This window comes from Micromonospora sp. SYSU B005, assembly GCF_055362685.1.
This window is the reverse complement of sequence record NZ_JAXCFU010000015.1, coordinates 1-115,343: the sequence shown is the minus strand read 5'-3', so window position 1 is coordinate 115,343 and position 115,343 is coordinate 1. Positions and strand designations below refer to the sequence as shown.

General features: G+C 72.7%; 88 protein-coding genes and 3 pseudogenes (1 of these 91 running past the window's edge). 53 read left to right on the top strand and 38 right to left on the bottom strand.

What is annotated here, in order from left to right; genetic code table 11:
- From SM452_RS26275 to SM452_RS26260, 4 genes are all read left to right on the top strand, one after another.
- Window positions 1–6,471, top strand: the 3' portion of a protein-coding gene (locus tag SM452_RS26275; RefSeq protein ID WP_463840914.1) for an amino acid adenylation domain-containing protein. Its footprint begins 549 nt before the window's first position; 6,471 of the gene's 7,020 nt are visible here — the last part of the coding sequence; the start codon falls outside the window, past its left edge; its stop codon occupies window positions 6,469–6,471.
- A 127-nt stretch (window positions 6,472–6,598) separates the two neighbouring features.
- On the top strand, window positions 6,599–8,188 hold the full coding sequence (locus SM452_RS26270; RefSeq protein ID WP_355510855.1) for an MBL fold metallo-hydrolase: 1,590 nt from the start codon (window positions 6,599–6,601) through the stop codon (window positions 8,186–8,188).
- A 9-nt stretch (window positions 8,189–8,197) separates the two neighbouring features.
- Window positions 8,198–8,995: an alpha/beta fold hydrolase gene (locus SM452_RS26265; RefSeq protein WP_355510853.1), complete on the top strand. Its 798-nt coding sequence runs from the start codon at window positions 8,198–8,200 to the stop codon at window positions 8,993–8,995.
- 30 nt (window positions 8,996–9,025) lie between these two features.
- Complete coding sequence (locus SM452_RS26260; RefSeq protein WP_463840913.1) at window positions 9,026–10,942, top strand: ABC transporter ATP-binding protein; 1,917 nt, start codon at window positions 9,026–9,028, stop codon at window positions 10,940–10,942.
- A gap of 60 nt (window positions 10,943–11,002) precedes the next feature.
- Here SM452_RS26260 and SM452_RS26255 read toward each other — a convergent pair whose 3' ends face one another.
- Complete coding sequence (locus tag SM452_RS26255; RefSeq protein WP_355510848.1) at window positions 11,003–11,944, bottom strand: TauD/TfdA family dioxygenase; 942 nt, start codon at window positions 11,942–11,944, stop codon at window positions 11,003–11,005.
- A 163-nt stretch (window positions 11,945–12,107) separates the two neighbouring features.
- On the opposite strand from SM452_RS26255, the gene SM452_RS26250 reads away from it, so the two are divergent.
- The 14 genes from SM452_RS26250 to SM452_RS26185 all read left to right on the top strand — a co-directional run bounded on the left by SM452_RS26250 (window position 12,108) and on the right by SM452_RS26185 (window position 35,772).
- Window positions 12,108–12,338 (top strand): MbtH family protein, encoded by a 231-nt coding sequence (locus SM452_RS26250; protein WP_355510845.1) that lies wholly within the window; start codon window positions 12,108–12,110, stop codon window positions 12,336–12,338.
- A 96-nt stretch (window positions 12,339–12,434) separates the two neighbouring features.
- The gene (locus SM452_RS26245) at window positions 12,435–13,445 is read left to right on the top strand and encodes a ketoacyl-ACP synthase III family protein (RefSeq protein ID WP_355510842.1); all 1,011 of its coding nucleotides are present in this window, start codon (window positions 12,435–12,437) and stop codon (window positions 13,443–13,445) included.
- An 8-nt stretch (window positions 13,446–13,453) separates the two neighbouring features.
- Window positions 13,454–14,587, top strand: a complete 1,134-nt coding sequence (locus SM452_RS26240) for an acyl-CoA dehydrogenase family protein (protein ID WP_463840912.1) — start codon at window positions 13,454–13,456, stop codon at window positions 14,585–14,587.
- Window positions 14,588–14,636: 49 nt separating this feature from the next.
- Window positions 14,637–14,951, top strand: coding sequence for a phosphopantetheine-binding protein (locus SM452_RS26235; protein ID WP_355510836.1), 315 nt, complete (start codon window positions 14,637–14,639; stop codon window positions 14,949–14,951).
- Window positions 14,951–24,484 (top strand): non-ribosomal peptide synthetase, encoded by a 9,534-nt coding sequence (locus SM452_RS26230; protein ID WP_463840911.1) that lies wholly within the window; start codon window positions 14,951–14,953, stop codon window positions 24,482–24,484. The genes SM452_RS26235 and SM452_RS26230 overlap by 1 nt, the downstream gene beginning before the upstream one ends.
- Window positions 24,485–25,275: 791 nt before the next feature.
- Entirely contained in the window at window positions 25,276–26,265 is a 990-nt protein-coding gene (locus SM452_RS26225; protein WP_355510829.1) for a ParB/RepB/Spo0J family partition protein, read from the top strand.
- 699 nt (window positions 26,266–26,964) lie between these two features.
- Window positions 26,965–27,912, top strand: coding sequence for a ParB/RepB/Spo0J family partition protein (locus SM452_RS26220; protein WP_355510826.1), 948 nt, complete (start codon window positions 26,965–26,967; stop codon window positions 27,910–27,912).
- Between the two features lie 753 nt (window positions 27,913–28,665).
- Window positions 28,666–29,772: a 3,5-dihydroxyphenylacetyl-CoA synthase DpgA gene (gene dpgA, locus SM452_RS26215; RefSeq protein ID WP_355510823.1), complete on the top strand. Its 1,107-nt coding sequence runs from the start codon at window positions 28,666–28,668 to the stop codon at window positions 29,770–29,772.
- On the top strand, window positions 29,769–30,428 hold the full coding sequence (gene dpgB / locus SM452_RS26210) for an enoyl-CoA-hydratase DpgB (protein WP_463840910.1): 660 nt from the start codon (window positions 29,769–29,771) through the stop codon (window positions 30,426–30,428). Before dpgA ends, dpgB begins: the two co-directional genes overlap by 4 nt.
- Window positions 30,425–31,726 carry a (3,5-dihydroxyphenyl)acetyl-CoA 1,2-dioxygenase DpgC gene (gene dpgC, locus SM452_RS26205; protein ID WP_463840909.1) on the top strand — a complete coding sequence of 434 codons (1,302 nt, stop codon included), beginning with the start codon at window positions 30,425–30,427 and terminating at the stop codon, window positions 31,724–31,726. Before dpgB ends, dpgC begins: the two co-directional genes overlap by 4 nt.
- Window positions 31,723–32,511 (top strand): enoyl-CoA-hydratase DpgD, encoded by a 789-nt coding sequence (gene dpgD / locus SM452_RS26200; RefSeq protein WP_463840908.1) that lies wholly within the window; start codon window positions 31,723–31,725, stop codon window positions 32,509–32,511. Before dpgC ends, dpgD begins: the two co-directional genes overlap by 4 nt.
- 27 nt (window positions 32,512–32,538) lie before the next feature.
- Complete coding sequence (locus SM452_RS26195) at window positions 32,539–33,894, top strand: cation:proton antiporter (RefSeq protein ID WP_463840907.1); 1,356 nt, start codon at window positions 32,539–32,541, stop codon at window positions 33,892–33,894.
- Window positions 33,891–34,487: a GTP cyclohydrolase I FolE gene (folE, locus tag SM452_RS26190; RefSeq protein ID WP_463840906.1), complete on the top strand. Its 597-nt coding sequence runs from the start codon at window positions 33,891–33,893 to the stop codon at window positions 34,485–34,487. The genes SM452_RS26195 and folE overlap by 4 nt, the downstream gene beginning before the upstream one ends.
- A gap of 1 nt (window position 34,488) precedes the next feature.
- A complete protein-coding gene (locus SM452_RS26185; RefSeq protein WP_463840905.1) occupies window positions 34,489–35,772 on the top strand; it encodes an aminotransferase-like domain-containing protein in 1,284 nt (427 codons plus the stop codon).
- On the opposite strand, the gene SM452_RS26180 is transcribed toward SM452_RS26185, so the two are convergent.
- From SM452_RS26180 to SM452_RS26170, 3 genes are read right to left on the bottom strand one after another with little or no spacing between them, the layout of a single operon-like run.
- A complete protein-coding gene (locus SM452_RS26180; RefSeq protein ID WP_355510802.1) occupies window positions 35,766–37,175 on the bottom strand; it encodes an AMP-binding protein in 1,410 nt (469 codons plus the stop codon). The two genes, SM452_RS26185 and SM452_RS26180, sit on opposite strands and share 7 nt — an antisense overlap.
- Window positions 37,176–37,183: 8 nt before the next feature.
- Window positions 37,184–38,539 (bottom strand): NAD(P)/FAD-dependent oxidoreductase, encoded by a 1,356-nt coding sequence (locus SM452_RS26175; RefSeq protein WP_463840904.1) that lies wholly within the window; start codon window positions 38,537–38,539, stop codon window positions 37,184–37,186.
- Window positions 38,536–38,826, bottom strand: coding sequence for an acyl carrier protein (locus tag SM452_RS26170; RefSeq protein WP_355510797.1), 291 nt, complete (start codon window positions 38,824–38,826; stop codon window positions 38,536–38,538). The genes SM452_RS26175 and SM452_RS26170 overlap by 4 nt, the downstream gene beginning before the upstream one ends.
- 202 nt (window positions 38,827–39,028) lie before the next feature.
- Here SM452_RS26170 and SM452_RS26165 point away from each other — a divergent pair, with 202 nt between their 5' ends.
- From SM452_RS26165 to manD, 3 genes are all read left to right on the top strand, one after another.
- The gene (locus tag SM452_RS26165) at window positions 39,029–39,250 is read left to right on the top strand and encodes a hypothetical protein (protein WP_355510794.1); all 222 of its coding nucleotides are present in this window, start codon (window positions 39,029–39,031) and stop codon (window positions 39,248–39,250) included.
- Between the two features lie 117 nt (window positions 39,251–39,367).
- The gene (locus SM452_RS26160; protein ID WP_013287071.1) at window positions 39,368–39,538 is read left to right on the top strand and encodes a hypothetical protein; all 171 of its coding nucleotides are present in this window, start codon (window positions 39,368–39,370) and stop codon (window positions 39,536–39,538) included.
- A gap of 89 nt (window positions 39,539–39,627) precedes the next feature.
- The gene (gene manD / locus SM452_RS26155; protein WP_463840915.1) at window positions 39,628–40,830 is read left to right on the top strand and encodes a D-mannonate dehydratase ManD; all 1,203 of its coding nucleotides are present in this window, start codon (window positions 39,628–39,630) and stop codon (window positions 40,828–40,830) included.
- A gap of 12 nt (window positions 40,831–40,842) precedes the next feature.
- Here manD and SM452_RS26150 read toward each other — a convergent pair whose 3' ends face one another.
- Genes SM452_RS26150 through SM452_RS26125 form a run of 6 tightly spaced genes read right to left on the bottom strand, consistent with a single transcriptional unit; the run spans window position 40,843 to window position 48,720 of the window.
- The gene (locus SM452_RS26150) at window positions 40,843–42,972 is read right to left on the bottom strand and encodes an alpha-glucuronidase (protein WP_463840903.1); all 2,130 of its coding nucleotides are present in this window, start codon (window positions 42,970–42,972) and stop codon (window positions 40,843–40,845) included.
- Window positions 42,969–43,658: a hypothetical protein gene (locus tag SM452_RS26145; protein ID WP_355510788.1), complete on the bottom strand. Its 690-nt coding sequence runs from the start codon at window positions 43,656–43,658 to the stop codon at window positions 42,969–42,971. The genes SM452_RS26150 and SM452_RS26145 overlap by 4 nt, the downstream gene beginning before the upstream one ends.
- On the bottom strand, window positions 43,655–45,178 hold the full coding sequence (locus SM452_RS26140) for a GH39 family glycosyl hydrolase (protein ID WP_463840902.1): 1,524 nt from the start codon (window positions 45,176–45,178) through the stop codon (window positions 43,655–43,657). The genes SM452_RS26145 and SM452_RS26140 overlap by 4 nt, the downstream gene beginning before the upstream one ends.
- Before the next feature lie 6 nt (window positions 45,179–45,184).
- The gene (locus tag SM452_RS26135; protein WP_355510782.1) at window positions 45,185–46,828 is read right to left on the bottom strand and encodes an ABC transporter substrate-binding protein; all 1,644 of its coding nucleotides are present in this window, start codon (window positions 46,826–46,828) and stop codon (window positions 45,185–45,187) included.
- A gap of 39 nt (window positions 46,829–46,867) precedes the next feature.
- Window positions 46,868–47,794 (bottom strand): carbohydrate ABC transporter permease, encoded by a 927-nt coding sequence (locus SM452_RS26130; protein ID WP_230650141.1) that lies wholly within the window; start codon window positions 47,792–47,794, stop codon window positions 46,868–46,870.
- Entirely contained in the window at window positions 47,791–48,720 is a 930-nt protein-coding gene (locus SM452_RS26125) for an ABC transporter permease (protein ID WP_281599583.1), read from the bottom strand. The genes SM452_RS26130 and SM452_RS26125 overlap by 4 nt, the downstream gene beginning before the upstream one ends.
- A 67-nt stretch (window positions 48,721–48,787) precedes the next feature.
- On the opposite strand from SM452_RS26125, the gene SM452_RS26120 reads away from it, so the two are divergent.
- Window positions 48,788–49,816, top strand: a complete 1,029-nt coding sequence (locus SM452_RS26120; protein ID WP_463840901.1) for an acetylxylan esterase — start codon at window positions 48,788–48,790, stop codon at window positions 49,814–49,816.
- A gap of 120 nt (window positions 49,817–49,936) precedes the next feature.
- On the top strand, window positions 49,937–50,467 hold the full coding sequence (locus tag SM452_RS26115; RefSeq protein ID WP_262015058.1) for a hypothetical protein: 531 nt from the start codon (window positions 49,937–49,939) through the stop codon (window positions 50,465–50,467).
- Between the two features lie 13 nt (window positions 50,468–50,480).
- On the opposite strand, the gene SM452_RS26110 is transcribed toward SM452_RS26115, so the two are convergent.
- Complete coding sequence (locus tag SM452_RS26110) at window positions 50,481–50,837, bottom strand: nuclear transport factor 2 family protein (RefSeq protein ID WP_262015057.1); 357 nt, start codon at window positions 50,835–50,837, stop codon at window positions 50,481–50,483.
- 108 nt (window positions 50,838–50,945) lie between these two features.
- Between SM452_RS26110 and SM452_RS26105 the strand changes: the two genes are divergently transcribed.
- Together SM452_RS26105 and SM452_RS26100 are read left to right on the top strand one after the other, a co-directional pair.
- Complete coding sequence (locus SM452_RS26105) at window positions 50,946–51,986, top strand: DUF4034 domain-containing protein (RefSeq protein ID WP_262015056.1); 1,041 nt, start codon at window positions 50,946–50,948, stop codon at window positions 51,984–51,986.
- 147 nt (window positions 51,987–52,133) lie between these two features.
- On the top strand, window positions 52,134–53,270 hold the full coding sequence (locus SM452_RS26100; RefSeq protein WP_355510771.1) for a hypothetical protein: 1,137 nt from the start codon (window positions 52,134–52,136) through the stop codon (window positions 53,268–53,270).
- Window positions 53,271–53,316: 46 nt separating this feature from the next.
- On the opposite strand, the gene SM452_RS26095 is transcribed toward SM452_RS26100, so the two are convergent.
- The gene (locus SM452_RS26095) at window positions 53,317–53,865 is read right to left on the bottom strand and encodes a TetR/AcrR family transcriptional regulator (protein ID WP_355510768.1); all 549 of its coding nucleotides are present in this window, start codon (window positions 53,863–53,865) and stop codon (window positions 53,317–53,319) included.
- Between the two features lie 107 nt (window positions 53,866–53,972).
- Between SM452_RS26095 and SM452_RS26090 the strand changes: the two genes are divergently transcribed.
- From SM452_RS26090 to SM452_RS26075, 4 genes are all read left to right on the top strand, one after another.
- The gene (locus SM452_RS26090) at window positions 53,973–54,386 is read left to right on the top strand and encodes a nuclear transport factor 2 family protein (protein WP_262015053.1); all 414 of its coding nucleotides are present in this window, start codon (window positions 53,973–53,975) and stop codon (window positions 54,384–54,386) included.
- The gene (locus SM452_RS26085) at window positions 54,383–55,222 is read left to right on the top strand and encodes a Rossmann-fold NAD(P)-binding domain-containing protein (protein ID WP_262015052.1); all 840 of its coding nucleotides are present in this window, start codon (window positions 54,383–54,385) and stop codon (window positions 55,220–55,222) included. Before SM452_RS26090 ends, SM452_RS26085 begins: the two co-directional genes overlap by 4 nt.
- A 206-nt stretch (window positions 55,223–55,428) precedes the next feature.
- Window positions 55,429–56,376 (top strand): hypothetical protein, encoded by a 948-nt coding sequence (locus tag SM452_RS26080; RefSeq protein ID WP_262015051.1) that lies wholly within the window; start codon window positions 55,429–55,431, stop codon window positions 56,374–56,376.
- A gap of 47 nt (window positions 56,377–56,423) precedes the next feature.
- A complete protein-coding gene (locus SM452_RS26075; RefSeq protein WP_355510763.1) occupies window positions 56,424–56,885 on the top strand; it encodes an HAD domain-containing protein in 462 nt (153 codons plus the stop codon).
- Between the two features lie 25 nt (window positions 56,886–56,910).
- On the opposite strand, the gene SM452_RS26070 is transcribed toward SM452_RS26075, so the two are convergent.
- A complete protein-coding gene (locus tag SM452_RS26070; RefSeq protein ID WP_355510760.1) occupies window positions 56,911–58,083 on the bottom strand; it encodes a hypothetical protein in 1,173 nt (390 codons plus the stop codon).
- Window positions 58,084–58,352: 269 nt separating this feature from the next.
- Between SM452_RS26070 and SM452_RS26065 the strand changes: the two genes are divergently transcribed.
- Entirely contained in the window at window positions 58,353–58,979 is a 627-nt protein-coding gene (locus SM452_RS26065) for a M23 family metallopeptidase (RefSeq protein ID WP_262015049.1), read from the top strand.
- A 9-nt stretch (window positions 58,980–58,988) separates the two neighbouring features.
- Here SM452_RS26065 and SM452_RS26060 read toward each other — a convergent pair whose 3' ends face one another.
- Complete coding sequence (locus tag SM452_RS26060) at window positions 58,989–59,402, bottom strand: DUF4260 domain-containing protein (RefSeq protein WP_262015048.1); 414 nt, start codon at window positions 59,400–59,402, stop codon at window positions 58,989–58,991.
- Window positions 59,403–59,554: 152 nt separating this feature from the next.
- Here SM452_RS26060 and SM452_RS26055 point away from each other — a divergent pair, with 152 nt between their 5' ends.
- The 4 genes from SM452_RS26055 (at window position 59,555) to SM452_RS26040 (ending at window position 66,023) form a co-directional block, all read left to right on the top strand.
- On the top strand, window positions 59,555–60,094 hold the full coding sequence (locus tag SM452_RS26055; protein ID WP_355510757.1) for a DUF1697 domain-containing protein: 540 nt from the start codon (window positions 59,555–59,557) through the stop codon (window positions 60,092–60,094).
- Window positions 60,095–60,125: 31 nt separating this feature from the next.
- Window positions 60,126–63,221 carry a BTAD domain-containing putative transcriptional regulator gene (locus SM452_RS26050; protein ID WP_463840900.1) on the top strand — a complete coding sequence of 1,032 codons (3,096 nt, stop codon included), beginning with the start codon at window positions 60,126–60,128 and terminating at the stop codon, window positions 63,219–63,221.
- 117 nt (window positions 63,222–63,338) lie between these two features.
- Window positions 63,339–65,042, top strand: a complete 1,704-nt coding sequence (gene mhpA / locus SM452_RS26045; RefSeq protein WP_463840899.1) for a bifunctional 3-(3-hydroxy-phenyl)propionate/3-hydroxycinnamic acid hydroxylase MhpA — start codon at window positions 63,339–63,341, stop codon at window positions 65,040–65,042.
- A 36-nt stretch (window positions 65,043–65,078) separates the two neighbouring features.
- Complete coding sequence (locus SM452_RS26040; RefSeq protein WP_262015044.1) at window positions 65,079–66,023, top strand: GIY-YIG nuclease family protein; 945 nt, start codon at window positions 65,079–65,081, stop codon at window positions 66,021–66,023.
- A 13-nt stretch (window positions 66,024–66,036) separates the two neighbouring features.
- On the opposite strand, the gene SM452_RS26035 is transcribed toward SM452_RS26040, so the two are convergent.
- Window positions 66,037–66,609 carry a hypothetical protein gene (locus tag SM452_RS26035; RefSeq protein ID WP_463840898.1) on the bottom strand — a complete coding sequence of 191 codons (573 nt, stop codon included), beginning with the start codon at window positions 66,607–66,609 and terminating at the stop codon, window positions 66,037–66,039.
- A 39-nt stretch (window positions 66,610–66,648) separates the two neighbouring features.
- Here SM452_RS26035 and SM452_RS26030 point away from each other — a divergent pair.
- The 7 genes and pseudogenes from SM452_RS26030 to SM452_RS26000 form a co-directional block, all read left to right on the top strand.
- A pseudogene (locus tag SM452_RS26030) lies at window positions 66,649–66,939 on the top strand (type VII secretion integral membrane protein EccD); the annotation flags it as partial.
- A 6-nt stretch (window positions 66,940–66,945) separates the two neighbouring features.
- A complete protein-coding gene (gene eccB, locus SM452_RS26025; RefSeq protein ID WP_463840897.1) occupies window positions 66,946–68,301 on the top strand; it encodes a type VII secretion protein EccB in 1,356 nt (451 codons plus the stop codon).
- 7 nt (window positions 68,302–68,308) lie between these two features.
- Window positions 68,309–71,329, top strand: coding sequence for a hypothetical protein (locus SM452_RS26020; RefSeq protein WP_463840896.1), 3,021 nt, complete (start codon window positions 68,309–68,311; stop codon window positions 71,327–71,329).
- 4 nt (window positions 71,330–71,333) lie between these two features.
- Window positions 71,334–74,618 (top strand): right-handed parallel beta-helix repeat-containing protein, encoded by a 3,285-nt coding sequence (locus SM452_RS26015; RefSeq protein WP_463840895.1) that lies wholly within the window; start codon window positions 71,334–71,336, stop codon window positions 74,616–74,618.
- Window positions 74,619–74,651: 33 nt separating this feature from the next.
- Entirely contained in the window at window positions 74,652–74,972 is a 321-nt protein-coding gene (locus tag SM452_RS26010; protein ID WP_355510735.1) for a YbaB/EbfC family nucleoid-associated protein, read from the top strand.
- Between the two features lie 119 nt (window positions 74,973–75,091).
- Entirely contained in the window at window positions 75,092–75,727 is a 636-nt protein-coding gene (locus SM452_RS26005) for a helix-turn-helix transcriptional regulator (RefSeq protein ID WP_194802792.1), read from the top strand.
- A gap of 1 nt (window position 75,728) precedes the next feature.
- A complete protein-coding gene (locus SM452_RS26000; RefSeq protein ID WP_463840894.1) occupies window positions 75,729–78,215 on the top strand; it encodes a hypothetical protein in 2,487 nt (828 codons plus the stop codon).
- Window positions 78,216–78,219: 4 nt separating this feature from the next.
- On the opposite strand, the gene SM452_RS25995 is transcribed toward SM452_RS26000, so the two are convergent.
- The 5 genes and pseudogenes from SM452_RS25995 to SM452_RS25975 all read right to left on the bottom strand — a co-directional run bounded on the left by SM452_RS25995 (window position 78,220) and on the right by SM452_RS25975 (window position 83,955).
- A complete protein-coding gene (locus tag SM452_RS25995; protein WP_463840893.1) occupies window positions 78,220–78,747 on the bottom strand; it encodes a hypothetical protein in 528 nt (175 codons plus the stop codon).
- Between the two features lie 346 nt (window positions 78,748–79,093).
- Window positions 79,094–79,393: pseudogene (locus SM452_RS25990) on the bottom strand (ATP-binding protein); the annotation flags it as partial.
- 214 nt (window positions 79,394–79,607) lie between these two features.
- Window positions 79,608–80,150, bottom strand: a pseudogene (locus SM452_RS25985) (AfsR/SARP family transcriptional regulator); the annotation flags it as partial.
- Window positions 80,151–80,245: 95 nt separating this feature from the next.
- Entirely contained in the window at window positions 80,246–82,438 is a 2,193-nt protein-coding gene (locus SM452_RS25980; protein WP_355510727.1) for a BTAD domain-containing putative transcriptional regulator, read from the bottom strand.
- Window positions 82,439–82,725: 287 nt separating this feature from the next.
- Window positions 82,726–83,955, bottom strand: coding sequence for a cellulose binding domain-containing protein (locus SM452_RS25975; protein ID WP_262015015.1), 1,230 nt, complete (start codon window positions 83,953–83,955; stop codon window positions 82,726–82,728).
- Between the two features lie 345 nt (window positions 83,956–84,300).
- On the opposite strand from SM452_RS25975, the gene SM452_RS25970 reads away from it, so the two are divergent.
- Together SM452_RS25970 and SM452_RS25965 are read left to right on the top strand one after the other, a co-directional pair.
- Window positions 84,301–84,639: a PadR family transcriptional regulator gene (locus SM452_RS25970; RefSeq protein WP_262015014.1), complete on the top strand. Its 339-nt coding sequence runs from the start codon at window positions 84,301–84,303 to the stop codon at window positions 84,637–84,639.
- Window positions 84,636–85,613 (top strand): DUF1700 domain-containing protein, encoded by a 978-nt coding sequence (locus SM452_RS25965; RefSeq protein WP_463840892.1) that lies wholly within the window; start codon window positions 84,636–84,638, stop codon window positions 85,611–85,613. Before SM452_RS25970 ends, SM452_RS25965 begins: the two co-directional genes overlap by 4 nt.
- 23 nt (window positions 85,614–85,636) lie before the next feature.
- On the opposite strand, the gene SM452_RS25960 is transcribed toward SM452_RS25965, so the two are convergent.
- The gene (locus tag SM452_RS25960; protein WP_463840891.1) at window positions 85,637–87,628 is read right to left on the bottom strand and encodes an acyl-CoA dehydrogenase family protein; all 1,992 of its coding nucleotides are present in this window, start codon (window positions 87,626–87,628) and stop codon (window positions 85,637–85,639) included.
- Between the two features lie 170 nt (window positions 87,629–87,798).
- Between SM452_RS25960 and SM452_RS25955 the strand changes: the two genes are divergently transcribed.
- From SM452_RS25955 to SM452_RS25945, 3 genes are read left to right on the top strand one after another with little or no spacing between them, the layout of a single operon-like run.
- On the top strand, window positions 87,799–89,520 hold the full coding sequence (locus SM452_RS25955; protein ID WP_463840890.1) for an ABC transporter transmembrane domain-containing protein: 1,722 nt from the start codon (window positions 87,799–87,801) through the stop codon (window positions 89,518–89,520).
- Window positions 89,517–91,307, top strand: a complete 1,791-nt coding sequence (locus tag SM452_RS25950) for an ABC transporter ATP-binding protein (protein WP_463840889.1) — start codon at window positions 89,517–89,519, stop codon at window positions 91,305–91,307. Before SM452_RS25955 ends, SM452_RS25950 begins: the two co-directional genes overlap by 4 nt.
- A gap of 34 nt (window positions 91,308–91,341) precedes the next feature.
- Entirely contained in the window at window positions 91,342–92,865 is a 1,524-nt protein-coding gene (locus SM452_RS25945; RefSeq protein ID WP_463840888.1) for a class I SAM-dependent methyltransferase, read from the top strand.
- 163 nt (window positions 92,866–93,028) lie between these two features.
- Here SM452_RS25945 and SM452_RS25940 read toward each other — a convergent pair whose 3' ends face one another.
- Genes SM452_RS25940 through SM452_RS25915 form a run of 6 tightly spaced genes read right to left on the bottom strand, consistent with a single transcriptional unit; the run spans window position 93,029 to window position 98,129 of the window.
- The gene (locus SM452_RS25940) at window positions 93,029–93,730 is read right to left on the bottom strand and encodes a LysE family translocator (RefSeq protein WP_262015008.1); all 702 of its coding nucleotides are present in this window, start codon (window positions 93,728–93,730) and stop codon (window positions 93,029–93,031) included.
- Window positions 93,723–94,112 carry a hypothetical protein gene (locus SM452_RS25935; RefSeq protein WP_357209735.1) on the bottom strand — a complete coding sequence of 130 codons (390 nt, stop codon included), beginning with the start codon at window positions 94,110–94,112 and terminating at the stop codon, window positions 93,723–93,725. Before SM452_RS25935 ends, SM452_RS25940 begins: the two co-directional genes overlap by 8 nt.
- Window positions 94,103–95,362, bottom strand: coding sequence for a lysine N(6)-hydroxylase/L-ornithine N(5)-oxygenase family protein (locus SM452_RS25930; RefSeq protein ID WP_262015006.1), 1,260 nt, complete (start codon window positions 95,360–95,362; stop codon window positions 94,103–94,105). Before SM452_RS25930 ends, SM452_RS25935 begins: the two co-directional genes overlap by 10 nt.
- Entirely contained in the window at window positions 95,362–96,405 is a 1,044-nt protein-coding gene (locus SM452_RS25925) for an NAD(P)/FAD-dependent oxidoreductase (protein ID WP_262015005.1), read from the bottom strand. The genes SM452_RS25930 and SM452_RS25925 overlap by 1 nt, the downstream gene beginning before the upstream one ends.
- On the bottom strand, window positions 96,398–97,756 hold the full coding sequence (locus SM452_RS25920; protein WP_463840887.1) for a class I tRNA ligase family protein: 1,359 nt from the start codon (window positions 97,754–97,756) through the stop codon (window positions 96,398–96,400). The genes SM452_RS25925 and SM452_RS25920 overlap by 8 nt, the downstream gene beginning before the upstream one ends.
- Window positions 97,749–98,129, bottom strand: coding sequence for a cupin domain-containing protein (locus SM452_RS25915; RefSeq protein WP_262015003.1), 381 nt, complete (start codon window positions 98,127–98,129; stop codon window positions 97,749–97,751). The genes SM452_RS25920 and SM452_RS25915 overlap by 8 nt, the downstream gene beginning before the upstream one ends.
- Before the next feature lie 314 nt (window positions 98,130–98,443).
- Here SM452_RS25915 and SM452_RS25910 point away from each other — a divergent pair, with 314 nt between their 5' ends.
- Window positions 98,444–99,352 carry an NB-ARC domain-containing protein gene (locus tag SM452_RS25910; RefSeq protein ID WP_357209732.1) on the top strand — a complete coding sequence of 303 codons (909 nt, stop codon included), beginning with the start codon at window positions 98,444–98,446 and terminating at the stop codon, window positions 99,350–99,352.
- A gap of 10 nt (window positions 99,353–99,362) precedes the next feature.
- On the opposite strand, the gene SM452_RS25905 is transcribed toward SM452_RS25910, so the two are convergent.
- Together SM452_RS25905 and pdxR are read right to left on the bottom strand one after the other, a co-directional pair.
- Window positions 99,363–100,037, bottom strand: coding sequence for a pyridoxamine 5'-phosphate oxidase family protein (locus tag SM452_RS25905; RefSeq protein WP_463840886.1), 675 nt, complete (start codon window positions 100,035–100,037; stop codon window positions 99,363–99,365).
- Between the two features lie 28 nt (window positions 100,038–100,065).
- A complete protein-coding gene (gene pdxR, locus SM452_RS25900; protein WP_463840885.1) occupies window positions 100,066–101,538 on the bottom strand; it encodes a MocR-like pyridoxine biosynthesis transcription factor PdxR in 1,473 nt (490 codons plus the stop codon).
- A 46-nt stretch (window positions 101,539–101,584) separates the two neighbouring features.
- Between pdxR and SM452_RS25895 the strand changes: the two genes are divergently transcribed.
- Window positions 101,585–102,892 (top strand): FAD-binding oxidoreductase, encoded by a 1,308-nt coding sequence (locus tag SM452_RS25895; RefSeq protein WP_463840884.1) that lies wholly within the window; start codon window positions 101,585–101,587, stop codon window positions 102,890–102,892.
- Between the two features lie 61 nt (window positions 102,893–102,953).
- Here SM452_RS25895 and SM452_RS25890 read toward each other — a convergent pair whose 3' ends face one another.
- The 4 genes from SM452_RS25890 to SM452_RS25875 form a co-directional block, all read right to left on the bottom strand.
- Complete coding sequence (locus tag SM452_RS25890; protein ID WP_135240741.1) at window positions 102,954–103,316, bottom strand: ArsR/SmtB family transcription factor; 363 nt, start codon at window positions 103,314–103,316, stop codon at window positions 102,954–102,956.
- A 95-nt stretch (window positions 103,317–103,411) separates the two neighbouring features.
- A complete protein-coding gene (locus SM452_RS25885) occupies window positions 103,412–103,819 on the bottom strand; it encodes an arsenate reductase ArsC (RefSeq protein ID WP_262014998.1) in 408 nt (135 codons plus the stop codon).
- A gap of 58 nt (window positions 103,820–103,877) precedes the next feature.
- Entirely contained in the window at window positions 103,878–104,963 is a 1,086-nt protein-coding gene (gene arsB / locus SM452_RS25880; protein ID WP_463840883.1) for an ACR3 family arsenite efflux transporter, read from the bottom strand.
- Window positions 104,964–105,047: 84 nt separating this feature from the next.
- Window positions 105,048–105,431, bottom strand: coding sequence for an ArsR/SmtB family transcription factor (locus tag SM452_RS25875; RefSeq protein ID WP_262014996.1), 384 nt, complete (start codon window positions 105,429–105,431; stop codon window positions 105,048–105,050).
- A gap of 172 nt (window positions 105,432–105,603) precedes the next feature.
- Between SM452_RS25875 and SM452_RS25870 the strand changes: the two genes are divergently transcribed.
- Both SM452_RS25870 and SM452_RS25865 read left to right on the top strand, forming a co-directional pair.
- Complete coding sequence (locus SM452_RS25870) at window positions 105,604–105,930, top strand: ArsR/SmtB family transcription factor (RefSeq protein WP_370585014.1); 327 nt, start codon at window positions 105,604–105,606, stop codon at window positions 105,928–105,930.
- A 74-nt stretch (window positions 105,931–106,004) separates the two neighbouring features.
- Window positions 106,005–107,420: an NAD(P)-binding domain-containing protein gene (locus tag SM452_RS25865; RefSeq protein WP_463840882.1), complete on the top strand. Its 1,416-nt coding sequence runs from the start codon at window positions 106,005–106,007 to the stop codon at window positions 107,418–107,420.
- 178 nt (window positions 107,421–107,598) lie between these two features.
- Here the strand turns inward: SM452_RS25865 and SM452_RS25860 are convergent, their stop codons facing one another.
- The 4 genes from SM452_RS25860 to SM452_RS25845 all read right to left on the bottom strand — a co-directional run bounded on the left by SM452_RS25860 (window position 107,599) and on the right by SM452_RS25845 (window position 111,871).
- Window positions 107,599–108,375 carry a DUF2470 domain-containing protein gene (locus SM452_RS25860; protein ID WP_463840881.1) on the bottom strand — a complete coding sequence of 259 codons (777 nt, stop codon included), beginning with the start codon at window positions 108,373–108,375 and terminating at the stop codon, window positions 107,599–107,601.
- 152 nt (window positions 108,376–108,527) lie between these two features.
- Window positions 108,528–108,824 carry a DUF1540 domain-containing protein gene (locus SM452_RS25855; RefSeq protein ID WP_262014993.1) on the bottom strand — a complete coding sequence of 99 codons (297 nt, stop codon included), beginning with the start codon at window positions 108,822–108,824 and terminating at the stop codon, window positions 108,528–108,530.
- A gap of 417 nt (window positions 108,825–109,241) precedes the next feature.
- The gene (locus SM452_RS25850; RefSeq protein WP_402810698.1) at window positions 109,242–109,919 is read right to left on the bottom strand and encodes a response regulator transcription factor; all 678 of its coding nucleotides are present in this window, start codon (window positions 109,917–109,919) and stop codon (window positions 109,242–109,244) included.
- Window positions 109,916–111,871, bottom strand: a complete 1,956-nt coding sequence (locus tag SM452_RS25845; RefSeq protein ID WP_463840880.1) for a sensor histidine kinase — start codon at window positions 111,869–111,871, stop codon at window positions 109,916–109,918. Before SM452_RS25845 ends, SM452_RS25850 begins: the two co-directional genes overlap by 4 nt.
- 279 nt (window positions 111,872–112,150) lie before the next feature.
- Here SM452_RS25845 and SM452_RS25840 point away from each other — a divergent pair, with 279 nt between their 5' ends.
- Both SM452_RS25840 and SM452_RS25835 read left to right on the top strand, forming a co-directional pair.
- Window positions 112,151–112,330, top strand: a complete 180-nt coding sequence (locus tag SM452_RS25840; protein WP_355514206.1) for a hypothetical protein — start codon at window positions 112,151–112,153, stop codon at window positions 112,328–112,330.
- Window positions 112,327–113,343, top strand: coding sequence for a cupin-like domain-containing protein (locus SM452_RS25835; RefSeq protein ID WP_463840879.1), 1,017 nt, complete (start codon window positions 112,327–112,329; stop codon window positions 113,341–113,343). The genes SM452_RS25840 and SM452_RS25835 overlap by 4 nt, the downstream gene beginning before the upstream one ends.
- Before the next feature lie 6 nt (window positions 113,344–113,349).
- On the opposite strand, the gene SM452_RS25830 is transcribed toward SM452_RS25835, so the two are convergent.
- Entirely contained in the window at window positions 113,350–113,472 is a 123-nt protein-coding gene (locus SM452_RS25830) for a hypothetical protein (RefSeq protein ID WP_463840878.1), read from the bottom strand.
- 587 nt (window positions 113,473–114,059) lie between these two features.
- On the opposite strand from SM452_RS25830, the gene SM452_RS25825 reads away from it, so the two are divergent.
- Window positions 114,060–115,343 (top strand): condensation domain-containing protein (locus SM452_RS25825; RefSeq protein WP_463840877.1); only part of this gene is annotated, 1,284 nt, incomplete at its 3' end.

Here is a 115,343-nt window from a genome sequence, read left to right as displayed (position 1 = left end):
AACCTGCTCGGCGACGAGAGCGACCCGGACAGCCTGCTCTCCGCGCAGGTCGCCTACTGGCGGCAGGCGCTGGCCGGCGCCCCGGAGGAACTGGCCCTGCCGGCCGACCGCCCGCGCCCGGCGGTGGTCTCGCATCGGGGCCACCAGGTGCCCCTGCGGGTCTCCGCCGAGGTGCACCAGCGCCTGGCCGACCTGGCCCGGGCCGAGGGCGTGACCACGTTCATGGTGCTCCAGGCCGCGATGGCCGTGCTGCTGTCGAGGCTGGGCGCCGGCACGGACATCCCGATCGGCTTCCCGATCGCGGGCCGCAACGACGAAGCCCTCGACGATCTGGTCGGCTTCTTCGTCAATACTCTCGTGATCCGTACGGACCTGTCCGGTGATCCGACCTTCGCCGAGGTGCTCGGCCGGATCCGGCAGACCAGCCTGGGTGCCCTGGAACACCAGGACGTGCCGTTCGAGCGGCTGGTCGAGGAGCTGGCCCCGGCCCGGTCGATGGCCCGCCACCCCCTGTTCCAGGTGATGCTCATCCTGCAGAACCTCGAGCGCAGCACGACGAGCCTGCCGGACGCCGACGCGGGGGCGGTGAGCGCGACCGCCCGCTTCGACCTCGAGGTGACCGCGGTCGAGTCGTTCGACGCGCAGGGCCGCCCGGCGGGTCTCGGCGGTGTGGTCACCGCGTCGGCCGACCTGTTCCACGCATCGACGGTGGAGCGCCTCGCTGGATGGTTCGTGCGGGTGCTGGAGACGGTGACGGCCGCCGCGCAGGTGCGGCTGCACGCCGTCGAGCTGCTGGACGACCGGCAGCGGCAGCAGATGCTCTCCGCCTGGAATGTTCCGGCCGCCGAGATCGACGCGACCGTGGTGGACCTGGTCGCCCGGCACGTCGCGGCCGCCCCGGACGCGGTCGCGGTGGTCGCCGACGGCGCCGAGGTCTCGTACCGGGACCTGGATGCGGCGGCGAACCGGCTGGCGCGCTATCTGACGGCGCAGGGCGTGGGCGCGGAGTCGGTGGTCGGCCTGTGCCTGCCGCGCGGCGTGGAGATGGTCGTCGCGATCCTCGGGGTGTGGAAGGCGGGCGGCGCGTACCTGCCGATCGACCCGCAACTGCCGGCGCAGCGGGTCGAGTTCATGCTGTGCGACAGCGGCGCGCGGCACGTGCTGACCTCGGCCGCGTACGAGCCGTTGGTGGCCGGCTCGGTGCCGGTGACGGTGTGGGACGGGCCGGCGGTGGCGGCCTTCGACGACGGCCCGGTGCCCAGCCGGGCGACTGCGGCCGGTGCGGCGTACGTGATCTACACGTCGGGTTCGACGGGCACCCCGAAGGGGGTGGTCGTCGCCCATCACAACCTGTCGGGTCTGCTCACCGCGGTCGGTGACGTCTTCGATCTGGGCCCGTCCGACGCGTGGAGCTGCTTCCACTCCTTCGCGTTCGACGTGTCGGTGTGGGAGATGTGGGGCGCGCTGACGCGTGGCGCCCGGGTGGTGATGGTGCCGTTCGAGGTGTCCCGCAGCCCGGAGGACCTGGTCCGGCTGATCGAGCGGGCCGGGGTGACGGTGCTGAGTCAGACCCCGTCGGCGTTCTACCAGCTGCTGTCGGTGGCCGGGTCACCGCCGGGGTCCGTACGCGTGGCGGTGTTCGCGGGCGAGGCTCTGGAACCGCCGCGGGTCCACGGCTGGCTGACCGACGGCGGGCCGCGCCTGGTCAACATGTACGGGCCGACCGAGATGACGGTGTATTCGACGCTGTGGCAGCTCACCGGCGACGAGACCGGCAGCGTGGTCGGCCGTGGCCTGCCCGGCACCGCGCTGTACGTGCTCGACGACCGGCTCCAGCCGGTCCCGCCCGGCGTGGTCGGCGAGCTGTACCTGGCCGGCGTCCAGGTGACCCGCGGCTACCTGGGCCGGCCGGGCTTCACCGGTGAGCGCTTCGTGGCGTCCCCGTTCGGCGCGGGCGAGCGGATGTACCGGTCGGGCGACCTGGCGAAGTGGACCGGCGACGGCCAGTTGGTGTTCGTCGGCCGGGCGGACCAGCAGGTGAAGATCCGGGGGTTCCGGGTCGAGCCGGGCGAGATCGAGGCGGTGCTCCAGGAACACCCGGATGTGGCCGGGGTCGCCGTGGTCGCGCGGGAGGACGTCCCGGGGGACAAGCGCCTGGTGGCGTACGTCGTCGGTGCCGACGCCGCTGGGCTGCGCGAATACGTCGGGCAGCGCCTCCCGGAGTACCTGGTTCCGTCCGCCGTGGTGATGCTGGATCGGCTGCCGTTGACGGTGAACGGCAAGCTGGACCGGCGGGCGCTGCCGGCACCGGCGTACGAGGCCGGTGCGGGCCGCGGCCCGGCGACCGTGCAGGAGGAGATCCTGTGCGGGGTGTTCGCGCAGGTGCTCGGCCTGACCACGGTCGGGGTCGACGACGACTTCTTCGGGCTCGGCGGCCATTCCCTGCTCGCGGTGCGGCTGGTGTCGCGGGTCCGCGCGGTGCTGGGCGTCGAGTTGCCGCTGCGGGCGCTGTTCGAGGCGCCGACGGTGGCCGCCCTGGCGGCGTGGCTGAGCGGCGGCAACGCCGGCCGGGCACGGCTCGCGGTGCGCGCCGGGCGGCGGCCGAAGCGGGTGCCGTTGTCGTTCGCGCAGCGCCGGCTGTGGTTCCTCGGCCAGCTCGAAGGCCCGAGCCCGCTCTACAACCTGCCCTCCGTGGTCCGGCTGGCCGGTGGTGCGGACGTCGAGGCGCTCGATGCGGCACTGCGCGACGTGATCGGCCGGCACGAGTCGCTGCGGACCGTGTTCGCGGTGGCGGACGGCGAGCCGTATCAACGAATTCTGGACGCGGACGAGGTCGGCTCGGTGCTCCAGGTGCGGGCCGTGCCCGCCGGCGACCTGGACCAGGCCGTCGCGGAGGCGACCGGCCACGCGTTCGACCTCGCCGCCGATCTCCCGATCCGGGCCTGGCTGTTCCAGACCGAGACGGACGGCTCGGTGCTCGTGCTGGTCGTCCATCACGTGGCGAGCGACGGCTGGTCGACCGCGCCGCTGAACCGTGACCTGGCAGCGGCGTACGAGGCACGGCTCCGCCAGCAGGCGCCGGTGTGGGCACCGTTGTCCGTGCAGTACGCGGACTACGCGGTGTGGCAGCGAGAGCTGCTGGGCGACGAGAACGACCCGGACAGCCTGCTGTCGACGCAGGTGTCGTATTGGCGGGAGGCGCTGTCCGGGGCGCCGGAGGAGTTGGCGCTACCGGCCGACCGGCCACGCCCGGCGGTGGCGTCGCACCGCGGCCATCTGGTGCCGTTGCAGGTGCCCGCCGAGGTGCACCAGCGCCTGGCCGAGCTGACCCGCGTCGAGGGCGTGACCACCTTCATGGTGCTCCAGTCGGCGCTGGCGGTGCTGCTGCACCGGCTCGGGGCGGGCAGCGACATCCCGATCGGCTTCCCGGTCGCGGGCCGGCACGACGAGGCCCTGGACGACCTGGTCGGGTTCTTCGTCAACGCGTTGGTGATCCGCACCGACCTGTCCGGCGACCCGACCTTCGCCGACGTGCTGGGCCGGGTTCGGCAGACCACTCTGGGTGCTCTCGAACACCAGGATGTGCCGTTCGAACGGCTGGTCGAGGAGCTGGCGCCGACCCGTACGCTGGCCCGTCATCCGCTGTTCCAGGTCCGGCTCACCCTGCAGAACATCCAGCACGGCGTGGCGGCCGGACCCGGCGACGGGCCGGCGCCCACCGGCGTGCAGAACGCGATGGCGCGGCAGGACCTCGGCGTGACCGCGGTCGAGATGTTCGACGCGCAGGGCCGGCCGGCCGGGCTGCAGGGCGAGCTGATCGCGGCGGCGGATCTGTTCGACGCTTCGACGGCGCAGCGGATCGCCGGATGGTTCGTTCGGGTGCTGTCGACGGTGACGGCGGCCGCGCAGATGCGGGTGCACGACATCGACCTGCTGGACGACGGGCAGCGCACGCAGGTGCTCACCGGCTGGAACGACACGGCGGCCGAGGTGCCGGCCGGGTCACTGCCGGCCTGGTTCGCCGAGCAGGTGGTGCGGACGCCGGACGAGGTCGCGGTGGTCGCCGGCGACAAGTCGATGTCCTACCGGGAGCTGGATGCGGCGGCCGGCCGGTGGGCGCGTCTGCTGATCGATCGCGGTGTCGGTGCCGAGTCGGTGGTGGGGCTGTGTCTGCCTGGTGGTGTTGAGATGATCACCGGGATTCTGGCGGTGTGGAGGGCGGGTGCGGCGTACCTGCCGATTGACGCGAGGCTGCCGGCGGAGCGGGTCGAGTTCATGGTGGCCGATGCGGGTGTCGGGGTGGTGCTGGCTCGGCGGGATGCGTTGGCGGGCGCGGCCGACGGTGTGGCCGATGTGCTGGCGGCGGTGCCGACGGTGTGGTTGGACGAGCTGTTGCCGTCGGACGATGTCCAGGTTGCGCCGGTGGTGGTGTTGCCGGCGGGGCTGGCGTATGTGATCTACACGTCGGGTTCGACCGGTGTGCCGAAGGGTGTGGCTGTCACGCACGATTCGTTGGCGAATTATGTGGCGTCGGTGGCGCCGCGGTTGGGCTGGGGGGTTGTGGGTGCTCGGTATGCGCTGTTGCAGCCGCAGGTGACGGATCTGGGCAACACGGTGGTGTTCGTCAGTTTGGTTACCGGCGGGCAGCTGCATGTGCTGGACCCGGCGACGGTGACCGATGCGGAGGCGGTGGCCGGTTACCTGGCCGGTGAGCGGATCGATTTTGTGAAGGCGGTGCCGTCGCACTTGGCTGCCCTGGCTGCGGGGGTGGGCATGGCTGAGGTGTTGCCGACCGGCTCGGTGGTGCTCGGTGGCGAGGCTGCTGCGCCGGGGTGGGTGGCGGATCTGGTGGTTGCGGCCGGGGACCGGCCGGTGTTCAACCACTATGGCCCCACGGAGACCACTATCGGCGTGGCGACGACGAGGCTGTCGGCGGGCGGGGTGGTGCCGGTGGGTACGCCGATCGCCAATACCCGGCTCTACGTCCTGGACGATGCTCTGGCGCCGGTGCCGCCGGGCGTGGCCGGTGAGCTGTATGTGGCGGGCGCGGGCGTGGCTCGCGGCTACGTGGGCCGGGCGGGGCTGACGGCGCAGCGCTTCGTGGCGTGCCCGTACGGCTCGGGGGAGCGGATGTACCGCACGGGTGACCTCGCCCGCTGGACTTCGGACGGCCAGGTGGTGTTTCTCGGCCGGGCCGATGAGCAGGTCAAGATCCGCGGGTTCCGGGTTGAGCTGGGCGAGATCGAGGCCGTGCTGGCCGGCTACCCGGGGGTGACGCGGGCGGCGGTGGTGGCGCGGGAGGACATCCCGGGGGATCGGCGGCTGGTCGCCTATGTGGTCGGGACCGACACGGCTGGACTGCGCGAGTACGCCGCGCGGCGGCTGCCCGAGTACATGGTGCCGTCCGCGGTGGTGACGCTCGACCGGCTGCCGCTGACCGGCAACGGGAAGCTCGACCGCGCCGCGCTTCCCGCTCCGGAGGTGCAGGCCGCGCCGGCGACCCGGAGGGTCAGCCGCACCACCGCGCTCGAGTTCGTCCTCTGCGACGTGTTCGCCGAAGTCCTCGGTGTCCCCACGGTCGGCGTGGAGGACAACTTCTTCACGCTCGGCGGCCACTCGCTGATGGTGGTCACGCTCATCGCGCGGCTCAAGGCGCGCGGCGTGAAGGTCTCCGCGCGGGACGTGTTCAGCGCGCCGACGGTGGCCGGGCTCATCGCCCAGATGAGCCTCTCGTCGCTGCAGAACTCGCTGAGCATGCTCCTGCCGATCCGCACCCAGGGAACCCGGCCGCCGCTCTTCTGCATCCATCCGGGTGGCGGCCTCAGCTGGTGCTACATGCCGCTGGCGCGGTTCGTTCCGGACGACATTCCGCTGTACGGCCTGCAACCGCGCGGCCTCGACGGAACGGGCGCGCTGTTCGGCTCCGTCGAGGAGATGGCCGCCGGATACATCGAGCAGATCCGTCAGGTGCAGCCGGCCGGCCCGTACCACCTGATCGGCTTCTCCTTCGGCGGGGCCGCCGCGCACGAGATCGCCGTCCAACTGGAAGCCGCGGGGGAGCAGGTCGCCCTCGTGATCATGGACACCTACCCCGGTGGCTCGGAGGCCGAGGAACTGCCCGAGCGGGACCTGGAAACCGAAATCGACGAGATGGCTGCGCGCGTACGGGGGGAGACCGCAGCGCTTTTCCGTGATATGCCGGACGAGACATTGCGGCCGGTCGTCCGCGCAGCACTGAACAACCGGCATATTCGTGACCGGTATGAGCATCGGGTGTTCGGTCAGGATTTGTTGCTCTTCGTGGCGAACAATTCCCGCGACGGCGGGTTCGGCCGGCTCCAATGGCAGCCCTACGTGCGGGGCTCGATCACCGAGGTCATGGTCGACTGCGACCACTCCGACCTGGTCCTGCCCGAGACGCTGGGCCGGGTCTGGGCGGCCACCGAGGCGTGGCTGGCGCGCAGGGACTGATGGTGTTCAACTGCGCGGCCGCGTCGGTTGTACGCCAGTGAATTAAAGCAACGTTGACGGACCTGAGGGGCTGCGCTGTTATGGGTGCGGCGCGACGACTAGGTGGTTTTCTGGGGAGGGTAAGCGGATGGGCGGCATCAGTGAGCCGAGGTTTCTTCGCTCGAATGCAATAGTTGAGCCCTTGGTGGATCGGTTCTACGCGTGGCTTTACATAGTCGCCCCGGTCCAGGCCTCGATGAATCTGGCAAACATTCAGGTTCCGCTGCTGGAGTCGTACCTGCATTCGCCGAAGGTGCATGTGGCGGCCAGCGTCAACCCGGAGCTGCGGGGCGGATACTTCGTCAACATCGAAGAGGAGCGCAGCAGCGAGATCGCCGAACTCCTCGACATCATCAAGCGCGACCGGGCCGACATGCTGAACTTCGCGGCCGCGATCGCCGAGGCCGAGGAAATGCTGCGGCAGGGCGCGACCGGCTTTGACCTCACCCCGTTCTATCCCAAGCTGCCGGCTGCCCTGAACGGGCTCGTGGAGCTGGCCTACGACACCAGCAACCAGGCGTCGATGCACTACATCGAGCCGCTGACGTACCACAGCCCGATGTACGACGTACGCCGTCAGTCGGTGCAGTTGTCCCTCGACACCGGCGTCGAGCGCCCGTTCATCCTGAGCACCCCGCGGTTGCCGGGCCCGGACGTCATCGACCTCCCGCACAGCTTCACGCACCCGGGCCTCGACGAGTACTTCCGGGCGCGTACCCAGCCGACGACGCTGGCGAAGCTGCGCGAGGCGCTCGAGCTGAACGACGCGCAGGCGGTGCAGCTGGACCGCCTGCTCGCGCCGGCACCGAGCCTGGCGCCCGACCGGCACATCGAGCGCGGCGGCCGGATCCGCTACTTCGGGCACGCCTGTCTCGTCCTGCAGTCGCCGGAGGCGTGCATCGTCACCGACCCGTTCATCAGCACCGACAACCGGCACGGCGACCGGTACACCCTGGACGACCTGCCGGACCACATCGACTACGTGGTCATCACGCACGGGCACCAGGACCACATCGTGCTGGAGACCCTGATGATGCTGCGCCCGCGGGTGGACGCGGTGGTGGTGCCGAAGTCCTCGCGAGGCAACCTGGCCGACCCGTCGATCGCGCTGTACCTGCGGCATGCCGGCTTCAACGTCATCGAGGTCGACGACTTCGACGAGGTGCCGCTGCCCGGCGGGCGGCTGGTGGCCACCCCGTTCCTCGGCGAGCACGCCGACCTCGACATCCGCGCGAAGTCGACGTACTGGGTGCAGATCGCCGACGCGTCCATCTACATCGGCGCCGACTCGTCCGGCGTCGACCCGGTTCTCTACCGGTACGTGCGCGAGCATCTCGGCAAGATCGACCTCGCGTTCCTCGGCATGGAGTGCGACGGCGCGCCGCTCACCTGGCTCTACCAGGGTCTGCTGACCCGCCCGGTGACGAAGAAGATGAGCGACTCGCGCAAGCTGTCCGGCTCCAACGCGGCTCAGGCGGCGGCGATCCTGCAGGAGCTGGGCGCCGCCGAGGCCTACATCTACGCGATGGGCGAGGAGAGCTGGCAGGGGCACGTGATGGCGACGTCATACAACGCCGACTCGTATCAGCTCCAGCAGATCGACGAGTTCCTCACCTGGTGCAAGGACCACGGCATCTTCGCCGAGCACCTGTTCAACAAGCGCGAGTGGGTCTGGTAGCCGGTCGCCATGCCCCAACTGACCGCCAACGGCATCCGGATCGCCTACCAGCGGTCCGGCACCGGCGAGAACGTCCTGATGATCATGGGATCGGGTGCGGCCGGGCACGTCTGGTCGACCTATCAGACGCCGGCACTGCACCGGGCCGGCTACCACACGATCACCTTCAACAACCGTGGCATCCCGCCCACCGACGCGCCCGAGGGCCGGTACACGCTGGACCAGATGGTGGCCGACACCCGGGGTCTCATCGAGGCACTGGGTGTCGGCCCCTGCCGGATCGTCGGCTACTCGCTCGGCGCGATGATCGCCCAGGAACTCGCGGTCAAGTGGCCCGGGCTGGTGCGCAGCGCGGTGCTGGTGGCCACCCGCGCGCGGCCGGACGTCCTCCGGCGCGCGCAGATGGCCGCCGACCGGGCGCTGCAGGAGAGCGGTCTCAAGCTTCCGCGCAACTACGACGCCGTGACCACGGCGATGCAGATGCTGTCCCCGGCGACCCTGAACAACGACGCGGTCGTGTCGTCGTGGCTGGAGGTGCTGGAACTCGCCGGCGACACCGGCGCGACCGGCCAAGCCTTCGTCGACCTGTCCACCGACCGGCGCACCCTGCTACGCACCGTCACCGCCCCGTGCCGGGTAATCGCATTCTCGGACGACCTGATCGCGCCACCGCATCTCGGCGCCGAGGTCGCTGAGGCAATGCCCAACAGCGACTACGTGGAGATTTCCCAGTGCGGCCACCTCGGCCATCTGGAACGCCCGGACGAGGTGAACGCGGCGATCATCGAGTTTCTCGACAAGTACTAGTCGCTCCGCACGACCTAGAGGATGGATGACGTGTCCAAGAAAGGCGACAGGGTTCGCCCCGGCACCTTCAAGCGGGGCTTCCGGTACCTGAGACGCTATCGCTTGCTGGCGGTGCTGCTGCTCCTGATGACGGCGGTGCACGCGGCCATCACCGCGATGACCCCGCTGGTGCTGAAGTACATCATCGACGACGGCATCATCCCCGGGAAGATGTCCGTCGTCGTGACGCTGGCCCTGCTCTTCGTGGGGCTCGCCGTGGTGGACGCCGGGACGATGTTCGTTCAGGCATGGTTGTCCGGCCGGGTCGGCCAGGGGCTGCTCTACGACCTGCGCACCGAGGTGTTCGCGCACGTCCAGCGGCAGCCGCTGGCGTTCTTCCTGCGGACCCAGACCGGCGCGCTGGTCAGCCGGCTCAACACGGACGTGATCGGCGCCCAGGCGGCGGTCACCACCCTGCTGTCCCAGGTGACCGCCACCGTGCTGACGCTCGTCCTGGTGATCACCACGATGTTCGTGCTGTCCTGGCAGATCACCCTCGCCGTGCTGGTGATGATCCCGCTGTTCATGCTGCCGGCCAAGACGGTCGGGCGGCGGATGCAGCGGCTCATCCGGCGGGAGATGGAGAACGACGCTGAGATGGCGACGCTGATGAACGAACGGTTCAACGTGTCCGGCGCCATGCTCTCGAAGCTCTACGGCGAACCGGAGCGGGACGCGAAGGCGTTTGCCGGCCGGGCCGCCGACGTGCGGGATATCGCGGTCGTGACGACCGTCTGGGGTCAGTCGATGGCCGCGATCGTCACCGTGCTCACCGCCATCACCCTCGCACTGGTGTACGGGTTCGGCGGCGGGCTGGCCATCAACGGCGCAATCCAGGTGGGCACCCTGGTGGCCCTCGCGACGCTGCTGCAGCGCCTGTTCGGGCCGATCAACCAGCTCTCCAACATCTACAGCCAGTCCATGACGGCGCTGGTCAGCTTCGACCGCATCTTCGAGGTCCTGGACCACAAGCCGCTGATCGTGGACCGGCCCGGCGCGCGCGCCCTGCCGGTAGCCGACGTGGCCGCGGGCGGGGCGCCGGACATCGAGTTCGAGAACGTCTCGTTCCGCTTCCCGAAGGCGGAGGACGTGTCGCTCGCCTCGCTGGAGTCGATGCCGCCACGATCCGAGTTCGAGCCGCCCGAGTTCGAACCGCCCAGGTCACCCCTGCCGGTCGCGCCGCCGGAGCCGCCGACCGACGCGTGGATCCTGCGCGATGTCAGCTTCCACGCGCCCGGTGGCAAGCTGACCGCGCTGGTCGGCCCGTCCGGGGCCGGCAAGACGACGCTCACCAACCTGGTCTCCCGGCTCTACGAGCCGGTGTCCGGCACGGTGCGCGTCGGCGGCGAGGACATCCGCGACATCAGCCTGCGGTCGCTGGCCGCGAACATCGGCGTGGTCACCCAGGACCCGCACCTGTTCCACGAGAGCCTACGAGCCAATCTGCTGTACGCCCGTCCGGACGCCACGGAGCAGGACCTGATCGAGGCCTGTGACGCGGCCCGGGTCTGGGACGTCATCTCGACGCTCCCGGACGGCCTCGACACGATGGTCGGCGAGCGCGGCTACCGGCTGTCCGGCGGGGAGAAGCAGCGGATCGCGCTGGCCCGGCTGCTCCTCAAGTCACCGCCGGTGGTGGTGCTCGACGAGGCCACCGCGCACCTGGACTCGGAGTCGGAGGCAGCGGTCCAACGGGCGCTCGCCACGGCGCTGGCCGGTCGCACATCCATCGTGATCGCGCACCGGCTGTCGACGATCCGGCAGGCCGACCAGATCCTGGTGGTCGACGCCGGCCAGATCAGCCAGCGCGGGACGCACGACGAACTGCTGGCCAGCGGCGGACTGTACGCGGACCTGTACCGCATCCAGTTCGCCCACCAGAACGAGCCGGTGGCGGCGGCCGACTGACGCCAGCGAGAGCGAAGCGGCCCCGTGGAGGACATCCACGGGGCCGCTTCGCTCTCGGTGTCAGGCCATCGCGACGAGGACCCGGCGGGTGCCCTCGAACGGCCGCCGGCCGTGCGCGGTGAGCACGTTGTCGATGAGCAGGACGTCGCCGGCCCGCCAGTTCACGTCGACGGCGTTGTCGAGCGCGCGGCTCTGGATCTGCTCCACGTACGCGTCCGGGATCGGACTGCCGTCGGCGAACGTCACGTGCTGCGGGAACTCGTCCGGCTCGAGGATCGCGTACATGTCGGCGGACGCCTTGTCGCCGAGCCCGGCCGGATGCCACTGGTCGGCCTGGTTGAACCAGACCGCGGCGCCGGTGACCGGGTGCGTCGTGACGGCGGCGCGGTACTGCGTGATGCGCAGCCCGTCCGCGCCCCACTCCCATTCGGCCTCGGACCGCCCGAGGAACTCCTCCACCGCAGCCCGGTCCTCAGTCTCGAAGGTCTGCTGCCAGCTCTTCCCGAAGCCGAACCCGTCATGCAGGTTCTGCACGTAGCGGACGCCGCCGGCGAACGCCTCGCGGACCTCGGCATCGAGCGAGGCGAGCCACAGCGCGCCGCACAGCACCGGCGTCGCCCCGCCGCTCTCGGCCGCCTTCTCGCAGAAGAACGCGAGCCGGGCCGGCCACCGGTGGGCGTAGCTGAGCTCGTTGTGCATCGAGATGGTGAACTGCCGCGGGTACTCGGTCGAGGTGTAGAGATTGCGTCCCACCCGGGTGCGCGGCGAGTTGCCGTGGACGTAGGGGAGACGGTCCGGGACGAGCCGGTCGAAGACCGCGTCGATGGACTCCGGCGTGACGTCGAAGCCCCGGAACACCAGCGCCTTCCGGTCGACCAGCAGCTCGGCGAGGCGGGTCGGGCCCAGGTCGTCGAGCCAGCCCGCCAGGTCCTTCGTGCCGGCGAATGCGGTGCCGATCTCGTGTGGTCTCCAGGACCGGGCCACCGCTATGGTGTCGTCCATCTAGTCCTCCCATTCGAACTGCCGAATCCCGGCCAGTCTCCGCGCTTCGGCGGCTGTCCAGAATGGGTGTCCAACTGCGGGGAAGCGCCGGTTGCGCGCAGTGGCGCACGGCGAGTCCGGCGGGGGAGTATGACGGCGCAGGCGCGGCGTCTGCGGATCGAAGATGGAAAGGCGGGGTACGGTGGTGAATCCGTTCGAGGATCCCGACGCTTCGTATCTGGTCCTGGTCAACGACGAGGGCCAGCACTCGCTCTGGCCCAAGTTCATCGACGTGCCGGCCGGATGGAACGTGGTTTTCGGCGAGGCCGGACGCCAGGAGTGTCTGGACTACATCGAGAAGTCGTGGACCGATCTGCGGCCCAAGAGCCTTATCGCTGCGATGGAGAACAACTAGCAGCGAGTTGCGGAAGGGGCCGGGGAGATTCCCGGCCCCTTTTGGTGTTTGGCGCCGCGCTCGGTTTCCGGGGAACTCGAAGATAGTGTTCCGGCCATGCGGACGCGGGGATTGTTCGTCAATGGAACAGGCGCATACGTGCCGGACCGGGTCGCGGTCGCCGACGCCGTCGCCGCCGGGTGGTACGACGCGGAGGATGCCGAGTCGTCCGGCCTCGTGAGCATCGCGGTGGCCGGCGACGTGCCCGCCGTCGACCTGGCGCTTCAGGCATCGCGTACCGCGCTCGAGCACGCGAGCACGCCGGCCGCGTCGCTCAGCCATCTCCTCTACGTCGACGTCTACCAGTCCGGTCCGGAGGGCTGGCTCCCGTACTCGTACCTCCAGCGGCGCCTGGCGGCCGGGCACGCGTTCGCCGCCGGCATCCGGCAGGGCTGTAACGGCATGTTCGGCGCGCTCGCGCTGGCCGACGCCGCCCTGCGCGCCGCTCCGAGCGGCCAGCACGCGCTGGTCGTGGCCGCCGACAACTTCGGCTCACCGACGCTAAACCGGTGGCGGTGCAATCCCGGCCTGGTGATGGCAGACGGCGCCGGGGCGCTGGTGCTGAGCCGAGAACACGGCGTCGCCGAGGTGCTGTCGGTCGGCTCGGTGACGCTGCCCGACCTGGAGGGCATGCACCGCGGCGCCATGCCGCTGCATCCGGCCGACGCGAGCACCGGGCGGGCACCGGACTTCGACGCGCGGTTCGCCGAGTTCGCCGCGTCCGGTGGCCTCGGGCCGGGCAGCGGGCTGGAGTTCGTGCAGCAGTTCATCGGGCTGGTCGACCGGCTGCTCGACGAGGCCGACGTCGACCTGCGCCAGGTGGCCCGGGTGCTGTTCAACCATGCCGGCCGCGAGGTCGTCGAGGACCGGCTCGGGCCGCTGGGCATCAAGCTCGACGACACCACGTGGGAGTTCGGCAGCACGGTGGGCCACGTCGGCGCGGCCGACCACGTCATCGCCCTCGACCACCTACTGGCCGGTGACGCGATCGGGCCCGGCGACCACGTGCTGCTGCTCGGTGTCGGACCCGGCGTCAACATCGCCGGCGGCGTCATCCGGGTGTCTTAGGAGGCTTCGTGGAGTTCGGCTGGACACCCGAGCAACGAGCGCGGTACGACACCGCCCTCGCCGCTGCCCGGCAGCGGTTCACGCCGGAGAGCGGCGCGCCCGGGATCGCACCCGCTGGCTGGCGGGCGCTGGGCGAGCTCGGGCTGCTCGGCGCCAGCGTCGAAGCCAAGTTCGGCGGCGGCGGCCACGGCGCTCTCGACACCGCGCTGCTGTTCGAGGCGTTCGGCCGCGGCTGCCCCGACACCGGCCTGGTCTTCGCCGCCGCCGCCCACCTCTTCGCGTGCGCGATGCCGATCGCGGAATTCGGCGACGCCTCGCTGAAGGAGCGGCTGCTGCCGGACATGTGCGCGGGGCGCACCGTCGCCGCCAACGCGATGACCGAGCCGGACGCCGGCTCCGACGTCGCGAAGCTGGCCACCACGGCCACCCCGGTCGACGGCGGCTACCTGCTGAACGGCGTGAAGAGCTTCGTCAGCAACGGGCCCGTCGCCGACGTTCTCGTCACCTACGCCACCACCGACCCGGCGGCCGGGCACTTCGCGGTGACCGCGTTCGCGGTCGAACGCGGTACCGCCGGGATCGGGGTGGGCGAGCCGTTCGGCAAGCTCGGCATGAAGTCGTGCCCGGCCGGCCAGGTCACGTTCACCGACTGCTTCGTGCCCGGCGACCAGGTGCTCGGCGAACGCGGCCAGGGCTCGGTCGTGTTCCAGGAGTCGATGCGGTGGGAGCGCACGTGCCTGTTCGCGCTCTACGTCGGACTCCAGGAACGGCTCGTCGAGCAGGTCATCGAGCACGTCCAGCAGCGCAGCCAGTTCGGGCGGAAGCTCACCGAGTTCCAGTCGGTCACCAACCGCATCGTGGAGATGAAGCTCCGCCTGGAGAGCAGCCGGCTGCTGCTGTACCGCGCCTGCTGGCTGCTCGACCGCGACGAGCCCGGCGCGCTGCCGTCCGCGCTGTCGAAGCTGGCCGTCTCCGAGGCCGCCGTCGCCGGCGCCGCCGACGCCATCCAGGTGCTCGGCGGTCGCGGCTACCTGACCGAGTACGGCGTCGAGTCCGCGCTGCGGGACGCGGTCGGCGGAACGATCTTCTCCGGCACCTCCGACATCCAGCGCCAGATCATCGCCCGCGAGCTCGGGCTCTGACCGGCCTCGTACGCACATCCACCGCCGCTTGCATCGAAAGGCTGCTCCGATGGCCACACCGGAAGACGACGTCCTGGAGGCGGTGCTCGTGCACTGCTGGGAAACCGCGCTGCGACGCCGGCCGATCGACGTGCACGACGATTTCTACGCGCTCGGCGGCCATTCGCTAGTGGCCATGAAGATCGCGCACCGGCTGCGGAGCATCTTCGGCCACGAGGTGCCCTACCTGGCGGTGCTGGAAAGCCGCACCATCGCCGCGTTGGCGCGCAACCTGCGGAGCCTCGGGGCGCCCGCGGCGGACCTGGATCGGGCCGGGCGCGCGTATCTGGACACGCACGACACGAGTGGGCTTGGGGACCGGTGATGGGTGAACTGCGCGAATTGACCAGCGGTCAGTGGGGTGTCTGGAACGCCCAGCAGCTCGAACCCGACAACGTCGCGTTCAACGTCGCCGAGTGCGCCGAGATTCGCGGCGACCTGGACGTGGACGCCTTCACCGCGGCCCTGCGCCACGCGGTGGCCGGCATCGAGGCGTACCGGCTGCGGATCCGGCTGGTGGACGGCGTTCCCCGGCAGTACGTCGGCGGCGGAGTCGACCCGGTGCTGGTCGACCTGAGCGCCGAACCCGACCCGCGGGCGGCTGCCGAGGCGGCGATGCGCACCGACGTCCGGCAGCGGATGGACTTGCTCGACGCCCCGCTGTGCAGGCACGTCCTGTTCGTGCTCGGCCCGCAGCGGTTCCTCTGGTACCAGCGGCTGCACCACCTCATCGTCGACGGGTACAGCCTGGCCCTGTTCGCCTCCGCGGTGGCCGACGCGTACGAAACCCTATCCGGGCCGTCCCTGGCGGGTGGCGTCGAACCGGTGTCGGTGCTGATCGACGCCGACCGCGAGTACCGGGAGTCCGGCCGGCCTGCCCGCGATCGCGAGTTCTGGTCGGACCATCTGGCTGATCTTCCGGACGACGCCCGCTCGGCCGGGCGGCGCCGGTGGCTGCCGGGCACGGTGGCGCGGCACCGGCGCCCGATCGGCGGACCGGTGGCGGCCGGCCTGCGCGAGGCCGCGGCCGGGCTCGGCACCAGCATCGGCGGGCTGGCCGTCGCCGCGGGCGCCCTGCACCAGTTCCGACTCACCGGGGAGCGCGACATCGTGCTCGGCGTTCCCGTCCTCGGCCGGGAGACCGCCCGCGAGTTCGCCACCCCGGGCATGGCCGCGAACGTGATGCCGGTGCGGCTGCGGATCGACCCGGGGGAGTCCCGTGGCGACTTCGTGGCTCGCACTTCCCGGACCGTGCTGGCCGCGTTGCGGCACCAGCGGTACCGCTACGAGGACATGCTCCGTGACCGCAACGCCGTCGACACCGCCCCGCTGTTCCAGCTCAGCGTCAACGTCATGTCGTTCGACTACCCGAGCCGGTTCGGCGACTGCACCGTCACGATCCGGACCCTGTGCTCCGGCCCGGTCCACGACCTGCGGGTCAACGTCTACGACCGGCCCGAAGTGGGCGAGCTGGACGTCGAGGCCGAGGTCAACGGCGACCGGTACGCAGTAGCCGACGCCGAGATGCTCGCCCACCGGTTCGCCGCCGCGTTGCAGTCGTTGACCGACGCGCCGCCCGGCGAGCCGATCAGCAGCACGAGCCTCCTGACCGAGGACGAACGCCGGCGCGTGCTGGTGGAGTGGAACGGGGTGGCTGAGCCGGAGGTGGCGGTCGGTGCGCATGGGTTGTTCGAGGCTCATGTGGGGCGGGCGCCGGGTGCGGTGGCGGTGGTGGGTGATGGTGTCGAGTTGACGTATGCGGAGTTGGATGCTCGGGCGGGTCGGCTGGCGGGGTTTCTGCGTGGTCGTGGGGTGGGCGCGGACTCGGTGGTGGCGTTGCTGTTGGAGCGTGGTGTCGATTTCGTGGTCGCGGTGTTGGGTGTGTGGAAGGCGGGTGGGGCGTATCTGCCGGTGGATCCGCGTTATCCGATGGAGCGGATCGAGTTCATGGTCGCCGACAGCGGGGCGAGCCTGTTGGTGACCTCGGGGGTTGAGGTGCCGGGTGTGGCGGCGGTGCGTATGGACGATCCGGCTGTGGTGGGTGGTCCTGAGACGTCGGTGGAGGTGTCCTCGAGTGGGCTTGCCTATGTGATCTATACGTCGGGTTCGACCGGTGTGCCGAAGGGTGTGGGGCTGACGCACGGTGGTGTGGTGAACCTGGCGGCGGCGTTCCAGCAGCGGATGGGCGCGGGGCCGGGGCATCGGGTGTTGCAGTTCGCCTCGGTCGGATTCGATTCGGCGACCTGGGAGGTCGTCAACTCGTTGTGTTGCGGCGCGACGCTTGTGGTGGCGTCGGCGGAGGAGTTGTTGCCGGGCGCGGGTCTGGCGGAAGTGGTGGACCGGCATCGGGTCACGTATGCGTGTCTGCCACCGGCGGTGCTGGGGCGGTTGGAGCCTGCGGATCTCGGGTCGGTGGCGGCGTTGATCTCTTCAGGTGAGGCGTTGGGTCCGGAGTTGGTTCGTCGCTGGTCGGCGGGCCGGTCGTTCTTCAACGGTTACGGCCCGACTGAGACCACCGTGGCGGCGGCGACGTCGCGGCCGCTGGGGCCGGGTGATGAGCCGGTGATCGGCACGCCCGTCCGTAACACCCGCGCCTACGTGTTGGACAGCACGCTGTCCCCGTCTCCGGTGGGGGTGGCCGGTGAGCTCTACGTGGCCGGGTCGAGTCTTGGCCGTGGCTACGTCCGGCGGGCGGGGCTGACGGCGCAGCGGTTCGTGGCGTGTCCGTTCGGGTCGGGCGAGCGGATGTACCGCACCGGCGACGTGGTGATGTGGACGGCTGACGGGCAGTTGGCCTTCCTGGGACGCGCGGACGAGCAGGTGAAGATCCGCGGGTTCCGGGTCGAGCCGGGCGAGGTCCAGGCACTGCTCGCCGCCCACCCGCGCGTCACCGAGGCGGCGGTCGTCGTCCGCGAGGACACCCCCGGCGACAAGCAACTCGTCGCCTACGCCGTCTCCGAACTCACCGACGGCCAGCTGCTCGACCACCTCGCGCAGCGCCTGCCCGCCTACATGGTCCCCGCAGCGCTGGTCATCCTCGACCGCCTGCCCCTGACACCCAGCGGCAAACTCGACCGACACTCACTGCCCGCGCCCGCCCAGGTAATCGGCCCGGACGCCGACCGAGCGCCGGCCGACGAGCGCGAGGCCGTCCTGTGCGAGGTGTTCGCGCGGGTGCTCGGCCGCGACCGGGTCGGCGTCGACAGCGACTTCTTCCGGCTCGGCGGGCATTCGCTGCTCGCCGTCGAGCTGCTCTCGCAGGTCCGCACCCGGCTCGGAGTGGAGCTGACCATCCGGGCCCTGTTCGAGGCGCCGACCCCGGCCGGGCTGGCCCGGGCCGCGTCGGCCGAGCCGGTGGCCGTACCGGCCGATCTCCTCGTCGACCTGTCCGAAGCCGACGTCCAGCGGGCCGTGGCCGCCGTCGGCGGCGACGTGGCGCATGTCTACCCGCTGGCGCCGGTGCAGGAGGGACTGCTCTTCCACCACCTGCTGGCCGGGCACGACGACGACCCGTACGTCACGGCTTGGCTGCTCGAGTGCACGTCGCGCCCGGTGCTCGACCGGTTCGTGGACGCCCTGCAGCACCTGGTGGACCGGCACGACGTCTACCGCACCGCCGTGGTGTGGGAGGGGCTGCCCGAGCCCGTGCAGGTCGTGCGCCGCACGGCCACCCTGCCGGTGGTCACCCACGTGCTGGACGGCGACCATCCCGATCCGGCCGAGCGGCTGGTCGAGCTGGTCGGCACCGCCATGGACCTGCGCCGGCCCCCGCTGATGGACCTGCACCTCACCGAGTCCAGCGACGGCCGCTGGCTGGCGTACCTGCGCATGCACCACATCGTGCAGGACCAGCAGGGCACCGAGGTGCTCATGCGCGAGCTGCGGGAGATCCTGGCCGGGCGCGGCGACCGACTTCCGCCGGCGCTGCCGTTCCGGGACTTCGTCGCCCGCGCCCGCAGCATCCCACGGGCGGAACATGAACGGTTCTTCGCAAGGTTCCTCGGCGACGTCGAGGAGCCGACCGCCCCGTACGGTGTGATGGACGTCCGCGGCGACGGCCCTGATCCCGTGACCCGCGTGGTGCCGGTGCCGGACGACATCGTCAACCGGCTGCGTGACGTGTCCCGGCGGCTGGGCGTCAGCGCGGCGACGGTCCTGCACGTCGTCTGGGGCCGGGTCGTGGCGGCGCTGTCCGGCCGTGACGACGTCGTGTTCGGTACGGTGCTGTCCGGGCGGATGACCGCCGGCGCCGGCGCGGACCGGGTCGTCGGCCCGTTCATCAACACGCTTCCGGTGCGGGTGCACGCCGGCCGCCTCGGCGTGCGGGCCGCGATCGAGGGCATGCGCGCCCAGTTGGCCGCGCTGGTCGAGCACGAGCACGCACCGCTCGCCACCGCGCAGCAGGCTAGCGGCGTCGGCGAGAACACGCCGCTGTTCACCTCGCTGTTCAACTACCGCTTCATCGAGCACGAGGACCGGGGCCGCGCCGGCGAGGACGTCTGGGACCGTGCCGTCGAGGGCGTACGCACTGTGCGCGTCCACGACCGCACCAACTACCCGTTGGCGGTGGCCGTGGACGACTTCGGCGGCGGCGGGCTGAGCCTGCGGGTGCAGGCCGTCGCGCCGATCGACCCGGACGAGGTGGGCCGGCTCCTGAACACTGCGCTCGCGACCGTGCTCACCGCGGTGGACGACCGGCCGGCCACGCCGCTGCACATGGTCGAGGTTCTGAACTCGGCCCAGTTGAACCGCGTGCTGGTGGAGTGGAACGGGGTGGCTGAGCCGGAGGTGGCGGTCGGTGCGCATGGGTTGTTCGAGGCTCATGTGGGGCGGGCGCCGGGTGCGGTGGCGGTGGTGGGTGATGGTGTCGAGTTGACGTATGCGGAGTTGGATGCTCGGGCGGGTCGGCTGGCGGGGTTTCTGCGTGGTCGTGGGGTGGGCGCGGACTCGGTGGTGGCGTTGCTGTTGGAGCGTGGTGTCGATTTCGTGGTCGCGGTGTTGGGTGTGTGGAAGGCGGGTGGGGCGTATCTGCCGGTGGATCCGCGTTATCCGATGGAGCGGATCGAGTTCATGGTCGCCGACAGCGGGGCGAGCCTGTTGGTGACCTCGGGGGTTGAGGTGCCGGGTGTGGCGGCGGTGCGTATGGACGATCCGGCTGTGGTGGGTGGTCCTGAGACGTCGGTGGAGGTGTCCTCGAGTGGGCTTGCCTATGTGATCTATACGTCGGGTTCGACCGGTGTGCCGAAGGGTGTGGGGCTGACGCACGGTGGTGTGGTGAACCTGGCGGCGGCGTTCCAGCAGCGGATGGGCGCGGGGCCGGGGCATCGGGTGTTGCAGTTCGCCTCGGTCGGATTCGATTCGGCGACCTGGGAGGTCGTCAACTCGTTGTGTTGCGGCGCGACGCTTGTGGTGGCGTCGGCGGAGGAGTTGTTGCCGGGCGCGGGTCTGGCGGAAGTGGTGGACCGGCATCGGGTCACGTATGCGTGTCTGCCACCGGCGGTGCTGGGGCGGTTGGAGCCTGCGGATCTCGGGTCGGTGGCGGCGTTGATCTCTTCAGGTGAGGCGTTGGGTCCGGAGTTGGTTCGTCGCTGGTCGGCGGGCCGGTCGTTCTTCAACGGTTACGGCCCGACTGAGACCACCGTGGCGGCGGCGACGTCGCGGCCGCTGGGGCCGGGTGATGAGCCGGTGATCGGCACGCCCGTCCGTAACACCCGCGCCTACGTGTTGGACAGCACGCTGTCCCCGTCTCCGGTGGGGGTGGCCGGTGAGCTCTACGTGGCCGGGTCGAGTCTTGGCCGTGGCTACGTCCGGCGGGCGGGGCTGACGGCGCAGCGGTTCGTGGCGTGTCCGTTCGGGTCGGGCGAGCGGATGTACCGCACCGGCGACGTGGTGATGTGGACGGCTGACGGGCAGTTGGCCTTCCTGGGACGCGCGGACGAGCAGGTGAAGATCCGCGGGTTCCGGGTCGAGCCGGGCGAGGTCCAGGCACTGCTCGCCGCCCACCCGCGCGTCACCGAGGCGGCGGTCGTCGTCCGCGAGGACACCCCCGGCGACAAGCAACTCGTCGCCTACGCCGTCTCCGAACTCACCGACGGCCAGCTGCTCGACCACCTCGCGCAGCGCCTGCCCGCCTACATGGTCCCCGCAGCGCTGGTCATCCTCGACCGCCTGCCCCTGACACCCAGCGGCAAACTCGACCGACACTCACTGCCCGCGCCCACGTACACGGGAGACGCCGGGTCCGGACGCCGCCCGGCGACCGTACAGGAGGAACTTCTCTGCTCGGTGTTCGCCGAGGTGTGCGGGCTCACCCGGGTCGGCGTCGACGACGACTTCTTCCGGCTCGGCGGGCACTCTCTGCTCGCTGTGCGGCTGGTCTCGCGGATCCGGGCGGTGCTCGACGTCGAACTGCCGCTGCGGCAGATGTTCGCGACGCCGACGGTGGCCGGACTGGCGCACTGGCTCACGGCCGGCCAGGTGGACCGCGCCCGGCTGGCGCTGCGCGCGACCGAGCGGCCGCAGCGCATCCCGCTGTCGTTCGCCCAACGGCGGCTGTGGTTCCTGACCCAGTTGCAGGGCCCGAACGCGAGCTACAACATGCCGATGGTGTTCCGGCTCGGCGGAACGCTGGACGAGGCCGCGCTGGACCAGGCGTTGCTCGACGTGATCGTTCGGCACGAATCGCTGCGCACGGTGTTCCCGTCCGTCATGGGCGAGCCCTATCAACAGATCATCGAACCGGCCGGCCTCACGTCGGTGCTGACCCGGGTGCCGAACCACCGCAGCCACACCGATCTGCGCTTCCCGAGTTTCGCCGGGATGGCGGATCTGCCGTCGATGGCGATCGACGTGGTCGAGCCAGCCCCTGACCTTTCGACCGCTGCGCTCGCCGTCGCCGACCTGTCCGACGGGGTCGTCGGCGTGACACGCTACGAGTTCGACGTGTCGGCCGAGCTGCCGATCCGGGCCTGGCTGTTCGAGATCGCGCCGGACGACCGGGTGCTCGTGCTGGTGCTGCACCACATCGCCGACGACGGGCTGTCGATCGGCCCGCTGGTCCGGGACCTGTCTGCGGCGTACGCGGCCCGGCAGCGCGGCGACGTGCCGTTGTGGGAGCCCTTGCCGGTGCAGTACGCCGACTACGCGCTCTGGCAGCGGGAGCTGCTCGGTGACCCGGAGGATCCGGCCAGCCTGATGTCGCAACAGATCGGCTACTGGCGCCGAGCCCTGTCCGGCATGCCGGAGGAGCTGGCACTGCCGGTGGACCGGCCCCGGCCGGCGGTCGCGAGTCACCGCGGGCACAGCGTGCCGGTGCATGTCCCGGCGGAGGTGCATCAGCGTCTGGTCGACCTCACCCGGGCCGAGGGCGTGACGCCGTTCATGGTGCTGCAGGCGGCGCTCGCGGTGTTGTTCTCCCGGCTGGGTGCCGGTCCTGACATCCCGATCGGATCAGCCGTGGCGGGGCGTACCGACGACGCCCTCGACCACCTGGTGGGTTGCTTCGTCAACTCGCTGGTGATCCGCACCGACCTCACCGGCGACCCGGACTTCCGGCAGGTGCTCAACCGGGTGCGGGACGCCACGCTGGGCGCGCTGGCGCACCAGGACGTTCCGTTCGAGCGGCTGGTGGAGGAGGTCGCTCCGACCCGGTCGCTGGCCCGGCACCCGCTCTTTCAGGTGATCCTCACGATCCTCAACCCGATGACCGCCGGGCGGACGACCGACGACACCCCGGAGTTCACCGGCGTCGAGACGACCGCCTTGTTCGCCGGTAAACAGGCCGCGAAGTTCGACCTGGACGTGCTGGTCGGTGAAACCTTCGACGAGTCGGGTCGTCCGGCCGGGCTGTACGGCGCGGTGACCGCTTCGGCCGACCTGTTCGATACATCGACCGTCGAGCGGATCGTCGGCTGGTTCGCGCACGTGCTCGACGTGGTGACCGCTACGCCCGACGTGCGGCTGGACGCGGTGGAGGTGCTGGACCCGGCCGAGCGGCTGCTGGTGCTGCACGGCTGGAACGACACCACCGCGGCGGTGCCGGCGGAGACGTTCGGTGAGTTGTTCCGCGATCGCGTCGAGTCGACTCCGGACGCTGTCGCGGTGGTGTCCGGCGCCGGGGAGCTGACCTACGCGGAGCTTGACGCCCGGGCCGATCGCCTGGCGTGGTACCTGCGCGAGCAGGGCGTCGGCGCGGACTCGGTGGTCGGGCTGTGTCTGCCGCGCGGGTTGGAGATGATCGGGGCGATCCTCGGCGTCTGGAAGGCCGGCGCGGCGTACCTGCCGGTCGATCCGGCGCTGCCGGTGGAGCGGATCTCGTTCATGCTGACCGACAGCCGGGCGACGTTGCTGATCGGCGTCGAGGAGGTGCTCGACGACTTGCCGGCCGGCCTGGTACGGCTGGTGGCGCTCGACGATCCGATGGTGCGGGGCGCGCTCGCCGCGGCGCCGGCGTCGATGCCCGACATGCCGGTGGACGGCCGCGACTTGGCCTACGTGATGTATACGTCCGGCTCGACCGGCGTCCCCAAGGGCGTCGCGGTGACGCACGGATCACTGGCGAACTACGTGATCAGCGCGTCGGCCCGGCTCGGCTGGTCAGGCGCCGGCACCAGGTACGGGCTTCTTCAGCCGCAGTTCACCGACCTGGGCAACACGGTGGTCTTCGTCAGCCTGATGACCGGCGGCGAGTTGCACGTGCTCGACGAGAGCGCGGTGGTGGACCCGGATGCGGTGGCCGACTACCTGGTGACGCACCGGATCGACTGCGTCAAGGCGGTCCCGTCACATCTGATGGCGCTGTCGGCTGGCCGCGGCATGGACGGCATCCTGCCGGCCCGGTCGCTGGTGCTGGGTGGCGAGGCGGCGCCCGCAGCGTGGCTGGGCGAGCTGCTCGCGGCGGCTGCGGAGCATGGCACGAAGGTCTTCAACCACTATGGCCCGACCGAGACCACCATCGGCGTGGCCACTACCGAACTGACCGTGGCAGGGCTCACCGGCGGGGTGGTGCGGGCGGGCGCAGCGATCATGAACGCTCGTTTGTTCGTGCTCGACGGCGGACTGGCACCGGTGCCGGTCGGGGTCGTCGGCGAGCTGTACGTCTCCGGTGACGCGCTGGCGCGCGGTTACGTGGGCCGGTCCGCCCTGACGGCGGAACGATTCGTCGCCTGCCCGTTCGGGGCTGGCGAGCGGATGTACCGGACCGGCGACCTGGCGCGGTGGACCGCCGACGGGCAGGTGGTGATCGTCGGCCGGACCGACGATCAGATCAAGCTGCGTGGTTACCGGGTCGAGCCGGGCGAGGTCGAGAACACGTTGCGTAGCCACCCTGCGGTGGCGCATGCGGCCGTGATCGCACGGGAGGACAAGGTAGGCGACAAACGGCTTGTCGCCTACATCGTGGCGGACGACGGTGACACCGACGCGGCCGGCGAACTGGTCTCCTCGGTGCGCAAGTTCGTCGCCCAGCGCCTGCCCGACCACCTGGTGCCGGCGTCGGTGGTCGTCCTGGCCGCCATCCCGCTGACCACCAGCGGCAAACTCGACCGCAACGCGTTGCCCACCCCGAGTGCGGTAGACGCCGGTGTCACGCGGCGGGCGCCGACCACCCCGGACGAGGAGAAGCTGTGCGATGCGTTCGCCCACATTCTCGGTGTCGATTCGGTGGGACTGGACGACGACTTCTTCGACCTAGGCGGGCACTCGCTGCTCGCGGTGCGGCTCATCTCCCGAATCCGGGCCACGCTCGGTGCGGAGGTGGACATCCAGGTGCTCTTCGACGCGCCGACCGTGGCGTTGCTGGTGGGTCGCCTCGGCGCGCGCTCGGAACGTCCGGCGCTGCGACCGAGGCGGCGGGACTGAGCCGCGTGAGCACCGAACCGGTGTCAGCGAAAGCCGCGGCGGGCGACCGGAGCGTCCAACCGTACAAGATCGATGATTGGACGCTGCCCGCCGCCGAACATGCGGTGGGGAGCCGGCCGCGGCGGTGGCCCGGGTGACGGCCAGTTCACGCCCGACGGATGAGCTGCTGACAGGCCATCGGCGCAGCAGCGGCCGGCAGCTCCACCGCCCCGGTCCGGCACGGTCGAGCGACTGGTGCGTGCTATGACGTCCCGCAGCATCCGGATGGTGGGTAGACGCCGTCCAGGGGTCCCGTTGGCGTGAGCAGGGTCGCCGGCGCCGCTGCCGCCGGCGACGAAATCTCAGACCCCGATGGGCGGGTCCCTCACGGCGTTGCCGGGCGCGATTCACGAGCTGAGTGCTGCCCGCACTGCCGTGATGTCGTTCGTCGACGGCAACTATCAACTTGTCGACGGTAATATCCCACCGTTCAAGCGGCACTGTCGGCGCCGGCGGCGGATGTCCCAGCGGGAGAGAGCCAGCCTCAAGCATGGCGACTGCTGGAGCAGCGCTGTATGATTTCTTGCAAGTTACGACCAAAAGGCGACTGGACACCATCCGTCCGGTCGACCCTTTGTCCGACTGCTCACCGGCTTCCCAAAAACAATTTCCGCAGGCATCTCCATCAACAGAGGTGATCACTCGGATCTGGACAGTCGGACACCGCCGCAGGCCCTGTCTGCCGTGCTTACCATTTCACCGAGCTGAGCGGGTTGAAGTCTGCTTCGGGGGGGCTTGGCATGGCTGAGACAATGAACAACACGGTGCTTCGGATGGTTACGCCGGCATTCGACGACGATGTCGTACCGGAGCGGGAACCGATACGCGCCAGCGGCAGCGACGATTCGCATTGGCTGCCGGTGACCGCGTTGCACCCCGGGGACTCGCCGCGGCGCGCGGGCGAGGACATCGGCCACATCGAGATGCTGGCGTCCATCGAGGAGCGCCTGCCGCCGATCGTGGTGCACCGCGACACCATGCGGGTCATCGATGGTATGCATCGCCTGCGGGCGGCCAAGCTGCGCGGGGACGACCGGGTCGAGGTTCGCTTCTTCGACGGCAGTGAGCAGGAGGCATTCGTGTTGGCGGTGACCGCCAACACGACCCACGGCCTGCCGCTGTCTATCGGAGACCGTGCGCTGGCGACCGAACGCATCATCGCCTCGCAGCCGACGTGGTCGGACCGGGCCATCGCGGAGGCGGTCGGCCTCGGCGCTCGGACCGTCGGCAACATCCGCCGCCGTATGCAGGACCAGGCCGAGGTGGAATCGGTCACCGCCCGCACCGGCAGGGACGGCCGGGTGCGTCCGGTGGACAACAGCGTGGGCCGGCTGCGGGCGTCCGCCCTCATCAAGCAGCGTCCCGATGCCTCGTTGCGAGAGATCGCCCGCGAGGTGGGCGTCTCGCCGTCGACGGTGCGCGACGTGCGGCTGCGCCTCGAGCGCGGCGAGGACCCCCTGCCGCAGGCGCGCCAGCGCCGGGAGAAGCCGGCCGTCCGGGAGGCGATCTCGCGCATGCTCCAGGGCCTGCAGAGCGACCCGTCCCTGCGGTTCACCGAGTCGGGCCGGACTCTGTTGCGGTGGGTGCACTCGCGGGCGATCCGGGCGGAGGAGTGGGCCGAGGTCGAGCACAAGGTGCCGGCGCACTGCGCCTACATCCTCGCCAACGTGGCCCGCTGCTGTGCCGACGAGTGGCTTCAGATCGCCGAGGAGCTCGAGCAGCGCACCACCCGCCCGGCCTGAGGAAGGCGTTCGCGCGGCGGGCAGACCGCCACGAGCGGCAGCCCGCCGGTGCCACCACGTTGTACCGGTATGCGGCAGGTGCGCCCCCTGCGGATGTGTCAGTGACGACTCGTGCATCGGGTTGGAGGAAAACGACACTGACCCGAACTCCGCTGATCCGGTCGGTGAAGATCGGGTCGAGGTATCACAATGCCCGCTGTGAACGGTGTCTCCTATGGGACTGATACCGGTAAAGACGCCGAGAGGATTGGGGGATTCCGTTGGGTCGGCAGCTTCTAGTAGCTTGTTCCTTTGTGTCGGAATTCGGCAGTTCTGCCGGTCGGTGCCCGGGCGGCGCCAAAATCGGCGTTCCTGACCAGGGGTTGAGATGGGTGTAAGTGCTGCCTGCGGGGTTGCCGATCGCCTCTGATCGATGTTATTTTCGGGCCGATCGGAGCTTGGTGCCCAGTGCGTCGATGTGGTCAGCAGCAGCGCGATCGTGACGGGGGAAGATGGTTGCCTGAGTGCGTGGTCTGGCGTGTTCGCGTTCACATTCCCTATTGGCGGCCCAGGGTGCCTTTACCTTCGGCCGCCTGATTCACGCCGCTCGGTCCTGACTCTCGTGCGTGTCCGGATGCCGCTGCGAGACGCGTACATCCTATCTTTGGAGTTCCTTTGCCAGATGAGGAAGAGGAGTTAAGCCGTAAACCCCTGGTTCGAATGGATGTCAGCGCGTTGCGCCTGGACGGATCCCTCCGGCTCGCCGGCCTGTATCCGGACCATGTCGAGAACATGGTGGCCGCGCGGGATGATCTGCCGCCGATTGTGGTGCACCGGCCGACGATGCGCGTCATCGACGGTGCTCACCGCGTCCGGGCGGCGCTCCAGCGTGGCAAGACGTCCATCACCGGGCGATTCTTCGACGGTTCCGAGGCCGAGGCGTTCGTGCTGTCGGTCTCGCTCAACGTCGCACACGGCCTGCCGCTCGCCCTCGCCGATCGCAAACGCGCTGCGGAGCGCATCGCCGGCCTCTATCCACAGTGGTCCAACCGTCGGGTCGCCGCCGCGGCCGGCATCTCGCCGGGCACCGTCGGCGACATCCGCCGACGGTTGGCCGGGGACACCGCGCCCGGCGCCAGCCGGATCGGCAAGGACGGCCGGGTGCGTCCGCTGGACAGCAGTGCGGGCCGTCGGCTGGCCGGCCGGTTGATGACCGACAACCCGAACATGTCCCTCCGGCAGGTCGCCAAGGCCGCGGCGATATCCCCGGAGACGGCCCGCGACGTCCGCAACCGCCTGCTGCAGGGCGCGGAGGTGGTGCCGACCCGGCGGCCCCGCGGCGGCGCGTCGGCGGCACCGGCCAACGGAGGCCGGGAGCCGCGGCCGCTGAATCTCATCCACTCCGGCGGCGAGCCGGCGCCCGCGCTCGACCGTTCCGCCCTCGTTCAGCGGCTGATGGCCGATCCGGCGCTGCGCTACTCCGAAACCGGGCGCAACCTGCTCCGGCTGCTGACGCTGCACGCCCGCTGGGCCGAGGAATGGGACACCATCGTCGACAACGTGCCGCCACACTGCACCGACGTGGTGGCCGACCTGGCCTGCCAGTTCGCCGATCTGTGGGCCGGTTTCGCCACCCGGGTCGGTCCGGGACAACGCGCGACGGGTTGATACACTGCCCGCCGCCGCGAACGCCGAGATCCAGGGTCCACCGGGCGCGCGGTGAACGGCTGACGAGCCGGTCCAGTCGCTGTTCTTCGCAGCGGGCGTGGTCGAAGCTGTCGTGCGCGGTGGAGGCGGCGCCAGGCGGGAGCTGCGCCGTTTCCTGTTGCACGACCGCGCGCCGCGGTGACGGACCGAGGCGTCCTGTTCAACCGACGTGCGGGCTCCGGTTGCACAGTCCGGGATCCGTGATCGATCGCCGCTCAGGTTGATCGGTCGAAGCCGAGAGTGAGTTTGATTCTTGACACGCGTCGGTTCATTCGCGGCGCGGCAGACCTGGTTGTGCTCGGAGCCGACCATGAAGTGGGACTTCGGGAGGCGAGCACGCTGCGTTTCCTCGGGCTCGACGGACGGCCGGACCCCGAGCCGTTCCTGGCGGCGACGCACCGTTCTCGCCGGCGCGGGCCAGCGTGGGGCAGCTCGCCTCGGCCTGCCACATCAGCAGGCAGATCGCCGAACGTCTCTCCGTCACGGTGAGCGCGGTGGAACGGCAGATGACCAGGATCTGTCGCGAATTAAATGTAAGGGGCCGTCCCGGACGCCAACGCCTGATGGGGGTTGGACAGCGGTTTGACGTATGTGAGGTGCCTCCTTACGGTCGCGGGGTCAGGGTTATTCGCGTTCCTCGGAGGTCGGGATGTCTGCGGCATCAGTCAAGGAGCTCATTCGTACCAAGCGCCGGATGTGGGGGTGGATGTACCGATGACGGCCACCCTCGACGACCCTGCTGATTCGGTATCCATAGCGGTGCCGTCCGCCATTTCGAGAATTGTCGGAGTAGGTACGGCGGTGACCGGAACGACGGTCACCCAACCCGAATTGCTGGGCCTACTCGGGATAGACGACCCCCGAGTCCGGTCGGTTTACCTGAACAGTGCGATCGACACGCGCCGCCTCACGTTGCCGGAGCCCGACGCGACCGGCCTGCGTCGTCCCGAGCCGCAGGGCGAGCTGCTGGCGAAACACCGCCGCCTCGCTGTCGAGATGGGCAGCCAGGCGCTCCAGACCTGCCTGAAGCGGGCTGGCGCCGCCCTTTCCGACCTGCGCCATCTCTGCTGCGTGACGTCGACCGGCTTCCTCACGCCCGGCCTCAGCGCGCTGCTCATCAAGCAACTCGGCATCGACCCGCACTGCAGCCGTTCGGACATCGTGGGAATGGGCTGCAACGCCGGCCTGAACGCGCTCAACGTGGTGGCCGGCTGGGCTGCGGCGCACCCCGGCGAGTTGAGCGTGGTGCTGTGCACCGAGGCATGCTCCGCGGCGTACGCGCTCGACGGCACCATGCGTACCTCGGTGGTCAACAGCCTTTTCGGCGATGGCGCGGCAGCCGTGGCAGTGGTCAGCGACCATCCGGGCGAGCTGCGTCCGGGCCCCCAGATCCTGAAGTTCGCCAGCTTTCTGATCACCGACGCGATCGACGCGATGCGCTACGACTGGGACAACGACCTGAACCGGTTCAGTTTCTTCCTCGACCCGCAGATCCCGTATGTGGTGGGAGCCAACGCCGAGACCGCGATCGACCGCCTGCTCGCCGGCACCGGCCTGCGCCGCAGTGACATCGCTCAGTGGCTGGTGCACTCCGGCGGCAAGAAGGTCATCGACGCGGTCGTGGTCAACCTGGGGCTGAGCCGGCACGACGTGCGGCACACCACCGGCGTCCTGCGCGAGTACGGCAACGTATCCAGCGGCTCGTTCCTGTTCTCTTACGAGCGGCTGGTCGAAGAGGGCGTCACCCGCCCCGGCGACTACGGAGTTCTGATGACCATGGGTCCCGGTTCGACGATCGAGACGGCGCTGGTCCAGTGGTGACCGCGGCGGGAGTCGGCGATCTCGTCCTGCACGTCGACGGACGTCAGCCGGTCTCGCCGGCCGTCGTCGAGATGGTACTGGCGGTCTGCGAACGGGCCGAGGACGACTACGGCGCGGGCCTGTTGACGGTGTACGTCTCCGGTGCCCCGCAGCCGGGCTGGACCCGCGACGTCAACGTCGGGCTGCTGACCAAATGGGAACGTGCCGTGCGCCGGATCGAGCGGATCGGCATGGTGACCGTGGCTGTCAGCGCGGGCGACTGCGGCGGTACGGCGCTCGACCTTCTGCTGGCCACCGATATCCGGATCGCTGTCGCGGGCACCCGCCTCGTCGTGCCGGTGAGCGTTGACGCAACCTGGCCCGGAATGGCGTTGTACCGGCTCGCCCGGCAAGGCGGACGGCTGCGCCGGGCGGCGCTGCTCGGCACGCCGGTCGACGCCGGGGCGGCCGTCGAGGCCGGCCTGCTCGACGCCGTCGTCGACCGGCCGGACGACGCGCTGGCTGAGGTCGCAGCCGCGGTGGCCGGCCTGTCCGGCAAGGAACTGGCGATCCGGCGGCAACTGATGGCCGAGGCCACCGAGCACAGCTTCGAGGAGGCGCTCGGCGCGCACCTGGCCGCCTGCGACCGAGCCCTGCGCCGGGTCGCGGTCTCATGAGCATGGCCAACCTGCCGCAGAGCATCGCCGCCGAATCGGTGCGCGTGGCTGAAGGCGCCGCTCACGTCGACCGGGTCCTCGCGGCCATGCCACTGCCCACCTGCCGCACCACGCAGCAACGAGCCGAGGCGGCGGCCGCGCACGACGCGGCCCGCCGCTGCCGGGCGCGCTTCCTGGACGCGTACGCCGATCAGGTCTACGACGAGATCACCGCCGGTCGTAGCAGGCATCTGCGGCTGGACGAACTCGTCGAGGCCGCCGCCGACGCGTTCCCGGGGCTGGTGCCGACGCCCGCGCAGATGGCGCTGGAGCGATCCCGGGTCCAGGCGGACAAGGAAGGCCACGAGATCGACCAGGGCATCTTTCTGCGGGCGATCCTGAGGTCGGGGCCGTCCGGTCGGCACTTGATGACCGCGATGCTGCGGCCCACCGACCGAGCCCTGCGGTTGCTTCCCGAGTTCCGCCGCACCGGGCTGCTGGTGACCGAGGCGGTGCGGCTGGAACGGCGCGACGGGGTGGCGCGGCTGACCCTGTGTCGGCAGGATTGTCTCAACGCCGAGGACGAGCGGCAGGTCGACGACATGGAGACCGCCGTCGACTTGGCCCTGCTGGACCCGGCGGTACGGATCGGGCTGGTGCGCGGCGACGAAATGAGCCACCCCCGCTATCAGGGCCGTCGGGTGTTCAGCGCCGGGATCAACCTGAAGAGCATCAGTGCCGGCCGCATCTCGCTGACCGGGTTCCTGCTCAGGCGAGAGTTGGGCTACCTGCACAAGCTCGTCCGGGGCCTGGCTGACGACGATCTGCACCGGTGGCTGCCGCCGGTGCAGAAGCCGTGGGTCGCCGCGGTCGACACATTCGCGATCGGCGGTGGATGCCAGCTTCTGATGGTCTTCGACCACGTGCTCGCCGCCGCCGACGCCTACCTCAGCCTGCCCGCCGCCCGGGAGGGCATCGTGCCGGGCGCCGCCAACCTGCGCCTCGGCCGGATCGGTGGCCCTCGGCTGGCTCGTCAGGTCATTCTCGGCGGCCGCCGGATCGAGGCCACCGAGCCGGCCGCCGGCGTGCTCGTGGACGAGGTGGTGCCACCCGGTGAGATGGACGCGGCGGTCGAGAGCGCGCTGGCCCGGCTGGCCGGCGACGCCGTCGTGGCCAATCGCCGAATGATCAACGTCGCCGACGAGTCTGTCGACGACCTGCGGACCTACCTGGCCGAGTTCGCGCTGGAGCAGGCGCTGCGCATCCATGCCCCCGACGTGCTGGCCAAGACCGGCCGGTTCGTGGAGCGCCCGGCATGACTGTGGACTACGCGAAGGCCGGCCACATCGCCCGGGTCACGCTGGACCGGCCCGAGGTGCTCAACGCCATGAACCTGCGGATGCACGAGGAACTGGCCGAGATCTGGGACGAGATCGAGGCCGACGACGAGGTCCGGGTCGCGGTGCTGACCGGCGCGGGGGACCGCGCCTTCTCGGTCGGTCAGGATCTCAAGGAGAGCGCCCGCCTCACCGCGTCGGGTGCCCCGGCCTCGTCCTTCGGCAGCCGGGGCCGGCCCGGCTGGCCCCGGCTCACCGAGCGGTTCGAGTTCAGCAAGCCGGTGGTCGCGCGAGTCGACGGGTACGCACTCGGCGGCGGTTTCGAGCTCGCCCTCGCCTGCGACCTGATCATCGCCTCCGACCGGTCGGTGTTCGCGCTTCCGGAGGTACGCCTCGGGCTCGTCCCCGGCGCCGGCGGCGTCTTCCGGCTCATCCGGCAGATGCCCGCGAAGGCGGCCATGGGTTACCTGCTCACCGGCCGGCGCTTCGACGCCGCGACCGCCCACGCCTACGGACTGGTCAACGACGTGGTGCCGGCCGCGCGGTTGGACGAGTGCGTGGCGGGCTGGGTCGCCGACCTGGTCGCGAGCGCGCCGTTGTCGGTCCGAGCGATCAAGGAGGCCGCGCTTCGCTCGGTCGACCTGCCGCTGCCGGACGCCTTCGACGCCGACTACCGCTGGGAGGATCGGCGGCGGCACAGCACCGACGCCGCCGAGGGCGTCCAGGCTTTCCTGGCAAAGCGGACGCCGCTGTGGTCGGGGAAATGAATCGGGGCTGACCTGAGGAGTCACGAGATGACGTTGTCCGCGCCGCCGGGAGCGCTCGGCGGGAATTCGCTCCTGGTCTTCCTGAGCGCGGTGACCGTGCTGCTGCTGATCGCGCACCTGCTCGGCCGTCTCGCGGAACGGGTGGGCATGCCCGCCATCGCCGGGGAACTGCTCACCGGCGTCATTCTGGGACCGTCGCTGCTGGGCCACCTTCTGCCCGGGGTGACCGGCTGGATCTTCCCGGCCGACACGGGGCAGATGCATCTACTCGACGCGGTCGGCCAGATCGGCATCTTGCTGCTGGTCGGGCTCACCGGCACCCACCTGGACGTCGCCATGGTCCGGCGGCGCAAGGCCACCGCCGTGCGGATCAGCCTGGCGGGCTTGCTGCTGCCGCTGGCCCTCGGCCTCGGCACCGGCTACCTGCTGGCCGATTGGCTGAGCGGGTCGGAGGTGAGCGAGCCACTGGTCTTCGCCGGCTTCATGGGTGTCGCCATGGCGGTGACCGCCATCCCGGTCATCGCCAAGATTCTCTCCGACATGCGTCTGCTGCACCGCGATGTCGGCCAGCTAACCCTGGTCGCCGGCACCGTCGACGACGCGGTCGCCTGGTTCCTGCTGGCGGTGGTGTCGATGGCCGCGACCGCCGGGCTGAGCGCGGGCAGCGTGGCGAAGGTGATCTTCTACCTGATCGCGTTCGTCGTGTTCGCAGGGCTCGTCGGCCGGCCGCTGGTGCGCCGGGTCATGCGGTTCGCCGACCGCAGCCCGGAGGCCGGCCCCAGCATCGTGGCTGCCGTCGTCTTCGTCTTCTGCGGTGCGATCATCACCCAGTCGCTGGGTATGGAGCCGGTCTTCGGCGCCTTCGTGGCCGGCATTCTGGTCGGGTTGCCCCGCGCGGCGAACCAGGCGAAACTCGCGGCGCTGCGCACCGTGGTGCTCAGCGTCTTTGCGCCGATCTTCCTGGCCACGGCTGGTTTCCGGATGGACCTGACCGCGCTGGCCGAGCCGCGGGTCGCGCTTGCCGCGGCGCTGGTGCTGACCATCGCCATCGTGGGCAAGTTCGCCGGCGCGTACGCCGGGGCCCGGCTCAGTGGGCTGAACCGTTGGGAGGGGCTGGCGATCGGCGCGGGCATGAACTCCCGGGGTGTGGTGGAGGTGGTGGTGGCGCTCACCGGCCTGCGCCTGGGCGTGCTGAACACCGCGACGTACACGATCGTCGTGCTGGTCGCCATCGTCACCTCACTGATGGCGCCGCCGCTTCTGCGCTACACGATGGCCCGCGTCGAGTCCAACGAGGACGAACGGCTTCGCAAGTTCGACCACGACACCTGGAACGGCCTGCCGGCCGTCCGGCCGCCACCGACGATCGAGGAGAAGGCATGACCATCACCGCGAAACACGTCGCGCGGCCACGTCCGACAAGCGATATCGGGGCCGCGACCGTGGCGGCCGCAGCCTTTCTCGAGGCGCTGGGCGTCGACCTGAGCCCGGAGAACCTGCACGAGACGCCGGCCCGGATGGCCCGGGCCTACGCCGACCTGCTGACCCCCCGCGAGTTCAAGCTCACCACGTTCGACAACGACGAGGGATACGACGAGCTCGTGATGGCGCGTGGCATCCCGATTCGTTCGGTGTGCGAGCACCACCTGCTGCCGTTCTTCGGCGTCGCGCACGTCGGTTACCTGCCTGCCGGCCGGATTCTCGGACTGTCGAAGCTCGCCCGGGTGGTCGAGATGTTCGCCCACGGCACCCAGGTGCAGGAGCGGCTCACCAAGCAGATCGCCGACTGGCTCAGCCGGGAGTTGGAACCCAACGGGGTGGGTGTGGTGATCGAGGCCGAGCACCTGTGCATGACGCTGCGCGGCGTGCAGGCGGTCGGCGCGCGTACCATCACCTCGATGATGCTGGGCGTGCTGCGCGACGACACACGCTCCCGGGGCGAGTTCCTGGCCGCCGCCGGGCTGGGCGGGCGCTGAGATGCGCCGAGCCGAGCTACATGCAAGTCTGTCCGATCCGGTGCTGGACACGATGAACTTCCTCAACGAGATCACCCTGCGCTATCCCGCGGCGATCTCGTTCGCGCCCGGCCGCCCGTACGACGGCTTCTTCGAGACCGAGGAGGTGATCGCCCACCTCCGCCGCTATCTCGACCACCTGAAGGACCAGGGTGCCTCACCGGCGCAGGTGCGCACGGCGGTCTACCAGTACGGTCCGACCGCCGGCCAGATCCGCGCAATCGTCGCCGACTCGCTGCGGGGCGACGAGGGCATCGACGTGCCGGCCGAGTCCATCGTGGTAACCGTCGGCGCGCAGGAGGCGATGATGCTGGTCGTCCGCGCGCTGATCCGCGATCCGCGCGACGTGTTGCTGGTCTCCAGTCCCTGCTATGTGGGGATCACCGGGGTGGCCCGGCTACTGGACGTGACGCTCAGCCCGGTGCCGGAGACCGCCGACGGGTTCTCTCTGGCCGCCCTCGAGGCGAGCATCCGGGCCGAGCGTGCCGCCGGGCGTCGGCCACGGGCGTTCTACCTCGTGCCCGACCACGCCAACCCGTCCGGTTCCACGCTGTCCCGGTCGGACCGTACCGCGTTGCTGGACCTGGCCGTGCGCGAGGACCTGCTGATCCTGGAGGACACGCCGTACCGACTGGTGAGTCCGGGCAAGCCGATTCCCACGCTCAAGGCCCTGGACCGTCATCGCTGCGTGGTGCACCTCGGCTCGTACTCGAAGACGCTCTTCCCGGGCGCTCGTGTGGGCTTCGCCGTGGCCGATCAGGAGGTGGTCGGTGACGACGGCATGAGTGGGCTGCTGGCCGGCGAGCTATCGAAGATCAAGAGCATGGTCACGGTCAACACCTCGTCGCTGAGCCAGGCGGTGGTGGCGGGTGCACTGCTGGCCTCCGGCGGCCGGGTCTCGGAGGTGAGCGCCAAGACGGCCGGCCACTACGGCGACGCCATGCGGCGGGTGCTCGACCGGCTGGCCGAGCGGCTGCCGGCGGAGCGCCGGGCGGAGCTCGGTGTGCGGTGGAGCGAGCCGAGCGGCGGCTTCTTCGTCAACCTGGCCGTGGGAATCGAGGCCGACGACGCGGCGCTCGTCCGGTCGGCCGAGGAGTTCGGCGTCATCTGGACGCCGATGCGCTACTTCCACCCGGACGACGGTGGTCGCCGGGCACTCCGGCTCTCCGTGAGCTACCTGACGCCCGAGGAGATCGACGAGGGCATCGACCGGCTGGTGGCGTTTCTCGAAGCCGAAAGTCACTGACCCGTCGCGAAGTCCGCGGTGACCGCGGCCCGGTCCACCTTGCCGTTGGCGGTGCGAGGCAGCTCGGCGACGAGCCGGACGGCATCCACCACCATGTAGGTCGGCAGGTGAGCGGCGCAGTGCGCCTTGAGCGCGAGCGTGGTCGGCCGAGCCTCACCGGCCGGCACGACGGCGGCGTGGATGCGGCCGGCCAGCCCGGTGCCGACCACCACGACGGAGGCTGCGGCCACAGCGGGATGGGAGACCAGGACAGCTTCGATCTCGCCCGGCTCGACCCGGTGCCCGCGCACCTTGACCATGTGGTCACGGCGGCCCACGTACTCCAGGTTGCCGTCCGGCCCGATCCGGCCGAGGTCGCCGGTCCGGTACGGACCGTTCCGCGCGGGCCGGCCCCAGTAGCCGAGCATGACGGTGGGGCCGTCCACCACGATCTCGCCGACATCGGCGCCAGGCGGGTCCAGCCACACCCGGTCGCCGCTGCACGCCTCGCCGATCGGCAGCGGCCGGGTCCGGTTCAGGTCACGGGCGGTCACCTCGTACGAGGTGCACACGTTCGTCTCGGTGGGTCCGTACCAGTTGAACAGCCGAACCGCGGGCCAGGCCGTGCGCAGGCGTAGCACGTCGGCGATCGGGAACGGCTCGCCGGCGAACACGCAGACCCTCAGCGCCGGCGGCGGATCGCCGTCGAGCAGCCCGCCGTCCGCGATCATCAACTGAAGGGCTGAGGGCACCGAATACCACACGGTGATCCCGCGTTCGACGAGGAAGCGGGCCAGCGTCTCCGGAGCGAACGCGAACGCCGCCGGCACCAGGTCGACGCAGGCGCCGGCGTAGAACGCGCCGTACAGGTCGAACACCGACAGGTCGAAGTTGAACGGCGCGTGGTTGGCGAGCCGGTCGGCGGAATCCAGGCCGGTCTCCTCCGCCGCCCAGCACACGAAGGACAGCACGTTGCGGTGGCTGATGCTGACGCCCTTCGGTTCCCCCGTGGAGCCAGAGGTGTACAGGATGAATGCGCAGTCGTCCGGCGTCGCCGTCGCATCGTCAGGTCTCTGGCCGGGCTGCGTGCGCAGCCCGGCCAGGTCGTCGTCGGTGAGTATCAACCGCGCGGTGCACCCGTCGGCGATGCGCTGCACCCGCGGGCCGGGGTTCGATGGGGCGACCGGCACATAGGCCGCCCCGAGCCGGAGCACCGCCTGCATGACGGCGACGGTGTCGATGCTCTTGGAGGTCCAGAGCACCACCCGGTCCCCGATGCGCACACCCAGACCGGCCAGGGCATGCGCGTAGCTGTCGGCGAGCGCGTCCAGTTCCGCGTACGTGGCGGTGGCCGCTCCGTCGTGGACGGCGGGAGCGTCCGGGCTGCGCCGGGCTGCAGCCCGGACCAGATCGGGCAGCAGCATGACGCGCCTCAGAACAACGCCGCGGCGGCGGCGCTCGCTTTGAGGTTGCCCAGCCGACCGTGCCAGAGGTGCTCCGGGTCGGCCTCGACGGCCGCCACGAACTCCCTCATCACGGCCAGCGCCGGCGGCTCCACGTCGTCGTACACGTCGCCCTGCAGCATCCGGATGACGTCCATCCGGTAGCGGGGGTCGTCGATGAATGCGGTGAACAGGATGTTGAGCCGGTAGTAGATGGAGATGAAGTCGTACCAGCTGTTCACGCCGCGACGCAGCGTGTTCACGTATGTATCGAACCGTTGCCGCCGGAAGTCGCCGGCTTCGGCGGCGGCGATGATGTCCGCCGCGGCGAGCCGGGCGCTGTTCATCGCGACGCTGACGCCACTGGAGAAGATCGGGTCGACGAACCGGGCGGCGTCGCCGATGAGCACCATGCCGTCGCCCGCGATGGCACGCATGGCATAGCTGTAGTCGCCCTCGGACTTGAACGGCCGCAGCCGCTCGCATTGCCGGAGCTGCTTGTGCAGATCGGGCCGGCTGCTGACCGAGTCCCAGAAGAAGGTCTCGAGGTCGTCCTTGGCCGCCTTGAAGCGCTCCTTCTGGGTGACCACTCCGATCGACGTGATGGTGTCGGTGATCGGGATCTGCCAGACCCACGTGTCCTCGAGCGGCAGGAAGTGCACATGGATGAAGTCGGACTGGCTGTCGTCGCGGGCCAGCGCCTCCCGGTCCAGCCCCTCGAACCAGGTGTGGATCGCGTACTGGTTGAACACCGGATCCGGTACCTTGATCTTCAACTGGTTGCCGAGCTGGGTCTGCCGCCCGCTGGCGTCGACCACCATCCGGACCGGCACCTGACGCTTCTCGCCGTCCATGGTCACGTGCAGCACCGGCCGGTCGGGGTCGGTGAAGTCGACCCGGTTCACCCGCGTCTCGGTGTGCACGGTGGCGCCGAGCTCGCGGGCGTGCTCGAGCAGGATGAGGTCGAACCGGCCGCGGTCGACGTGGTACGAGTACGGCTGCTCCACCCCCTTCTGCTTGCGCTCCTCGTAGCTGATCTCGGCCACGCCCCATCCGTGCGAGCTGACCTGGAAGTCCATCGGCGAGGCCGGCCGTGAGTCGGCAGAGGTCCAGGCGGCGCCGTACTTACGCGGGAAGCCCCCCTTGTCGATCTTCTTGAGTGCGCCGATCTCCCTCAGCACCGGCGTGGTAGCCGGCACCAGCGACTCACCGACGTGCTCGCGGGGGAACGCGGACGCCTCGAACACCGCGACATCGAGCCCGGCCTTCGCGAGATAGGACGCCATCGTCGATCCCGCCGGACCACCCCCTATGATGCCGACGTCGTAGGCGGTTTCCTGGTTCATCGGGACTCCTCGCTCACGCCGGCCGCGACCGGGACATCGGCCACCAGAGCGGCGATGGTCTCCAAGTCACGGAAGTTGCGTGCTGTCATGGCGGCTGGCGAGAGCCGCACGCCGAACGTCTCTCGGATGTACGCCACCAGCCGGGCCGTCTCGATCGAGTTCAGCACGCCGAGTTCGAGCAGAGGCGTGTTCTTCGTGAGGTCGGTGGCGTTCTCGACACCGAGCAGCCGAACGGATACGTACTCGGTCAGAACATTCAGTATCTGGGTGTGCCGGTCTGTCGACATCGAATCTCCTAGGAGGCCGCCTGAAGCCGAGAGTAGGGCGGTGGTGGTGGTGGCCGCCGCTCGTCCAACCAGGACGTTCCATTCAGTTGCACACGGATCGGCGGCGGGCCTCAGCGGTGACCGTGGCCGTCATCCGGACCTGTTCCCGACCGGGCCCGGGCGCGGAGATCCTCGTCGCTCCCGCCGTGATCCAATGGTGCGCATGGTTCTTCAGCGGATTGCCGCCGGCCTGCTGTTGCTGATCGGGCTGCTGGCGATGGCGGCCACCCGCACCTTCCCGTTCCTCGACGATCTCTCCGAACCGGCCGAGACAGCGGTCGCGATCGGGGGTGCGGCGTGCCTGCTGGCGGGGGTGTGGCTGTGGTTGCGCAAGCCGGCGGACCGGTCGTCCACTCCCTCGGCGGGCGACGGTGAGACCCCGTGACGGCGCGTGGACCGGCGGCGGCGGAAGGCCGGCGTGACAGCCGGAGTGATCGGCCGGCGGACGCGTCGCCGGGTGCTCCGGCGCGCGGTTCCGGCGGAGGCGTCGGATACTGAGCCGATGACCAACCCCGACCTCGATCCCGAGGTGTACCCGCCGATCGACCCCCGTGAGGACGTGCCGGACGACCCCGGCGAGCTCCTCCCGGACACGCCCGGCGAGCTGCCCGAGGCGCCGGTCGAGCCGATGCCCGACGACGGGGAGCCCGGGGGCGTGCCCGAACCGGCCTGACCGGCCGGCGCCGGGGCACCCGGGAGATCGACGACAATGGATAATTCTGTGGTGACCGGCGCGCCGACCGCAGGGGAGACCGGACGAGAATCGTCGACGCCCGGGTGATCGTGACCTGCCCCGGCCGCAACTTCGTGACCCTGAAGGTCGTCACCGACGCCGGTGTCACCGGCGTCGGCGACGCCACCCTCAACGGCCGGGAGTTGGCGGCCGCGTCCTACCTGCGTGACCATGTCGTTCCGCTGCTGATCGGGCGCGACCCGGCCCGGATCGAGGACACCTGGCAGTACCTCTACCAGGGGTCGTACTGGCGGCGCGGGCCGGTCACGATGAGCGCCGTCGCCGCCGTGGACACCGCGCTGTGGGACATCAAGGGCAAGGTCGCCGGGCTGCCGGTCTACCAGTTGCTCGGCGGCCGGTCCCGCGAGGGCGTGACAGTGTACGGGCACGCGAACGGCGAGACCATCGACGAGGTGCTGACCGAGGTCGCCCGCTTCGTCGACTTCGGCTACCGCGCGGTGCGGGTGCAGTGCGGTGTGCCCGGCCTGCCCCGGACGTACGGCGTCAGCGCCGACAAGATGTTCTACGGGCCCGCCGACGCCGCGCTGCCGACCGAGACGACCTGGTCGACGGAGGCGTACCTGGCCCACGTGCCGGGCGTGTTCGCCCGGGTCCGCGAGGAGTTCGGGCCCACCCTCCGGCTGCTGCACGACGTGCACCACCGGCTCACCCCGATCGAGGCGGCGCGGCTCGGCAAGAGCCTGGAGCCGTACGCGTTGACGTGGATGGAGGATCCCGTCCCGGCGGACCTGCAGGAGGGGTTCCGGCTCATCCGCTCGCACACCACCACGCCGATCGCCGTCGGCGAGGTCTTCAGCAGCATCTGGGACGCGGCCCAGCTCATCCGGGAACAGCTCATCGACTACGTGCGCACCACAGTGGTCCACGCCGGTGGGATCACCCACCTGCGACGCATCTTCGACCTCGCCGCGCTGCACCACGTCCGCAGCGGCTCGCACGGCGCCACCGACCTGTCCCCGGTCTGCATGGCCGCCGCGCTGCACCTGGACCTCGCCATCCCCAACTTCGGCCTGCAGGAGTACATGCGGCACACCGAGGCGACGGACGAGGTGTTCCCGCACGGCTACCACTACGACGGCGGGTACCTGCATCCGGCCGAGACTCCGGGGCTCGGGGTGGACATCGACGAGCAGGCCGCGGCCCGCTACCCGTACGCGCCGGCCTACCTGCCGGTGAACCGGCTGGCGGACGGCACCGTGCACCCCTGGTGAGCGCGCGCCGGTTCAGTGGATGCGGCGACCGTACGCGTCCGGCACCCCGGACTTGCGGAAGAAGTAGGTGTTGATCTGGTCCCGCCACTCCACGGCGCAGCGGAACTGTTCGTCGAGGCGCTCGGCCACCCGGTCGTGGACGGCCGGGTCGACCGCCCCGGCGAGGAGCCGCCACCGTTCCCGCATCGCCGACACCTCCTCGACCCCGGCGAAGTGCGTGTCGTAGATGTGCTGGATCACGGTACGGCCACTGTGCAGCACGTGCCGGTAGGGAACGTGATGGAAGAACAGCAGCAGCTCGTCGGGGCAGCGCTCGCGTGACTCGTACACCTCCGACCACGGCGGCGGGTACTGGCCGGTGAAGCCGGTCCCGGTCGCCCGGGTCCGGTCCACCCCGACGCCGTCGCGGTCGGCGAAGTGGTAGGTGCCCCACGCGGTGTACTCGTAGCCGTCCACGTCCGGGCCGTAGTGGTGGCCGGGCCGCACCATGAAGCCGACGCCGAGCGGGGCGGTGTAGCGCTCGTAGGTGCGCCAGGAATCGTCCATGATCGCGTGCATCGTCCGCCGTACCGCTTCCGGATCGCCGGTGGTGACCGGCAGCCAGGTCAGGTCGATCCACTCGTCGAGGATCGCGCCGGGATCCAGCAGCGGGTCCCAGGCGAGCCGGCCGAAGGCGTACAGGTTCGCCTGGGCCAGCGGGTGCCCGGTCCAGAACGGGTCGTCGCCCACGTTGGACACGGCGACCAGGCCGCCGCCGGTGCCCGCCCGGCCGGCCGCGACGTCGGCGATCGTGCCGCCGGGCTCGCCCCGGGGCCGGAACCGCAGCACCTCGCTCCACCAGGGTGCGAGGTAGCAGACGTGCCGCTGCTGGCCGGTGTACTCCTGCGTCGCCTGCACCTCCACCGCCAGCCGGGTCGCAGGCATCGCGGCGAGCACCGGGGACACCGGTTCGCGTGTCTGGAAGTCGATCGGGCCGAACTTCACCTGGAGGATCACGTTGTCGGCGAACCGTCCGTCCAGCGGCGCGAAGTGGTCGTGGGCGGCTCGGGCCCGGTCGGTCGACCGGTCCCGCCAGTCCTGGTGGTGGTCGTAGACGAACGCCCGCCAGCGCACCACGCCGCCGTGCGGGGCGAGCGCCTCGGCGAGCAGGTTCGCGCCGTCGGCGTGGTCGCGCCCGTACGCGAACGGGCCGGGCCGACCCTCGGAGTCGGCCTTCACCAGGTAGCCGCCGAAGTCGGGGATCCGCCGGTAGACCTGCCGGGTGACGGCGGCCCACCAGGCCCGTACCCGCTCGTCCAGCGGATCGGCGGTGGGCAGGCCGCCGAGGACCACCGGGGCGGCGAAGGTCACCGCCAGATGCACCCGGATGCCGTACGGGCGCAGCACCCCGGCGATCTCCGCGACGTCGCCGAGCCGGTCGGTCAGCAGTAGTGCCTCGGTGTCGTGCACGTTGACGTTGTTCACGCAGATCGCGTTGACGCCGCAGGCGGCGAGCAGGCGGGCGTAGTCGCGGAGCCGGGCGTAGTCGCGGAGCCGGGCGGTCTCCCGCCGGGCGGCGCCGTCGCGCCAGAACAGGGAGCCGCCGGCGTAGCCCCGCTCGACCTGGCCCGACACCGGGTGTACGGCCACGTTGTCCCAGTGGTCGAGCATCCGCCGGCCCAGTGCCGGCCGGTGCCGCCGCGCCGGAAGGTCGTCGTCGAAGGCCGCCGTGCCGAGCCGGACCACGTGGAACATCCCGTACAGCAGGCCGGCCGGCGCGTCGGCCAGGACCACTGTCACGCCGTCCACCCGCGTCAGCAGGTACCCCTCGTCGCCGAGGGAGCCGTCACCGGTGCCGTTCACCGCCGGTGTCGTGCCGAGCCGGGCCGTCTCGGCTGCCGCGTTCGGCACCGGGCCGGCCCCGCGCAGGGCCAGCACCAGGTCGGCGTCGACCTGCCACGGTGGACCGTGCCAGAGCCGTCCGCCGTACCGGCCGCAGGCCCGGCTCACCTCGTCGAGGACGGTGCCGACCAGGGGTCCGTCGCCGTGCACCAGCACGCCGCGCGAGCCGAGTTCGCGGAACGCCGCTGGCGGGAGCCAGGCGGCGTGCCAGGCGGACTCGCCGGCGTCGGCGGACGCCCGGCCGGTGACCGGAACGCTCATGCGGTGAACTCCGCCCGGATCTCGTCGATCATGGGGTTGCCGATCCGCAGCAGTGCCAGCACCAGGAGCGCGGCGAGCAGGGCGAGTACCGCCTCGGAGAACACCGCGGTGACGCCGGCGGCGGCGGCCAGCAGCGCGACGTTGCCGACTGTGACGCCGGGCTTGCGCGCCACGTAGTAGAGGGCGAGCCGGAGCACGTCGCGGGTGCGGAAGGTGAACAGGGAGACGATCACCAGCGCGTTGACCCCGACCAGGATCACCCCCGCCCCGACCACGACGAGCGGCACGGCCCACCAGCCGGGGACGGCGGCGGCGGGCAGGTATGCCAGGTTGACAGCGATGACGGCCAGCCACAGCAGCGTCGGCGCCCAGACGCGCAGCACGCCCGGCAGGTTGGCCCGGTAGGCCCGGCGGAACGCGGCGGCGGGACGCAGATCGGTCAGGTCGGGGCGCTGGTGCCGCAGCGTGTACAGCGCGGCCGAGACGGCCGGGCCGACCGGCAGCGCGGCGGCGGCGACCAGCGGGAGGTTGCTGCTGTCGCGGTCGAGCAGCACGAGCACGGCCAGGCCGGGCAGCGTGCTCACCAGGAGCAGCAGTTCCACCACGAGCAGGGTGTGAACCGTCGCGGCGGCCCGCGACAACGGCCCGTCGCCGAACTCCCGCAGCCCGCCGGTCGCGCCGGTCACCGTCGGTCCCCGGGCGGGTCGAGCAACCTGTCGTCCCACCACGGCGGGGTCTCGTCCACCACCGGCGTCAGCTCGGCGACTGTCACCTCGTGCCGGGTGAGGACGAGGTCGAGGTCGGCCCGCCCGGCCGCGACCGGCAGGGCGCGATGGGTACGGGCCGGCTCGGCGGCCTCCCGCAACGCGTCGAGCTGCCGGGGCCGTGGCGAGTGCGGGCTGCCCATCTCCCGCCAGGCCGCCCAGACGTTGCCGGCGTCCTCGCCCACCGACGAGCGGAGCAGGAACGCCGACACGGTGCCCGGCGGGCCGATCGGAACCGACAGCGACAGGGTGTGCCGCTCGGGTGCCGGTTCCCGGCCGGTGACGTCGACAGGGGCCCAGGCCAGCACCGCGACCCGGCCGTCGGGGTGCCGGGTGACGAGGTGGTCCGGTCCGCGTGCGAGCACCTCGTCGCCGAGCCGGGCCATGAACGCGTACAGGTGGTAGGTGGGTTTCTTGATCTGCCGGTGGGTGAGCAGGCCGAAGCCGCCGTGCAGCGGCGCGGTCGGCACCCCCTCCTCCTCGAACACGTCGCTGAAGGTCCAGTAGGAGAAGGAGTCGACCAGGTCCCCGCCGCCGGCCAGCACCGGGGCGAGGTAGGCGGCGTGGAAGGCCGTGTCGTGGATCGGGTTGTCCGGCCGGTAGGAGGAGTTGAACTCGGTGATGTGCACCGGGAGGTCGGCCAGCGCGGTGCCGGCCAGGTGCCGGCGGGGCGCGGCGAACTGTTCCAGCAGGTCCGCGGCCGGGGCGAGGGTCTGCCGGGTGCCGAACGGCAGGTGCCGGGCCGGGCCGGAGGTGTAGGCGTGCCGGCTGACGAAGTCGACAGGCACGTCGCGGTCGGTGACGAACTCGGCGAACGGCTTCAGCCACTCGTCGGCGCCGGGGGAGAGGGCCGGGCCGCCGACCTGCAGCGCCGCGTCGACGTCCTTGACGGCGTGCGCCGACACCTCGTACAGGCGGTGGTAGGCGTCCTGGTCGGCGCCGGACCAGAACGCCGTCAGGTTGGGCTCGTTCCACACCTCGACGGGCCAGCCGCGCACCTCGTCGAGGCCGTACCTGTCGACCAGGTGGGCCACCGTGGCGCGGACCAGGTCACCCCATTCGGTGTACGACCGGGGAGGTGTCACGTTGCCCCGCCACCAGAACACCGTCTGGTCGCCGGGGGCGAGTGCCGAGGGCATGAAACCCAGCTCCACGAAGGGCCGGATGCCCATCGCGAGGTAGGCGTCGACGACCTGGTCGACGTAGGTGAAGGCGTGCCGCACCCGGCGTTCGCCCTGGTAGTCGTAGGGGCGGTGCACGCCGACGCCGTCGCTGAGCAGCCCGTGCCCGCGGATGTGCCGGAACCCGATGTCCCGCTGCACCAGCGCCAGCGAGTCCTGATAGTCGCGTCGCAGGGCCAGGTCGAACCGGCCGGTGCCCACGCAGGTACGCCAGGCGTCGGTCAGCCGGCCGACGGGCCGCTCGGGGACGGTGCCGCGCATCGCCGGTCAGCCGTGGCTCTTGCGGTACCGCTCGTACGCCTTGTTGACCAGGTCGATGTAGGCCTGCGCGTTCTTGCCCTTCAGCTCCGAGACGTAGGCGTCCCACTCGCTCAGCGGCCGCTGGCCGAGGGCGAACTTCAGCGTGTTCTGCGTGACGTGGTCCTTCAGCGCGGTCGCCCACAGCGTCGTCTGCTCGCGCTCCTCGTCGCTGAGCGGCGCGGGCGGCGGAGTCACCCAGGGCGCGGCCTTGCGGGCGTTCATCTCCTTCTGGAACTCCAGTTCCTCGGGCGAGAAGAACGACTGCACCAGGTCGAGCTTGCCGCCGTAGGCGAAGACGCCGTTGTAGAAGCCGAAGTCCTTCTGCAGATGCTTGCTGCCCTTGGGGTTGAGCCCGATGACGTTGACGTCCGGGGCGAGGCTGCGCTTGCCCGAGGCGTCCTTCGTGTACGTGGTGCCCTCGACGCCCCACTTGGCGAACTCCTGGCCGGCGTCGGAGTACCAGAGCCAGTCGACGAACTGCATCATGGCCACGAAGTTCTTGCCGTCGCGGGCCTTGCTGGAGATCATCACGCCGTTCTCCAGCCGGCTCGCCGCGTTGACCGGGCCGGCCGGCCCGATCGGGAAGAGGATCTTGCCGAGCCGGGCGTTCGGGTTGATCTTCGCGATGTCCGGGCGGTAGTCGTTCACCAGGGTCTGCGCGTTCGAGCTGATCACGAAGGACTTGCCGCTGGCGAGCTTCTGCCGGGCCTGGTCGTCGGTCTGGGTGAACGTCTCCGGGTCGAGCAATCCCTCGGCGACCAGCTTGTGGAGATACTCCACCACCTGCCGGTAGCCGTCCGAGGCGCCGGTGAAGACGTACTTCCCGGCACCGGCGTCCCAGCTCGTCGGCTGGTAGTTCCAGCCGGCGCCCGGCAGGCCGTGCGCCAGGGCGAGCATGTTCAGCAGGTTGCCGGCCGGGTTGGGCTTGCCGAACCGGTCGGAGAACGGGATGACGTCCGGGTGGGCCGCCTTCATCGCCTTGAGCATGGCGTACACCTCGTCCCAGGTGGTCGGGGACGGGATCTTCAACTGCTCCAGCACGTCGGTGCGGACCGCGAGGGTGTAGTCCTGCCAGGGCTTCTCGTGCAGTCCGGGCAGCAGGTAGAACTTGCCGTCCTCCTGCCGGAGCGTGTCCATCTCCGGCTGGAGCTTCCACCGCTCGATCTTGTCCTTGAAGTTCGGCATCAGGTCGAGGTAGTCGCTGACCGGCAGGATGGCGCCGGAGGAGACGTACGAGTTCTCCTGCGGGTGGTAGGTCTTCGGGATGATCATCGGGGCGTCGCCGGAGCCGACCAGCACGCTGCGCTTCTGCTCGTAGTCGCTCAGCGGCACGGCGACCGGGTCCAGCTTGACGTTCGTCCGCCCGGCCAGCTCGGTCCAGAACAGCCACTCCGGCTTGAGCGGGTAGTTCGGGTGGTTGTTGTAGAGGATCGAGAACGTGACCGGCTCGGTGGCCTTGAACTGGTCACCGATGCCGTACTTCTCCATCGCGCCCGCACGGTTGCGGTCGAGGTCCTTCTTGTCCGGGGTGTCGTCGCCGCAACCCGCCAGGGCGACGACGGCGGCCGCGCCGCTGGCGAGCAGTACCTGGCGCCGGGACAGCTGGGCCATGGATTCTTCCTTCCGGTGGTGGGGGTGTGGTGCGGGCGGCTATCCCTTCACGGCGCCGAGCATGATCCCGGAGACGAAGTACCGCTGGATGAAGGGATAGACCGCGAGGATCGGCAGGATCGTCAGCACGATGGTCACGGACTGGATGGTGGCGGCGGACTGGACGACGTCGCCCGCGCTGCCGAGGCCGCCGCCGGTCTGCGTGGCGTCCGTCGCGCCCGCGATGAGGTTGCGCAGATAGACGGTCACCGGGAGCAGGTCCTGGCGGTCCATGTAGAGGAACGCGGCGAACCAGGAGTTCCAGAACGAGACGGCGTAGAACAGCACCATCGTGGCGACCATCGCCTTCGACAGAGGCAGGACGATCCGCAGCAGCGTGCCGTACGTGTTCAGCCCGTCGACGGCGGCGGCTTCCTCCAGCTCGACCGGCAGGCTCTCGAAGAACGCCTTCATCACCAGCAGGTTGAACACGTTTATGGCGTTGGGCAGGGCGATCGCCCACACGGTGTTCTTCAGCCCGAGGCTGGTGACCAGGACGTAGTTGGGGATCAGGCCGCCGGTGAAGAACATGGTGAACACGGCGATCCCGACCAGCGCGGTCCGGCCCCGCAGGTGCCGCTTCGACAGCACGTACGCGTAGCAGGTGGTCAGCACGACGGAGATGAGCGTGGCGACCACGGTGTAGAAGACGGTGTTGCGGTAGCTGATCCAGAACGTCGGGTCCGACGTCACCACGCGGTACGCGGTGAGGTTGAACCCCCGCGGCACGAGGTTCACCTCGCCCGCGACGATGTACGCGTTGTCGCTGAGCGAGCGGGCCACGATGGTGAGGAACGGATACAGGGTCACCACCACGACGCCGGTCAGCACGACGGCGTTGACGACCTGGAAGACCCGGTAGCCCGCTGTCGGCCGGGGGCCACGCGGGCGGACCGCCGGCGCCCGGGTGCGGGCGCGCGTGCTCACCACAGGCTCGTCCCCACCGTGCGCCGGGAGATCGCGTTCGCCGACAGCACCAGCGTCAGCCCGATCACGGACTCGAACAGGCCGATCGCGGCGGCGTAGCTGAGGTTCCCGGAGACGATGCCCACCCGGTACAGGTAGGTCGAGATCACGTCCGCCGTCGGGTAGGTGAGGGGGTTGTACAGCAGCAGGATCTTCTCGAAGCCGACGGCCATGAAGGTGCCGATGTTGAGGATCAGCAGTGTCACCATCGTCGGCCGGATCCCCGGCAGCGTGACGTGCCAGGTCTGCCGCCACCGGTTGGCGCCGTCGATGCGGGCCGCCTCGTACAGGTCGCCGTCGACTGTGGTGAGCGCGGCGAGGTAGAGGATGGTGCCCCAGCCGACGGTCTGCCAGACCTCGGAGGAGACGTAGATCGTCCGGAACCATCCGGCCTGCTGCATGAACGAGACCGGCTCGCCGCCCACGGCGCGCACCATCTGGTTCACCGTGCCGTCCACCGACAGCAACTGGAGGACCATGGCGGCCACGATCACGATCGACAGGAAGTGCGGTAGGTAGGACACCGACTGGACGAACCGCTTGAGCGCGCGGTTGCGTACCTCGTTGAGCAGCAGCGCCAGCACGATCGGCAGCGGGAAGCAGAACAGCAGGGTCAGCGCGCCCAGCACGAGCGTGTTGGTGAACACGCTCCAGAAGGTCGGGTCGGTGAAGAACAGCCGGAAGTACCGCAGCCCGGTCCAGTACTCGCCGACGATGCTGCCGCCCGGCTGGAAGCGCCGGAACGCGATCACGTTGCCGAGCATCGGCAGGTAGCGGAACGTCAGGAAGAACAGCAGCGGCAGGACGGCGAGCGAGTAGAGCTGCCAGTCCCGGCGCAGGGCCCGCCGCCACGGCGTACGGCGACTGCGCGGGATCGGGGCTGCCAAACTCGTCCTCCCGCCTGACCGTCGGCTGGAACTTTCCGGTAATACGTCGTAAGCCTTTCGGAAATTTATGGGTATCGTTATCGGCGTGTCAAGAGCGTCGATTGATATCTCCCTCGAGCAGCTCCGCCGCTACGCACCGGCCGTTGCCGAGCCCGCCGACTTCGACCGGTTCTGGCGGGCCACCCTCAACGCCGCCGCGGCCACCCCGGTGCTCGTCGACGTCCGTCCCGAACCCACCGACCTGCGGCTGGTCGACGTGTGGGACGTGACGTTCGCCGGGTACGCAGGCGAGCCGGTCCGGGCCTGGTACACCCGTCCCGCGGGCGTACCGGCGCCGCTGCCGGCAGTGGTGGAGTACCCCGGCTACGGACGCGGCCGGGGCCTGCCGGGCGAGCGGCTCACCTGGCCGGTGGCCGGGTACGCCCACCTGCTGGTGGACAACCGGGGACAGGCCGGCCTGTACAGCCGCGGCGACACCCCGGACCCGCACGACGCGCCCGGCGGGCCCGGCCCCGCCACGCGGGGGATCCTGTCCCCGGACGACTACCACTACCGCCGCCTCATCACCGACGCGGTCCGCGCGATCGACGCCGTCCGCGTCCTGCCCGGGGTGGACCCGGCCCGCGTCGCCGCGGTGGGCAACAGCCAAGGTGGTGGACTCGCGCTCGCGACGGCCGGCCTCGTCGACGGCCTCGCCGCGCTCCTGGTCACCGCCCCGTTCCTGTGCGACATCCAGCGCGCCATCGAACTGACCGAGGCGTCCCCGTACGGCGAGATCGCCAGCTACCTGGCGGTGCACCGCGAGGCCGAGGAACCGGTCCGGCGCACGCTGTCGTACGTCGACGGCGTCACCTTCGCCCGGCGGGCCACCGCCCCGGCGCACTTCGGGATCGGCCTGCGGGACGAGGTCTGCCCACCGAGCACCGGTTTCGCCGCCTACAACCAGTACGCCGCCGCCAGCGGATCGATCGTGCCGCTACGGGAGATGCACACGTACCCGTTCAACGGCCACGAGGGCGGGGAGGCCGTCCACGTCCGGCGGCAGCTGCGCTGGCTCGACACGGTGCTCCGTACCGCCGGGACGACGGCCGGCTGACGACCTCACCGGATGCCCCCAGCGCAGCGCCTGGACCCGGGCCGGCGTCCCGGAGCAGGCGTCGTGACGCCCGCGCGGGCACCGTCCGGAGCGACTGTCGTCCGCCCCTAGACTGCGCCGATGGATGCTGAATTCGCGGCGAACGCCGCGGCCACCGCCGCGATCTTCGGAGTCTTCGGGATGGCCTGGTTCGGCTGGGCGCAGGAGGCGCCGCCCAAGGCGTGGCGTCCGTGGCTCGGCGTCGGCTCGGTGTTGTCCCTGGCCGCGGCGATCGCCGGCGGCGTCGTCACCGTACGCACCTGGGACGAGGGCAGCTCCGTGGACGACAGGACGGGACCGGTCTTCGGTGTGATCGTCCTGATCGAGGTGGTCCTCTGCGCCGCCGGCGCGATCTGGCTCCGGCGGACCGGCCGCGCGTCCCTGGTTCCGGCCTGGATCGCCCTGATCGTCGGCCTGCACTTCTTCCCCCTGGCGCCGCTGCTGGGGTATCCGGCCCTCGCGATCTGGGCGGCGCTCGTCACCCTGGTCGCGGTCGTCAGCGTTGCCGTCGCCCGGCGGTACGACCTCACCCCCAGCGCCGTCGTCGGTGCCGGCACCGGCGTGACCCTCCTGATCGGAGCGGCGACCGCACTGGTGCACGCCGGAGCCTGAGCGGTCCGAGCTCTCACTGGACCGGGACGAAGGTGGCGGCCAGCACCCGCCAGTTGCCGTCCTCACGCACCCACAGCCGGGTGTAGCGCAACCGCGCGGACACGACGGCCCCGCCCTGGACCCCATCCACCGCAGCGACCGTGCGGGTCACCCCGGTCGCACCGTCGTCCTGGACGTCGAGCGACTCCTCCACCAGGTCGGTGATCCGCAGGGCGCCCGAGCGGTAGCTCTCCAGATCATCCTCCTTGGTGAAGACCGTGCCGTCCGGTCCGGCACCCACGACCCGGGGGTGCAGAAGCGCGTCGAGGGACTCGACATCGGCGGCACGCTGAGCGGCTTGGAGCCGCCGTTCCGCAGCACGGAGATCCATCCACCGATCCTCTCCGGCGCCCCGCACCGCGACAAGCAGGTTGGCTCGCGGCAGAACGGCAACGCTGCGGCCCCCACCCCGGTTCGCTGACATCTACCATCCCTGATCATGATCTCGACCGTGTGGCGGATTCTCACCCGCCAGATCGACCCCAACCCGGCGCAGGACGACGCCGTGCTGCGCGAGGCGTGCACGCAGGCGCGGTACGGCTCCGACATCGGACCGGCCCGGAAGGCGCTGATCGCCACCCGCAACGACTACGACCGCCGGGCCCGGTACGTCGGTGTGCTCGCCGAATCGACAGCTCGTGGGCTGGGATCGCGGATCGACCGTACGACCGGCCGGGTCGACACCACGGAAGCGTGGACCGACCGCTGGGTGTCGCGCGCGCCCGCGGATCCGGACGCCCAGCTCGTCCGTGCCGGTTCGCTGATGGCACGGGCGTGGGAAGTGCGCGGCGGCGACTGGGCCTCCAACGTACGTCGGGAGCAGTGGGTCGAGTTCAGCCGCCTGCTGGACCTGGCCCGGCAGGTGAACGATCTCGCGATGCGGCTCGCACCGGACGACCCCACGCCGTGGGCGCACCGGCTGCGCCTCATGATCGACGAGAGTGCGCCACTGGAGGACGTCGAGGAGACGTGGCGTGAGCTGACCAAGCGGGATCCCTGGCATCACCAGGGCCACGTGCTCCGGCTGACCTACCACTGCCGGAAGTGGAGCGGCTCGCACGAGGCGATGTTCGACTTCGCCCGCTCGGTCGCCGCCACGGCGCCTACCGGCTCACCACTGCTCGTGCTGCCGGTTCGGGCCGCCGCGGAGTGGGCGCTGTGGGAGCAGGATCGCGAACCCCACGGCGGTACCGCCGACGAGATCGGCGAGCGGTGGCGACAGGATCCGGTCATGCAGGCGGATCTCGACAACGCGCTGAACCGGTGGTTCCACCAGCCGGCGACCCGGCACGCCCACTGGCTCGACGACGCGAACTTCCTGGCGTACGGGCTGGTGCGCACCGGCCGCGACGCGGAGGCCGCGCCGGTGTTCGCGTCGATCGGCCGGTACGTGACAGGCGTTCCGTGGGCCTGGTGGGGCGACGAGCGGCACGACGCCGTCTTCCTACGAGCCCGTCGCCGCGCCCGCCGCGCCGCCTGACCACGGGCGACGCCGTCGCGGCCGCAGTCGACTCCCGATCGGAGAAGCCGTTCTTACCACTCTCTTACGGGACCGCGCTCGGGCGCACGCGCAGCGTCGCGGAACGCGATGCTGAGGTCCGACCACCGATCGGGGAAGAGGGCCACCATGGGATCACTGGCACGGTACGGGCTGTCGGCAGCGACAGTCTCCACTCTGGCGGCGGGTGTGCTGCTCCCACCGGTCGCACCGGTCGCGGCCGCCACGCCTTCGACGTGGACGGCGACGATCCCCGCGCTGATCCACGAGAGCCGGCTGACCGACGTGGCCGCCACCGGTCCGAACAACGCCTGGTCCGTCGGCTACCAGGCGTCGACATACACGGGGTACTCGATCGACCAGCCGTACGCCCTGCTGCGGTGGAACGGGCGGACGTGGACGGAACGGCGCCTGCCGCACCAGGCGTATCTGCTGTACAAGGTGGACGCGGCGGGCGCCCGGGACGTCTGGACGGTGGGCTCCCGGCGCCTCGGCGAGTCGTACGCCGGGCACTTCGACGGCGTGACCTGGACGGCGCACGCGCCGTGGCCCGCCCCGGCGGGGACCTCGGAGCTGCTGGACGTGGCCGCCACCGGCGGCGGACGGGCCGTGTTCGTCGGCCACGACGGCGGCCGGCCGCTGGTCGTCGAGGGCGGCACCGGTCAGTTCGGCCGGGTCGCGGTGCCGGGTACGGAGGGAGTCAACGGTGTCCTGCGGGCGGTCTCGCGAACTCCGGACGGTGGCGTGTTCGCCGCCGGGGAGCGGTACGTCGCCGACGCGCCCTACCCGGAGCCGATGATCGCGCAGCGCGTCGGCGGGTCGTGGCGGGTGGCGCCGCTGCCGTCGATCCCGAGCGCCCGGCTGACCGGCGTGTGGGCCCGCTCGTCGACCGACGCCTGGGCGGTCGGCACCCAGGACTACGACTCCGCCCCCAAGCCGGTCATCCTGCACTGGGACGGCCGGACGTGGCAGCGGGTGGCCGGACCGGCGCCGGCCGGCTGGGTGTACGCGGTCGCCGGTGACGTGAACGGCAACGTCTGGATCAGCGGCACGAACCCGATCCCGCCGTACGTCGAGTACCCGGGCACGCTGCTGCTGCGCTACACCGGCGGGCGATGGAGCGTCGCGTACGGGCCGAAGGTCGAGGGCAACGATCCGAGCCTGGACGCCCTGGCGAACATCCCGGGGACCTCGTCGTTCTGGGGGAGCGGCACGGTGTCGACAGCCGGGCTCCGCCTCACCGCCGTGATCGAGCGGACCAGGTGAGGGTGGGGGGCGTGAGCGCGGCACCGCTCACGCCCGCCGGGAAGAACTACCGCCCGGGGGCCAGCACCGAACGGGTCAGCGCCGCCAGCCCGGCGTCCCAGCGCTCGTCGGGCCAGTCGCGGAGATGCTCGACGAGGTCGCTGCGCACCGCAGCCAGCAGGGCGTGGGCGAGGAACTCCGCCGACTCGGGGCCCCGGGCCTCGGACACGATGGCGGTCAGCGTCGCGTGCCACTCCTCGTACGACTCGTTGCGATAGGGGCTTCCGCTTCCCGCGTTCTCCAAGGCCAGCGTGAGGACCCGGTTGGCCCGCTTGAACCGGACCAGTCCCCGCAGCAGGTGCAGGGCCCGGTCCGCCGGCGAGTCGCCGGGCAGGCTCGCCGCGAGTGACGCCTGGAGCTGTTCGCCGCGTGCGCCGTAGAGGGCTTGGATGAGGCCCAGCCGGTCGCCGAAGTGGCGGAACAGCGTGCCCTTGCCCACGCCGGCGGCAGCGGCGACGTCGTCCATGGAGATCCGGTCGGGGTCGTTCGCCGCCTCGAACAGCCGGTCGGCCGCGGCGAGCACCGCCTCCCGATTCCGCGCCGCGTCAGCACGCACTCCTGCCCCCTATCGCAAACGGACCGTCAGTCCGCTATGGTGAAGCGGACCGGCCGTCCGCTTATCGTAGATCACCGCGGGCGGCCCGCCGACAGGAAGGAACAGCAGTGCCGAGTACCGCCACCGATGTGTTCCACCAGGCCCTGGATCTTCTGCTCGTCAAGGACATGCCGGGCTTCATCGCCCTGTTCGCCGACGACGCCGTCATGGAGTTCCCCTTCGCGCCGCCCGGGCGGCCCAGCCGGGTGGCCGGCCGCGCCGAGCTGCACGACTACCTCATCGACTACCCGCGGACCCTGGACATCCGCGAGATCGCCGACGTCACCGTGCACCAGACCGCCGACCCGGAGGTGATCGTCGCCGAGTTCACCGCCACCGGCGTCGTCGTCGCCACCGGCGAGCCGTACCGGCTGCGCTACATCGCCGTCCTCACCATCAGGGCCGGGCGGATCGTGCGCTACCGCGACTACTGGAACCCCCTGGCCGTGCGGGAACTGTTCGGCGAGGGGGTACGGGCATGATCCTCGTCGTCGGAGGCACGGGAACGACGGGCCGACTCGTCGCCGCGAGACTCGCCGCCGCCGGCCGCCGGACCCGCGTCGCCAGCCGCCGGGCGTCCGCCGAGGGCGTCCGCTTCGACTGGTACGACCGCAGCACGCACGACACGGCGCTGGACGGTGTGACAGGGCTCTACCTGATCGCGCCCCTCGGCGACGCCGACCCGGCGCCGACCATGCTGCCGTTCCTGGACCTGGCCCGGCGCGCCCGGGTACAACGGGCCGTCCTGCTCAGCTCCTCGGCGATCGAGGCGGGCACCCCGGGACTGGGCGAGGTGCAGGCCCATCTCGGCGAGATGATCCCCGAGTGGGCGGTGTTGCGACCCTCCTGGTTCATGGAGAACTTCGTCGGCGAGCACCCGCATGCCGCGAGCGCCCGGGACCGGGGCGAGATCGTCAGCGCCACCGGCGACGCCCGCGTGGGCTTCGTCGATCCGGCCGACATCGCCGAGGTGGCGGTGCGTGCCTTCACCGACCCGGCGCCCCACGACACCGAGCACGTCATCACCGGTCCCGAGCGACTGAGCTACGCCGACGTCGCCGCCACGCTCACCGACCTCCTCGGCCGCCCGGTCCGGCACCGCGCGGTCGACGAGGACGCGCTCACCGCGTACCACGAGGCTCACGGCCTCGCGCCCGACTACGCCCGCTTCCTCGCGGGCCTGGACACGGCCGTCGCCGCGGGCTCGGAGGACCGGGTCACGACGACCGTCGCGGACGTGACCGGCCGGCCACCCCGGACGTTCCGGGACTTCTGCCGCGACCGGCTGGCCGGGGCATCTCGGGCCGTGGACGTCTGAGATCGGCCCCGGCCGCCGTCAGGCGGGGCTGGAGGGCTCGGTCCTGCTCGCCCGTTGCTCGCCGACATCGAAGCAGGCCGCGAACTCGCGCTCACCACTGACGTCGACGGCGCCTGACCGTCTCGTCGACGGGTCGCGCGCTGACGTGCAGCCGGACAGCTCGGCGTCGATCCGGTGTTGTCGGAGGCCGTGGCTATCCTTTCGCGGTGTCGTACGCCGATCTCACTTCCGCGCAGTGGAACGACCTCTCCGACAGCGCTGTCGGCCGGCTGGCGCAGGACATCGCCGGCCGGCACGAGCTGACAGTGGCCGGTGTGGAGAACAGGGCGTACGCGGGCCGGTCGCACCGCACGGCCCTGTTCGACCGCGGCGGGATGCGGTTCGCGCTCGTCCCCGGCGGCCGCCCGGCGCTCGGCTACGACGCGGCCCGGTTCCGTCCCGCCGCACACCAGACCGCCGAGTACGCCGACAGCGCCGCCGAGTTCGGCCTCCCGTCGCTGACCGAGTACGTCGACTCGATGACGTCGCCCGTCCGCGACGTCGACATGCCCGCGATGCTGATCGCGGTGGACGCCTTCGACCCGTGCGAGGTGCCACTGGCGCCGGACGACCCGCGCGTGCGCGAGCTGGTCGCGGCGGCCGGGGGCCGGTTCGGCGGGGTGCGCACCTTCCGGTCCGGTGACGGGCTGACCGTGGAGTTCGACCGGACGACCGGGAAGGTGGTGCGCGCCCGGGCGATCCGCGAGGTCTCGTACGACGACGCGATGGCCGGGCTGGCCGACCTCGGCCTGCGCACGACCACTCCGGACGAGTGGGAGTGGGCGTGTGGCGCCGGTGCGGCGACGCTGTTCCGCTGGGGCGACGACTGCCCCGGCGACGGCTACCCGTACGACCACAGGACCGGCCCGCACCGGCAGGAGAACCTCTGGGGTCTGGCGATCGGGCAGGATCCCTACCGGCACGAGGCGACGACCGAGCGCACCGTCGTGTGCGGTGGGGACGGCGGCGGTGCCACCTGCGGCGGCAGCGGCTTCTTCCTGGGCTGGCTCACCCTGGCGACCGCGTACCGCGACGAGGATTTCGGCCGGTGGGCCGCCTCCGACGACGGGTACGCCGACGAGATCCTGACCCGGCCCGTCATCGAGCTGGGCTGAGGCCCGGATGGACGCCAGGACCGGCGAACCCTTCCGCACGGTGGGCGATGACTGATCGTCCGCTGCTGTTCCTGGACGTCGACGGGACGCTCCTGCCCTTCGGCGGCTCCGCCGGGCCGCCGGCGGACGGCGTCAACCCGCTGCTGGCCGGTCTGGACGCCGGGCACGGCCACCGGCTCGCCGCGTTGCCGTGCGATCTCGTGTGGGCCACGACCTGGATGCACGACGCCAACGAGGTGCTCGCGCCACGGCTCGGCCTGCCTCCGCTGCCGGTCGTCGACTGGCCGGACGACGAGGACGACGGCGGTCGGCTGCACTGGAAGACGCGGCGGCTCGTCGAGTGGGCCGCCGGACGCCGGTTCGTGTGGCTGGACGACGAGATCACCGACGCCGACCGGAGGTGGGTGGCAGGGAACCACGGCGCGCCGGCGCTCCTGCACCGCGTCGATGCCCGCTGCGGCCTCACCGACGCGGACCACCGATTCGTCGCGCGATGGCTGAGGGGATAGGACCTAGTGTCGGCGTCCGCGCGCCCTAAGCGACCCGGTCGCGTGGCAACGCCCGGGCGGGCAGCACCAGGACCTTCCCGTCCTCCTTCTCGACGAGGCCGATCTCGACATCGGGCAGATCCGACACGGACACGGTCTCCTCGTCCGCGAGCTGACGCAGGCGGCCCGGCCATTCGAGCAGGTTGTTCACCTCGCCCTGGGTCAACAGGCGATCGGTGAAGCTCTTGGTGGGTGCCCGCAGCCGCAGGTCCGCGAGGGCGCCGAGGAGCGCGTGCAGTTCGTCCTGGAGTTCGTCAACGCTCCGCTGCTCGTCCTGCAACATCGCGGTGAAGCGGCGGAAACTGAGCTCGGGCGACTTCTGGGCGTGCTCGACGGCTTGCAGCACCGCGATCCGTCGCTTCGTCGCGATGGCCAGTGAAGCCAGCCGGAGCTCGACGCGGAAGGCGCCGTCGGGCTTGTCGATCCCGGGGAAGGCCTTGATGAGGTCGGCGACCTCCACCCCGTCGGAGGAGAACGCCGCGACCTTCGCCCGCCATGCGCCCGCCCTGCGTCGGGCCGCGGCGATGGCGGTGTCGACGGTGTGTACGGCCGCGTCCAGGCCGAGAGAATGTCCCGCCTCACCCTTGTCGAGCAGGAGCGCGGTCGCCCGTTCGACGGCCGCCGTCGCGCCGTGGAGGCGGTCGCGTTCCGCGTCGAGGTTCTCGGCGGTCAGCTCCTCGAGAAGCTCGGTGACCCTCTCCATGGCCTTACGACGCTGCTCTTCGGCGTACACGCTCGCGGCGGTCGCCACGGCGAGCAGGATGAACGCCGCCGCGGCGGTGACGATACCGGCGGTGGTCGCCGCCTTCGCGGTGCCGCTCACCGCTCCCGTGACGCCTGGCCGGGACGCGTCGGCCGCCACCGGCACGAAGGTGGCCTTCTGCACGATGCCCGTCTTGCCGAGGATGTCGCCATGGATGCCACCCGCGACGGCCTTGGACGGCATGGACCGGACGAGACCGTCACCGAGCTGCGAGGCCACCGACCTCGGCACCACCATGCGGTACAGCGTCTCCGTCGACCCTGCGGCGGCCGTCGCCGCAGACCCGGCGTTCGGCGTCTTCAGCAGCCGCCGGAGCTCCATCGCGAGCGGCGACGCGGCGTCGAGGAGCCGTCCGCCTCGGATGTCCGTCGCCGGCGGAAGCGGGTACGCCTCCACCGTGACGAGCGGCGTGTCGAGGAACGCGGCGAGCGCCTGCCGCAGCCCGGCCAGCCGTTCCGGTGACATGCCCTTGTGGTCCACGGGAAGCTCCGCCGCCCGCGAGATCTTCCCGGGCTCCGTCGCCAGGGTCCACACCGGCACGTGCTGATGGTCCGTCACGCCGTTCCGCCGTTCCTAGTCGTGGCGAGCGCCATGAGACTAGCCAGTGCGTCGCTGATCGGCAGACCCGTGTCTGCCACCGGACACCGCCTGTCATGCTCGAAACGATGACCACCGAGCGCCCACGCGGCTCCCGTCTCCCGCGCGTCCTGCTGATCGTCGGCGTCCTCGGGTCGCTCGCCGCCGTCGCGGCGATCGTGGTGCCGCTGGTGCGGCCACCCGGCCCGCGACCGGACTTCCAGCTCCCGGTGGCCTGCGGCGAGACGTGGCGGCTGTCCACCTATCCGGGCCACGACGACTACGACGTCGACCTCTTCCCGACCTCCGGGGAGGCGTGGGGGAGGCCGGTGCTCGCCTCCGCCGACGGCACCGTCACGGTCGCGGGGATCAACGGCTCGCTGGGTGGCCGCACCCCGCAGGATCCGGACGGGCCGCGCGGGCGCGGCGGCGGCTACTGGGTCAAGATCGATCACGGTGGCAAGTGGGAGACGCAGTACCTGCACCTGCTCGAACCGCCGTCGGTGCAGGCCGGTCAGCGGGTGGCCCGGGGCGACCAGCTCGGGCGGGTCGGCAGCACCGGGAACTCCGGGGCCCCGCATCTGCACTACGAGCAGCGCCGCGGCTGGGAGAAGGTGGAGGCCCACTTCGACGGCGTGCCCTCCGGGATCACGTCCGACGACCGCGAGTACTCGGTGCGGCTGACGAGCGCGAACTGCGCGCCGTCGCGCCAGTGACCGGGGCGGTCAGCGTCCGTCGGTGGTGGTCCGGGCGCGGCGGGCCTTTCCGATCAGGCCGAGGTGGGTGTGCTCGAACCCTTCGCCCGTCTTGAGGCCGTACCCCAGCGCGCGGTCGACGGCGATGTGGAACGCCCACGCGACGGCCAGGACGCCGAGCCAGTCGATCCGGTCGCCGGACGCGGCCGCCGCCACGGCCACCGCGCCGAGCGCCGCCGGCAGCGCGTACGAGTGCGCCAGGTTGTAGCAGACGGCGCCGACGCGCGGCCCGCGCAGGTAGCCGAGCATGGACAGGTCGAAGACGAGGAAGAGGGCGAGCAGCGACCACCACGGGTATCCGGCCGCGACGGTCACGACGACGGCGAGGACAGCGACGACGGCGGCCTCGACGCGCTGTGTCGTGACGGGGTTCAGCTGCGGCATCTCCCACCTCGATGTCGGTGCCGGGGACCGGCGCGGAGGCGGCCGGCTCGCGCCGTCGGCCTGCCCGGACAGCGTACGCAGGCGACTGGGGCCGGTGCGTCGAGGTCACGGACGTACCACGGTGACGCCACGGCCGGTTACCATCCCGAGTCATGGCGAGATACGTCGCTCTGCTGCGCGCGGTGAACATCGGTGGCGCCAGTTCCATGGCGATGGCGGAGCTGAAGGAGGTCTTCGTCTCCTGCGGCTTCGACCAGGTGGCGACCTACATCCAGAGCGGCAACGTGGTGTTCGGCTGCCCGGAGACCGACGAGGCCGCGATCCTGGCCGAGATCGGCCGGGGCATCACGCGGCGGTGGGGCCGGGACGTGCCGGTGCTGCTGCGCAGCCTGGCCGAGCTGGACGCGATGATCGCCGCGAATCCCTATGTCGACGCGCAGACCGATCTGACGAAGCTGCTGGTGACGATGCTCAGCAGCGACCCCGGCGCGGACAAGCAGGCGGCGCTCGCGTCCCCGCCCGGCGAGACCGGGACGCTGACGCTCGTCGGCCGGGACGTGTTCGTGCACGTGCCCGACGGGTACGGGCGCAGCAAGCTCGGCAACGCCTTCGTGGAGAAGAAGACGGGTGTGGTCGGCACGACCCGCAACTGGCGCTCGGTGCTGAAGTTGCGTGAGATGGCGGCGGCCTGACCCGGCGCCGGGCACGAGGGACGTCGTCGAGGTGACTGTGCAGTTCCGGGTGCTGGGTCCGCCGGAGGTCGTCCGGAACGGCCGGGTGGTGCCCCTCGGCGGCCCGAAGCAGCAGGCACTGCTGGCCCTGTTCCTGCTGCGCCCGAACCGGTTCGTCGCCACCGACTGGCTTGTCGACGCGCTCTGGGACGGAAGACCGCCGGCCAGCGCCCAGACCACGCTGCGCACCTACGTCGCCGGGCTGCGCCGGGCCGTGGAACCGCAACGCTCCCACCGCGAGCCGGCGCGCGTCCTGCGCAGCCACCCCCGGGGGTACGAGCTGCGGGTGGACGCCGACGCGGTGGACGCGGCCCGGTTCGGCGCCCTGGTGGACCGGGCGGCGGACGCGCTCGCGGCCGGGCGGCCGGAGTCCGCCGAGCGGACGTACACCGAGGCGCTGGCGTTGTGGCGCGGTGACCCGCTGGCGGGCGTGGCCGACCTGACCACGGTGCGCCCGGAGGCGGCCCGGCTGGCCGAGCTGCGGGTGAGCGCCGAGGAAGGGCGGTTGACAGCGGCCGTCACCGCGGGCCGGCACGCGACGCTGCTGCCGGAGCTTCGCCGGTTCGTGTCGGCGCATCCGCTGCGCGAGGGCGCCCGGGCGCAGTTGATGCTGACGCTGTACCGGTCGGGGCGGCAGACCGAGGCGCTCGCCGTCTTCGACGAGGGCCGCCGGATCCTGGCCGGCGAGTACGGGATCGACCCGGGGGAGCAGATCCGGGCGGCGCACCGGCTGATCCTGGAGCAGGCCATACCGCAGGACCGGAGCAGTCCCGCGGACACCGGCGGCCCGGCGGCCGGGACCGCCTCGGAGCGCGACGTCGAGGCGCTCGTGGGGCGGGACGCGGAGCTGGACCGCCTGCGGGAGGCGCTGGACGCGGCGACCGGGCAGGGCGGGCGGGTGCTGACGCTGGTGGGGGAGGCCGGCATCGGCAAGACCAGCCTCGCCGCGGCGCTCGGCGTCCGCGCCGCCGCGAACGGCGTCCCGGTGGTCTGGGGTCGCTGCCCGGACGTCGGGCAGGCGCCGCCGTTCTGGCTGTGGAGCCAGGTGGTACGCGCGCTGCTGGCGCTGCCGCACGCCCGCGCCGCCGGCTCGGCGAGCCGGCTGGACGGGTTCGCCACGGGCGCGCCGAGCGGACCGGCGGACGGTCGCGGCCTGGACCCCACGGCGCGGTTCCAGGTGTACGAGGCGGTGGCGGACCTGGTGCACGCGGCGGCCCGGGAGCGCGGGCTGCTCGTCGTCCTCGACGACCTGCACGCCGCCGACCCGGATTCGCTGCTGTTGCTGCGGTTCCTCGCCACCGCCCTGCCGGCGTCGCGGGCGCTGGTGGTCGCCACGCTGCGACCGTACGACGACGATCCGGCCCTGGTGGCGACTGTGGCCGAGCTGGCGCGCGGACGCGGCTTCGGTCAGGTCCGGCTCGCCGGGCTGGACGCCGCGGCGGTCGCCGACCTGGTCCGGGACCGCACCGGCGTGGCGCCGCCGCAGCCGCAGGTGACCCGGCTCGTGACCCGCACCGGCGGGAACCCGTTCTTCCTCACCGAGCTGCTGCGGTCCCGGGCCGACGCGGGCGCCGACGCGGAGCTGCCGCCGAGCATCCGCGACACGGTACGGCTGCGGCTGACCGGGCTGCCCGCTGCCACCCGGCGTTGCCTCGACCTGCTCAGCGTCGCCGGACACGATCTGGACCTGGCAGTGCTGGCGGCGGCGCTGGACGGCACGGCCGAGGCGGTCGCCGAGGACCTCGCACCCGCGTACCCGGCCGCGCTGGTGGTCGAGACCGGGCCGGGCGCGCTCGCGTTCCGTCATCCGCTGATCGCCGAGGTCACCTACGCCGAGCTGGTCCCGCCGCGCCGGGCCGCGCTGCACGCCCGGCTGGCCGCCGCGTACGAGCGGACCGCGGGCACCGCACCGGCGGAACTGGCCCACCACTACGGCGAGGCGATCGGGCTCGGCCACGGCGAGGACCACCTGCGGTGGTCACTGCGCGCCGCCGACGACGCCACCCGCCGGGTCGCCTACGAGGACGCGCTCGGCCACCTGGAACGCGCCGCGCTCCGGCTCGCCCCCGCCGCACGGGTGTCGCCCGACGTGGCGCACACCGAGCTGACCGTCCAGTTGCACCGCGCCTCCCTGCTCCAGATGACAGTGGGCGTCGGCAGCGACGCCGTCGACCGGGTCTGCGCCCGGGCCCGGGAGCTGCTGACGCTCGTCGGGCCGGACGCGGACATCCGCCACGCGCTCTGGGCGCTCGGTGAGCTGGCCGCCAACCGGGCCGAGTTCGCGATCTGCGCCGACCTCGCCGGGCGGCTCGTCCGGGCGCCCGACGACGGCAGCGGGCTGATCGCCGTCGCCGGGGAGTACCTGCTGGGCGCGGTCGGCTACTTCACCGGCCGGCAGGCCGACGGCGAGCGGCGGCTCACCGCCGGCATCGAGCGGCTGCGTACCGTCGACCGGGCGCTGCTGCGCCGCGAGGTGGGCCGGCGTCCGGTACTTGCCTGCCACAACTTCCGGGCGCTCGTACGCTCGATGCGCGGCGACCCGGCCGGCGCGTGGGCGGACATCGCCGCCGCCGAGGCCCTCGCCGAGGAACTCGACGACCCGTACGGCCGCGCCAACGCGGCGCTCTACGCGGCCTGGCTGGCGATGCAGGAACACGACGTGGCAGCGGCCGACGCGGCGGGCCGGCGGTGCCGGGACATCGGCCGGGACACCGGCCTGCCGCACATGACCGCGACCGGCGCGTACTTCCTGGAGTGGGCCGCGGCGCGCGGCGGCGACCACGGCCGGCTCGACGCGATGCGCGCCGCCGCCGACGAGTTCTACCGGCCCGGACTGCGGTCCACCCGGACCATCACGCTGTGCGCGATGGCCGAGGCGTACCTGACCGCCGGTCGTCCGGAGACCGCGGCGACGCTTGCCGGTGAGGCGCTGGCGGTGGCGGACCGGGTCGGCGAGCGCGTCTTCGTCGCGGAGCTGCACCGGATCCGCGGCGCGGCCCGGCGCGACCGCGCCGAGTGGGACCTCGGCGCGCGGATCGCCGCCGACCAGGGCGCGGGCCTGCTGCTGCCCCGGTTCGCCGCGTTCTGACCGGTGTGGAGGCCCGCCTCCACGCCGTCTCCACACCCCTTCCACAGCGGACTGGTGCCCTGACCGGTGCCGGACGGCGGAGAACCGTCCGGGACCACGTTCCGAAGGGGCACCACGATGGAAACAGTTCAGCCGCCGGCTCACCAGGAGGTCCAGGAGGTCGAGGTCGCCGTCATCGGCTGCGGGCCGGTGGGCGCGCTCACCGCCAACCTGCTCGGCGCCCGCGGCGTCACCACGCTGGTCGTGGAGCGCAGCGCCACGCCGCACGGCCAGCCGCGTGCCTTCTCCTGCGACGACGAGGCGTTGCGCATCTACCAGCAGGCGGGCCTGCTCGACGAGATACGCGACGAGACGATCGCGCCGCCGCTCGTCGAGTACGTCAACGGCGCGGGCCGGGTCTTCGCCCGGATGAGGCTGTCCGAGACGGACTTCGGGTACGGGCACGCGCCGCTGCGCTTCTTCGACCAGCCGCGACTGGAACACACGCTGCGCACCGGGCTGGACCGCTTCCCGCACGTCCGGCTCGCGCTCGGCACCGAGCTGGTCGGCCTGACCCAGGACGAGGACGGCGTGACGGTGCTGCTGTCCGACGTGGTCACCGGGCAGCGGCGGGCGGTCCGCGCCCGGTACGTGCTCGGCTGCGACGGCGCCCGCAGCGCCACCCGCGCCGCCGTCCGGATCCCGCTGTCCGGGGCGAGCTACGCCGAGCCGTGGCTGGCCGTCTCCGGCGACGTGCCGCCCGACGCGGTACGGGTACCCGACACCACGTTCGTCTGCGACTGGCAGCGCCCGGCCTTCGTGTCCCCCGGCGCGGCCGGCAGCTACCGGATGGAGTTCATGCTGCGCCCGGGCGAGACCGAGGACGAGGTGCGGCGGCCGGAGAGCATCGCCGCGCTCGTCTCGCCGTACGTCGACCCGGACCGGTTCGCCGTCACCCGGGCGGTGGTCTACACCTTCCACCACCTCGTCGCGCAGCGGTGGCGGGAGGGACGGGTGTTCCTGCTCGGCGACGCGGCCCACCAGATGCCCCCGTTCATGGGCCAGGGCCTGTGCAGCGGCCTGCGCGACGCGGCGAACCTGTCGTGGAAGCTGTCGCTGGTGCTGTCCGGCGCCGCCGGCTCCGCCGTGCTCGACACGTACGAGACCGAGCGGCGTCCGCACACGGTGGAGATGGCGCAGACGAGCGTCCGGCTGGGCCGCGTCTTCCTGGCCCGTAACCGGGTCACCGCCGGGATGCGCGACGCCGCGCTGCGGGCGGTCCAGACGATCCCCCGGGTACGGCGGTTCGTGGAACGGTTCGAGTTCAAGCCGGTGCCGGCGTACCGGCGGGGCCTGATGGCCGGCGGGCGGCGCGACGGCGTGGTCGGGACCATGTTCCCCCAGCCGCGGGTCCTCGTTCCGGGCACGCCCGGGGAGCGTCTGCTCGACGAGGTGCTCGGCGACGGCTTCGCCGTGCTCGGTCGCGCCGGTGTGGCCGACCCGCTCGGCGCGTGGCGACTGGGGCTGCCGGTGCGGTTCGTCGCGGTCCACCCGTCCGGCACGCCGCTCGCCGACCTGCCGGGTCCGTCCGCCGACGCACCGGCGACCGGCGGTCCGGACCGGGTCGACGTGGTGGACGCCGACGGGGTGCTCGGCGGGTGGCTGCGGCGGCACGGCGCCGACCTGGTGGTGCTGCGGCCGGACCGGTTCGTGTTCGCCCTGGTCACGGCCGGTGACGTCGAGCAGGTGGCACGGGACCTGTCGGCCGCCCTCGGTGCGCCGCCGGACGGAGACTGGACCCGGGCGGACGCCTCGGGACTCGCGGCGGCACCGAGCTCGTGACCTGACGTCCGGGAGCAAGGCCTATCATCGCGCACTGTGGACCGTGCGGAGGTCGACCGGCTGACTGTCGACGGGGTGGGTTCGATAGCGCACCTGCTGCCGAGGTCACGCGGTCGGTGCGGCATCTACGAGCTGACCTTCGCCGACGGCGAGCGGTACGTGGGGCAGGCCGTCGACGTGGTGGCCCGGTTCGGCATGCACCGCCAGAAGTGGCACGACATCGTCGAGATCGCCTTCCGGCGCGTACCCCGCGACCGGCTCGACGACGAGGAGCGGGAGCAGATCCGCAGGCGGGAGTCGGCCGGGGTGCGGCTGCGCAACGTCGTGCACACCGCCGGCCGGCTCGGCGCCGCCGAACTGGACCGGATCCTGCCCCCGTCGGAGCAGGAACGCTGGCTGGCCGGCCACGAGCCCTGCCCGATCCCCCTCGCGCTCCGCGAGGGGGACGCCGATCTGCGCCGCCGGACCCGCCACCAGTTCGACCGGCTGCGCGCCGACGCCCGGTTCACCGACGGGATGGCCCGCCTGATCGGGGCGTACCTGCGCCTCACGATGCCCGTACCGGAGCAGACCGAGCGCGACTTCTGGACGCTGACCGCGCTGCCGGGCACCAACTCCGCCAGCTTCCCGCGCCTGTTCACCGTCTCCGTGCACTCGCTGGAGACGCTGTTCGTCTGCCACGACCGGCGGCGGCCGCAGGATCTGCACATCCGCCTGAACGTCGACGAGGCCGCGGCTCGGTCACAGCTGCGCACCCGGCTCCGGCTGCGCGCGATGGGCGCGGCCCGAGCGCACTACCGGGTACGGCCGGGCGTGCTGGCGCTGCGGTTCGGATCGGTCGACGACGCGTACGACGCGCTGACCCGGCCGCAGATCGTCAAGGCGGCCCGCCGGCTCAACCTGGACCTGATGAGGAAGGGACCCGCGCTCAACTGGAAGACCCACTGCCCGGACCTCGTCCGGCACGTGCTGTCCGATTGAGCACGGGAACCGCTCACACCACGTCGGACACGCGGGTCAGGTTGGTGCGCTGCCAGTCGTGGTCGCCGAGAGAGCGGAACAGCAACTGGATGTTGCCGTTCGCGGCCGTGTAGGTGATCCGGAGCCGGTCGCCGCCCAGCCACACCGACAGCAGGCTGCGCCCCACCGGCGGCATCCCGTCGATCTGCACCCGCTCGGCCTGCCACGTGTCACCGTCCCCGGTCAGCTCCCACAGGCCGCCGTCGAAGTCGGCGAAGACCAGCAGCCAGCCGTCGGGCGCGCCGTCCACGCCGGGCAGCCGCTGCACCGCCGACGCGCTGCACTCGGGCAGGCCGAGTTCCGCGGTCAGCGACCGGGTGTGCCAGGCGCCGTCGTCGCCGACGGCGTACATCCGGATGTCCTGCCGGTGGTCGAGGCCGAACACCCGGTGCCGCTCGCCGGCGCGGTGTTCGCCCCACACCGGCATCATGGTCAGCGGCAGCGGATTCTCCGCCTGGGTGGCCCAGGTCAGCGAGATCTGCCCCCAGCCCTCGGGGCCCTCCCACAGCATCCGCAGGTGCTCCTCGGCGTCCCGGTAGACGATCACGTCGAGGCCGGTGACGCCGTCGACGTACCCGTAGGCTTCGGTTTCTGGCAGCGGGTCGCCCTGGTCGCGGCCGGTACCGTCGGCTACCTCATGGTGGCCCTGATGTTCTCCGACAAGCTCGCCCCGACCGGCCGGTACGTCCTGCTCGGCGGGCTCGTCGCCCTTCTGGTGCCGCTGGTGATGGCCGCGCTGCGGCCGTGGCCGCGACGCATGCTGCCGTTCTGGGAGTACACCGCCGGCGGGCTGGACGTCGCCACCGGCCTGGCCGTGCTGCCGGTGCTCGCCCAGGTGCTCGGGCTCTACGCCTGGGCCCGCGGACTCTTCGGGTAGCCGGCCGTGCAGACCCAGCGCGACCACGTCCACGCCCACCAGCTCATGATGGGCCGGTTGAGTTCCGCCCTCGTGCAGGGCGACCCGTCCACGGCGGAGATTCCCGGGCAGCGTGCCGTCACCGGCCTGGCCTTCGGCGTGCTCATCAGCGTCCTGGTCGTGGCCGGGTTCGCCGTCTACGGCTGGATCGTCCCGGGCGGCAGCAAGGCGTACACCCGCAGCGGCGTGATCCTGGTGGAGAAGGAGAGCGGCAACAGGTACGTGTACCTCGACGGCGTGCTGCGCCCGACGCCTAACCTGACCTCGGCCATGCTGATCCAGGGCAGCGGCGCCACCGTGAAGCTCATCTCCAAGGAGTCGATCAAGGACGTTCCGCGCGGACCGTCGATCGGCATCGACGGCGCGCCGCAGTCGGTCGCCACCGGGCAGATGGTCGCCGGCCCGTGGCTGGCCTGCCTGCCCGGCTCGGTCACCGACGAACCCGGCGACCGCCTCGGCCTCAACCTCGACCCGCGCGCCGAGGCCGTCCCGCTGCCGGCCGACCGCTTCGCCGTCGTCCGCGCCGCCGACGGACCCACCTACCTGGTGACCGCCGGCCGCAGGCACCGGGTCGCCGACCCGGCGGTGCTCGTCGCGCTCGGCGCCACCACCACCCGCAAGGTGCCCGCCCCGCAGGACTGGCTCGACTTCCTGCCCGACGGGCCGGACCTGGCCCCGGCCACGATCCCCGGCGCGGGCCGCTCCGGGCGGGTCGGCGACCGGACGTACCCGATCGGCACGCTGTTCCGGCAGCGGCCCGACACCGGCGCGGAACAGCTGCTGGTGCTGCGCCGCGACGGCCTCGCGCCGCTGAGCCGGACCGAGTTCCTGCTCGCCACCGCCACCTCCGGGGAGGAGCCGGTGGAGCTGAGCGCCGCCGACCTCGCCGCGGCCCGGATGTCGGCCGACCGGTCACTGCTCACCCGGCTGCCCGACCTGACCGGCCTCACCCCGCAGGAACCCGGCCCGTACGCGCTGTGCCTGCGCCAGAGCGCGGTCGACGGAACGCGGTTCGACAGCACCGCCGTGCTCGCCCCGCTGGCCCGCTCCGGTGTCCGCCCCGACGGCCGCGCGACGGTGCTCACCGCGCCCGGCAGCGGCATGGCGGTGCTCCCGGCGCCGGTCGGCACCGGGTCGGCGCAACCCCTGCCCACGTACATCGCGGACGACGGAAAGGCGTACCCGATCGGCGACCAGGACGCGGTACGGGCGCTGAAGCTCGACCGGGTCGTGAACGTTCCCTTCCCGAGAGAACTGCTCGCGCTGGTGCCGCAGGGCCCGGCGCTGAGCATGAGGGCCCTCGCGGCCGCAGAAGTGGGGTAGGTCGATCATGGCAACCCGGTTCCGGGACCTGTTCGGCGGCGGCAAGGACCGCCCCGAGGGCGTCGTCCAGCACACCGTCGGCAACGCACTGGTGGTGCACGCCGAGGACGCCATCAGCCCGGAGGCCCAGTCGCTGGCGCTGTCCATGATCGAGGACGCGGAGAACGACGTGGTCGTGCTCGACCTCGGCGACGGGATGCCGATCAGCGCGTGGGAGTCGATGGCCGGGGTGCTGCCGCGCCGCCGCCGCGGCATCCGGCTCATCGCCTGCGGCCGGCACGGCAACTCCGCCGCGATGGCCGGTCAGTGGCTCTCCGAACGCCTCAACCGCACCGTCATCGCCCCGGACGGCGACCTGGTACGCGGCTCCGCCGGAACGCTGTTCGTCCACTCCGCACCGGGTAGCGGCTGGGTGCGGTTCCGGCCCGGCCGTCCGCCCGCCTGGGACGCCAAGCGCTACCCGACGCCGCGATGGGACCGGGCCGCGATCGACACCCGGCCGTCCAGCGCCACCGCCGAGATCGAGCCGATCCCGGCCGGGGTCTGGATCCACAGCAACCGCGACCCGCAGGTGGTCGACCCGCAACGGCAGCGGCTCACCGCGTACGTGCCGTGTCAGACCGAGACCATGACCGTGCTGCTGGGCTGCCCCGGCACACCGTCGCTGTCGCTCGACGACGTGGTGCGCTTCTGGCGCGGACTCGACGAGGAGAACCGCCAGCGTGTGCGCTTCGTGCAGTTCGGCGAGGTCCGCATCCCCGAGGGCGAGGCGTTCGGCCAGGCGCTCGCCGACCTGCTGAACACCGACGTCACCTGCTACACCGGCGTACCGATCGGCAGCCCGCACCGGTACGAGATCCGCACCGTGCTGCCGGACGGCGCGTTCGGCTGGGCGCCGTACGCGCTCGAACTTTCCTACACGCCCCGGGCGCACCCCAACTCGCGGGCCCGCCGGCCCGCCGTGCTCAGCCACCGCCCGCCGCTGCCCGGCGCCGAGGAGGTCGCGCCCCGGGTCTACTGGTTCGCACCCGGCGCCGTGGTCGAGGTGGTGCAGGCCGGTCTCTGGGTACGCTCCACCGTCGAGCCGAGGAACGCCGAGCAGGTCCGGTCCGCGATGCTCGACGCGGGCAGCGGCACGTTGGTCTTCGACGACACCGTCCACTCCACCGCCCACCGGATGCGGGAACTGGCACTCGACCTGGCCGCACGGGTCGACGGCATGGCGGGTACGAGCCGCGCGCTGATGCCGGCGTCGGTGCTGGTGCCCGGCGCGAGACCGGCCAGCCGGGCCGAGGTGGTCATCGACCTGGAAGCCGAGACGCGGGCGGTGGGCACGACCGTGCCGGTGCCCGCGTACATGGAGGTCGCCCCGTCCGCGCCTGTCGCACCGTCCGCGGCGGACAGCGTGGTGGTCGCCGTTCCCGCCCCGGTCCCGGCCGTCCCCGCCGATCGGGACCAGCCGGCCGCACCTCCCGCGGTGCCGCTTCCGGCCGCGCCCGCACCGTCGCCGCCGGTCGCGCCGCTCGTCCCGGAACTGCCGGCGCCGCCCGCGGTACCGTTCGTGTCCGCGCTCCCGGATCCGCCCGCGGTACCGCTGCCGGCAGCGCCTCCGGTCGTCTCCGAACTGCCCCCGCCGCCGGTCGTGGCGACGCTGCCGGACCCACCCGCGGTGCCGGTCGTCTCCGAGCTGCCCGCACCGCCCGCGTCGCCGGTCGTGTCCGGGTCACCTGCGCCGAAGCCGGTGCCGATCGCGTCCGAGCTGCCTGAGCCGCCCACGGTGCCGCTCGTGTCCGAGCTGCCGGCCCCACCTGCGGTGCCCCTGCCGACAGCGCCGCCGGTGGCACCCGTCGAGGACGCCGGGCGCGAGACGTACCCCGCGCCCCCCACCATGCCGGCGGGCTTCGGCGAGCCGGCACCGCCGACCATGCCTGCCGGTTTCGGCTCCGCGCTCGCGGCCCCGCCGGTGGCGGCCGGTCCGGCGGCGCCGGTCGCGGCCCCGCCGTCGATGCCGGTCGTCGCGGTCGACCTGCCGTCCGCCGGAGCCGGCCCGTCGCCCGTGACCGCGCCCGCGCGGACCGTCGAACCCGGCGGACCGACCGCACCTACCGGACCGGCCGCACCCGCCGGACACGTCAAGCCGTCGGACGCCCCCGAGTCGTCTTCGGGAAACGCCGAACCGTCGGAGGCCGCCGAACCGTCGGAGGTGGCCGCCGAGGCACGCGTGCAGCCGGTGCCCTCGGCCGGCGCCGGCGCGCTGCTGTCGGAGAAGAAGGGGCTCGCCGACGAGCGCGCCTGGCTGCGCCGCACGCTCAGTCGCGAGTTCGACGTGATGGCCAGCTCGGTGTCCCGGATCATGTCCGAGCACCCGGGCATGCAGGGCTCCGGCGTGTCCACCGAGGACGTGCTCGCCGACACGGTCGCGCTGCGGCTCTACCTGACCGGCCGGGGACCGGGCGTCGACGCCGGTCTGCGCTCCGGCCGCAAGGGACCGCACGTGCCGTTCGCGCGGTGCGTGGTCGCCGGGGTCTCCCGGATGCCGTCGTTCCGGGGCACCACCGTCTACCGGCTGTCGCCGACCGACGGCGAGTGGGCGCTCTACCAGGACCGGCGGCTGGTCACCGACTGGAGCTTCGTCAACGCGCTGACCCAGCCGTGCGCGTCCGAGGACGGCGACACCGACGTGCTGATCTGGTCGATGACCGCCCGCCGGACCAGCCTGCTGGAGCCGGAGGGGGACGAGCACGTCGAGGACCGGGTGCTGTTCCTGCCCGGCACGAACTTCAAGGTGCTGGACCTGCGCCGGCCCTCCGAGGGGGAGCGCGGCGCGGTCCTGCTGCGGGAGATCGGCGCCAACGAGATCGACGACACCGGCCGGGTCGACTCCAACCGGGTGTCGCTGGACGAGCTGGCGCTCACGTCGCTGCGGCGCAGCGTGGACCGCTGGGCTTCGGCCGAGCCCCGGGTACGCATCGGCGCGGCGGCCCGCGGGCGCCTGCGGGTGCTGCCCGGGCTGGACCGGAAGGGATGACGCGGTGAGTCGGCAGGTTCTTGTGGTGGGCGACCGGAAGCCGGGGTCCTATCCGACGATCGGCTCCGCGCTGGCCCGGGCCGAGCCCGGCGCCACCATCGACGTCCACCCCGGCCGGTACGTCGAAAAGCTGGTGGTCGGCGACCGGGTGACGATCAGCGCGGCCCAGCCCGGCACCGTCGAGGTGCACGTGGAGGAGGGCAGCGTCCTCGTCGTCCGCGGTGAGGGCGCCCAGCTGCGCGGCATCACGCTCAGCAGCGCCGACACGACGCTGGCGGCGGTCGACGTGTACGCGGGCGAGGTGGCGCTCGACGACTGCCGGGTCAGCGGCGCCTCCTGGGTGACGCTGCTGGCCCGCATGCAGGGCACCGTCGCGCTGCGCGGCTGCGACGTGACCAGCTCGGCCGGCGCGGGCGTGGTGGTGATGTCGGCCGGGTCGAGCACGATCGAGGACACCGACGTCCACGACGTCGCCACGAGCAGCGTGGTGGCAGGCGAGCAGAGCGCGCTGACGCTGCGCCGGTGCCGCCTGCGGACGGCGGGTGCGAACAGCGTGTGCGTCGGCGGCGACGCCCGGCTCACCATCGAGCAGTGCGAGATCACCGGTGCCGGCAAGCCCGCCCTGGTGGTCGAGCAGCGGGCCTGGGCCCGCATCCGCGGCCTGTCCGTCACCGGCAGCGGCAACGTCGACGTCTTCGTCCGCGGCGAGGCGGACGTGCAGATCAGCGACTCGACGTTCACCGGCGCCGCGGTGCAGTCGGCGCACATCGCCGAGGGCGCGTCGCCGGAGTTCCGGAACTGCACGTTCGGCGGCGCCGGCCACACCGCCGTGCAGGTGCTCGCTGGTGGCCGGCCGACCTTCACCGACTGCACGGTCGAGGACGCGCCGGTGGGCATCGCCGTCAACGGCGGCGCGCCCCGGTTCCTCGGGCTGACCGTGCGGGGCACGCGCGACCACGTCGCCGTGCTCGCCGGTGAGTCGGCTGTCGTGCTCCAGCGGCTGCGCGCCGAGATCACCACCGGCGGCGGGGTGCTGGTCCAGGACGGCGCCTCGCTGGAGGGCACCGACCTGGTGGTGGACGCGGGCGAGGCGACGGCGCTCGCGCTGACCGGGCCGGCGCGGGGCGTCGTCCACGAGGCGCGCCTCACCGGCACCGGCGCGGCCTGCGTCCGGGTGGGGACCGGCGCGGACCTGACGCTGCGCGCGGCCCTGCTGCGCGGTTCCGGCGCGCTGGCCGAGGGCACGCTCCGGCTCGGGGACAGCGAGATCGTCGGCGCGGCCCGCGACGGCCTGCGGGTCACCGGGTCGGCGACCGTCACGCAGACCCGGGTGCGGGAGGCCCGGGCCGACGGGATCGTCTTCGAGGCGGGCTCCCGGGGGTCGGTGAGCGACGGGGAGGTGCTCGGCAGCGGCGCGGCCGGCATCGGCGTGGACACCGTGGAGCCGGTGGCGCTCACCCGGTGCGTGGTGCGCGACAGCGGCGCCGAGGACGTCCGCCGCGCGCCCGGCGCCACAGTGACGACCGAGGCGCTGACGGTGGGCCGCCCGCAGGCCACCCCGGCGCCCGCCGGCCCGCCGGCCGCCGCGCCGGCCCCGGTCGCCGACGACGGGGGTACGGCGGAGGACGGCGCGGACGAGCTGAGCGAGCCGCTTCGCGAGCTGAACGGGCTGATCGGCCTGCGCGGGGTGAAGCAGGAGGTCACCGCGCTGATCAACCTGATCAAGATGTCGCAGGTCCGGCTCCAGATGGGCCTGCCGATGCCGCCGATGAGCCGGCACCTGGTCTTCGCCGGGCCGCCCGGCACCGGTAAGACCACAGTGGCCCGCCTGTACGGCTCGGTGCTCAAGGAACTCGGCATCCTGTCCAAGGGCCACATGGTGGAGGCGGCGCGGGCCGACCTGGTGGGCCAGTACATCGGCTCCACCGCGATCAAGACGACCGAGCTGGTCACCAAGGCGCTCGGCGGCGTGCTCTTCATCGACGAGGCGTACACGCTGTCCAGCGGCTCGGGCGGCTCCGGGCCGGACTTCGGCCAGGAGGCCATCGACGCGCTGATGAAGATGATGGAGGACCACCGCGACGAGCTGGTGGTGATCGTCGCGGGCTACTCCGAGCTGATGGAGCAGTTCCTCGCCTCCAACCCCGGCATGGCGTCGCGGTTCACCCGCACCATCGAGTTCCCCAACTACTCCGTCGAGGAACTCGTCACCATCACCTCGAATCTGGTCAGCAAGCACTACTACGAGCTGACCGACGACGCGGTGGAGGCGCTCACCGCGTACTTCACCCGGGTGCCGAAGAACGCCACGTTCGGCAACGGCCGGGTGGCCCGCAAGCTGTTCGAGGCGCTGATCAACAACCAGGCGTCGCGCCTGGCGACCACGCCGCCCACGAAGGACAACGAGCTCAACCGGCTCACCGCCGCCGACGTCGAACCCGAGCTGGCGCTGCTGGAGGACCTGCCGGTCGAGCAGGGCGAGCAGCCCGACGCGGCGACCGACCCGACCGGTGCGATAAACGCGGCCCGCAGCTGGAAGCGGATCTGCGGCCTGGTCGGCGGGCAGCGGGTCAAGGAGGCGGCCGGGCAGACGCTGTTGCAGCTCTGCGAGGGACGCAACCGCCGACGCGGCCCCGGACGCACCGGCAACGTGCTGCTCGGCGGCCGGGCCGGCAGCGGCCGCAGCGAGTACGCCCGGCTCTACGCGGCATGCCTGTCGGAGCTGGGCCTGGTGCCGGTCGGCCAGTTGGTGCGGGTGAGCACGAGCCGGGAACTGGCGCCGCAGTGGCCCGGCCAGGCGGGCAGCCTGGTGGACGCGGTCCTCGACGACGCGGCCGGTGGCGTGCTCCAGCTCGACTACGTCGACGACGCCTCCGGCGTCGCGCCGGAGATCGCCGAGGCGCTGGTGGGCCGGATGCGCTCCCGGCTCGGTGATCCGGTGGTGGTGCTGACCGGCGAGGAGGCGGCCCTGGCGAGCCTGCGGGCCGCGGTGCCGGCGGTGAACGAGGTGTTCGGCCAGCAGTGGTCGGTGCCGGAGTTCAGCACCGACGAGCTGGCCGCGATCGTGCTGCGGCACCTGGTGCGGCGGGGCCACGAGGTGCCCGACGACGTCCGGGCCGCGCTGACGCAGCTCGCCGGCCGGCTGCCCGAGCGCACCGTCCACGCCGCCCACCAGTTCTCGCTCGCGCTGACCCGGCGCACCGGCTCCCGTACCCTCGCGCTCGCCGACCTGGCCGCGCCCGGCCCGGCGGCCGGCGAGCGGCTCGGCGGCCTGGCCGCCGTCGGCTGACCACCACGACCGTCCCACACAGAAAGGCCCGGCATGCAGCCCGAGTCCAAGCCCGTTCCCCCCTCGTTCCAGGAGTTCATGGAGAACGCGCAGCGCCTGGAGGACCAGATGCGCAACGCGCAGGCGGAGCTGGAGCGGGCGATCGTCACCGGCCGCTCGCAGGACGCCACTGTCGTGGTCATGGCCAGCGGTCTCGGCAAGGTCCAGGCCGTCCGGGTCGACCCGAGGGTGTACGAGCAGCGTGACGCAGCGTCGTTGCAGACGGCGATCATGGAGGCGATCCAGACCGCTGCCGCGAACGCCGGGAAGCTCGCGACGGAGAAGATGGGCCCCGTCGAAATCAATCTTCACTGACTGAAAAAAGTCTGACCAGCGGCTATGGGCAGATCTTCACGGCTGGGCGCCCTCGGGAAAGAGAGTGTGGAGATTTCCTGAAGGACCCTCCATGAGACTGTCAGCCCCTACTGACAGTGATGGAGATGGCTGTGGAGCAAGTTGCCGTCTTTGTGCACGCGCCCGACCCGCTGACCCACACCGGCCTGACCGCCCACCTCCGGTCGCGCTCCGACATCACGCTGCTGGACAGCGCGGACCGGACGCGGGCGCAGGTCCTCGTCGTCGCCGCCGAGCGGCTCACCACCGACGTGATCGCGATGCTGCGCCTCGCGGCGACCGAGATCGGCGCCCCGGTCGTCCTGATCACCACCGAGGTCAGCGAACAGGAACTCCTCACCGCCGTGGAGTGCCGGGTCGTGGCCGTCCTGCCACGCGCGGCGGTCACCGCCGAACGCCTCGTGCACAGCGTCCGGGCGGCCGCCTCCGGCGGCGGCGTGCTGCCCCCGAACCTGGTGGGCGAACTGCTCAAGCACATCGAACGGCTCCAGCGCGACGTGCTCAACCCCAACGGGCTCAACGCCTCCGGCCTGACCGCGCGCGAGATCGACGTGCTGCGGCTGATGGCCGAGGGCTTCGACACCAACGAGATCGCCGACGAGCTGCGCTACTCCGAACGCACGGTGAAGAACGTCATCTACGGCCTCAACCACCGGCTGAAGCTGCGCAACCGCTCGCACGCGGTGGCCTACGCCCTGCGCTCCGGCATGATCTGAGGTGATCACGCGCCACACCGTCGGCAACGCCCTGGTGCTGCACGCCAGCGAGCGGATCAGCACGGAGGCCCGTACGGTCGCGCTGTCGGTGGACCGGGATCCCGACAACGACATCGTGATCCTGGACCTGCAACACGAGCTGCCGTTCGACATCTGGGACACGGTCGCGACCGAGCTGCGCCGGCAGCGCCTGCGCCGGGGCATCCGGCTGGTGGTCTGCGGCGCCCGCCCGGAGACCGGGGCGCTCGCCGGCCAGTGGCTCTCCGACCGGCTGGGCCGGCCGGTGATCGCCCCGTTCGGACGGATGATCCCGGGCGCGGCGGGACTGCTGTTCGTGCACGCGACGGATCTCGGTGGCTGGGTCTGCTACCGGCGCGGCCACACGCCGGTCTGGCAGTCGAAGCGCTATCCCGTACCGGCCTGGGACGGCGCCGCCGTCGACCACCTGACGATCAGTTCGACCTGCGCCGCCGAGCCGCTGCCCGGCGGCGTCTGGCTCCGGGAGAGCCGCGACGAGGCCGCCGTCGCCGTACACGGAAGCCACCTCACCTCGACGATGCCGTGCCTGCCGGACGCCATGCCGGTCCTGGTCGGCTGCCCCGGGACGGCGCCGCTGCGCCTGGACGACATCGCCCGGTTCTGGCGCGGCCTGGCGCCCGAGGGGCGCGAGCACGCCCGGTTCGTCCAGTACGGCCCGGTCGCGCTGCCCGACGGTGAGCCGTTCGGGCAGGCGCTGGCCGACCTGCTGCGCTGCCCGGTGCGGGTCTTCACCGGCGTGCCGAGCGGCCGCCCGGACGGCCCGGCCCTGTTCACAGTCGACGCCGACGGGCGGCCCGGCTGGCAGGTCTTCGCCGAGGAACTGGCCTACCGGCCCCGGGAGACCCTCGGGGCGAAGGCGGTGGCGCCGCGCATCCTGCGCCACCGTGCGCCGCCGGAACTCGGCGAGCCGGTCGGCCCGCGCGTCTACCAGTACGCCCACGACGCGGTGGTCGAGGTGATCCCGTCCGGCCTCTGGCTGCGCGGCCCGGAGCCACCCCGGCACGCCGACCGGATCCGCGCGGTACCGATGGACCCGAACCGCGTCCGGCTCGTCGTGGACGACCCGGCGCCGGCCGCGGCGGACCGCCACCGGGAACTGGCCGGTGACCTGGCCGCGCGGCTGGATCCGGCGACCCGCAAGCGCGCGGCGGTGCAGCCGTCCTCGCTCGTGGCGCCGGGACGCCCGGGGCTCTCGGCACGCGGGATCGAGGCCGGGACGTACCGGCACACGACGGGTCACGCCGCCGGACTGCCTCCCGCACCGTCGGCGCCGGCGCCGGCGCCCGTCCCGGCGCCGGTGCCCGTCGCCGTGGCGGGCCCGCCCGCGCCGTCGGCCGCCGAGGTGGCCGCTGCCGTTCCCGCAGTCGCACGTCCTGCCGTCCCGCCGGACACGACCCTGCCGGACGGCTCCGGGCTTCCCGGCCCAGGGTCGGAGGCGGCCGGGCTTCACTCGGCGGGGACGAACGTGGCCGGGACGAACGTGGCCGGGCCTCACGGGGCCGGGCCGGTCGCGGCCGGGCTGAGCGTCGTCGGGGCGGAGGCGGCCGGGCTCGACGACATCGGGCCGGCCGCGAACGGACCGGATGCGGCGGCGCGGGACGTGGCCGGGCCGGTGCTCGGCGGCGGCGCGGGCTGGGCGACCAGTCCGACGATGACGCTGCCGGTACACCGCCCCGCACCGGCGCCCGTCCGCTTCCAGCGCACCCCCGGCGACGACGCGCGGGGCGTACGCCCCGGCCCGGACCTGGACGAGGAGCGGACCTGGTTCCGGCGGGCGTTCCGCCGGGAGATCGCCGCCGTCGCCGCCGACGTGGCGGACGCGCTCGCCGCGCATCCGGCGCTCGCGGCCGGCGCCGATGCGGTGGAGTACGCGACGGCGGTCCGCCTCTACCTCTCCGCCGCCGGCGACGGCCTCGACCAGGCGCTGCGGTCCGCCGAGCCGGGCGGTCACGTGCCGTTCGCCAGGTGCGTGTCGGCGGGCGTACGCCGGTTGCCGGTGCACCGCGGCGTCGCGTACGCCGGTGCCGAGCTGACCACTGTGGACTTGCGGCGGATCGCGCAGCGCCGGGTGCTCACCGACTGGGGGTTCACCAACGCGCTCGCCGAGCCGCCCGCCGACCTGCCGGGCACGGTCGAGGTGCTGATCTGGTCGGCCACCGCGCGGCGCACGGCGGCGTTCGAGACCGCCGACGGCGTGCCGGCCCGGGTCCTGTTCCTCCCCGGTACCGCGTTCACGGTGCTCCAGGTGCAGGAGCCGGACGCCGGTGTCCCCGCCCGGCTGCTGGTGCGGGAACTGGCGGTGGAGGAGCCGCCGGTGGACGGGCGGGCGCGCTTCGACGCTCTCGCCCTTGCCGCCCTGCGCCAGCACCTGGCGCGCCGCACCGGTCCGGGTACGCCGGTCCCGGCGGCCGCCGCCCGCCGGTTCGTGGGCGTACCGGGGCTGCGCTGAGGCTTTACCGGTCGAGACCGTCGCGCAGGGCGGCGAGCGCCGCCCGCTGCGCCTGCGGCAGCCGGTGTCCCGCCAGGGCCCGGCGTACCAGCTCGCGGGCCGCCTCCGGGGCGCGCCGGGACAGCTCGGCGCCGTGCGCGACCAGCCAGTCCACCAGCCACTCGTCCACCTCGGGCGGCCCGGCGAGCAGGTGGTCGGCGACCCGGGTGACGGCCCCGCCGTTGTCCGCGAGCGCCTGTGCGGCGTGCCGGTGCAGCGTCGGCCGCAGCGCGGCGGGGATGCTGCCGGCGAGCGCCCGCCGCAGCACCGGTTGCCGGAACGCCAGCTCGCTGCCCGCGTCCACGAGGACGTCGGCGGCGACGGCCTCCTCCAGCTCGGCCATCAGGTCGAACGGCGACCTCCCGGTGACCGCCGCGACCTCGGCGACGGCGAACTCGTCGCCGAGCAGGGCGGCGTAACGCAACGACTCGCGGGCGCCGGGGGAGAGGTGGTCGAGGCTGGCCCGCACGGTGTCCAGCAGCGCGCGCGGCATGTCGTCGGCCCGCGCGTCGACCTCGGCGAGCCCGTCGACGACGCGTACCCCGTCCTCGGCGACGAGGCCGCTGACCAGTTCCCGGGCGTACAGCGGGTTGCCGGCGGTCAGCGGCGCCAGCGACCGCAGCGTGGCGCCGGGGCGGCACGCCCACCGTCCGGCCGAAGATCTGCTCGATGTCCGACGGGGGCAGGGGGGTGAGCCGGATCAGGTGCCCGTCGCGGGTGCTCACACCCCGCCGCACCCGGGCCAGGTCGCGCCGGCCCGGTTCGGGCCGGGCGGTCGCGACGAGCAGCAGCGGCAGCCACCGGGTCAGCGCGGCCAGCCGCTCCCAGGCCAGCAGGCTCACCTCGTCGGCCCACTGGAGGTGGTCGACGGCCAGCACCAGCGGGCCCGTCGCGGTGAGCCCGCGGACGTGGTCGAGCACCCGGTCGACGGCAGCGGCCGGGTCGTGCGGCGCGCCCTCCAGGCGCAGCGCCCGGCGCATCACGTGCAGCGGGATGCGGCTGCTGAGTTCCTCGGCGCTGCCGCGCGCGATCCGGTGGCCGCGGGCCCGCGCCTCGTGCAGCGCCGCGTCGAGCAGCGCGGACTTGCCGATGCCCGGCTCGCCCTCGATCCACACGATCGCGCTGCGGCCCTCGCCCACCGCGTCCAGGAGGTCGCGCAGCAGCGCCAGCTCGGCGTCGCGTCCGACCAGGCGTCCCCGTCGCGCTACGGGCGGCGCGGCGGGCGCCGCCACCGCTGCCGGTGCCACAGGTACGGGCGGCGCCGGCTCGGCGAGGATGCGGCTCTGCAGTTCGCGCAGGGCCGGGCTCGACGCCGAGTTCGTCCACGAGCACCCGGCGCGCCGCGTGGAAGACGTCCAGGGCCTCGGTGCCCCGGCCGGCCCGGTGCAGCGCGCGCATCAGCAGCTCGTGGAACGGCTCGTGCAGGGGATGGTCGCGGACCAGCGCGGTCAGGTCGGCGATCAGCGCGTCGTCGCCGCCGCCGGCCAGCACCAGCCGGGCCCGTCGCTCCGCCGCGCCGATCCGCAGCTCGGCCAGGCGGTGCCGGTCGAGGTCGGCGAAGAGTCCGGTGACGTTCGCGTACGCCTCGCCCCGCCAGAGCGCGAGCGCCTCGTCGAGCAGGGCGACGGCCGGTCCGGGCCGCTCGGCGCCGGCCTGCGCCCCGGCCGCCTCGCACAGCGTCTCGAACCGGTCGGCGTCCAGCGCGCCGGGTTCGAGGCGCAGCGTGTATCCGGCCCGGCCGGAACGCAGCAGCCCACCGGCCGGGCCCAGGGCGCGCCGCAGACCGGAGACGTAGGTGTAGATGTTGCCCGCCGCGGCGCCCGGCGCCGACTCGCCCCACAGCGCCCGGATCAGCTCGGCGCGGGTGACCGGGCGGTTGGCGTTCGCGGCCAGCATCGCGAACAGGGCCCGCCTCCGGGCCGGTCCGAGGTCGATCTCGACCTCGCCGTTCCAGGCGCGTACCGGGCCCAGAACGGTGACGCGCAGTCTCCTCACCGCTGCCCGACGACCGCCGGGCCGACGTCCGCCGACGGCCCGTCCGGGCCGGCGATCCGGTTCATCTCGGCGCGCGTCGCGGCGTCCCCGGTGTGCGCCGACACCCAGGTCGCCTCGGCGCCGGCGGGCAGGCCGCAGCGGTGCAGCACCCGGGCCAGTTCCGCGGTGAGCAGCTCGCGGGACGACGCGGACAGGCCGGGCGAGGCGACGGCGTGACGCAGCACCGCGATCGCGGGCGCGGGTGCGGTGGCGCCCAGCTGCGCGGCGTGCGCGGTCAGCCAGTCCTGCACCCAGGCGTCGACCGGCACCGGCCCGGCCAGCAGCTGGCCCGCGACCCGGCCGAGGTCGCCGCCGGCCTCGGCGAGCCGCTGGGCGAACTGCCTGTGCATCAGCACCCGCAGCGCGGTCGGGATCGCGCCGCGCAGGACCCGGCGGATGACCGGATGCCGGAACCGCAGGCGGCGCCCGTCCTCGACGAGGATCCCGGCGGCCAGCGCCTCCTCCACCGCGGGTACGAGTTCCGGCGCCGACTTGCCGGTGACCGCGGCCAGGTCGGCCACCAGGTAGTTGTTGCCGAGGAACGCGATCGCCCGCAGCAACTGGCGGGTGTCGTCGGCGAGCGGTTGCAGGTGCCGGGAGACCGCGTCGGTCAGTTCCGGTCCGGGTGTGTCGGCGGTCCGGCCGTCCCGGTCGGCGAGTACGAGATGCCGCAGGTAGTACGGGTTCCCGGCGGCCGCCGCGACGAACGAGCGCACGGTGCCGGGGCCCGGGCCGGGTGGGCGGGACCAGGCGCTTACCAGGCCGGTCGCGGTGTCGTCGTCGAGCGGACCGAGGTCGACGAGCGTGGTGCCGTCGCGGGGCAGCACCCGGCGCAGGAGCCGCACCTCGTATCCGGCTGGGACCGGGCGGGCGGCGGAGACGAGCAGCAGCGGCAGCCGGGTGGTGAGCTTGTGCAGCGCGTGCCAGACCAGCAGCGACATGTCGTCGGCCCACTGGAGGTCGTCCAGGACCAGCAGCAGCGGCCGTTCGGCGCACCGCGCGACCACGAACCGCTGGACCGTGTCGATGACGGTCATGGTCGGTGGTGCCCCGCCGGTGCAGGCGTGCAGCGAGGCGGGCAGGCCGTCCGCGTCGTTGCCCAGGGACAGGCACTCCAGCACGATGCTCAACGGCATCCGGTACGCCAGCTCGTCGCCGACGGCCCAGCCGACCTGGACGCCGAGCGGCGCCGCGCCGCTGAGCCCTTCGGCCAGCAGCGCTGATTTGCCGATGCCCGCCTCACCGCTGATCCACATGCTGCCGCCGCGTCCGCCGGCGAGGCCGGTGACCGCCGCGCGCAGCCGGGCCAGCGCGGCGGAACGGCCCCGGAAACCGTGGTGCCGGGCCGGGACCGGTCCCGGGCCGCGTACCGGGGCCGCGGTGGCGCCGGACAGCTGGTCGTGGATCTGCCGGACGGCGGCGGCGGGTTCGGTGCCCGACTCCTCGACCAGCCGGTCCCGCAGCGTGGCGTAGAGCGCGAGCGCCTCGGCGGTACGCCCCTGCGCGGCCAGCGCCCGCATCGCCACCGCGTACAGGCTCTCCCGGGCCGGGTGGCGGTCGACGAGCGCGAGCAGACGGTCGACGACCTCGGCGCCGCGTCCGAGGCCCAGCATCAGCTCGGCCTGGCGTTCCACAGTGGTCAGGTACAGCTCGCCGAGCCGGATCCGGTGGCCGGCCGCCCGCGGTCCCGGTACGCCGACGAGCGCCTCGTCGCCTCGCCACTCGGCCAGCGCGGCGTCCAGCGCGGCCAGTTCGCCCGTCGTGTCCCCGGCGGCGCGGGGTGCGCGGCTGCGTTCGCGCAACCGCTCGAAGCGGTGCACGTCGACGGCGTCGGCGTCGACGTGCAGCCGGTAGCTGCCGCCCTCGGAGGTGAGCACCCGGCCGGAGGACCACCTGTCGCGGTCCGGTTCGAGCATGCGGCGCAGGGCGGAGACGTACGTGTAGAGGTTGCCGGTCGCGCTGGCCGGCGGATGGTCACCCCAGACGGCGGAGATCAGTTCGTCCCGGGACAGGCCCCGTTCCGGGGTGAGCGCCAGCGCGCTGAAGACGGCCCGGCGCTGGGCCGAGCGCAGTGGCAGTTCCCGCCCGGCGAACGTGATCCGGAGACTGCCCAGCAAGCGGATGTCGAAGCCACTGCACTGTGCCGTCATGCCGTCCTCGTGGTGACCGGATACCTGCCTCGGTGACAACCGTTCGGCGGAACCCTAGCCCAACCATCTACCATGTCAACTTCGTGTGGATGGCCGAAAAGCTTACGGTGCAGGGCTTTCCGGTGCGCGTACCGTTCATCTTCGGCCACCGCCGGTCGCGCTAGCAGGCAGTCTTCGCGAGGCCGGTCCGGACCGTCCACGACGGACCGGGCAGGGGCCGGGCGTGCCGGCGAGACGATACTCACCTCGGCGGGGCCGGCGTACGACGCCGGCCCCGCCGAGATGGTTCAGCTACCGGTGCAGGTGGCGGTGGCGCCGCCGCCGGTCCCGGTGCCCTGGAAGCCGAAGGTGGTGCTCTGCCCCGCGCCGAGCCGTCCGTTGTAACTCTGGTTCGCCACGGTGACGGTGCCGCTGGTGCCGCTGGGCACGCCGTTCCACAGCGAGCTGATCGCGGCGCCGCCGGGCAGGGTGAGCGTGACGCGCCAGCCGGTCAGCGCGGTGCTCCCCGCGGTCACCGTCACGCCTGCGACGAACCCGCCGTTCCACTGGTCCTGGACGGCGTAGACGGCGGTGCAGGAGGCCCCGCCCGGCGGCGGGGTGGTGGGCGGCGGTGTGGTCGGCGGCGGCGTGGTGGGCGGTGGGGTCGTGGGCGGGGGAGTGGTGGGTGGCGGCGCGTCCAGCGTCAGGTTCTTCTGCTGGACGCTCCACTGCGTGCGGCACAGACCGCAGTCGGGGCCGACGAAGTTGGCGCCGGCGCTGATGTCGCCCTTCAGGCGCCACTTGAGATAGAGCACCGCGACCCGGCCGAACTCGCCGCCGTTGGGCTGGTCGTACGTGCCGCCGTGCCCGACGTTCAGGTTGCCCATGAAGGCGGGCAGCCCGGACGGCAGCTTGCCCCAGTCGTCCATCGCGTTCGGGTAGGCGATGTCGCTGGGCCCACCGATGAAGTACGCGATCGGCTTGGTCAGGCGCCGCAACTGGTAGTCGTCGGCGTCGTTGAGCAGGCCGCTGCTGAAGATGCCGGTGGTGGTGATGCGCGGGTCGTTCGAGACCGCGTACGCCTCGACGCCGCCACAGGAGAACCCGGCCACGGCGATCTTGGTGGTGTCGATCCGGTTGTAGTACTTGCTCCCCGACCGCGAGTTCTCCGCCACCGCCCAGTCGATGGACTGGGTGAGCATCTGCGCGTTCGTGGAGCCGGAGCCGTTCGGTGCGCCGTTGGCGATGGCGAGGAAGCCGTGGGAGGCGATCTCGCGCAGGAAGTTGCCCTGCGACAGCCCGTTCGCCGAGCAGGCACCGTTGCCCCAGACCAGGACGGGAAGGCGCTCGGACGGGAGCGTCTGGGGACGGAAGATGGTGTGGTTGGGCAGGCTCGACGAGGTCTCGTAGTCGGCGGGGTAGGGCCCCGAGCCGCCGATCGCGGCGCCCGCGGGTGTCGCGCCGAGCGCCACGACCACGGAGGCGAGCGGGACGAGGGCGGCCGCCAGCCCCGCGTAGATCTTCGATCTTCTTCTCATGCGTCCTCCAGGGGACGTCGTGACGGCGCTCCCTGGACGGTGGTGGTGGCGGTGTGCCGGCCACGTCGGTGTGGCGCCGCCGCGATGCGTCCCAGCGGAGGGACCGGCGGGAGCTTTGCAGTTACTATCACCGCCGTAACGAAATGTGTCAATGCACGTCGATCGATGTCCGACACTCGAATCGCCGCAGGCCGCGCCGGACGACCTGTTCCGGGGCTGGACGACGCGCGGCACCTTCGTCTCGTACCGGACGCTCTGACCGGCCCCGGTCCGCGGTGCGCCGAGCGCGGCGTGCCGCGGACCCCTCGCGCCACATGTCTTGCATAGCAAGGTATCTTGCGTCGCATGGACGGCGCACGTGAGCGGATCACCACGAACATCCGCAAGGGCGTGCTGGAGTACTGCGTGCTCGCGTTGCTCTCGCGACGCGACATGTACGGCCTGGAACTGGCCGAGTGGCTCGCCGTCCGCGACCTGACCGCGAGTGAGGGCAGCCTCTATCCGCTGCTCGCCCGCATGCGGCAGGCGGGCACGGTGGAGACCCGGTGGGTGGCGCCCGAGCAGGGGCACGCCCGGCGGTACTACACGATCACCGATCAGGGGCGGGCGCACCTGCGGATGTTCGCGGCGGTGTGGCGGGAGATCCAGCCGCACGTGGACGAGCTGATGGCGGAGGAGACATGAGCGACGACGGCCTCCCGGAGGCGGCGGAGACCTATCTGCGGGCCCTCGACGCGGAGTTGTCGGAGATCCCGCCGGACGCGGCACGCGAGATCGTCGCGGACGTCCGCGCGCACATCGCCGACGCGCTCGACAGCGGACGCGACACCGCCGAGATCCTCGCCGGACTCGGTGCACCGGGCGCGGTGGCGGGCCAGGCGCGGGAGGAACTGGGCCTGCCGGTCCAGGACGGCGCGGAGCGGGCCGCCCGGACGCTGTCAGTGGTCGCGGTGGCCGCCGGTGTGCTGATCGCCGTGTGCGTCAGCTTCCTGCTGCCGTCCGCGGTGCCGGTGGACCCGCTCGGCGCGGACTCCGGCGAGCAGGGCGTCGTCCGGCGGTTCGGCCCCGGCATCGCGCTGCTCACGCTGCTGCCGGCGCTCCTCGTGGCCGCGCCGCTCGTGCTGCAGGGCCGGGCCCGCGGCGCGGCCCGGTTCGCCGGCGCGGCGGCGCTGACGCTGTTCGCCTGCGCGTCCGGCGAGATCGGGCTGTACTACTTCCCGCTCGCGCTGGTGGCCGGGGCGGCGGCGCTCGTGCCGTGGGCGATGCGGCGCGGCGCCGGTGGACGCTGGTGGCGCTACCTGACCGGCGGCGTCGTGGCGATGCCCGGCGTGCTCGTGACCGTCGCGACCGCAGGTGGCTCGGTCGGCGTCGGCTGGGTGGGCGCGGCGCTGTGGATCGCCGGGCCCCTCGTCGCCGGCGCGCTGTGCGCGTACGGCATCCGGGCGGGGTACGCGGTGACCGCCCTGGCCGGCGCGCTCGTCATGATCTCCGCGATGGCCGAGCGCGGCTTCCTGTTCGCCGCGTTCTGGCTGTTCGGCGGGCTGTACCTGGCGATCGGCGCCGGCGCGTACGCCGCGTCGCAGCCGGCCGGCGGCGAACCGGCCGGCACACCCGGTTCACCGGCACCGGCGCGACCCGCGCCCGCCCCCGGCGGCTGACCGGGGGCCGTGGCGCCGGCCGGCTACGCGGCGACCGCCTGCGGGTCGCCCGTGGCGTCGTGGGCGGCCATCGTCTCCTGGCGTGCCGGCTCCTCGCGCAGGATCGCGGCGTGCAGCCACGCATCAGGGATGGCGAAGCCGTCGACCAGCGTGCGCATGTACGGGCGCAGCTCCTTGAGCAGCCCGTTCACCACGCCGGTGATCGCCTTCGACCGGGCCGGGGTGAGCCGGCCGTGCTCCAGCAGCCAGCCCTTGTTCGCCTCGATGACGCTCAGCGCGTACAGGTCGCAGAGCCGGGACAGCAGCTCCTTGACCGCCGGGTCGGCTGTCGCGTCGATGCCGGCCACGAACGCCTCCAGGGTCACCCGGTCGACGTGCGCGGCGGCGACGGCGAGGACGTGGTCCTGCACGTCGTTGAAGATGTCGAACGGACGGTCCTTCTTGGTGGAGGCGCCACCGCGCAGGCGGCGGACCGCGCTGTCCAGCAGGTGCTCCTCGCGGTCCTCGAACACCTTGAGCTGCCAGCCCCGGTCGGTGACGGCGACCTCGTCGTCCCGGCCCGGCACCGCGCCGACCAGCCGCGCGATGAGCGCCCGCGCGGCGGTGCGCTCCAGCACCATCTCGCGTACCTGTTCGGCCACGAACGAGGCGCGCCCCCAGCCGTCCAGCGAGCCGAACTCGTCCCGGTAGCCGGTCAGCATGCCCTTGGCGACCAGTTGGAGCAGGACCGTGTTGTCGCCCTCGAACGTGGTGAACACGTCGGTGTCGGCCTTGAGGCTGGGCAGCCGGTTCTCCGACAGGTAGCCGGCGCCGCCGCACGCCTCCCGGCACATCTGGATGGTGCGTGTGGCGTGCCAGGTCTGCGCCGCCTTGAGTCCGGCGGCCCGGGACTCCAGCTCCCGCTGCCGGTGCTCGTCGACCGGCCCGTCGCCGCCCTGGATCTCGTCGAGCGCGGCGACCAGCTCGGTCTGGGCGAAGTGCAGCGCGTACGTGGTGGCCAGCGCGGGCAGCAGCTTGCGCTGGTGGGCCAGGTAGTCGTTGAGCAGCACCTCGCGGTCGCCCTCGGCGTCGCTGAACTGGCGGCGGATGTCGCCGTAGCGCACCGCGATGGCCAGCGCCGCCTTGGTGGCCGCCGACGCGGCGCCGCCCACGCTGACCCGGCCCCGCACCAGCGTGCCGAGCATGGTGAAGAACCGGCGGGAGTCGTTCTCGATCGGGCTGGAGTACGTCCCGTCCTCGGCCACCTGCGCGTACCGGTCCAGCAGCATGTCCCGCGGCACCCGTACGTGGTCGAAGCTGAGCCGCCCGTTGTCCACGCCGAGCAGGCCGGCCTTGGGCCCGGCGTCGCCGATGGTCACGCCGGGCATCGGGTTGCCGTGCTCGTCGCGGATCGGCACCAGCCACGCGTGCACCCCGTGGCGGCGCCCGTCGCTGATGAGCTGGGCGAAGACCACGGCCATCCGCCCGTCCCGGGCCGCGTTGCCGATGTAGTCCTTGCGGGCCGCCTCGTGCGGCGTGTGCAGGTCGAAGGTCTGCGTCCGCGGGTCGTACACGCAGGTGGTGCGTAGCTGCTGCACGTCCGAGCCGTGGCCGGTCTCGGTCATCGCGAAGCAGCCGAAGATCCGTCCGGAGACGATGTCCCGCAGGTAGGCGTCGTGGTGCCGCTTGGTGCCGAGCGCGGCGACCGCGCCGCCGAACAGGCCCCACTGCACGCCGGCCTTCACCATGAGTGACAGATCGACCTGCGCGAGCATCTCGGTGGCGACGATCGAGGCGCCGACGTCGGACCGGCCGCCGTACTCGGGCGGGAAGCCCGCGGCGATGCCCAGCTCGACCGGGAGTTCGCCGAGCAGCCGGGTGATCCGCTCGCGCGCCTGGTCGCCGGTCTCGCCGTAGACCGGCAGGAACCGTTCGTCGAGATGTTCGCGGTGAGCCCGGCGGACCTCGGCCCACGGTCCGTCGAGCGTCTCCTGAAGGCGGGCGATGTCGATGCGGCCGGACGCGTGATCGAGCATGGTCGCTCCTCGGGGCAGCGGACATATGGGTGCACTCTCGGCCTGATCAACATTACCGGCGGTCACCGGGCCCCGCTGGCGGAGACCGTGGTGAGCCGTGCCACCCGACTCGGTCACCGCGAGGGCTGAGGTTAGGCTGTCCTCACTTCGAGCCTTGGAGGCCTCCCCTCGTGTCCCCGCAACCCGCCGGCGGCGCCGTCACGGCCCGGTACGTGCTGCGTCAGGCGTTGCGCCGGCAGCGACGGCCGGTGCTGATCGGCGTGACGCTGCTCGGCCTGCACCAGGTCGCCGAGGCGCTCGTGCCGGTGGCGATCGGCGTCATCATCGACCGCGCCGTGGTGACCGGCGACCCGTGGGCGCTCGCGTACTCGGTCGCCGGCCTCGCCGCCCTGTTCGCCGTGCTCGCGTTCGCCTACCGCAACGGCGCCCGCCAGGCGTTCGCCGCCGTCGAACGGGAGGCGCACCTGCTCCGGGTGGAGATCGCCGAGCGCGCGCTCGACCCGCGCGGGCACCGCTCCGGCCTGCGCGACGGTGAACTGCTCTCGGTCGCCGCCTCCGACGCCGAACTCTCCGCGTACGTGGTGCGGGTCGCCGGGTTCGGTGTCGCCGCGGTGACCGCGCTGACCGTCGCGGCGACCGCGCTGCTGGTCATCGACGTCCCGCTCGGGCTCGGCGTGCTCGTCGGCGTACCGGTGCTGGTCCTGGTGCTGCAACGGATGGCGCCGCTGCTGTCCCGGCGCAGCAGCTCCCAGCAGGAGGCCCTCGCCGAGACCACCGCGCTCGCCGTGGACCTCGTCTCCGGCCTGCGCGTGCTGCGCGGCATCGGCGCCCAGCACCACGCCGCCGGCCGGTACGCCGCCGCCAGCCGCAACGCGCTCGCCGTGACGCTGCGCGCCGCAAACACCAAGGGACTGCACCTCGGGCTCACCACCGCCGCCAACGGCCTGTTCCTCGCCGCGGTCGCCGGTGTCGCCGGCTGGCTCGCCCTGCGCGGCCGGCTCACCATCGGCGAGCTGGTCACAGTGGTCGGCCTCGCGCAGTTCGTCGCCGAGCCGGTGCAGACCATGGGTTGGTGCGTGCAACTGTTCGCGATGGCCCGCGCCTCCGCCGCCCGGGTGGCGCGCGTGCTCGGCGCCGAGCCGCTCACCCGGCCCGGCGACGCGCCCGCCCCGGCACACCCGGACGGGCCCCGGCTCGCCCTCGACGACGTCGGGCACGCCGGACTGGACGGGGTGAACCTGCGCGTCGGCCCCGGCGAGGTGGTCGGTGTGCTCGCGTACGACCCGGCCGACGCCGAGACGCTGGTGGCGCTGCTGTCCGGGCGGGTGCCGCCGGACGCGCGCCGGGGCACCGTGCGTGTCGACGGCGTGCCCGCCGACGACCTGCACGTCGACGCGCTGCGCGGCACCGTGCTCGTCGAACCGCACGACGTGACGCTGTTCGAGGGCACCGTGGCGGCGAACCTCGCCGCCGGCGCCCGTACCGATCAGGCACGGCTGCACGCCGCCGTCCGGGCGGCGGCCGCCCAGGACGTGGTGGACGGGCACCCCGACGGCCTCGACCACCGGCTCGTCGAGCGGGGCGCGAACCTCTCCGGTGGACAGCGCCAGCGGCTCGGACTGGCCCGGGCGCTGCACGCCGACCCGCCCGTGCTGGTGCTGCACGACCCCACCACCGCCGTCGACGCGGCCACCGAGGCGCAGCTCGCCGACGGGCTGGCCGAAGCGCGCCGGGCGGCGCCCCGGGGCACGCTGCTGATCACCAGCAGCCCGGCCCTGCTGCGCATCACCGACCGGGTGGTGGTGATCGCCGACGGCCGGGTCGCCGCCGAGGGACCACATGAGCGCCTGCTCGCCGAGGACCCCCGCTACCGCGAGGAGACGCTGCGGTGACCGCCGAACCGCGTACCCCCGGCCGGACGTTGCTGCCCGTCGCGTCCGCCCGCCAGACCTGGACCACGCTCGTCGCCCGGTTCCGCGACCGGCCCGGCCTCAGCGCCGCCGCGGCGACGGTGCTCGTCGCCGCCGCCACCGGTGGCCTGGTCGCACCCTGGGTGCTCGGCCGCCTGGTCGACGACGTCATCGCCGACGCCCCGGCCTCCCGGATCGCCGGCCGGGTGGCGGTGATCGCCGCCGCCGCCGTGCTCACCGGCCTGCTCACCGCGCTCGGCGCCGCGCTCGCGTCCCGGCTCGGCGAGACGGTGCTGGCCCGGCTGCGTGAGCGCGTCCTCGACCGGGCGCTGCACCTGCCGTCCGCGACGCTGGAGCGGGCCGGCACCGGCGACCTGCTGGCCCGCGTCGGCGACGACGTGGCGGTGGTGACGAACGTGATCGCGGTGAGCGGCCCGGCGTTCGTCGGCGCGCTGCTGTCCGTCGTGCTCACCGTGTTCGGGCTGGTCGCGCTGGACTGGCGGCTCGGCCTCGCCGGGCTCGTCGCCGCGCCCGCGTACGCGCTGGCGCTGCGCTGGTACCTGCGGCGCTCGATGCCCTACTACGCCCGCGAGCGGGTCGCCACCGGCGAGCGGACGCAGGCGATGGCCGGTGCGCTGCGCGGCGCGGCGACGGTGCGCGCGTACCGGACCGAGGACGCGCACGTGGCAGCGATCGCCGAGCGTTCCGGCCTGGCCCGCGACCTGTCGCTGGAGATCTTCAACCTGCACACCCGCTTCGGGCTGCGGATCAACAGATCCGAGTTCCTCGGCCTGGCCGCGGTGCTCGTCGCCGGGTTCCTCCTGGTCCGCGACGACCTGGTCACCGTCGGCGCGGCGACCACCGCCGCGCTCTACTTCCACCGGCTGTTCAACCCGATCGGCCTGCTGCTGATGGAGTCCGACTCGGTGCTGCAGGCCGGCGCGAGCCTCGCCCGGCTGGTCGGCGTGGCGAACCTGCCCGACACCGGCCCGGCCACCGCGTCCGGCCCGGCCGCCCCGCCCGCCGGCCCGCGCGGCCCGGCCGCGCTGGACGTCACGGTGCGCCGGCACCACTACGACGACGGGCCGCTGGTGCTCGCCGACGTCGAGCTGCGCCTGGCGCCGGGGGAGCGGGTCGCGCTCGTCGGCGCCAGCGGCGCCGGCAAGAGCACGCTCGCCGGCATCGCCGCCGGGATCATCGCGCCCACCGACGGATCGGTACGCCTCGACGGCGCGCCGCTGACCGGGACGGGCGAGGCCACCTCCCGGCGGGACGTGGCACTGGTCAGCCAGGAGGTGCACGTCTTCGCCGGCCCGCTGGCCGAGGACCTGCGCCTGGCCGCCCCGGAGGCGACCGACGCCGAGCTGCTCGACGCGCTGGAGCGGGTCGGCGCCACCACCTGGCTGCGTGCCCTGCCGGACGGGCTGGCGACGCCGGTGGGCGAGGGCGGCCACCGGCTCACCGCCGCCCAGGCCCAGCAGGTCGCCCTGGCCCGGCTGGTGCTCACCGCGCCCGCCGTCGCCGTGCTCGACGAGGCGACCGCCGAGGCGGGCAGCGCCGGGGCCCGCGACCTGGACCGGGCGGCCCTCGCTGCCACGCAGGGGCGGACCACGCTGATCGTGGCGCACCGGCTCAGCCAGGCGGTGAGCGCGGACCGGATCGTGGTGCTCGACCACGGCCGGATCGTGGAGCAGGGCACGCACGAGGAACTGCTCGCGGCCGACGGCCGGTACGGCCATCTCTGGCGTTCCTGGCGCGTCCCGGTATGATCACCGCCCGCTCCACCGCCCAGGCGAGGTGACCATGACCGACCTGCCGACCCGCTTCGTGCTGTTCCCGGGGCGGCACCACCTGCTGACCCGGTTCCAGGCCGACTACCTGAGCCGGCTCGCCGGTGACGAGGCCACTGTGGTCTGGGCGGTGACGTCGGCCAACCACGAGAACACCAGGCGCAACCCGGTCGCGTACCACAGGCGGGAGGCCGCGATCGAGCGGTTCAGCGTGCTGACCGGGTTGCGCTCGCTGGCCGTGCCGATCTTCGACACCGCGTACACCGACGCGTTCGCCGAGGTCACGCTCAAGAGCATCGCGGTGGCCACCGGACTCGAACTCACCCCCGCCGACACGGTGGTGGCCTGCTCCACGCCGGAGGTCGCCAAGCTGTACGAGCGGCTCGGCTTCGCGATCGCGCTGGTCGAGGCCGACCCGGACCTGCCCGAGACCCCGGAACGGCCGTGGGACGTGCTGCTGCGCCTGGCCGCCGGCGACGAGAGCTGGCGGACGCTCACCCACCCGGCGACGATCGACGTGTTCGAGCGCTACCGCCTGGTCGAGGCGATCCGGTCGGTGGTGAACGACCCGCTCGTCGGCGACGAGGGCGGCCTCACCGTCACCCGCGACTACCGCACCTACGTGGAGGCGTTCGCCTCCGCCGCCGAACGCAAGTGGGACTCGGTGCGCCGGTACGTGCAGCCCGGCCGCATCGTGGACATCGGCTGCGGCGCGGGCGCCGTCCTGGAACTGGCCGACCGGGAGGCCACGCTGCGGGAGAGCGACCTGATCGGCGTGGAGGTGGCCCGTCACCTCTACCAGGAGTGCCTGCACAAGAAGGCGCAGGGCGTGTTCCGCAACGCCAACGTCTACTTCTTCCACCGCAACGTCCTCGGCGGCGCGGTGTTCAAGGACCGCTCGGTGGACACCACGCTCACCTTCGCGCTGACCCACGAGATCTGGTCGTACGGGCGGCAGCGGGAGTCGCTGCTCCAGTTCGCCCGCCGCATCCACGACCACACGGTGCCGGGCGGCGTCTGGATCAACAGTGACGTGTGCGGGCCGGACGAGCCGGAGCGGCCGGTGATCCTGCGACTGACCGGCGACGACGGCGACAACCCGGCCTCGCCCCGCCGTGACCTGGCCGACCTGTCCTCGGCCGAGGTCCGGCGGTACGTCTCCGGACTGTCGACGCGGGCCCGGCTGGACCAGTTCGCCGTGGACTTCGCGTTCGGCTTCGCGTACGAACCACTGGCCGACGGCGCGGTCCGTCTCGGCCTGGGCGCGGCGATGGACTACCTGACCCGCAAGGACTACACCGACAACTGGCTGTCGGAGACCAAGGAGCAGTTCTGCGGCCTGAGCTTCGCCGACTGGTCGGAGCTGCTCACCGAGGCCGGTTTCGAGATCGGCCCCGCCTCGGCGCCGGTCCGCAACGACTGGGTGATCGACAACCGGATCGCGCCCGTCGCGTCCCTGACCGACCTGGACGGCCGGCCGCTGGACTGGCCGACCACCCAGGTCCTCACCGTCGCCCACCGCCGGCGCAACGCCTGACCCGTGGGGGGGCCCCCCCCCCCGGGGGGGCCCCCCCCGGGGGGGGGCCGGGGTCGGCGCCCGAGCGGACCCCCCCCCGCGGCCCCCCCCGGCCCCCCCCCCCGGGCCCCCCGCCCCCCCGGGGGGGCCCCCGCGGCCCGGGGGGCCCCCCCACGGGTGCGGGTCAGTGGCTCAGCGCGATCCGTACCGCCAGGACGATCAGGATCAGCCCGGTCAGCCGCTCGATCACCAGCAGCACCGACGGCCGGGTCAGCCACGGTTGCAACCGGTCGATGAGCAGGATGTAGCAGGCCCACCAGAGCACCGCGAGGCCGATGAACGTGGCGGCCAGCACCGCCGTGCGGGCCGCCGCGCCGTCGCCGGGCTTGACGAACTGCGGCACGAACGAGACGTAGAAGACGACCACCTTGACGTTCAGCAGCTGGCTGGTGACGCCCATGACGAACGAGCGCCGGGCCACGTGCGGCTCGTCGGCGGCCACCGTCTCCGGCGCGGCGGCCGGGCCGGTGTCCGCGTCCGGCCCGGAGCCGCCTACGCCCACCGGGACCGGCTGCGTGGCCGGTGCCGTCGCCCGTCGCGGCCGGGTGGCCCAGAGGATGGTGCCGCCCAGGTAGAGCAGGTACAGCGCACCGGCGACGCGCAGCACCGTGTAGAGCGTCGGCGACGACACCAGCAGGGCGGACAGGCCGGCCGTGGCGAGCGAGGCGTGCACCAGCGCGGCGGCGAACAGCCCGGCCAGCACCACGAACCCGGCCCGCCGCCCGTACCGCACGGTCTGCCGGGTGACCAGGGCGAAGTCGACGCCCGGCACGATGATGATGAGCAGGCTCGCCGCGACGAAGCTGACGATCTGGATGTCAGACACGCTGCTCCTCCCTCGCCTCGGCGCGGGCCGGGACGGCCTCCTCGATCACCGAGACGCCGCTGTCGCGGCGCGGCCCGTGCCGGCGCCACTGCTCGCGCAGCCGGATCCGGCCGTCCGGCAGCAGCTCGGGCCGCGACTCGCACTCGCCGACGACGATGCTGCCGTCGGTGAGCACCTCCACGTACGCGAATCGCACCACGCCCTGCGCGTCGCAGGTGCCGGCGAGCCGGCCGTGCCGTACCGGGCCGCCGGAGATCTCCGCCCAGACCAGGTCGCCGCGCTGGTGGTAGTGCCCCCGCAGCGGGTCGGCGTCACCGGCGTGGTCGACGGAGACGAAGACCCGGTCGTCGTAGTCGAACGACGTCATCGCGTTCACGCCCATCGGGTGCTCAGGTAGTCGTCGCGGAACCGGCAGACCGTGCGGCCGGCGATCGAGTTGAGGATCATCGCGCTGCGGATCGGCAGGATGCTCAGGTTGGAGTCGACGAGCCCCTGCACGTACCGCCCCCGGTTCAGCACGAAGATCTTGTGGTCGTCGGCGTGCTTCCACCGGATCGAGTAGTCCGACTCGATGACCGGCTCACCGCGCTCGTCCAGGTCGATCAGCGCGGTCAGCTCCGGGTCGAAGGGCAGCGGCGCCTGCCGGCGTCCCGCCGCGACGACGAGGTTCACCGCCCGGTGCCGTTCCTCGCCGCTGCCGGCGGTCAGGCACTCCAGCTCGACCTCCCCGTCGAGCTGCCGGGCGCCGGTCACGGTACGGCTCGGCATGATCGTCACCGGGAACCGGCCGGTACGCAGCCGCTCCTCGTAGTTGTGCTGGTAGATGCCGCGCAACGTGCCCGGGGAGATCCCGTCGCTGGTCAGGATCTGACCGGAGACGAGACGTTCCCGCACGTCCCGGGACAGGTTGAGGAACGCCTCCTGGTAGGCGGGCCGGTACAGGTCGTTCGCCGACGGGGAGTCCTCCAGCGGGGCGAACCACGACCGCCGTCCGATCCACCTGATGTCGCGGCACCCGCGGGCGAGCAGCGCCGCGACGCACTCCGCGCTGGTCTGTCCGCTGCCGATCACGATCCACGGAAGGTCCGGTTCGTCCGGCACCGTGGCGAGGCGCTGGTGCAGCTCGTCGGCGACGAACAGGTGCCGCGGGTCGAGGGCGTCCAGGAACTCCGGTACGAAGGGGACAGTTCCGCTGCCGAGCACCAGGTGCCGGGAGCGGGCGACCTCCGCACCGCCGCTGCGGCTGACCAGCGCGCCGTCGAACTCGACCCGGTCGACGCGGGTGCCGTACGTGATGCGCGGCAGCCGGCCCGCCGCCCACACCAGGTACTGCTGGTACTCGATCCGGGGGATGGTGTCGAACCCGGCGCCCAGCAGGGCGTACACCCGGCCGGTGGTGACCAGGTAGTTGAGGAACGACAGCGGGTGGGTCGGGTCGTAGAGCGAGACCAGGTCCTTGACCCAGCCGGTCTGCATGCGGACGCCGCTGTGCAGCATCCCGTCGTGCCAGCCCGGCCGGTCGCGGGCTTCGAACAGCGCGATGTCGTGCGGCGCGAGGGTGTCGTACATCGCCGCGAGGCTCAGGTTCGCCGGCCCGGCGCCGATTCCCACTGTGTGAAAGGTCTGCGTCATCAGTCTTCCTCTGTCTGGCCGTGGGGGACAGGGATAGCGGTTCGGGTGTTCAGCAGGGCGGTGGCGGCGAGCCGGCTGGCGGCCAGGACGGTCTTGGCGGCGCCGCCGCTGCCGCCGGTGAAGGTGTGCACCGCGCCGGACACGTGGCGCAGGGCCAGACCGGCGGGTTCGCTGTAGCAGTCGGCGGCGCTCACCGGCGGGCCGGCCGGTCGCGGGTCCAGGCCGGGCAGCCGCCGCGCCGCCACGGTCAGGACCCGTGCCGCCAGCGCGGCGTCCGGCTCCGGGGCCGGTGGGTCGACGTCCCACCTGTCGCTGGGCAGACCGAGCAGCACCCGCCCCGGACCGGCAGGCCGGCCGTAGAGGCCGCTGGACTCGTCCACGAAGCACGGCAGCTCGGCGCGGCCGGTGACGTGGTGGGCGTACTGGATGTGCTTGGTGCGCAGCGAGGCCGGCAACCCGGCGGCGCGCAGCAGGCGCGGCGTCCAGGCCCCGGCGGCCACGACGACGAGGTCGCCGGTGAGCCGGCGGCCGTCGACCAGCTCGACCACGCGGTCGTCGAGGCGGGCCACCGGTGTGCTCTCGGTCCGGCCGAGGCCACGCAGGACGGTCCGGCGCAGCCGGTCCGGGTCGAGGTAGCCGGCCCGGTCCTCCCAGATCCCCACCGTGCCGTCCGGGAGTCCGGCGAAGCCGAACCGGTCGGCGACCTCGTCCCGGGTGAGCACCTCGGCGCCGTCCACGCCGGCCGCCGCCCCGGCGTCGAGCAGGTAGAGCGAGCCGGTCCGCCGCCACCCGGCCGCTCTCGCGAGCGACGGATCGGCCAGCAGTTCGGCGAGGCTCGCGGCGGCGAGGGACCGGCCTGCCGGATCGGGCTCGAAGGCCCGCACCAGCCCGCCGGACGCGGCCGTCGCGTCGGCGGGCCGCCCGTCCGGACCACAGTCGTGCGGACCGATCAGGACCGCGTCGGCGCCCGCGTCCCGCAGCCGCCGGGCGAGCAGGACGCCGCTGACGCCCGCGCCGACGACGAGCACGCGCGGCTCACCCATCCGAACCCGCCGGTTCCGCGCCGCCGACGACGCCGAGCAGGCGGGCCGCCCGCTCCGGCCGACCGGGGTACGCGGCCAGCGCCGCCCGGACCGCGGTGGCCGGATCGAAGTGCCCCGGCCGCAGCGCCTGCTCACCGCGCGTCAGTTCGGTGTCGGCGAGCACGCCGTCCAGCCCGACGGTGGTGCCGGCGAGGGTCGCGGCGTACCGGGCGGCGAACGCCTCGTACGCCTCCGGCCGGAAGTCCGACTCGTAGCTGTCCGGCCGGTCCCAGCTGAGGAACGCCCGGACCACCGCCGGGTCCTCGGTGGCCAGGAACTCGTGCGCCCAGATCGCGTGCTCGCGGCTGGTGGAGAACTTCGCGCCGGTGAGCCGGTAGAACTCGTTCACGACCAGCCCGGTCGGCCGGTCGGGCAGCCCGGCGGCCAGGTGCAGGGCCGGGATGAGCAGCGCGTAGTAGAAGGCGTTGTCGACCCCGAGGAAGATCCACTGCTCGTCCACGTCCCGCCACGCGTCCAGGTACCCGGCCAGCGTGTCCGCGCCCGGCCGCAGATGGCGGGCGGGCAGCACCAGGTTGGCCACTGCCATCTCGGCCCAGACGTCGATGCGCAGGCCGTCGTCCCACTCGATGCCCCAGTCCGTCGGGTACGCCAGCGGCACCTCCGGCAGCCCGCCGTCGAGGTACGACGCGACGAGGCGCCGCAGCCGGGGCGGCAGCACCGCGCGGGACCAGAACTCGGCCAGCCGCTCCCGGTGCTCGTCGAGCCGCAGCACCGGGACCGTGTGGGTGACCGGTTCGGGTGCCGCGTCGCAGCAGGTCGACCGCGCGCCGACGAGGTTCGCGGCGGTGCAGAAGCCGCCGCAGCCCTCGCAGGTGCCGCCGTTCGCGCCGGCGCCGCAGGCCGGGCAGCGCCCGGCGACCCGGACGTGGTGCAGGGTCCGGCGGCACGTCGCGCAGGCGCGCAGCGACACCGGGGCGACCTCCACCACCTTGGCCTCCACCAGTTCGGTGAGCAGGCGCGCCACCGCCCGGCGGTAGCCGGCGTCGGCCAGCGGGTCGGCCATGACGTCGTACCGGATGCGCGCGGCGCGCAGCGCGGCGTGGATCGACGAGCCGTAGCGGGCGACGGTGTCCGCGGGCGTCTCGCCCCGCGACTCCGCCCGGGCGAGTACGTAGTTCTGGTGCGCGTCCAGGCCGCACTGGGTCACCACCCGCCGGCCGGCGGCACGCAGCGCGCGGGCCGCGATGTCCCCGGCGACGTACGGGCCGCTGAGGTGCCCGAGGTGCAGCGGCCCGTTCGGCGTCGGTGGTGGCGTCACCACCAGCACCGCGCCGGTGGCGGCGTCAGTCACGGCCGGTCCCGGCGTCCGCACCGGCCTGCGCCGAGTCGCCGGGCCGGGGCATCCAGTAGATGCTGAGGATGGTGAGCGGCTGCTCCGGCGAGGGGTTGTGGATGACGTGGCTCTGCTCGGGTTCGAGCAGGATCACGCCGCCGGTCGGCACCTCGACCTTCTCGCCGCCCGCCTCGTAGATGGCCGTGCCGCGGGTCACCACGGCGAACTCGACCTCCGGGTGGATGTCCTCGCTGCTGCTGCCACCGGGCGGGATCACGCACCACATGGCGTCGAACGGCAACGGGCCGAGATCGCGGTACTGGGTCCAGCGGCCGATCCGGATGCCGTACTCGTCGGTGAGTTCGGCGGTGTCGCTGACGTACCTTCGCATGTTCGTCCTCCTGGTCGGCGCGCTGCCCTCCGGGCCGCGCCGGACGGATCTGAGGTTTGCGGAGAGTGACCGGAAGTGCTGCTTCTGCGACGCTGCACCGATGCCGGGAAGGGCCCCTCTCGTCGACCGTCGATTCGACTCCGGTCGATAGCGTCGGACCCACTGTGGACTTAACCTCGTCTGGCCAACAGGAGCTTCACCGGCAGATCACCGGCAATGTCGCCGCTGACTGCCCGCTCAGTGGCCGCGGCGTCGGTGGTCCACCGTCATGAATCCACCAGAACCGGTACGGAGACGACGCTGTGATCGGCTACATGGATACGTTGGGTCATGAGATCGCTACCGCACGGCGAATGGCCAACCTGACCCAGGAGGAGTTGGCCGCCCGCACCGGACTGAGCGTCCGGAGCATCCGCAACCTGGAGTCGTCGCGGGTGACCCGTCCGCGGCCCGCGACCGTCCGGCTGCTCCGCGAGGTCCTCGGCCTGCCCGCCCACCCGGCGGCCGCGGCCCGGATCCGCCCCATGCAACTGCCGCTGGAGATTCCCGGCTTCACCGGCCGTTCGGCACAACTGCGGCAACTCGACCGGCTGCTCGACGGCGGGCCGCGGCGGATGTCGAGCGTGGTGGTGTGCGTCCTGTCCGGCCGGTCCGGCATCGGCAAGACGGCGCTGGCGCTGCGCTGGGCGCACCGGTCGGCCGCCCGGTTCGCCGACGGGGTGCTGCACGTCCAGCTCGGCGGCAGCGACCCGGTACGGCCGGCGGTGGCGCCGGCCGAGGCGCTCGGCGGCCTGATCGAGGCGCTCGACGTACCCGGTGGGGTCCCGTGCGGACCGGCGGCGCGCACCGGGCTCTACCGCAGCGCGCTCGCCGGGCGCCGGATGCTCATCGTGCTCGACGACGCCCGCGACGCCGACCAGGTGCGGCCGCTGCTGCCCGGCGTACCCGGCTGCATGGTGGTCGTGACCAGCCGCAAGCGCCTCACCGGCCTGGTCGTCGGCGAGGCCGCGTGCCCGGTCGTGGTCGACGAGCTGGCCGCCGGCGAGGCGTGGGACCTGCTGGCGGCGCGCCTCGGCGAGCGTCGCCTCACCGCCGAGCGCGCGGCGGTACGGGAGATCATCGCGCACTGCGCCGGCGTACCCCGGGCGCTGGCGGTGGTGGCCGCCCGGGCGGCCGTCCAGCCCCGGCTGCCGCTGGCCGAGGTGGCCCGCCAGCTTCGCTAGGGCCGGCCGGTCACCGGCGGTCGGCGCGGGTGCCGGCGCGCGCCGCGACGTGCGCCGGCACCGGCGTCGCCGGCGGCAGCGCCGGGTCGGTCACCGGCTGCTCCCAGCGCGCGACCAGCGGAAGCTCGCCGGCCCAGAGGCCGAGGGCGGCGTCCGGGCTGTCGCCGTCGTCCGGCGGTCCGCTACGCGTCTTGACCGACGCCTCGGCCAGCGGAAGCGCCAGCAGCGCGGTGGCAGCCAGTTCCCGCCGGTTCGGCCGGCGGGCGTGGTCCCACTGGCCGGGGGCGACGTGCTCGGTCAGCAGCCGCAGGCCGTACACCTTCTCCTCGGCGTCGGTCACCCACCGGGGCCGGCCGTAGATCATCGCGCTGCGGTAGTTGATCCCGTGCTCGAACACCGAGCGCGCCAGGACCAGCCCGTCGACGACGGTGACCGTCACGCAGACCTCGGCGTCGGTGGTGAGGCTCCGGCTGGCCACCGAGCCGTGCAGGTAGAGGTGCCTGTCGTCGAATCCGTAGACGGTCGGCACCACCATCGGTCCGCCGTCGACGAGCACGCCCAGATGGCAGACGGAGGCGGCCCGGAGCACGTCGAACAGGGCGGCGCGGTCGCGGCGCCCCTTGTCCTTCATCCGGCGCAGGGTGGTACGCGGCGTCGCGGACAACCGCCCGTCGGTATCGGTCATGACTGATCTCCTGTCGGCCCCGCCGTTTCTACCGGCTCCGGCCGCGGTCCTCAAGGGCCGGCCCACCGGACCGAGCGGGGGAGGGGGCCGGGGGAAGGATCCGGCACAGCGCCTCCAGCGCGGCTGCGTACGCGTGCTCGGGCGGCGTCGCGTAGCCGACCACGAGGCCGTCGAGGGCGGGCATGGTGGCGTCCGGGTGGCGGAAACCGCCCAGCCCGTCGAGCGCGATCGACCGTCCGGCGGCGGCCTCCACCACCTGGCGCTCGGTCCCGGCGGGCAGGCGCAGCACGACGTGCAGCCCGGCGGCGACGCCGGTCGGCGTGACGTGCGGGGCGTGGGCGGCGAGCGTGGCGACGAGACGGTCACGCCGGGCGCGGTACCGCTGGCGCATTCGGCGCACGTGCCGGTCGTACCGTCCGGAGTCGAGGAAATCGGCGAGGGTGAGCTGGTCCGTCACGCCCGCCCACGCCTCCCGTTCACCCTTGGCGTCCAGCACCGGGCCGACGAGCCGCTCGGGCAGCACCATCCAGCCCAGACGCAGCGCGGGGGAGAGGCTCTTGCTCACCGAGCCCAGGTAGACGACGCGCTCCGGGGCCAAGCCCTGCACCGCCCCCACCGGATCCCGGTCGTACCGGAACTCGCCGTCGTAGTCGTCCTCCAGCACCAGCCCGTCCCGGCCCTCCGCCCACCCCAGCGCGGCGAGGCGTCGCCGGGGATGCAGCGGCCCGCCGGTGGGGAACTGGTGCGCGGGCGTGAGCAGCGCCGCCCGTACCCCCGCGAGGCCGGTCAGCTCCTCGGTGCGGGCGCCGTCCGCGTCGAGCGTGAGCGGGGCGGTACGGACGCCTGCCGCCGCCAGCACCGCGCGGTGGAATTCGAGCCCGTAGGACTCCACCGCCAGCGGGCCGCGCAGAACCCGGCCGCCGTAGAGCAGGCGCAGCGCGTGCGCGACACCGGAACACACCACGATCCGGTCCGGGGTGGTCCGGACGCCCCGCGCCCGCGCCAGGTACCCGGCCAGCGCCCGGCGCAGCTCCGGGCGGCCCTGCGGATCGCCCGGCCCGAACGCCTCGTTCGGCGCGGCGGTCAGGGCGCGGCGCGCGGACGCCAGCCACGCGGCGCGCGGGAAGGAGGCGGCATCCGGCTGCCCCTGCCGCAGATGGTGCACGGCCGGGGCCGGACGCGCGGGCATCTGCCTCGGGACGCGGGCGACCCGGGCGGGCTCGGCGTGCGGCGCCACTCGCGTACCGGACCCCTGCCGGGCGACCAGCCATCCCTCGGCCACCAGTTCGGCGTACGCGGCGGCGACGGTGTTGCGGGCCAGGCCGAGGTCGGCGGCGAGGGACCGGTACGGCGGCAGGAGGGTGCCGGCCGCCAGTCTCCCGTCCCGGACGGCGTCGCGCAGCGCGCGGGTGAGCGCGGACCGGCGGCCGCCGGCGCCGGACAGCTCCAGATGCAGGTCGCTGCCCAGCCGCCGCGCCGGATTGGCCCACGAATCCATCATGCGAATGCACCCTAGTCGGGGTCTTTTCCGCTCCTAGTGTGGGCTCATGGACACGCTCATGAATGCTCCGCACCCGCTTCGCTCCGCCGTCCGGGGCCGGGTCCTGCTGCCGGGCGACGAAGGGTTCGAGGTGGCCGGCCGGGCCTGGAACCTGGCCGTCGCGCAGTCACCGGCGGCGGTGGTCGAGGCCGCCGACGCGGACGACGTCGCCGCGCTCGTCCGGTACGCCCGTTCGGCCGGACTGAGCATCGCCGTGCAGCCCAACGGGCACGGCGCCACCGGCCGCGCCGACGGCGCGATCCTGCTGCGGACCGGCCGTCTGGACACCGTGGAGATCGACCCGGTCGCCCGGCGGGCACGGGTCGGCGCCGGTGTGCCGTCCGGCCTGCTCCAGGCCGCCGCCGCGCCGTACGGGCTCACCGGGCTGCCCGGCAGCTCCCCCGTGGTCAGCGTGACCGGGGTGGCGCTCGGCGGCGGACTGAGCTGGTTCGGCCGCGCGTACGGCTGGGTGTCCGACGCGGTCACCGCGTTCGACGTCGTGGACGCCGAGGCGCGGCACCGGCGCGTCACCGCCGAGACCGCCCCCGACCTGTTCTGGGCGCTGCGCGGCGGCGGTGGTGACTTCGCGATCGTCACCGCCCTCGAACTCGCGCTGCACCCCGCGCCGGACCTGTACGGCGGACGCATGCTGTGGGCGGCGGCGCACGCGCCGGACGTGCTGCGGGCGTTCCGGCGGATCACCGCCACGGCACCCGAGGAGCTGACCGTCTGGATGGACCTGCTGCACTTCCCCGGCGCCGATCCGATGGTCGCCCTCGACGTCACCTACCTCGGCGCCGGGGCTGCGGCGCGGGACCTGCTCGCACCGCTGGACCGGTTGACCCAGCCGATCTCCGACAGCAGGCGGAACATGGCGGTCACCGAACTCGGCGGCATCACGGCCGAACCCACCGACCCCAGCCCCGGTATCTCCCGCGCCGAACTGCTGACCCGCCTCGACGACGACGCGGCCGGGGCGCTGCTGGCCGACCCGATCGCCCCGCTGCTCAGCGTCCAGCTCCGGCACCTCGGTGGCGCCCTCGCCCGGGACTCCGACAGCCCGCACGGCCCGCTCACCGAGCCGTACGCGCTCTACCTGTTCGGTCTCGCCACCGACCCGGCGGCGGTCACGGCGCGGCAGCGGGCCCTGGCCGCCGCCCTGCCGGTCAGCGGGCGCAAGCCGGTGACCTTCCTCAACCCGGACGAGACGGCGGCGGACGCGTTCACCCCCGCCGTCCTGACCCGGCTGGGGGCGGTCAAGCGCCGCCACGACCCGGACGGCCTCGTCCGGTCCAACTTCCCGGTGGCCGGTTGAGGCTCCGGGGCGCGACCGTGGCAGGTCGGCGGGTGCACGCGGCAACCCGGTGGTGACCTGCTCAGCGGACCTTCTTCGTCGGTCGTTTACGAGGCGGCGTCAGCAACTCGGCGATCGCCGAGATCGCGGACGGCACCAGGCGGTAGTACGCCCACACACCCCGCTTCTCCCGCTCGATCAGGCCGGCCTCGGTGAGGATCCGGAGGTGATGGCTGACGGTCGGCTGGGAGAGACCGAGCGGCGCGGTGAGGTCGCTGACGGACGCCTCGCCCTCCGGCGCGGACTGGATCAGGCTGAGCAGGCGCAGCCGGGCCGGGTCGGCCAACGCCTTCAGGACGCCCGCGAGGCGTTCGGCGTCGGCACGCTTGATCGGCTCGCCGGTGAGCGGCGAGATGGCAGGGGTGGCAGTCTTCGCAGTTCCCACGCTTGCATCGTCGCACCAACGGCGGCCGCCCGCCGGTGCAATCAGGACCGGATCATCGTCGGTTACCACTACGGTGTCGACCGGGAGGGCGGGTGTCAGGCGGTGGGGTGCAGTTCGGCGAGCAGCCGTTCCACCCGGGTGCGGATCTCGTCCCGGATGGGGCGTACCGCGTCGACGCCCTTGCCCGCGGGGTCGTCGAGCTTCCAGTCCTCGTACCGCTTGCCCGGGAAGACGGGGCAGGCGTCACCGCAGCCCATGGTGACGATGACGTCCGAGGACTCCGCCGTCTCGTACTCCAGGAGCTTGGGGGTCTGGCCGGTGATGTCGATACCGACCTCCCGCATGGCCTCGACGGCGGCCGGGTTGACCTGGCCGGCTGGCGCGCTGCCGGCGGAGCGCACCTCGACGGTGTCGCCGGCGAGGTGGCGCAGCCACCCGGCGGCCATCTGGGAACGGCCGGCGTTGTGCACGCAGACGAACAGGACGCTGGGCTTGTCGCTCATCGGGTCTCCCTGATACGGGTGGTTGCCGCGCGGCGTGCCGCAGCGCGGTCGGGGCGTCTCACGGCCGGGTGCCCGGCGCGGGGAACAGGCGGGCGCGGGCCCACAGCGACACGTAGACCAGGCCGACGAGGACCGGGACCTCGATCAGCGGGCCGACGACACCGGCGAGGGCCTGGCCGGAGGCGATCCCGAAGGTGCCGATCGCGACCGCGATGGCCAGTTCGAAGTTGTTGCCCGCCGCGGTGAACGCCAGGGTGGTGGTGCGTTCGTAGTTGAGGCCGATGGCCCGGCCGAGCAGGTAGGAGCCGGCCCACATGAGGGCGAAGTAGGCCAGCAGCGGCAGAGCGATGCGGGCCACGTCGGCCGGCCGGTCGGTGATGGCCTCGCCCTGCAGGGCGAACAGCACGACGATGGTGAACAGCAGTCCGTACAGGGCGACGGGCCCGACCCTGGGCAGGAACCGCCGCTCGTACCAGTCGCGGCCCCTGGTGCGCTCGCCGAGGCGGCGGGAGAGGTAGCCGGCGAGCAGGGGGATGCCGAGGAAGACGAGTACGTTACCGGCGATGTCCCAGCCGGAGACCTCCAGCGCCGCGCCGTCCAGACCCAGCCAGCCCGGCAGCACCGACACGTAGAACCAGCCGAGCAGGCCGAAGGCGACGACCTGGAACACCGAGTTGACGGCGACGAGGACCGCCGCTGCCTCCCGGTCGCCGCAGGCCAGGTCGTTCCAGATGATCACCATCGCGATGCAGCGGGCCAGGCCGACGATGATCAGACCGGTGCGGTACTCCGGCTGGTCGGCCAGGAACACCCAGGCCAGGGCGAACATGACGGCGGGACCGACGATCCAGTTGAGGACCAGCGACGAGACCAGGAGGCGCCGGTCACCGGTGACGGTGTCGAGGCGGTCGTAGCGGACCTTGGCCAGGACCGGATACATCATGATCAGCAGGCCGAGGGCGATGGGCAGGGAGATGCCACCGACCTCGACGGCGCCGAGAGCGTCGTCCAGGCCGGGGACGATCCGGCCGAGCAGCAGACCGGCGACCATGGCCAGGCCGATCCAGACCGGCAGGAACCGGTCGAGGCGCGACAGGCGTGCCACCACCGGCGGGGCATGGTCGGCTCTGGTGGCGGTGCTCATGGACGCTCCAGTGGGGTGTCGGTGTGGCGGCAACGGGGCTCGGCGGTGATCGGACCGCCTTCCCGCGGGGGTGTGGCGTGCGGCCTACCGCTGCGCCGCCGCGGCCGGCTCGATCGACAGCAGGCCGGCGAGCTGGCGCAGGATCTGCGGCCGCGCGCGGTAGTAGACCCAGGTGCCCCGCCGCTCGGCGTCCACCAGGCCCGCCTCGCGCAGCGTCTTGAGATGGTGGGAGATCGTCGGCCCGGTCAGGTCGAACGCCGGCGTCAGGTCGCACACGCACACCTCGCCGCCCTCGGCGGAGGCGATCATCGACATCAGCTGCAGCCGTACCGGATCGCCGAGGGCCTTGAACGCGGGCGCGAGCACCGCCGCCGTCTCGGCCGGGACCCGGCGCTGCGCCAGCGGGGGGCAGCACGGCGCGTCGGCGCTGAGGTCGACGAGGGGGATCGGCGCCTGTTGCTTCGGCATGTCTCTAGGTTGACATCTATCTAATCAGCGTGCAAGTCTTTGTTTAGACCGACATCAAGACAGGGTGCCGCCGGGGGAGGCGTCGTCAGGCGGGGCCCCGTCCGGCGGTCGCCGGCTCCGGCACCTGCTAGGCTTCATCGCCAATCGGCGATAAACGATTGAAGGAGTGGTGGTGGGCGACCTCCTCGACCGCGACACCGCGCAGACCTACGCCTCGTGGTTCCGGGCGCTCGCGGACCCGACGCGGGTGCAGATCGTGGAGTACCTGGCCCGCCACGCCCGGCCGATGAGCGTGGGGGAACTCGTCGCCGCGGTCGGGCTCGCCCAGTCCACCGTCTCCCAGCACCTGAAGATCCTCACCGAGGTGCGGTTCGTGCTCGTCGAGCCGGTCGGCACCGCACGCCACTATCGCATCAACGACGCCTGTGTCGGCTGCTTCCCGTCCGCCGCCGACGTCGTCATGGGTCGTCCGGCGCCCGATCCGGTCGGAGTCTGCTGACGGCCACCCGGTGGCGCGACGTGGCGTCACCGCACCTGACTGATTCGACAATCGCCAATACAGAGGAGTTCCCGATGAGTGTCCTGGACGAGTCGCCCGTCGTGGTGATCGGCGCGGGCCCGGTGGGTGTGGCCGCCGCCGCCCACCTGCGCGAGCGTGACCTGCCCTTCCTCGTCTTGGAGGCCGGTGACACCGCCGGCGCGGCCGTGCGGCAGTGGGGGCACGTACGACTGTTCTCCCCATGGCGGTACAACGTCGACCCGGCCGCCCGCCGGCTGCTCGACGACGCCGGCTGGGTCGCCCCGGCCGATGACGTCCTGCCCACCGGCGCAGAGCTGGTCACCGACTACCTCCAGCCTCTCGCGGAGCTGCCGCAGCTCAAGCCCCACGTGCGCTACGGCGCGCGGGTAACGGCGATCAGCCGGCTCGGCCTGGACCGGCTGCGTACCGCCGGCCGCGAACAGACGCCGTTCCTGATCCGCCTCGCCGACGGCGATGAGCTGCTGGCCCGCGCCGTCATCGACGCCTCCGGCACCTGGGGCACCCCCAACGTCCTCGGCGCCTCCGGCCTGCCCGCCCGGGGCGAGGAGGACGCGGCGGCGTTCCTCGGCCACGCGCTGCCCGACGTGCTCGGCGGCGACCGGCACCGCTTCGCCGGCCGGCGCACCCTCGTCGTCGGCGCCGGCCACTCCGCCGCGAACACCCTGCTGTCGCTGGCCGAGCTGGCCACCGCCGAACCCGGCACCGAGGTGATCTGGGCGATCCGCTCGTCCAGCCCGGCCCGCACATACGGCGGCGGAGACGCCGACGCCCTGCCCGCCCGCGGCGCGCTCGGCGCCCGGCTGCGTGACCACGTCGACGCCGGCCGCATCCGGCTGCTCACCGGCTTCTCCGTGCACGCCCTCACCCCGGCCGAGGGCCGGGTCGCCGTGGTCGTCCGTCACGCCGACGGCACCGACGAGTCCGTCACCGTGGACCGCGTCGTCGCCGCCACCGGCTTCCGCCCCGACCACTCGATCGCGGCCGAGCTGCGGCTGGACCTCGACCCGGTCATGGGCGCGACCCGCGCCCTCGCCCCGCTGATCGACCCGAACGAGCACTCCTGCGGCACCGTTCCCCCGCACGGCGCCGCCGAACTCGCGCACCCCGAGGCCGGCTACTACACCGTCGGCATGAAGAGCTACGGCCGCGCGCCGACGTTCCTCATGGCCACCGGATACGAGCAGGTCCGTTCCGTCGTCGCCGCTCTCGCCGGCGACTGGGACGCCGCCCGCGACGTCCAGCTCGACCTGCCCGAGACCGGCGTCTGCAACAGCAACCCCACCGACTCCACCGGCACCGACGGCTGCTGCGGCCCCGACCCGGCGGCCCCGCCGGCCGCACAGGGGCTGGCGACCGGAATCTCCGGGGGCCTGCTCTCCGCACCGCTCAGCCTGGTCAGCCTCGACACCCCGGCCGGCGGCCAAGCCGGCGGCTGCTGCACCAGCTGACGACCACCACGACGGTGCCCGCCGACCCCACCGTCGGCGGGCGCCACCGGTGGCGCGCCGCCGCCGCGGCGATGCGTTCGGTACGGAGTGGAAGCGACGGGCACGACGGCGAACCCGGCTGAACTGTGGCGCTCGTGGGCAGCCTCGATCCGGGCGGACGAGGTCCGTCCCCGGCGCCCTAGGCGAGCAGCGTCCGCAGCGCCTCGGCGAGGCCGGCGCCGGCGGTGACCGGGCGGGCGTAGGGCAACCGGGTGTCGGTGTGACCGTCCGGCCGCTCCGCGCGCAGCACGATGCCCTCGGCGTCGAGCGCGACCGGGACGATCCGCGTCGCGTCGGCGCCCCTGTCGACGAGCGCGCCGAGCCGGTCCAGGACGTCGCTGTGGCACCGGGCCAGGTGCGCGAGGTGGGCGGCCTCGTCGACGGCGATCGGGTCCGGGCGGGCGGCCCGGTACGTGCCGAGGTCCACCGCGACGGGCTCGGCGGCCCGGTCGAGGACGATCTCGTCCGGCGCGATCGCCCACAGCGCCACCGGCGGCAGGTCGAGCAGCGACATCACGGTGGCCGGGTCGCAGGCGTCGAGCGCGGCCGGGTCGAAGCGGCGGGCGGTGCCGACGATCCGCAGCCGGGCGCGCACCCGGGAGCGCACGGCGACCGGGGCGAGGTGGGTCACGTCGAGGCGTACCGCACCGCTGTGGCCGCGCGCGGCGACCAGCAGGCCGCCGGTGCGGCTCATCGCGTCGACCGCGAGCACGATCGTGCCGTCGGGGAGGACGGCGTGGGCGGAGAGGAGATCGGCGGTGGTGTCGCCGAGCGTCAGCCGCACCGAGGAGGCGGCGCTCAGCACGCACCGGGCGGAGACGGCGTCGCGGGGCGTGGAGGGGAGCGCCGACGGCCCTGCGGTGACCGGGGCGACGCCGGCCGACGGGGCCGGGCGCCCGGCGGGGTGCAACGCCATGTCTGTCTCCTCGGCCGGGAAGGGGTGAAGTCGGCCCAGGTCAGACGGTAGTAGGTAAGGCTTACCTGTGCAACGGCGGGTCGGGTGCCGCACATGCCGTACGGGTCACGACGGTGACCGTCGTGACCCGTACGGGCGTGGTGTCCGGTTCGTCAGGCGGGCTGGTAGGTCAGGCAGTCGCTGACCGTGGCGCCCGGGCCGACGGTGATCGACTCGGCGGTGCAGGCGAGGTTGGTGTTGTGCACGCACTCGGCCCGCGCACAGGCGCCCACCGCGCCGGTGACCTCGGCGATCCCGCCGCTGAGCGAGGACTCGACGAACGTCGCGCAGGAGGCCGCGTCGGCGGACGCCGCCACGGTGATCGCGGGAGCGTGACAGCCGTTGTCGTTGAAGCTGCACGCGGTGGCGGCGCATTCACGTACCGGCGGAGACTGCAACAGGGTCTTCATGGTGCCTCCAAGTCATGCGGGCCGGCGGACACGAACGGCCGGCCTCGTGGTGCTCGAATGCCATCGGGTATTTGCCGGGCGGCCCGGTCCGCAAACCCGTCCGCCGTCAGTGAGGATCATGCTCACCTTAACAACGGAATGCGGGGTTGGCGGCCGTAAGCAGTCGTTTCCGCGCCGAGTCCCGGACCGGCGAAGATGAGCCTTACCTTGGTTAGGGAAGGCTTTCTTTCCAGGCCGGGAGACGTCTTTGTCCGCCCGCTTCGGGCGCGACAGGCCGACCGGCGCAGCGCCGGTGAGCAGCCACGAAGCCGACCGGCCGGTGCCGGGACCGTCATCCGGAACAGCGGGCGGTAATCGTCTCCGCCGCCCGCATCGGAATCGAGACCCCGGCTGCCGATTCGAAATCGGCGGCGCCGGTCAGCGGGCCGGGGACGGTGGCAGTTCGGCGGCGTTCGGATTACCCATTCCGTGGTCGCGCGCCCGGGCTATCGCCTCGGCGCGGCTGCCGAGACGGAGTTTGACCAGAATGGCGGAGACGTTGTTCCGCACGGTCTTGGCGCTCAGCCCGAGCCGGTGCGCGATGAGCGGGTTCGACAGGCCCCGGGCGAGCAGGCCGAGCACCTCGCGTTCCCGGTCGGTCAGTTCCGGGAACGGGCCGTCGGCGCGGGCGCCCAGCAGAGCGGCGGCGCGGTCGGCGAGCGGGCCGCCGAGGACCAGGTCGCCGCCGGCCACACCCCGGATGCCGCGCTCCACGTCCGCGGCCGAGGCCCCCTTGAGCACGTATCCACGCGCTCCGGCGCGTACCGCGGCGACGAGTGAGGCGTCGTCGTTGAGCATGGTCACCACCAGCACCCGGACCTCCGGGTGGTCACGGCTCAACGCCCGGGTGGCCTCGATCCCGGACCCGGGCCCGAGATGGAGGTCCATCAGCACCACGTCCGGCCTGGTGCTGCCGACCAGCGCCCGGGCCTCGGACGCGTCGGCGGCCTCGCCGACGCACTCGATGCCGTCGAGGGTGTCCAGCAGCGCGCTCATGCCGAGCCGGAAGACCGGGTGGTCGTCCACCACGACGACGCGGATCGGGCTGTCGGTCACCGGCACTCCAGGGGGACGGTCAGGCAGACGGTGGTGCCGCGGGAGGGGGCCGGCCCGACGGTCAGCGTCGCGCCGACCGCCTGGGCCCGTTCCCGCATGGCGTGCAGGCCCACGCCGGGGCGGACCGGCCCGGCGGCCACGCCCCGGCCCTCGTCGGTGACGGTGACCCGGAGCAGGTCCGGTCGCCGGTCCAGCGACACGGTGCAGGTGTCCACCCCGGCGTGCCGGTGCACGTTGCGCACCGCCTCGGCGGTGACGCCGTACGCGGCGGTGGCTACCGGCTCCGGCAGCGGGTCCAGCGAGGCGGGGGCGCGCATCACGATCCGCAGCCCGGCCCGCGCGTACTGGGTGCGCAGCAGGTCCAGGGCGGGACGCAGCCCGCCGTCGGCGAGCACCGGCGGCAGCAGCCCGTGCGCCAGCTCCCGCACCTCCGCCGCCCGTGCGGTCAGCTCCTCGGTCAGCCGGTCCAGCAGCTCCTCGGCCCGGTCCGGGTCGCGGCGCAGCAGGTTGCGGGTGGCGGCCAGGCCCAGCCCGATGCCGCTGAGCGCCGGTCCGAGGCCGTCGTGCAGGTCCCGGCGCAGCGAGCGGCGCTCCTCGTCGCGTACCTCCGCCAGCCGTTGCCGCGACCGGGCCAGGTCCCGGTTCGTGCCGGCGAGGTCCACCATCGCGGCGACCACCGGGGCGAGGACGGCGAGCGCCTCCCCGGCCCGGTCGTCCAGCAGCTCGCCGGGCCGGGGCCAGGCGTGCAGGTGGCCGACCAGCCGGTCGCCGCGGACCAGCGGCACCGTGACCGGCGGCGTGCCCTCGTGCGGCGGCGGCTGCGGCCCGTCCTCGGTGATCCGCACGTCGGCCAGCCGCAGCGCGGTGGCCACCGCCGCGCCGATGTCGGTCGTGCTGCCGCCGCTGCGCACCACCCGGTGCAGCAGGAGTTCGGGCGGCTCGCCGTGCACCAGCCCGTCCACCCGTCGCTGCACGAGCGCGCGGACCGGCTGGAAGGCCGCCGCGATCACGCCGGTGACCAGCAGCTGCGGCAGCGGCGCGGCGTGCGGCAGCAGCCGGTCGGACACGGCGACCGCCGCGCAGTAGGCGGCGATCACCGTCGCGGTCATCAGGTACCAGACCAGGGTGCGCCGGACGGCCAGCCGCAGGCCCCACAACTGCTGGCGCAGCACCACCACTGCCACCGCCGCGGGGAAGAACGCCTGGGAGGCGAGCATCAGCAGCGCGGGCGCGGCCGGCGGCACCACCGCCGGTGGCAGGAGCGTGGCCAGGAAGGCCAGGGTGAGCAACACGCTGCCCGCTGTCACCCAGCCGAGGCCGTTGCGCCGCGCGGGCTCCCCGCGCCGCCACCGCCACGCGACGCCGGCGGCGGCGAGCGCGCCGAGCCCGACCAGCGCGTACGGCAGGACGGGGGACAACTGTCGCAGCAGCGCGGCGCGGGCGTCGCGCAGCTCCGGCGTCAGCGGCACCACTCCCACCGGCGGCGGCGCGGTGGCGAGGACGGCCACCGTCAGTGCCACGTACCCCAGGCCGATGGCGACCGCGACCCGGTCGAGCCGGCCCGGGGGCCGCTCCGGCAGCAGCCAGGGCATGACCACGACGAGCGAGTAGAGGCCGGGCACCCAGGCCCACTGGTGCACTGCGGTCAGCAGCGGCGGCCCACCGACGGCGAGCTGCCACTGCGCGCAGCACGCGGCGAGCGCGCCGCCGAGCGCCGCCGCCGTGGCGATCCACCCCGGAAGCCGGCTGCCGCGGCGCCGGCGGCTCAGGATCAGCCATGCCGCCGCGCCGTATACGACGCCGTCGAGCAGGTCGACGAGCGAGTAGAGCTGGGCGGCGGTGAACGGGGGAGTCGCCACCGCCCAGCCGGCGACCGCGCCGAGCGTGAGCACGCCGGTGGCGACGAGGACGGCCCAGGCCGTTCGACGCGGAGTGAGGAGGTCGTCACGCATGTCGGGTCCACTGTGTCAGGCCGGGAGGCGTCGGGGGACCACCTGAACGGCGTGAGCCGGGTGGCGGGCCGGGCGGTACGCGGGCCCGCCGTACCGTTTCCGCGCCGGCGCGGCCTGCCGCCGTCACCCTGCGGGCGGCGGTGTCCCGGCGGCCAGGGGTGGATGTCCCGGTCCGGCCGGGACGGGGCGATCGGCCGTGCGGTGCGGCGACGGCGTCCCGGACCGGACGGGATCGCCGTCCCTGGCGGGCCGGGACGCCGCGCCGGTTGACTGCCGGGCATGACCGAAACCACGCCGGACCACATCCCGGCCCACGTCAAGAACTCCTACGTCAACTGCTCCGAGTACACCCGGGCGCCCCGGCTCACGCCGCCGCCCGCCGACGTCCGCGGCGACGCCGTGGTGCTGTCGCTCCGCCCGGCCGCGCCGGCCGCTCCGCCCGTCGAGGTCACCCGGTGACGGTGGCCGCCGCGCCGGGCCTGCTCCCCGCCTGGCGGGAGTGGCTCGCCGAGAACCTGGCGATGGGCGTCGCCGCCGGGCAGGCCCGCGCGGCGGCCGTCGCCGCCGGTGCGGACGCCGACGCCGTCGACGCGGAGCTGGCGGCGCTCGCTGGCCACCCGTACTTCGCCGTGTGCCGGCGGCTCGCGCTGCGCTACGACTGGATGGAGTCGGTACTGGACACCTACCGGGTGCTGCGCGAGGACGACGGGGGCCGCGCCCTGGAGCGCCGGTCCGATCCCGGCGCCGAGGAGTTCTTCGGCCGCTACTACTACGGGAACCGGCCGGTCGTGCTCGACGGCCTGATGGAGGACTGGCCCGCGCGGGACTGGACGCCGGCCCGGATGGCCAGCAGGTGCCCGAACGCGGTCGTCGAGGTGATGACCGGCCGCGAGGCGAACCCCGACCACTCCTGGCAGTACGACAGGCACCGCACCACCATGCCGTTCGCGGACTACGTGGCGTTGCTGGACTCCGGCGCGCGGACGAACGACTACTACATGGTGCCGCGCAACGAGAACTGGAACGGCGCGCTGCGGGCGCTCGCCGCCGACGTGCGGCCGCCGGCGCACCTCGTCGACCCGGCCGGTGGCGGGCACCTGCTGCTGGGACCGGCCGGCACCGTCACGCCGTTGCACGTGGACAACAGCACCGTGCTGCTCTGCCAGGTGCTCGGCCGCAAGCACGTCCGGCTGGTGCCGTCGTACCAGCGGCATCTGGTCTACCCCCGCGGCGGGACGTTCAGCGCGGTGGACGCGGCGCGACCGGACCTCGACCGGCATCCCCGGTACGCCGAGGCGACGGTGCTGGAGACGGTGCTCGAACCGGGGCAGATGCTGCTGGTGCCGGTCGGCTGGTGGCACTGGGTGCACGCGCTTGACGTCAGCGCCACTGTCACGTTCCACCACTTCCGGGTGCCCGGCCGCAACCACAAGATGGCCACGCCGCCGGCGGCCGGTGCCGAGGCCGTGTAGCGAGCGTCACACTCCGGCCACAGTGGCCGGTCCGGCGCCGCCGGCACGGTCGGCCGGTCGGCCGACCGCGTCCACCGTCCGGGGGAGGTGCCCGTGGTACGACGGGCGCACGCCCGGTCCGCCGTTCATGTCCACCACCGCCGCCCGGGCAACCGTACGCGAAGAATTTTTTCGCCGGGTTGCCCGGGCGCGGCGGCGCCCCGGGGGGGCCCGAACGCCCGGGTGTCCGCCCCGCCGCCATCTGCGGCGATGCGTGAAAAGGCGTCCCTGAATGGGCGTCAGTCCTCGAAGATCCACGTCGAGTTGTCGTCCATCGATCATCGGCTTCCCGACAGGATGGGGTTTGCGAGAGCGTCGGACGGCGTTGCAGAATGAGTCCGTCCGGAGGTGTCGGGGGATCTGCGTCCGGAAACGAACTTAAGGATCGTAAAGGTCGCTTGGGAGTGATTCTGTGATCTCTCGTTTGTGGTCGTAGCGGGACCAAATCCGACATACGGCTACGTGGGATGGCGTCCAGCCAGGCCCTACCCCTGATCAGTACGAGCGGTGGAATGGGTCGTGCATGCGACCGATTTCCGCCTTGCCATGCATTTCGCCCGATGGGTGAATGAATGGGCGTGGCGCTTCGGGATGTCTGACCGAATTGCGCGCCGACGCAATCGCATGCGTCGGTAATCGCTTGTCGCCTGCCGGTTTCCAGTCGAGGAGAATTCGAATTGCGCCAGCTAGAGGACTGTGTCCAGGTTGATTACTCTCCGTCGTTCTCCCAGCACCGCATGTGGTTCCTCGACCGGTTGGCCGGTGGTCGCGACACCGCGTACGTCACGACTCCGATGTGGCGGGTGCACGGCCGGCTGGACCGGGAACGGTTCCAGAAGGCGGTGGACACGGTGGTCGACCGGCACGACGCGCTGCGCGCCCGTTTCGTGGAACGCGACGGCATGCCCCGCGTCGTCCTGCCGCCGTCGGCCGGCACCCCCGTCGACTGGCGCGCCGCCGGCTCGGCCGCCGAGGTCGCCCGGGCGGCCGAGGCGGAGGCGGAGCGGCCGTTCGACCTGGCCACCGGACCGCTGCTGCGGGTCGTCGTCTGGACGCTCACCGACACCGAGCACGTGGTCCTGGCGGCGACGCACCACATCGCCTCCGACGGCTGGTCGGTCGGCCTGCTGGCCCGCGAGCTGGCCGCCGCGTACGCCGGGGAACCCCTGCCCGACCTGCCCGTCCGGTACGTCGACTACGCCGAGCGGCAGCGCCGCGAGCTCGACGGTGACCGGCTCCGCGCCGACCTGGACTACTGGCGTGACCGGCTCGCCGGCCTGCCCGCGCTGACCCTGCCCACCGACCGGCCCGCCCCGGAGCGACCCTCGCACGCGGCGGCGACCACCGAGTTCGTCCTCGGCCCGGAACTGGTGGCCGGCCTGCACCGCGTCGGCCGGGAACACGGTGCCACGCTCTACATGACGCTGCTGGCCGCGTTCCAGGTGCTGCTGGGCCGGTGGAGCGGGCAGGACGACTTCGGCATCGGCTCGCCGGTGGCCGGCCGGGACCGGCCCGAGGTGGAGAACCTCATCGGACTGTTCGTCAACACGGTGGTCACGCGCGCCGACCTGAGTGGCGACCCGACGTTCGCCGAGCTGCTCGGCCGGGTCCGCGACGACGCCCTCGACGCGCTCGACCACCAGGAGGTCCCGTACGAGCGGGTGGTCCGCGAGTTGCGGCCCGAGCGGCCGGACACCGACTCGCTGATCGACGCCTGGTTCGCGATGCAGAACGTGCCGGGCGACGGGCCCTCGGCCGGACCGCTGCGCTTCACCGACTTCGAGACCGACCGCCCCAAGGCGCTGTTCGCGGTGTCGCTGTTCGCCCAGCCGCGCGGCGACGAACTCGCCATGACGCTGGTCTACCGGACGGATCTGTTCGATGCGGTGTCGATCGGTCGGTTGGTGGGTCGGTGTCGGGAGTTGTTGGTGGCGGTGGTGGCTGATCCGGGTGTGCGGGTT

Coding starts and splice junctions, on each gene's coding strand:
- SM452_RS26195 (WP_463840907.1), top strand. CDS start 32,539: ATGACGTTGTCCGCGCCGCCGGGAGCGCTCGGCGGGAATTCGCTCCTG.
- SM452_RS26250 (WP_355510845.1), top strand. CDS start 12,108: ATGGAAAGGCGGGGTACGGTGGTGAATCCGTTCGAGGATCCCGACGCT.
- SM452_RS26120 (WP_463840901.1), top strand. CDS start 48,788: ATGGGTATCGTTATCGGCGTGTCAAGAGCGTCGATTGATATCTCCCTC.
- SM452_RS26060 (WP_262015048.1), bottom strand. CDS start 59,402: ATGCCGCAGCTGAACCCCGTCACGACACAGCGCGTCGAGGCCGCCGTC.
- SM452_RS26135 (WP_355510782.1), bottom strand. CDS start 46,828: ATGGCCCAGCTGTCCCGGCGCCAGGTACTGCTCGCCAGCGGCGCGGCC.
- SM452_RS26175 (WP_463840904.1), bottom strand. CDS start 38,539: ATGAACCAGGAAACCGCCTACGACGTCGGCATCATAGGGGGTGGTCCG.
- SM452_RS26235 (WP_355510836.1), top strand. CDS start 14,637: ATGGCCACACCGGAAGACGACGTCCTGGAGGCGGTGCTCGTGCACTGC.
- SM452_RS25830 (WP_463840878.1), bottom strand. CDS start 113,472: ATGAACGGCGGACCGGGCGTGCGCCCGTCGTACCACGGGCACCTCCCC.
- SM452_RS25975 (WP_262015015.1), bottom strand. CDS start 83,955: ATGAGAAGAAGATCGAAGATCTACGCGGGGCTGGCGGCCGCCCTCGTC.
- SM452_RS25875 (WP_262014996.1), bottom strand. CDS start 105,431: ATGCCGAAGCAACAGGCGCCGATCCCCCTCGTCGACCTCAGCGCCGAC.
- SM452_RS25840 (WP_355514206.1), top strand. CDS start 112,151: ATGACCGAAACCACGCCGGACCACATCCCGGCCCACGTCAAGAACTCC.
- mhpA (WP_463840899.1), top strand. CDS start 63,339: ATGGAAACAGTTCAGCCGCCGGCTCACCAGGAGGTCCAGGAGGTCGAG.
- SM452_RS25855 (WP_262014993.1), bottom strand. CDS start 108,824: ATGAAGACCCTGTTGCAGTCTCCGCCGGTACGTGAATGCGCCGCCACC.
- SM452_RS26115 (WP_262015058.1), top strand. CDS start 49,937: ATGGATGCTGAATTCGCGGCGAACGCCGCGGCCACCGCCGCGATCTTC.
- SM452_RS25980 (WP_355510727.1), bottom strand. CDS start 82,438: ATGACGGCACAGTGCAGTGGCTTCGACATCCGCTTGCTGGGCAGTCTC.
- SM452_RS26075 (WP_355510763.1), top strand. CDS start 56,424: ATGACTGATCGTCCGCTGCTGTTCCTGGACGTCGACGGGACGCTCCTG.
- SM452_RS26140 (WP_463840902.1), bottom strand. CDS start 45,178: ATGCGCGGCACCGTCCCCGAGCGGCCCGTCGGCCGGCTGACCGACGCC.
- SM452_RS26110 (WP_262015057.1), bottom strand. CDS start 50,837: ATGGATCTCCGTGCTGCGGAACGGCGGCTCCAAGCCGCTCAGCGTGCC.
- SM452_RS26255 (WP_355510848.1), bottom strand. CDS start 11,944: ATGGACGACACCATAGCGGTGGCCCGGTCCTGGAGACCACACGAGATC.
- dpgD (WP_463840908.1), top strand. CDS start 31,723: ATGACTGTGGACTACGCGAAGGCCGGCCACATCGCCCGGGTCACGCTG.
- SM452_RS25930 (WP_262015006.1), bottom strand. CDS start 95,362: ATGACGCAGACCTTTCACACAGTGGGAATCGGCGCCGGGCCGGCGAAC.
- SM452_RS26185 (WP_463840905.1), top strand. CDS start 34,489: ATGCGCCGAGCCGAGCTACATGCAAGTCTGTCCGATCCGGTGCTGGAC.
- SM452_RS26225 (WP_355510829.1), top strand. CDS start 25,276: ATGAACAACACGGTGCTTCGGATGGTTACGCCGGCATTCGACGACGAT.
- pdxR (WP_463840885.1), bottom strand. CDS start 101,538: ATGATGGATTCGTGGGCCAATCCGGCGCGGCGGCTGGGCAGCGACCTG.
- SM452_RS26270 (WP_355510855.1), top strand. CDS start 6,599: ATGGGCGGCATCAGTGAGCCGAGGTTTCTTCGCTCGAATGCAATAGTT.
- SM452_RS25910 (WP_357209732.1), top strand. CDS start 98,444: ATGGATACGTTGGGTCATGAGATCGCTACCGCACGGCGAATGGCCAAC.
- SM452_RS25905 (WP_463840886.1), bottom strand. CDS start 100,037: ATGACCGATACCGACGGGCGGTTGTCCGCGACGCCGCGTACCACCCTG.
- SM452_RS25895 (WP_463840884.1), top strand. CDS start 101,585: ATGGACACGCTCATGAATGCTCCGCACCCGCTTCGCTCCGCCGTCCGG.
- SM452_RS26160 (WP_013287071.1), top strand. CDS start 39,368: ATGACCAACCCCGACCTCGATCCCGAGGTGTACCCGCCGATCGACCCC.
- arsB (WP_463840883.1), bottom strand. CDS start 104,963: ATGAGCACCGCCACCAGAGCCGACCATGCCCCGCCGGTGGTGGCACGC.
- SM452_RS25995 (WP_463840893.1), bottom strand. CDS start 78,747: ATGCCGCGCGCGCTGCTGGACACCGTGCGGGCCAGCCTCGACCACCTC.
- SM452_RS25970 (WP_262015014.1), top strand. CDS start 84,301: ATGGACGGCGCACGTGAGCGGATCACCACGAACATCCGCAAGGGCGTG.
- SM452_RS25865 (WP_463840882.1), top strand. CDS start 106,005: ATGAGTGTCCTGGACGAGTCGCCCGTCGTGGTGATCGGCGCGGGCCCG.
- SM452_RS26265 (WP_355510853.1), top strand. CDS start 8,198: ATGCCCCAACTGACCGCCAACGGCATCCGGATCGCCTACCAGCGGTCC.
- SM452_RS26220 (WP_355510826.1), top strand. CDS start 26,965: ATGGATGTCAGCGCGTTGCGCCTGGACGGATCCCTCCGGCTCGCCGGC.
- SM452_RS26065 (WP_262015049.1), top strand. CDS start 58,353: ATGACCACCGAGCGCCCACGCGGCTCCCGTCTCCCGCGCGTCCTGCTG.
- SM452_RS26230 (WP_463840911.1), top strand. CDS start 14,951: ATGGGTGAACTGCGCGAATTGACCAGCGGTCAGTGGGGTGTCTGGAAC.
- SM452_RS26165 (WP_355510794.1), top strand. CDS start 39,029: ATGGTTCTTCAGCGGATTGCCGCCGGCCTGCTGTTGCTGATCGGGCTG.
- SM452_RS26010 (WP_355510735.1), top strand. CDS start 74,652: ATGCAGCCCGAGTCCAAGCCCGTTCCCCCCTCGTTCCAGGAGTTCATG.
- SM452_RS25925 (WP_262015005.1), bottom strand. CDS start 96,405: ATGGGTGAGCCGCGCGTGCTCGTCGTCGGCGCGGGCGTCAGCGGCGTC.
- SM452_RS25845 (WP_463840880.1), bottom strand. CDS start 111,871: ATGCGTGACGACCTCCTCACTCCGCGTCGAACGGCCTGGGCCGTCCTC.
- SM452_RS25935 (WP_357209735.1), bottom strand. CDS start 94,112: ATGGGCGTGAACGCGATGACGTCGTTCGACTACGACGACCGGGTCTTC.
- SM452_RS25965 (WP_463840892.1), top strand. CDS start 84,636: ATGAGCGACGACGGCCTCCCGGAGGCGGCGGAGACCTATCTGCGGGCC.
- dpgA (WP_355510823.1), top strand. CDS start 28,666: ATGACGGCCACCCTCGACGACCCTGCTGATTCGGTATCCATAGCGGTG.
- SM452_RS26085 (WP_262015052.1), top strand. CDS start 54,383: ATGATCCTCGTCGTCGGAGGCACGGGAACGACGGGCCGACTCGTCGCC.
- dpgC (WP_463840909.1), top strand. CDS start 30,425: ATGAGCATGGCCAACCTGCCGCAGAGCATCGCCGCCGAATCGGTGCGC.
- SM452_RS25945 (WP_463840888.1), top strand. CDS start 91,342: ATGACCGACCTGCCGACCCGCTTCGTGCTGTTCCCGGGGCGGCACCAC.
- SM452_RS26055 (WP_355510757.1), top strand. CDS start 59,555: ATGGCGAGATACGTCGCTCTGCTGCGCGCGGTGAACATCGGTGGCGCC.
- SM452_RS25915 (WP_262015003.1), bottom strand. CDS start 98,129: ATGCGAAGGTACGTCAGCGACACCGCCGAACTCACCGACGAGTACGGC.
- SM452_RS26150 (WP_463840903.1), bottom strand. CDS start 42,972: ATGAGCGTTCCGGTCACCGGCCGGGCGTCCGCCGACGCCGGCGAGTCC.
- SM452_RS25885 (WP_262014998.1), bottom strand. CDS start 103,819: ATGAGCGACAAGCCCAGCGTCCTGTTCGTCTGCGTGCACAACGCCGGC.
- SM452_RS25860 (WP_463840881.1), bottom strand. CDS start 108,375: ATGGCGTTGCACCCCGCCGGGCGCCCGGCCCCGTCGGCCGGCGTCGCC.
- SM452_RS26170 (WP_355510797.1), bottom strand. CDS start 38,826: ATGTCGACAGACCGGCACACCCAGATACTGAATGTTCTGACCGAGTAC.
- SM452_RS26100 (WP_355510771.1), top strand. CDS start 52,134: ATGGGATCACTGGCACGGTACGGGCTGTCGGCAGCGACAGTCTCCACT.
- SM452_RS25960 (WP_463840891.1), bottom strand. CDS start 87,628: ATGCTCGATCACGCGTCCGGCCGCATCGACATCGCCCGCCTTCAGGAG.
- SM452_RS26005 (WP_194802792.1), top strand. CDS start 75,092: ATGGAGATGGCTGTGGAGCAAGTTGCCGTCTTTGTGCACGCGCCCGAC.
- SM452_RS26245 (WP_355510842.1), top strand. CDS start 12,435: ATGCGGACGCGGGGATTGTTCGTCAATGGAACAGGCGCATACGTGCCG.
- SM452_RS26180 (WP_355510802.1), bottom strand. CDS start 37,175: ATGCTGCTGCCCGATCTGGTCCGGGCTGCAGCCCGGCGCAGCCCGGAC.
- SM452_RS26105 (WP_262015056.1), top strand. CDS start 50,946: ATGATCTCGACCGTGTGGCGGATTCTCACCCGCCAGATCGACCCCAAC.
- folE (WP_463840906.1), top strand. CDS start 33,891: ATGACCATCACCGCGAAACACGTCGCGCGGCCACGTCCGACAAGCGAT.
- SM452_RS26020 (WP_463840896.1), top strand. CDS start 68,309: ATGGCAACCCGGTTCCGGGACCTGTTCGGCGGCGGCAAGGACCGCCCC.